Source organism: Streptomyces sp. 8N616 (assembly GCF_052246385.1).
In the GTDB taxonomy this organism is placed as follows: Bacteria; Actinomycetota; Actinomycetes; order Streptomycetales; family Streptomycetaceae; genus Streptomyces.
Genome location: NZ_JBQQBY010000019.1, coordinates 57,672 through 171,847, shown reverse-complemented (window position 1 = coordinate 171,847; position 114,176 = coordinate 57,672). Strand labels below are relative to the sequence as shown.

General features: G+C 67.9%; 94 protein-coding genes and 16 pseudogenes (1 of these 110 only partly in view). 52 read left to right on the top strand and 58 right to left on the bottom strand.

The window, feature by feature from the left end; all coding sequences use genetic code 11:
- Positions 1-86: 86 nt before the first annotated feature.
- Positions 87-314: pseudogene (locus ACTWQC_RS19380) on the bottom strand (IS5/IS1182 family transposase); the annotation flags it as partial.
- A 1,254-nt stretch (positions 315-1,568) separates the two neighbouring features.
- Here ACTWQC_RS19380 and ACTWQC_RS19375 point away from each other — a divergent pair.
- Positions 1,569-2,465, top strand: a complete 897-nt coding sequence (locus ACTWQC_RS19375; protein ID WP_443316971.1) for a hypothetical protein — start codon at positions 1,569-1,571, stop codon at positions 2,463-2,465.
- Positions 2,466-2,474: 9 nt separating this feature from the next.
- Here ACTWQC_RS19375 and ACTWQC_RS19370 read toward each other — a convergent pair whose 3' ends face one another.
- The gene (locus ACTWQC_RS19370; protein ID WP_443316970.1) at positions 2,475-2,951 is read right to left on the bottom strand and encodes a hypothetical protein; all 477 of its coding nucleotides are present in this window, start codon (positions 2,949-2,951) and stop codon (positions 2,475-2,477) included.
- Positions 2,952-3,013: 62 nt separating this feature from the next.
- Here ACTWQC_RS19370 and ACTWQC_RS19365 point away from each other — a divergent pair.
- Positions 3,014-3,403, top strand: a pseudogene (locus tag ACTWQC_RS19365) (GmrSD restriction endonuclease domain-containing protein); the annotation flags it as partial.
- A gap of 177 nt (positions 3,404-3,580) precedes the next feature.
- Here ACTWQC_RS19365 and ACTWQC_RS19360 read toward each other — a convergent pair.
- Positions 3,581-3,730, bottom strand: a pseudogene (locus ACTWQC_RS19360) (hypothetical protein); the annotation flags it as partial.
- A 322-nt stretch (positions 3,731-4,052) separates the two neighbouring features.
- Positions 4,053-5,225: an epoxide hydrolase gene (locus tag ACTWQC_RS19355; RefSeq protein WP_443316969.1), complete on the bottom strand. Its 1,173-nt coding sequence runs from the start codon at positions 5,223-5,225 to the stop codon at positions 4,053-4,055.
- Between the two features lie 102 nt (positions 5,226-5,327).
- Between ACTWQC_RS19355 and ACTWQC_RS19350 the strand changes: the two genes are divergently transcribed.
- A complete protein-coding gene (locus ACTWQC_RS19350; RefSeq protein ID WP_443316968.1) occupies positions 5,328-5,903 on the top strand; it encodes a CGNR zinc finger domain-containing protein in 576 nt (191 codons plus the stop codon).
- A 123-nt stretch (positions 5,904-6,026) separates the two neighbouring features.
- Positions 6,027-6,823 (top strand): IS5 family transposase gene (locus ACTWQC_RS19345; protein WP_443316983.1). Its coding sequence is split into 2 segments (ribosomal slippage): positions 6,027-6,372 and positions 6,372-6,823, totalling 798 coding nucleotides; the frame shifts between segments, so codons are not numbered across the junction.
- 880 nt (positions 6,824-7,703) lie between these two features.
- On the opposite strand, the gene ACTWQC_RS19340 is transcribed toward ACTWQC_RS19345, so the two are convergent.
- Complete coding sequence (locus ACTWQC_RS19340) at positions 7,704-10,460, bottom strand: tetratricopeptide repeat protein (RefSeq protein ID WP_443316967.1); 2,757 nt, start codon at positions 10,458-10,460, stop codon at positions 7,704-7,706.
- Between the two features lie 273 nt (positions 10,461-10,733).
- Between ACTWQC_RS19340 and ACTWQC_RS19335 the strand changes: the two are divergent.
- Positions 10,734-11,365, top strand: a pseudogene (locus tag ACTWQC_RS19335) (class I SAM-dependent methyltransferase); the annotation flags it as partial.
- 1,190 nt (positions 11,366-12,555) lie between these two features.
- Here the strand turns inward: ACTWQC_RS19335 and ACTWQC_RS19330 are convergent.
- From ACTWQC_RS19330 to ACTWQC_RS19275, 12 genes and pseudogenes are all read right to left on the bottom strand, one after another.
- Positions 12,556-13,146, bottom strand: a complete 591-nt coding sequence (locus ACTWQC_RS19330) for a hypothetical protein (RefSeq protein ID WP_443316966.1) — start codon at positions 13,144-13,146, stop codon at positions 12,556-12,558.
- Between the two features lie 440 nt (positions 13,147-13,586).
- A pseudogene (locus ACTWQC_RS19325) lies at positions 13,587-13,694 on the bottom strand (IS5/IS1182 family transposase); the annotation flags it as partial.
- A gap of 195 nt (positions 13,695-13,889) precedes the next feature.
- Complete coding sequence (locus ACTWQC_RS19320; RefSeq protein WP_443316965.1) at positions 13,890-15,026, bottom strand: hypothetical protein; 1,137 nt, start codon at positions 15,024-15,026, stop codon at positions 13,890-13,892.
- A complete protein-coding gene (locus tag ACTWQC_RS19315) occupies positions 15,023-15,331 on the bottom strand; it encodes a helix-turn-helix domain-containing protein (protein WP_443316964.1) in 309 nt (102 codons plus the stop codon). Before ACTWQC_RS19315 ends, ACTWQC_RS19320 begins: the two co-directional genes overlap by 4 nt.
- A complete protein-coding gene (locus ACTWQC_RS19310; RefSeq protein WP_443316963.1) occupies positions 15,328-16,071 on the bottom strand; it encodes a hypothetical protein in 744 nt (247 codons plus the stop codon). Before ACTWQC_RS19310 ends, ACTWQC_RS19315 begins: the two co-directional genes overlap by 4 nt.
- Positions 16,068-16,352: a hypothetical protein gene (locus tag ACTWQC_RS19305; RefSeq protein ID WP_443316962.1), complete on the bottom strand. Its 285-nt coding sequence runs from the start codon at positions 16,350-16,352 to the stop codon at positions 16,068-16,070. Before ACTWQC_RS19305 ends, ACTWQC_RS19310 begins: the two co-directional genes overlap by 4 nt.
- On the bottom strand, positions 16,349-17,140 hold the full coding sequence (locus tag ACTWQC_RS19300) for a hypothetical protein (RefSeq protein ID WP_443316961.1): 792 nt from the start codon (positions 17,138-17,140) through the stop codon (positions 16,349-16,351). Before ACTWQC_RS19300 ends, ACTWQC_RS19305 begins: the two co-directional genes overlap by 4 nt.
- Before the next feature lie 109 nt (positions 17,141-17,249).
- Positions 17,250-17,972 carry a Crp/Fnr family transcriptional regulator gene (locus ACTWQC_RS19295; protein WP_443316960.1) on the bottom strand — a complete coding sequence of 241 codons (723 nt, stop codon included), beginning with the start codon at positions 17,970-17,972 and terminating at the stop codon, positions 17,250-17,252.
- Between the two features lie 133 nt (positions 17,973-18,105).
- Positions 18,106-20,223 carry a hypothetical protein gene (locus ACTWQC_RS19290; RefSeq protein WP_443316959.1) on the bottom strand — a complete coding sequence of 706 codons (2,118 nt, stop codon included), beginning with the start codon at positions 20,221-20,223 and terminating at the stop codon, positions 18,106-18,108.
- Positions 20,208-20,630 (bottom strand): hypothetical protein, encoded by a 423-nt coding sequence (locus ACTWQC_RS19285; RefSeq protein ID WP_443316958.1) that lies wholly within the window; start codon positions 20,628-20,630, stop codon positions 20,208-20,210. The genes ACTWQC_RS19290 and ACTWQC_RS19285 overlap by 16 nt, the downstream gene beginning before the upstream one ends.
- Positions 20,631-20,643: 13 nt before the next feature.
- Entirely contained in the window at positions 20,644-22,569 is a 1,926-nt protein-coding gene (locus ACTWQC_RS19280; protein WP_443316957.1) for a hypothetical protein, read from the bottom strand.
- Positions 22,570-22,859: 290 nt separating this feature from the next.
- Positions 22,860-24,059, bottom strand: coding sequence for an acyltransferase family protein (locus ACTWQC_RS19275; protein WP_443316956.1), 1,200 nt, complete (start codon positions 24,057-24,059; stop codon positions 22,860-22,862).
- A gap of 274 nt (positions 24,060-24,333) precedes the next feature.
- On the opposite strand from ACTWQC_RS19275, the gene ACTWQC_RS19270 reads away from it, so the two are divergent.
- On the top strand, positions 24,334-25,119 hold the full coding sequence (locus ACTWQC_RS19270; protein WP_443316955.1) for an SDR family NAD(P)-dependent oxidoreductase: 786 nt from the start codon (positions 24,334-24,336) through the stop codon (positions 25,117-25,119).
- A 55-nt stretch (positions 25,120-25,174) separates the two neighbouring features.
- Positions 25,175-25,636, top strand: coding sequence for a nitroreductase family deazaflavin-dependent oxidoreductase (locus ACTWQC_RS19265; RefSeq protein WP_443316954.1), 462 nt, complete (start codon positions 25,175-25,177; stop codon positions 25,634-25,636).
- Positions 25,637-25,743: 107 nt separating this feature from the next.
- Here the strand turns inward: ACTWQC_RS19265 and ACTWQC_RS19260 are convergent, their stop codons facing one another.
- From ACTWQC_RS19260 to ACTWQC_RS19195, 14 genes and pseudogenes are all read right to left on the bottom strand, one after another.
- On the bottom strand, positions 25,744-27,447 hold the full coding sequence (locus ACTWQC_RS19260; protein WP_443316953.1) for a tryptophan 7-halogenase: 1,704 nt from the start codon (positions 27,445-27,447) through the stop codon (positions 25,744-25,746).
- A gap of 137 nt (positions 27,448-27,584) precedes the next feature.
- Positions 27,585-28,130: a cupin domain-containing protein gene (locus tag ACTWQC_RS19255; protein WP_443316952.1), complete on the bottom strand. Its 546-nt coding sequence runs from the start codon at positions 28,128-28,130 to the stop codon at positions 27,585-27,587.
- A gap of 157 nt (positions 28,131-28,287) precedes the next feature.
- Positions 28,288-29,124: an SDR family NAD(P)-dependent oxidoreductase gene (locus tag ACTWQC_RS19250; protein ID WP_443316951.1), complete on the bottom strand. Its 837-nt coding sequence runs from the start codon at positions 29,122-29,124 to the stop codon at positions 28,288-28,290.
- Positions 29,125-29,185: 61 nt separating this feature from the next.
- Positions 29,186-29,650 (bottom strand): anthrone oxygenase family protein, encoded by a 465-nt coding sequence (locus ACTWQC_RS19245; RefSeq protein ID WP_443316950.1) that lies wholly within the window; start codon positions 29,648-29,650, stop codon positions 29,186-29,188.
- Positions 29,651-29,659: 9 nt separating this feature from the next.
- Positions 29,660-30,898 carry an FAD-dependent monooxygenase gene (locus ACTWQC_RS19240; RefSeq protein ID WP_443316949.1) on the bottom strand — a complete coding sequence of 413 codons (1,239 nt, stop codon included), beginning with the start codon at positions 30,896-30,898 and terminating at the stop codon, positions 29,660-29,662.
- A gap of 13 nt (positions 30,899-30,911) precedes the next feature.
- Positions 30,912-31,232, bottom strand: a complete 321-nt coding sequence (locus ACTWQC_RS19235; protein ID WP_356192505.1) for an antibiotic biosynthesis monooxygenase family protein — start codon at positions 31,230-31,232, stop codon at positions 30,912-30,914.
- Positions 31,233-31,238: 6 nt separating this feature from the next.
- Entirely contained in the window at positions 31,239-31,553 is a 315-nt protein-coding gene (locus ACTWQC_RS19230; RefSeq protein WP_443316948.1) for an antibiotic biosynthesis monooxygenase family protein, read from the bottom strand.
- Positions 31,554-31,620: 67 nt separating this feature from the next.
- A complete protein-coding gene (locus ACTWQC_RS19225; RefSeq protein WP_443316982.1) occupies positions 31,621-32,358 on the bottom strand; it encodes an SDR family oxidoreductase in 738 nt (245 codons plus the stop codon).
- A 5-nt stretch (positions 32,359-32,363) separates the two neighbouring features.
- On the bottom strand, positions 32,364-32,849 hold the full coding sequence (locus ACTWQC_RS19220; protein WP_443316981.1) for an SRPBCC family protein: 486 nt from the start codon (positions 32,847-32,849) through the stop codon (positions 32,364-32,366).
- A gap of 60 nt (positions 32,850-32,909) precedes the next feature.
- A pseudogene (locus ACTWQC_RS19215) lies at positions 32,910-33,080 on the bottom strand (acyl carrier protein); the annotation flags it as partial.
- 45 nt (positions 33,081-33,125) lie between these two features.
- Positions 33,126-34,376, bottom strand: coding sequence for a ketosynthase chain-length factor (locus ACTWQC_RS19210; RefSeq protein ID WP_443316947.1), 1,251 nt, complete (start codon positions 34,374-34,376; stop codon positions 33,126-33,128).
- Positions 34,369-35,646, bottom strand: a complete 1,278-nt coding sequence (locus tag ACTWQC_RS19205) for a beta-ketoacyl-[acyl-carrier-protein] synthase family protein (RefSeq protein WP_443316946.1) — start codon at positions 35,644-35,646, stop codon at positions 34,369-34,371. Before ACTWQC_RS19205 ends, ACTWQC_RS19210 begins: the two co-directional genes overlap by 8 nt.
- Complete coding sequence (locus ACTWQC_RS19200) at positions 35,643-36,047, bottom strand: cupin domain-containing protein (RefSeq protein WP_443316945.1); 405 nt, start codon at positions 36,045-36,047, stop codon at positions 35,643-35,645. The genes ACTWQC_RS19205 and ACTWQC_RS19200 overlap by 4 nt, the downstream gene beginning before the upstream one ends.
- A 91-nt stretch (positions 36,048-36,138) precedes the next feature.
- On the bottom strand, positions 36,139-36,465 hold the full coding sequence (locus ACTWQC_RS19195) for a TcmI family type II polyketide cyclase (protein WP_443316944.1): 327 nt from the start codon (positions 36,463-36,465) through the stop codon (positions 36,139-36,141).
- A gap of 441 nt (positions 36,466-36,906) precedes the next feature.
- Between ACTWQC_RS19195 and ACTWQC_RS19190 the strand changes: the two genes are divergently transcribed.
- The 7 genes from ACTWQC_RS19190 (at position 36,907) to ACTWQC_RS19160 (ending at position 45,314) form a co-directional block, all read left to right on the top strand.
- Positions 36,907-37,434 (top strand): flavin reductase family protein, encoded by a 528-nt coding sequence (locus ACTWQC_RS19190; protein WP_443316943.1) that lies wholly within the window; start codon positions 36,907-36,909, stop codon positions 37,432-37,434.
- Positions 37,431-38,291 (top strand): AfsR/SARP family transcriptional regulator, encoded by an 861-nt coding sequence (locus ACTWQC_RS19185; protein WP_443316942.1) that lies wholly within the window; start codon positions 37,431-37,433, stop codon positions 38,289-38,291. Before ACTWQC_RS19190 ends, ACTWQC_RS19185 begins: the two co-directional genes overlap by 4 nt.
- A gap of 195 nt (positions 38,292-38,486) precedes the next feature.
- Positions 38,487-38,858, top strand: coding sequence for a hypothetical protein (locus ACTWQC_RS19180; protein WP_443316941.1), 372 nt, complete (start codon positions 38,487-38,489; stop codon positions 38,856-38,858).
- The gene (locus tag ACTWQC_RS19175) at positions 38,855-40,450 is read left to right on the top strand and encodes a multicopper oxidase family protein (RefSeq protein WP_443316940.1); all 1,596 of its coding nucleotides are present in this window, start codon (positions 38,855-38,857) and stop codon (positions 40,448-40,450) included. The genes ACTWQC_RS19180 and ACTWQC_RS19175 overlap by 4 nt, the downstream gene beginning before the upstream one ends.
- A 174-nt stretch (positions 40,451-40,624) precedes the next feature.
- Positions 40,625-40,831 carry a DUF6059 family protein gene (locus ACTWQC_RS19170; protein WP_443316939.1) on the top strand — a complete coding sequence of 69 codons (207 nt, stop codon included), beginning with the start codon at positions 40,625-40,627 and terminating at the stop codon, positions 40,829-40,831.
- 120 nt (positions 40,832-40,951) lie between these two features.
- The gene (locus ACTWQC_RS19165) at positions 40,952-42,391 is read left to right on the top strand and encodes an MFS transporter (RefSeq protein WP_443316938.1); all 1,440 of its coding nucleotides are present in this window, start codon (positions 40,952-40,954) and stop codon (positions 42,389-42,391) included.
- A gap of 313 nt (positions 42,392-42,704) precedes the next feature.
- Positions 42,705-45,314, top strand: a complete 2,610-nt coding sequence (locus ACTWQC_RS19160) for a LuxR C-terminal-related transcriptional regulator (RefSeq protein ID WP_443316937.1) — start codon at positions 42,705-42,707, stop codon at positions 45,312-45,314.
- On the opposite strand, the gene ACTWQC_RS19155 is transcribed toward ACTWQC_RS19160, so the two are convergent.
- A complete protein-coding gene (locus ACTWQC_RS19155) occupies positions 45,306-45,971 on the bottom strand; it encodes a TetR/AcrR family transcriptional regulator (RefSeq protein WP_443316936.1) in 666 nt (221 codons plus the stop codon). The two genes, ACTWQC_RS19160 and ACTWQC_RS19155, sit on opposite strands and share 9 nt — an antisense overlap.
- Before the next feature lie 81 nt (positions 45,972-46,052).
- On the opposite strand from ACTWQC_RS19155, the gene ACTWQC_RS19150 reads away from it, so the two are divergent.
- Positions 46,053-47,375: an FAD-dependent oxidoreductase gene (locus tag ACTWQC_RS19150; RefSeq protein ID WP_443316935.1), complete on the top strand. Its 1,323-nt coding sequence runs from the start codon at positions 46,053-46,055 to the stop codon at positions 47,373-47,375.
- 146 nt (positions 47,376-47,521) lie between these two features.
- On the opposite strand, the gene ACTWQC_RS19145 is transcribed toward ACTWQC_RS19150, so the two are convergent.
- Positions 47,522-48,346 (bottom strand): helix-turn-helix domain-containing protein, encoded by an 825-nt coding sequence (locus tag ACTWQC_RS19145; protein WP_443316934.1) that lies wholly within the window; start codon positions 48,344-48,346, stop codon positions 47,522-47,524.
- A 756-nt stretch (positions 48,347-49,102) separates the two neighbouring features.
- Between ACTWQC_RS19145 and ACTWQC_RS19140 the strand changes: the two are divergent.
- From ACTWQC_RS19140 to ACTWQC_RS19115, 6 genes and pseudogenes are all read left to right on the top strand, one after another.
- A pseudogene (locus ACTWQC_RS19140) lies at positions 49,103-49,773 on the top strand (4'-phosphopantetheinyl transferase family protein).
- A gap of 295 nt (positions 49,774-50,068) precedes the next feature.
- Complete coding sequence (locus ACTWQC_RS19135; RefSeq protein WP_443316933.1) at positions 50,069-51,346, top strand: cation:proton antiporter; 1,278 nt, start codon at positions 50,069-50,071, stop codon at positions 51,344-51,346.
- A gap of 62 nt (positions 51,347-51,408) precedes the next feature.
- Positions 51,409-51,732, top strand: a complete 324-nt coding sequence (locus tag ACTWQC_RS19130) for a PadR family transcriptional regulator (RefSeq protein ID WP_443316932.1) — start codon at positions 51,409-51,411, stop codon at positions 51,730-51,732.
- The gene (locus ACTWQC_RS19125) at positions 51,729-52,406 is read left to right on the top strand and encodes a hypothetical protein (protein WP_443316931.1); all 678 of its coding nucleotides are present in this window, start codon (positions 51,729-51,731) and stop codon (positions 52,404-52,406) included. The genes ACTWQC_RS19130 and ACTWQC_RS19125 overlap by 4 nt, the downstream gene beginning before the upstream one ends.
- Before the next feature lie 458 nt (positions 52,407-52,864).
- Positions 52,865-54,529, top strand: coding sequence for an NAD(P)/FAD-dependent oxidoreductase (locus ACTWQC_RS19120; RefSeq protein ID WP_443316930.1), 1,665 nt, complete (start codon positions 52,865-52,867; stop codon positions 54,527-54,529).
- Between the two features lie 5 nt (positions 54,530-54,534).
- Positions 54,535-54,972, top strand: a complete 438-nt coding sequence (locus ACTWQC_RS19115; RefSeq protein ID WP_443316980.1) for an ester cyclase — start codon at positions 54,535-54,537, stop codon at positions 54,970-54,972.
- Between the two features lie 19 nt (positions 54,973-54,991).
- Here the strand turns inward: ACTWQC_RS19115 and ACTWQC_RS19110 are convergent, their stop codons facing one another.
- Together ACTWQC_RS19110 and ACTWQC_RS19105 are read right to left on the bottom strand one after the other, a co-directional pair.
- Positions 54,992-55,633 (bottom strand): LuxR C-terminal-related transcriptional regulator, encoded by a 642-nt coding sequence (locus ACTWQC_RS19110; RefSeq protein ID WP_443316929.1) that lies wholly within the window; start codon positions 55,631-55,633, stop codon positions 54,992-54,994.
- A 337-nt stretch (positions 55,634-55,970) separates the two neighbouring features.
- Positions 55,971-56,156, bottom strand: a pseudogene (locus ACTWQC_RS19105) (IS5/IS1182 family transposase); the annotation flags it as partial.
- Between ACTWQC_RS19105 and ACTWQC_RS19100 the strand changes: the two are divergent.
- From ACTWQC_RS19100 to dapE, 7 genes are all read left to right on the top strand, one after another.
- Positions 56,155-56,811: a hypothetical protein gene (locus ACTWQC_RS19100; protein WP_443316928.1), complete on the top strand. Its 657-nt coding sequence runs from the start codon at positions 56,155-56,157 to the stop codon at positions 56,809-56,811. The pseudogene ACTWQC_RS19105 and the gene ACTWQC_RS19100 sit on opposite strands and share 2 nt — an antisense overlap.
- Positions 56,812-56,882: 71 nt before the next feature.
- A complete protein-coding gene (locus tag ACTWQC_RS19095; RefSeq protein ID WP_443316927.1) occupies positions 56,883-57,362 on the top strand; it encodes a tyrosine-type recombinase/integrase in 480 nt (159 codons plus the stop codon).
- 232 nt (positions 57,363-57,594) lie between these two features.
- On the top strand, positions 57,595-57,918 hold the full coding sequence (locus ACTWQC_RS19090; RefSeq protein ID WP_443316926.1) for a PadR family transcriptional regulator: 324 nt from the start codon (positions 57,595-57,597) through the stop codon (positions 57,916-57,918).
- On the top strand, positions 57,915-58,592 hold the full coding sequence (locus ACTWQC_RS19085) for a hypothetical protein (RefSeq protein ID WP_443316925.1): 678 nt from the start codon (positions 57,915-57,917) through the stop codon (positions 58,590-58,592). Before ACTWQC_RS19090 ends, ACTWQC_RS19085 begins: the two co-directional genes overlap by 4 nt.
- A gap of 242 nt (positions 58,593-58,834) precedes the next feature.
- Complete coding sequence (locus ACTWQC_RS19080; RefSeq protein ID WP_443316924.1) at positions 58,835-61,072, top strand: MMPL family transporter; 2,238 nt, start codon at positions 58,835-58,837, stop codon at positions 61,070-61,072.
- A gap of 727 nt (positions 61,073-61,799) precedes the next feature.
- Positions 61,800-63,266, top strand: a complete 1,467-nt coding sequence (locus ACTWQC_RS19075; protein ID WP_443316923.1) for an amino acid permease — start codon at positions 61,800-61,802, stop codon at positions 63,264-63,266.
- Positions 63,263-64,324, top strand: coding sequence for a succinyl-diaminopimelate desuccinylase (gene dapE, locus ACTWQC_RS19070; RefSeq protein ID WP_443316922.1), 1,062 nt, complete (start codon positions 63,263-63,265; stop codon positions 64,322-64,324). The genes ACTWQC_RS19075 and dapE overlap by 4 nt, the downstream gene beginning before the upstream one ends.
- 98 nt (positions 64,325-64,422) lie before the next feature.
- Here dapE and ACTWQC_RS19065 read toward each other — a convergent pair whose 3' ends face one another.
- Positions 64,423-66,006: a PucR family transcriptional regulator gene (locus tag ACTWQC_RS19065; RefSeq protein ID WP_443316921.1), complete on the bottom strand. Its 1,584-nt coding sequence runs from the start codon at positions 66,004-66,006 to the stop codon at positions 64,423-64,425.
- A 159-nt stretch (positions 66,007-66,165) separates the two neighbouring features.
- Here ACTWQC_RS19065 and ACTWQC_RS19060 point away from each other — a divergent pair, with 159 nt between their 5' ends.
- Both ACTWQC_RS19060 and menC read left to right on the top strand, forming a co-directional pair.
- A complete protein-coding gene (locus ACTWQC_RS19060; protein WP_443316920.1) occupies positions 66,166-67,230 on the top strand; it encodes a chorismate synthase in 1,065 nt (354 codons plus the stop codon).
- Positions 67,227-68,342, top strand: coding sequence for an o-succinylbenzoate synthase (menC, locus tag ACTWQC_RS19055; RefSeq protein ID WP_443316919.1), 1,116 nt, complete (start codon positions 67,227-67,229; stop codon positions 68,340-68,342). The genes ACTWQC_RS19060 and menC overlap by 4 nt, the downstream gene beginning before the upstream one ends.
- A gap of 170 nt (positions 68,343-68,512) precedes the next feature.
- Here the strand turns inward: menC and ACTWQC_RS19050 are convergent, their stop codons facing one another.
- Complete coding sequence (locus ACTWQC_RS19050) at positions 68,513-69,943, bottom strand: carboxylesterase/lipase family protein (protein ID WP_443316979.1); 1,431 nt, start codon at positions 69,941-69,943, stop codon at positions 68,513-68,515.
- 17 nt (positions 69,944-69,960) lie between these two features.
- Here ACTWQC_RS19050 and ACTWQC_RS19045 point away from each other — a divergent pair, with 17 nt between their 5' ends.
- A complete protein-coding gene (locus tag ACTWQC_RS19045; protein ID WP_443316918.1) occupies positions 69,961-70,731 on the top strand; it encodes a transposase family protein in 771 nt (256 codons plus the stop codon).
- A 114-nt stretch (positions 70,732-70,845) separates the two neighbouring features.
- On the opposite strand, the gene ACTWQC_RS19040 is transcribed toward ACTWQC_RS19045, so the two are convergent.
- Complete coding sequence (locus tag ACTWQC_RS19040; protein ID WP_443316917.1) at positions 70,846-71,307, bottom strand: pyridoxamine 5'-phosphate oxidase family protein; 462 nt, start codon at positions 71,305-71,307, stop codon at positions 70,846-70,848.
- A gap of 134 nt (positions 71,308-71,441) precedes the next feature.
- Positions 71,442-72,668 carry an IS701 family transposase gene (locus tag ACTWQC_RS19035; protein ID WP_443316978.1) on the bottom strand — a complete coding sequence of 409 codons (1,227 nt, stop codon included), beginning with the start codon at positions 72,666-72,668 and terminating at the stop codon, positions 71,442-71,444.
- A 165-nt stretch (positions 72,669-72,833) separates the two neighbouring features.
- Here ACTWQC_RS19035 and ACTWQC_RS19030 point away from each other — a divergent pair, with 165 nt between their 5' ends.
- Positions 72,834-73,238, top strand: coding sequence for a type II toxin-antitoxin system PemK/MazF family toxin (locus tag ACTWQC_RS19030; protein WP_443316916.1), 405 nt, complete (start codon positions 72,834-72,836; stop codon positions 73,236-73,238).
- An 855-nt stretch (positions 73,239-74,093) separates the two neighbouring features.
- Here the strand turns inward: ACTWQC_RS19030 and ACTWQC_RS19025 are convergent.
- Positions 74,094-74,336, bottom strand: coding sequence for an integrase core domain-containing protein (locus tag ACTWQC_RS19025; RefSeq protein ID WP_443316915.1), 243 nt, complete (start codon positions 74,334-74,336; stop codon positions 74,094-74,096).
- Positions 74,337-74,439: 103 nt separating this feature from the next.
- Here ACTWQC_RS19025 and ACTWQC_RS19020 point away from each other — a divergent pair.
- Positions 74,440-74,807: pseudogene (locus tag ACTWQC_RS19020) on the top strand (transposase); the annotation flags it as partial.
- Positions 74,808-74,959: 152 nt separating this feature from the next.
- On the opposite strand, the gene ACTWQC_RS19015 reads toward ACTWQC_RS19020, so the two are convergent.
- From ACTWQC_RS19015 to ACTWQC_RS19000, 4 genes are all read right to left on the bottom strand, one after another.
- The gene (locus tag ACTWQC_RS19015) at positions 74,960-75,283 is read right to left on the bottom strand and encodes an MTH1187 family thiamine-binding protein (RefSeq protein ID WP_443316914.1); all 324 of its coding nucleotides are present in this window, start codon (positions 75,281-75,283) and stop codon (positions 74,960-74,962) included.
- Positions 75,284-75,299: 16 nt separating this feature from the next.
- Entirely contained in the window at positions 75,300-76,439 is a 1,140-nt protein-coding gene (locus ACTWQC_RS19010) for an MAB_1171c family putative transporter (RefSeq protein ID WP_443316913.1), read from the bottom strand.
- A complete protein-coding gene (locus ACTWQC_RS19005) occupies positions 76,424-76,921 on the bottom strand; it encodes a hypothetical protein (RefSeq protein ID WP_443316911.1) in 498 nt (165 codons plus the stop codon). The genes ACTWQC_RS19010 and ACTWQC_RS19005 overlap by 16 nt, the downstream gene beginning before the upstream one ends.
- A 116-nt stretch (positions 76,922-77,037) precedes the next feature.
- Positions 77,038-77,517 carry a hypothetical protein gene (locus ACTWQC_RS19000; RefSeq protein ID WP_443316910.1) on the bottom strand — a complete coding sequence of 160 codons (480 nt, stop codon included), beginning with the start codon at positions 77,515-77,517 and terminating at the stop codon, positions 77,038-77,040.
- A gap of 308 nt (positions 77,518-77,825) precedes the next feature.
- On the opposite strand from ACTWQC_RS19000, the pseudogene ACTWQC_RS18995 reads away from it, so the two are divergent.
- A pseudogene (locus ACTWQC_RS18995) lies at positions 77,826-78,618 on the top strand (transposase).
- Between the two features lie 997 nt (positions 78,619-79,615).
- On the opposite strand, the gene ACTWQC_RS18990 reads toward ACTWQC_RS18995, so the two are convergent.
- On the bottom strand, positions 79,616-79,900 hold the full coding sequence (locus ACTWQC_RS18990; RefSeq protein WP_443316909.1) for a hypothetical protein: 285 nt from the start codon (positions 79,898-79,900) through the stop codon (positions 79,616-79,618).
- A gap of 71 nt (positions 79,901-79,971) precedes the next feature.
- Positions 79,972-80,283, bottom strand: a complete 312-nt coding sequence (locus tag ACTWQC_RS18985) for a beta-ketoacyl synthase N-terminal-like domain-containing protein (protein ID WP_443316977.1) — start codon at positions 80,281-80,283, stop codon at positions 79,972-79,974.
- Between the two features lie 430 nt (positions 80,284-80,713).
- On the opposite strand from ACTWQC_RS18985, the gene ACTWQC_RS18980 reads away from it, so the two are divergent.
- Positions 80,714-81,769 carry a LuxR C-terminal-related transcriptional regulator gene (locus ACTWQC_RS18980; RefSeq protein WP_443316908.1) on the top strand — a complete coding sequence of 352 codons (1,056 nt, stop codon included), beginning with the start codon at positions 80,714-80,716 and terminating at the stop codon, positions 81,767-81,769.
- Positions 81,770-81,797: 28 nt separating this feature from the next.
- Here ACTWQC_RS18980 and ACTWQC_RS18975 read toward each other — a convergent pair whose 3' ends face one another.
- Positions 81,798-83,054 carry an MFS transporter gene (locus ACTWQC_RS18975; RefSeq protein ID WP_443316907.1) on the bottom strand — a complete coding sequence of 419 codons (1,257 nt, stop codon included), beginning with the start codon at positions 83,052-83,054 and terminating at the stop codon, positions 81,798-81,800.
- Positions 83,055-83,220: 166 nt separating this feature from the next.
- On the opposite strand from ACTWQC_RS18975, the gene ACTWQC_RS18970 reads away from it, so the two are divergent.
- Positions 83,221-83,523: an ArsR/SmtB family transcription factor gene (locus tag ACTWQC_RS18970; protein WP_443316976.1), complete on the top strand. Its 303-nt coding sequence runs from the start codon at positions 83,221-83,223 to the stop codon at positions 83,521-83,523.
- A gap of 40 nt (positions 83,524-83,563) precedes the next feature.
- On the opposite strand, the gene ACTWQC_RS18965 is transcribed toward ACTWQC_RS18970, so the two are convergent.
- From ACTWQC_RS18965 to ACTWQC_RS18935, 7 genes are all read right to left on the bottom strand, one after another.
- Positions 83,564-84,406, bottom strand: coding sequence for a hypothetical protein (locus tag ACTWQC_RS18965; RefSeq protein WP_443316905.1), 843 nt, complete (start codon positions 84,404-84,406; stop codon positions 83,564-83,566).
- A gap of 18 nt (positions 84,407-84,424) precedes the next feature.
- Entirely contained in the window at positions 84,425-85,393 is a 969-nt protein-coding gene (locus ACTWQC_RS18960) for a 3-oxoacyl-ACP synthase III family protein (RefSeq protein WP_443316904.1), read from the bottom strand.
- A 78-nt stretch (positions 85,394-85,471) separates the two neighbouring features.
- Entirely contained in the window at positions 85,472-86,299 is an 828-nt protein-coding gene (locus ACTWQC_RS18955; protein WP_443316903.1) for a class I SAM-dependent methyltransferase, read from the bottom strand.
- A gap of 85 nt (positions 86,300-86,384) precedes the next feature.
- The gene (locus ACTWQC_RS18950; RefSeq protein WP_443316902.1) at positions 86,385-86,618 is read right to left on the bottom strand and encodes an acyl carrier protein; all 234 of its coding nucleotides are present in this window, start codon (positions 86,616-86,618) and stop codon (positions 86,385-86,387) included.
- 11 nt (positions 86,619-86,629) lie between these two features.
- A complete protein-coding gene (locus tag ACTWQC_RS18945) occupies positions 86,630-87,034 on the bottom strand; it encodes a holo-ACP synthase (RefSeq protein ID WP_443316901.1) in 405 nt (134 codons plus the stop codon).
- 25 nt (positions 87,035-87,059) lie between these two features.
- Complete coding sequence (locus ACTWQC_RS18940) at positions 87,060-87,920, bottom strand: hypothetical protein (protein ID WP_443316900.1); 861 nt, start codon at positions 87,918-87,920, stop codon at positions 87,060-87,062.
- Positions 87,917-88,807, bottom strand: a complete 891-nt coding sequence (locus ACTWQC_RS18935) for a diiron oxygenase (protein WP_443316899.1) — start codon at positions 88,805-88,807, stop codon at positions 87,917-87,919. The genes ACTWQC_RS18940 and ACTWQC_RS18935 overlap by 4 nt, the downstream gene beginning before the upstream one ends.
- Before the next feature lie 186 nt (positions 88,808-88,993).
- Between ACTWQC_RS18935 and gabT the strand changes: the two genes are divergently transcribed.
- The 10 genes from gabT to ACTWQC_RS18885 all read left to right on the top strand — a co-directional run bounded on the left by gabT (position 88,994) and on the right by ACTWQC_RS18885 (position 98,178).
- Positions 88,994-90,340 carry a 4-aminobutyrate--2-oxoglutarate transaminase gene (gene gabT, locus ACTWQC_RS18930; RefSeq protein WP_443316898.1) on the top strand — a complete coding sequence of 449 codons (1,347 nt, stop codon included), beginning with the start codon at positions 88,994-88,996 and terminating at the stop codon, positions 90,338-90,340.
- Positions 90,341-90,402: 62 nt separating this feature from the next.
- Positions 90,403-91,419 carry a type I glyceraldehyde-3-phosphate dehydrogenase gene (gene gap / locus ACTWQC_RS18925; RefSeq protein ID WP_443316897.1) on the top strand — a complete coding sequence of 339 codons (1,017 nt, stop codon included), beginning with the start codon at positions 90,403-90,405 and terminating at the stop codon, positions 91,417-91,419.
- Positions 91,416-92,036, top strand: coding sequence for a pyridoxamine 5'-phosphate oxidase family protein (locus ACTWQC_RS18920; RefSeq protein WP_443316896.1), 621 nt, complete (start codon positions 91,416-91,418; stop codon positions 92,034-92,036). Before gap ends, ACTWQC_RS18920 begins: the two co-directional genes overlap by 4 nt.
- A gap of 122 nt (positions 92,037-92,158) precedes the next feature.
- Entirely contained in the window at positions 92,159-93,187 is a 1,029-nt protein-coding gene (locus ACTWQC_RS18915) for a hypothetical protein (RefSeq protein ID WP_443316895.1), read from the top strand.
- 34 nt (positions 93,188-93,221) lie between these two features.
- Positions 93,222-94,061 (top strand): fumarylacetoacetate hydrolase family protein, encoded by an 840-nt coding sequence (locus ACTWQC_RS18910; RefSeq protein WP_443316894.1) that lies wholly within the window; start codon positions 93,222-93,224, stop codon positions 94,059-94,061.
- 97 nt (positions 94,062-94,158) lie between these two features.
- The gene (locus ACTWQC_RS18905; protein WP_443316893.1) at positions 94,159-94,932 is read left to right on the top strand and encodes an SDR family oxidoreductase; all 774 of its coding nucleotides are present in this window, start codon (positions 94,159-94,161) and stop codon (positions 94,930-94,932) included.
- A gap of 255 nt (positions 94,933-95,187) precedes the next feature.
- Positions 95,188-95,727, top strand: coding sequence for a phosphonopyruvate decarboxylase (locus ACTWQC_RS18900; protein WP_443316892.1), 540 nt, complete (start codon positions 95,188-95,190; stop codon positions 95,725-95,727).
- Complete coding sequence (locus tag ACTWQC_RS18895) at positions 95,727-96,314, top strand: thiamine pyrophosphate-dependent enzyme (RefSeq protein WP_443316891.1); 588 nt, start codon at positions 95,727-95,729, stop codon at positions 96,312-96,314. Before ACTWQC_RS18900 ends, ACTWQC_RS18895 begins: the two co-directional genes overlap by 1 nt.
- A 53-nt stretch (positions 96,315-96,367) precedes the next feature.
- Complete coding sequence (locus ACTWQC_RS18890; RefSeq protein WP_443316890.1) at positions 96,368-97,264, top strand: tyrosine-type recombinase/integrase; 897 nt, start codon at positions 96,368-96,370, stop codon at positions 97,262-97,264.
- Between the two features lie 578 nt (positions 97,265-97,842).
- Positions 97,843-98,178 carry a hypothetical protein gene (locus tag ACTWQC_RS18885; protein WP_443316889.1) on the top strand — a complete coding sequence of 112 codons (336 nt, stop codon included), beginning with the start codon at positions 97,843-97,845 and terminating at the stop codon, positions 98,176-98,178.
- A 77-nt stretch (positions 98,179-98,255) separates the two neighbouring features.
- Here ACTWQC_RS18885 and ACTWQC_RS18880 read toward each other — a convergent pair.
- Positions 98,256-98,540 (bottom strand): annotated as a pseudogene (locus tag ACTWQC_RS18880) (acyltransferase family protein); the annotation flags it as partial.
- A gap of 1 nt (position 98,541) precedes the next feature.
- Between ACTWQC_RS18880 and ACTWQC_RS18875 the strand changes: the two are divergent.
- The 6 genes and pseudogenes from ACTWQC_RS18875 to ACTWQC_RS18850 form a co-directional block, all read left to right on the top strand.
- Positions 98,542-99,177, top strand: a pseudogene (locus ACTWQC_RS18875) (integrase core domain-containing protein); the annotation flags it as partial.
- 9 nt (positions 99,178-99,186) lie between these two features.
- Positions 99,187-100,195, top strand: a pseudogene (locus tag ACTWQC_RS18870) (transposase).
- Positions 100,185-100,775: a dihydrofolate reductase family protein gene (locus ACTWQC_RS18865; protein WP_443316888.1), complete on the top strand. Its 591-nt coding sequence runs from the start codon at positions 100,185-100,187 to the stop codon at positions 100,773-100,775. Before ACTWQC_RS18870 ends, ACTWQC_RS18865 begins: the two are co-directional and overlap by 11 nt.
- A gap of 23 nt (positions 100,776-100,798) precedes the next feature.
- Positions 100,799-101,044 (top strand): annotated as a pseudogene (locus tag ACTWQC_RS18860) (IS110 family transposase); the annotation flags it as partial.
- Positions 101,032-101,970: pseudogene (locus ACTWQC_RS18855) on the top strand (IS110 family transposase); the annotation flags it as partial. The pseudogenes ACTWQC_RS18860 and ACTWQC_RS18855, both read left to right, overlap by 13 nt.
- A 509-nt stretch (positions 101,971-102,479) precedes the next feature.
- A pseudogene (locus tag ACTWQC_RS18850) lies at positions 102,480-102,533 on the top strand (hypothetical protein); the annotation flags it as partial.
- Between the two features lie 206 nt (positions 102,534-102,739).
- Here ACTWQC_RS18850 and ACTWQC_RS18845 read toward each other — a convergent pair.
- From ACTWQC_RS18845 to ACTWQC_RS18835, 3 genes are all read right to left on the bottom strand, one after another.
- A complete protein-coding gene (locus tag ACTWQC_RS18845) occupies positions 102,740-104,299 on the bottom strand; it encodes a BTAD domain-containing putative transcriptional regulator (RefSeq protein ID WP_443316887.1) in 1,560 nt (519 codons plus the stop codon).
- Positions 104,300-105,217: 918 nt separating this feature from the next.
- The gene (locus ACTWQC_RS18840; RefSeq protein WP_443316886.1) at positions 105,218-111,856 is read right to left on the bottom strand and encodes a type I polyketide synthase; all 6,639 of its coding nucleotides are present in this window, start codon (positions 111,854-111,856) and stop codon (positions 105,218-105,220) included.
- A gap of 135 nt (positions 111,857-111,991) precedes the next feature.
- Positions 111,992-114,176 carry the end of an SDR family NAD(P)-dependent oxidoreductase gene (locus ACTWQC_RS18835; protein ID WP_443316885.1) on the bottom strand. It continues 3,278 nt past the right edge of the window, so the window shows 2,185 of its 5,463 coding nt (coding positions 3,279-5,463); its start codon lies beyond the right edge, outside the window; the stop codon is at positions 111,992-111,994.

The window sequence follows — 114,176 nt, the reverse complement described above, 5'->3', positions numbered from 1 at the left end:
TGTCATCTCCGTAATCAGCGACCGAAGCGCACATCTCAATCAGCAGCCAGGGCGCCCCGGAGAGCTGGGCGGCCACTCCCACCGAGCCACGTCCGACAAGGCGTTGTCAGCCACACCCGGCCCTCCCGGGCCGCCCAACAACTTACGGAGATGTTGTGCTCCTCTTTCCAAGCTGGCAGTTCGGTCTGGCCGCGTTCACGGCGGTGCGGGATGAGCAGGCCGGTGCCCCGGTAGCCGCCGTCCGCGATGACCGTGGCCCGGCCGACGGCGGCCTTCGCACCGGAAAGTTCCCACGCCTTGCAATCGTAACGGGACAGTCCTTAGTGAACACCGTCGGGACGACAGGATTTGAACCTGCGCCCCCTTGCCCCCCAGCGTTTTCCTCCCGCCTTGGTACCTCCTGCTTCTGAATCCCCCGTCAACTCCCTTGGGCGCCGTGCACCACCGACGTCAAGTGCTACGCGAGTCGCGCACCTAGCACGGCCGGCGCTGTCAGCTCCGGAGCCAAACCTGCAGGGAGTCGTAGTCATAACCCTTGCCGACGTGGAGTCTCGCGATCCCTTCTTGCCTCAATCGGTCGGATTCGGTGCTCAGAGGCCCCTCTGAGGGCGCGGGACGCTGACCGAGCCGATTACGCATCACGACCAGTCGAGGTCGCCGTCCGCACCGAGCTGGTCGACAACCAAGCGGTGCGCTTGTTGCACGACGTCACCTATAATATTTCTCTTCTCTCTCCGCGCTCCACGGCAGCTTCGCCCAGCGGAGTCGAGGCAACCAATGACGAGTCGCCCCATTCCGGTGCCTTGCTCAATTCGACGTTCGGGCTCGTGCTCGGGTAGATGGGGTGGATGAATTCGCCGGGGTTGCGGCGAATCACGCGAAGAAACCAGGGGGGACGGCGGGTGCTTCGAGCTCGCTATGACCAGCGTGTGTTGGCACTCATCGAAGTATGCGGCGGGGAGCGTGACTGGCAGGCCGCGGAGAGGGTGTTCGAGGCTCATGGCTGGCCCGTTATCGGCCACGTCCCGCGTGGGGAGGGTCCTTCGGCAAGCGCGCTTGCTGCCGATCCCTCCATCCGCCTCTATCAGGTCGAGGTGCGGCTATTCGGCGCTGCCAGACGAACGTGCAGAGGCGCAACCTGGCGGGTACGGCAGGCCGCGAAGGCAGCGCGCCTCGAAATGTACGTCCGCCGAGCGGATCGAGTGGACCGGGACCGCGAGTTGTTGCCGGAGTGGCGCGTCCACACCACTGCCTACCGACGTCGGCTTATACGCCCGCACCCCACGCCCCCGGCCGGGCCATGGGCCCGTTTCCGGACACGGATCGAGCGGTACGCTGCGAGGTGGGGACGCTATGACACGGGTTCCACGGTGTCAGGCACACGTAGGGAAGCGCTCCTGCTGGCCCGCCTCGCGGTTCCGGACCGATCGGCTTCCCGTACGGACGTAGCGGTACGTCCCCTGGACGGACGGTGGCGCCGGCCGGGTTCGATGTGGCCCGAAGAGGAACTTCAGCGTCGGCTGACAAGCCTCGTAGTCTGGGTGACCGTCATGACTTCCTGCGTGGTCATGGCCAAGAAGAGCACGGAGGTCGGACGGCTCTTCTGGACTGCGTTGGCAGCCACGTCCTTTGCCTCGGTACTGCGGGCCGGGATCAAACTGAACCGCGGCGGCCGTCGGACCGAGGGTGTCGGCGTCGCCGTGCTGCTCACGCTCCTCTTTCTCGCCATGGGCCTCGGCCTCCTCAGCAGAGAGGGAGAGGGGTGGACTCGCTCACAAGCTCTGCTGGGCCCTATGGGGGTAGCCGTCATCTACGGCCTGTGGTTGCTGGCACGACAGTGGACGTGGGGCGAGTGGGTAGCTTGGGCGGTACCGCTGATCGTGTCAGCAGTGCTGTCATTTCTTGTGCCAGTGGGTTCGGTACTGCACGCCCTGTACGCGGACGGTCTGTCCCTGTCCCCTGCGGACCTTGACGTCCCTGTGGTGTGGCAGGTCGTGTCGGCCATGAAGTTGCTGACCTTTCTCAGCTTGGTGCTCATTGTCCCCGCACTTTGGGGGGTGGCCAAGCATCACCACTACGTGCGGCCCGGAGAACAGTTCAATGGCCTGCTGTATGCCCTCGCTCTCGTACTTGTCCTGGGCGGGGTGGGCTCTTTGGCAATGGGTTCGGCGTCCCGGGCCGTCCAGCGGACCATTGTGGCAGCGAAGGAGGGACGACAGCCCCCGTCGTATTTCGGCGTGGAACCCGAGTGGACGTGCGTGGAACCGACCGTACCCCAGGCCAAACTGTCCGGGGAGGGTGGATACCTCGTGCCCCGGCGACCCTATCTGCTGTTCGGAGTCGCTCGGGGCAAGGCAGTGCTTTGGAATACGGACACCGAAGGGCCCCTCAAGTTACCGGCCGCCGACATACGACTGGTGCCGACGAAGACAGCACATGATCGGTGCGGTGGGAAGGGGCGTTGACGTCCAGGCTCAGTCCCCCATGAAGACGATCCTGCGCTGCCGGCCTGCGGTCCCCGCCACGGATGAGGCGCTCGAGCGCCCCGCGGGGACGGCGCGGTCGCGTCCCCAGGCGCGAATCTCCTCGATCTGCTCCGGGTTGGTACGGCTCAGCGGAGAGGTGTTCGCGAAAGCGTCCTCGACGAAGGACGGCCGGAGGTTCTCCGAGCCACCGCCCAGGTGCACCTCGGCGCCGACCTCATGGAGGGCGGCCTCGATGTCGGCGCCCGCGAAACCCTCCGAAGGGTCGACGAGCCGGGCAACCTGATCGGGATCAGGCTCGGCCTTCACATATCGGCGGTAGTAGAGCTCGACGATCTCCTTGCGGTCCTGCTCGTCGGGGAGGTCGACGAAGAAGAGCTCGTCGAAGCGCCCCTTGCGCAACAGCTCGGGCGGTAAACTCCGCACCTCGCTCGCGGTGGCCACGACGAAGTGATTCCGCGGCGCCAAGATGGCCAGCGCAGACAATGCCGTGATCTTCACCTACGCGATGTGGCTGCTCGGCCGCGTCGATGCCCAGCAGCTCGCCCCGGCAACGCCACTGGAACGCCCTACCGGATGCCTGGGAGCACATGGCGTACGAGGTCTTCCTCGCCGTTCCCCGGAGCCTGATCGCCGCCGTGGTACGTGACGCCTTCGTCCGACCCAGCGACAGCGCCTACCCAGCCCCCATGCCCGCCGCGCCGCCCACACCTCCGCGAACTTCTACCAAGTGGATTCGCGTCTCCGACCTCATCGACGCCAACCTCCTGGAACCGGGAACACGTCTGACCGCGAAGCCCGAGGGAATCGGGGCCGAGGCAGCCGTGGACGAGCAAGGCAGCATCGTCGTTAACGGCCAGACGTACGACTCGCCGTCCGCTGCGGCGAGGGCCGTCGGCGTACAAGCCAATGGCTGGACGTTCTGGCTTGCGCACCTTCCCGCCGGCGCGGTGCTCCTCCGCCCACGACGTCGCCCTGGCGGTGAGCTTGGCGCGGGGCGTGGCGTAGGGCTTGGCCTCGGTCCAGGTCCGACGAGCACACGCCGGTTCGGGACACCGCCAGATCCGCTTGCGCCATCGCACCCGCACCGGCCGTCCGAAGCACGGAGCGTCGTGCAGCAGCTGGACTCGGCGGCCGTGGCCGATCGCGACCACCCCGCAGTCAGGACAGCCAGTGAGGACGTCGTCGGACTCGACCTCGAGCAGCACGCTGCCGTCCTCGCCGGTGGCCACATCGAGGACGTGCATGCCCTCGACGCCGAACAGTTCATCAGCCGCGGACCCCACCGGCCAGGAGACGGCGACGGCCCGCAGGCACACGTAGAGTGCGCCAACGTCAGGGTCTTTCAGGAGGAGCAGCTTGGCCGCCGCCGATCGTGAAGGCCCTGACGCCTTCTCAGCTCGCTGACACCCCGAGCAGCAGACCCAGTCGCGGGCCCTTTCTGGGTGGCCCTGAACTGCAGCACCACTGTCGAGATGCGGGGGAGATTGCCACCTCTCCCGCGGATTACTTTGACGAAACGGTCTTGATCTCGGTCGCCGGTCATCGAGTGCCGGCACCCGGCCGCGTTCACCGATTAGCGGCCAGCACTGCCGCGAGGCCTTCTTGCAGATCTTTGACGAAATACTCGGGAACCTCCAGCGACGGGAAATGTCCCCCGATTTCGGGGGACCTCCATCGGACGATCTGTCGGTACCGCTCCTGGGCCCAGGGGCGCGGACACTTCTCGATGTCGCGGGGATACATAGTGAGTGCTGACGGGACGTCGACCCGAAGTTCGGGATCGAGCGAGTTGTGGCTTTCGTAGTAGATGCGGGCCGCCGATGCGCCGGTCCGCGTCAGCCAATAGAGGGTGACGTCGTCAAGAATGCTGTCTCTGGAAATCGTCTCGAACGGGCTGTCTTCGGTGTCTGACCACTCGGCGAACTTGTCAAGGATCCAGGCAAGAAGGCCGACCGGTGAGTCGACGAGCGAGTAGCCGATGGTCTGCGGTCGGGTTGCCTGCTGCTTCGCGTACGCCGCGTGGTGGCGCCAGAAATCGCGGGTTTCCTCGGTCCACTTGCGCTCGACCGCCGTCAGCCCGTCGGTTGTCAACCTGGGCGGTCCCTCCGCGAAGGTTGTGTGGATGCCGAGAACGTGCGCCGGGAACCTGCCGCCGAGGACCGTGGTGATATTACCTCCCCAGTCGCCGCCGTGGGCTGCGAACTTGCTGTAGCCGAGCCTTCCCATCAGTTCCACCCATGCGGCCGCGATCTTTTCGGTTCCCCACCCGGTGGTGGCCGGCTTGTCGCTGTAACCAAAGCCTGGTAGCGACGGGACCACGACGTGGAACGCTGGCGCGTCTGCATCTTTCGGTTCTGCCAGCTCGTCTACTACATCGATGAACCGAGCAATGCTGTCTGGCCAGCCGTGCGTCAAGATCAGAGGAGTGGCATCTGCGCGCGCGGATCGGCGGTGCAGGAAGTGGATTCCCAGATCATCAATGGTCGTGCGGAACTGGCCGATCCGGTTAAGGCGCGCTTCGAACGACCGCCAGTTGTACCCGGTGCGCCAGTAGTTGACGACATCGACGAGGTCGGCGAGAGGAACGCCCTGTTCCCATCGGCGAGGGCCGGGCGCGGCGCGAGAGACCGTCTCGGCCTCCGGTAGCCGCGCCGCGGCCAATCGCGCGCGCAGATCGTCGAGGTCAGCGTCAGTTGCGCGGGCTTCAAATGCTTGCACGTCGCGGGTTGGACGGGGCATGAGACCTCCTGGCCGTCGCGAACCGGCTGCGAACTATCACGAACCGGCTAAGACGGTTCTAGCATGTCATCATGTCAGCGTGCAACCAGCTAAGGTGGTTCCATGCGTGCTGGGTTCCCTGACTTTCGCCTCGGTAACGTGCTAGCGACCAGCTTCACGGCGACTCTGACGGAGCGTCATGGCGACGCTGTGGAGCGCATTCCCACGCCGCACCGACTCGTCGACTGGCTGGCAGTGAACGGCCTCGCCGTGGACTCCTGCACCACTGCCCAGCTCGACCTCGCTCGGGAACTGAGGGAGTCGATTCACGTCGCCGCGACAGCGGCCGCGGTCCAGGACGCTCTCCCTGCGTCTGCTGTCCAAGTCATCAATGACTGCAGCGCTCAGGGTCGGGCCGCGGCTATCCTGACGCCCGAGGGTAAGCGGCGATGGCGGCTCAGCTCGGCTTCCTGCGTGGAAGATGCCCTCAGCGTGATCGCCGCCGACGCGATCAGCATCATCGCAGGCGAGCGAGACGGAAAATTGGCCTTGTGCGCATCGCCAACCTGCCAGGCCGCCTTCTTCGACACCAGCCAAAGTCGCACCCGCAAATGGTGTGACATGAACACGTGCGGAAATCGTCAGAAGAAGGCGCGCTTCAATGCCAAACAGCGCAAAAACCACAGATCAGCGGAGTGATCGTTACCTCGGTACATCCAAGTGGGCCTACACCTGCGACACATCTGTCGCGTTGGGTGCACCCCAACGGCACTACTAGCAGCTCATCTCATTTGGTGTTTTCGGTAGTCTCCACGGGTGGGGATCGTGGAGCGCTTGGTGCCGGATGAGTTGTGGGAGCTGTTCCAGCGGGTGGTTCCGCCGGCTCCGGTACGGCCGCAGGGCGGCGGCCGCCGTCGGCATGGCGATCGGGAAGTGCTGGCGGCGATCGTGTTCGTGGCCACGTCAGGCTGTACATGGCAGCAACTGCCGCCGTCCTTTGGCCCGTCCGGAGCCACCGCGCACCGTCGGTTCAGCGAGTGGAGCAAGGCACGCGTGTGGGCCAAGCTGCACCGCCTGGTGCTCGACGAGCTCGGCGCCCGGGGCGAGCTTGACTGGACGAGGTGCGCGATCGACTCGGTGAACATGCGGGCCGTGAAAAGGGGGACCTGACGGGTCCGAATCCTGTCGATCGAGGTAAGTACGGCTCGAAGATCCACCTGGTCACCAACCGGAACGGTCTGCCTCTGTCCGTGTGCATCTCCGGGGCCAATACGCACGACAGCCAGGCGCTGGTGCCGTTGGTGACCGGCATTCCGCCCATCCGTTCGCGCCGCGGACATCGACGCCGCAGACCCGCCAAGCTCCACGGTGACAAGGGCTACGACTACGACCACCTGCGGCGATGGTTACGGGCCCGCGGCATCATGCCGAGGATCGCCCGCAAAGGTGTCGACTCCAGCGAACGACTGGGCCGCCACCGCTGGACCATCGAACGGACCATGGCCTGGCTCACCGGATGCCGACGTCTGCACCGCCGCTACGAACGCACAGCCAGCCACTTCCTGGCATTCACCAGCCTCGCTTGCACCCTGATCTGCTACCGACGACTCACCAAATGAGATGAGTTGTAAGGGCCATCCGCCGCCTTCGATCGTGAAGGCCCTGACGCCTTCTCAGCTCGCTGACACGCCGAGCAGCCCTCTACCCCACAACCACGCTCATCTGGGAAGGGCCCCTTGACCCCGTGCGACGCGCCTTGACGCCCTGTTATCCATAGTCCCGCTGCGTTCAGATAGCGCAGGTCAGGTCCTGTTTCACTACCACCAGAGTGACACCTTCTGCCGCCTCGTGACACCCAATCCGTGAGAGATCTGTGAGGGGCAGGTGAGAAGCTGCGAGGCACGGCGCGGCCGTCCAGGCAATGCCGCTCCCGCACTTGCTCCGCCTTCATCGTGATCATTCAGCACCTACCGGTGACGCACCGTTCCTCGCTGAAGGACGGAAACGACACCTTGATCCCCATGGCACGACCGCCGCGATGCGCATACTCGGACTCCGCGTCGATGCCACCCATGGCCGGTTCGTACAGTTCGTGCCAGCCCACTCTGGCACGATGCCTTTATGGACTGGGGATGGGATGAGGAGCCACATCCGCTCGCCAAACGCCAGCCGGACAATACCGATCTTGAGGTTGGCGAACTTCCGGAAGTTATCGCTCTCCACGAGCAAGGCGTACTCCAGGCTGGGTGGCGGGTGGGAATTTCTGCCGTGCTTGTGGCCTCCGCAGCGCCGCACCTGGGTGCCGAACCGCTCCGCGCATTACGAGTGGCACCTCCGCAAGTCACAGGTTTCGCACGCTCCGTCGGTATGAGACCTCTGCATTTCTGGCCTGCAGGTGCCCTTCGTGGGGAGGCACTGCAAGCCGAGGTTCCCCCCGCCTCTACCAACACGACGACCGATTGATCGGCAACACCACGAAGAGGGGATGACGCCAGCTGGTCAGTTAGATTTGCGTTCCAGCAGCTTCGCCAGTTGCTCCGTGGCGAAGTACACACCAGCATCCTGCGCCTGGCGTAGCGCGAGCTCCGCCCCTGCGATGTCGCCGCGTTGATGCCGGTGATCGGCGAAACTCAAGAGCAGGTTCGGGTGACCTTCGCTGATGGCCACGGCCAGGAGGTGTTCGGCTGCCTCTCGCTCGCCTCGGGCGGCACGAGCTCGTGCGAGTACCTCAAGAAGGTCCACAGAACGGGCAGCCAACTCCTCGGCCTGTCGTGTCCGTCCACTGGTCTCCAGAATGCGCACGAGATCCCTCGCCGCGCTCTGGTCCCCCTCCTCAAGAACACGCCAAAAGAGCCTCTCCGCGCTCTTGAGATTGCCTTCTTCCTCCCTCAGTCTGGCCAACTCGGCCAACGCATGACGCAGACCAAGGTTGTATGCCCTCCAGAACAGGCCGGCAGCCGAGTGGTAGTCACCCCTGCTACGGCGGATCATTCCCAGGCCTCGCAGGACGTTCGTCTCGCCGAGGGAGACGGCGATTTCACAGTAGTGATCAGCCCGGGCAGTGTCCCCCTCTTCTTCGTAGACCCAGGCGAGTTCGCGGGGGGCATTCGTGTCGCCTGCGTTGGTGGCGTGCAGGAATACCTCGATCGCCCGAGGCGTGTCCTTGTACCTATAGGTCCAGGCAAGCCCGGTGAAGGCTTCGGTGTTGCCTGCTTTGAACGATTGCGTCGTGAGAAGAAGGGCGCGCTCGTGCTGGCCGTCATCGGCCAGCAGACGGGCCTGGTACTCGACAGCCCGTGCGCCGAAGAACCCGGACTTGACGGCAGCCTCGTTGAGTTCAGCCGCCGCCAGGTCCTCTCCGCGTCGCGACAGCACGGACGCGAGCCCCACTACGGCATCAACCCTGCCTTTGGCCCCCGCAGCCTTTCGGTACCACAGTTCCGCCTCGTCGAGTCGTTCCTCACACTCGTACCGCCAGGCAACGGCAACTTGAGCCTCGGCATTGCCAAGCTCGGCGGCTAGCTCGTAGTAAGACAGTGGATCCTCGTCGTCCCTGCCATGCTCGCCGATCCATCGGGCGAGCGTGTAGAGGGCCGCGCCCTCGCCCTCCTCTGCTGCTGCCAGGGCCAGGGACTCAGCATCCATCACCCTGCCGCGGTCAAGAGCCGCACGGCTCAGAGCAACTCTGTCCCTCGCGCCAGCGGAATACTGTGCGGCCGCAGACCAGAATTCCTCTCCCGGACACACCAGCTGCCGATGTCTCCTTGCATACAGCTCGACGAAGTCCGAGAGCCGGTAATGGCTTGGTTCCTGCATATCCGTCAGGGAAAAACCGGGGACCGGTGCCAACGGTCCCCGAACACCCCGACATGGGGCCGACAGGTACTCGGCTGCTTGCCGGAACCAGTGGGGTTGTGCCAGATCACGCTGCAACGAAGTGAGGTAGGCCGCCGCCGCAGCCTTGAGGAAAGCGTGGGGCAGATCGAGACCGTGGCCCAGTCGACGAGCGTCCATCGCGGCCTGCAGCACCGCGCGGGCGGCGGGAGACCCAGTCTCGTAGCGCTCCAGCTGAGCCGGTCCGCCAGCCAGAAACTGGATGACGTGTCCGCTCTCGGCAAGGCGTGCGGCCTGCAGCATCCTTCTGTCCGTTTGCTCAGACGCCATGAGAGCTGAGACCTCGTGCTCACTGAATGTTTCCGGCACTCGAATCCAGCATCTGGCCAGCAAGGCTTTCGTCTGCGGGCGTTCGCTCCCTGCTTCTGTGGTCATCGTGGACCAGTGCTCATACCAAGCTGTGCCAAGAGCAAGCACGGGTGCGTTCCTGGGGCTACGGAGCAGCTCGGCAAGCCGGGCTGCGACTTGTTCGTCTCGATCGGTGTCACCTGAGAGGAGATACCGATTGATCTCGTTGAGCCACAGGACCGTTCGAGGGGTCAGTGAGTCAATCGAACCGAGCAGATCGTCATGACCGGTGGGATGAAACAGCCGCCACTCCTCGGGCAGTCGCTGGATCGCTTCCCACGCTGCTCGGGACTTCCCTGTGGAGGAGTCGCCAAGAAGCACCTTCATGACGCTTCGCCCTGCAAGGGCCTGGTCCACCGCAGTGTCGAGTTCGTCGTCAAAAGGGCGACGGTAATACACGGGAAGAGGGCTGTCCTGCGTGTCGTGGTCGACGGTGATCGCCTCGTGGACCTCCAGGCTGAACGGGTCCGCGGCGGCGAGGGAGATCCCCACATTGCGCGAACCTCCCGAGGACACGAGCTCTCTCAGTGCGTCGTTGTCACAGAATCGGCAAGCCGCGTCGTCCCCGAAGTATCGGGCTACGATGAGCGGCTGGGCTCGCAGCAGGCGTGCTAGGTGCTCCGCGTCCCAGATCTCGCCCAGGGTCAGGTCCGGATGACTGGCCTGATAGCGATGGGCCAGGTCGCGCACCTGGGTCCGTGTCCCCTTGCAAGCGGTGACGATAATCAGGCGCGTTGCGCCGTGGGGACGCGGCCCATGAACGAAGGTGTCCAGGGCCTTTCCCGCGCTCGCCTCCGTGAACTTGGCCACCTGCTTGACCTGGAAGGCGTACCACCTGCCGTCTGCTGCGCGCCCGGCGATGTCGATGCCGCCCTGCGCCTGGCCCGGCGTTCCGTAGCGGTGGCATGGCGACAAACGCTCCGTCGCCTGCACGAGTTCCCACACCAACCGCTCGAAATCGTCCCAGGGCAAGCCATGGAAGGGGAGGGAGTCGATCTTCTTGTCGATCACCACAGGCTGCCGTGAAAACTGAGCCACGCTACCCCCGCTCGATACATGCGTCACTGTCCAGTGCACAGGCTAGACAGAGCGGCTGACACGTCATTCGACCCCGTCAGTCCGGCTAACTCACCACGGCGATGCGGCCCCCCTCCCCCCTCGCCACGCCGCCGTAAGGAATCGTGTCCTCATCGACGGGCTCACCCGAGCGCATCGTGCGCAGGAGGTCAGGAATCATCCATTAATCGACGATGTGATCGCTTTGCAGTACCAGTATCTACAAGTCCTCTAGGGACCAAGACACACGCGTTTGCCGACTGGGGCGGCACGCACCATAGGATTGGACCTCTCCAGAGAAGCACTGACGCATGCTCGGCGCATCGCGGGCAAAGTTGGCGCGGACATCGAGTTCGTCCAGGCCGACGTCTATGAGGCCGTTGAGGCACTGGAGGGCTGGCAGTTCGACGTGATCTACACTGGCCAAGGCTCCCTGTGCTACTTGCCGGACCTGCCCGGCTGGGCGGACGTCGTCCATGCGCTCCTGCGGCCCGGCGGAATGCTGTACCTGGTGGAGTTCCACCCGCTCCTTAACCCGCTGGGGCCGGTTCCGCGTCCGGAGAGGCAGACGCTGCAGCTCCGGCATGATTACTTGGCCGGACGGGGCGCCCTCAAGGAGGACACGACTCGCACGTACACCGACGGGCCGCCCGTGCACGGCGCGACAATCAGTTACGAGTGGCGACACGGAATAGGCGACGTCGTCAGCACGCTGGTCGGTTCGGGCCTACAGGTGGACTCGCTGCGCGAAACCGACCTTGCCCTGGAATCGCTTCGACACGATGGTCCAGTCCGACAACGGGCGGTGGCGCCTGCCGGAGGTCGAGCCGAAGATACCGCTGCTCTACGGGACCTTCGCGTGATCAAACCGCTGGCCACCGATACCCCGGCCTTTCATAACGGGGCTGAGGGGCAGGCAGTCACTGATGTGGGATGCGTGATGACTCCGACGGTGGCGTCATCATGCTCTAACGGCTCGACAAATAGCGTTATGTGAGAGCGCATGGAGGTGCGCTGTGCCCACACCCGGCTGGCCCCCCGATGCGGCGAACGGTAGCTGAGGTCATCCGGATTTGATCAGGGTGCAGATCGTGATGGTCACTAGTAGGGCTAGGTCAGGTTGGTATTGGCTCTGGCATGTCACGGTGACGGGTAGGGCAAGCACCGGTCCGGAGCGCGAGGAGTAATAGTTCGCGGATGACCTGGTAGAGGCTCAGGTTGGCAGCGTTTTTGTGAGGATCGGGTCAGTCGCTGGAGGGTTCAGAAGATGTGGACAGCGAAGACAAGGGTGGCGTGGTGGTGCAGTCATTCCAGGGGCGACCTTTGAATTGGGCCGGGCCGAAGGCCTGCTTCATCTCTCGGTGGTCGTGCTCGATGCGCCAGCGCGGCTTCGCACTGCGCGCCAGGGTGACCAGCGGGGTGGTGTCGGCAGGTTGGAGCCCGGACTACGGGGTGGGCCTCCTTCGCCGACCATTCGGTCAGCAGCCAGCATGCGGGTAGTTCCGGGCCGTCGACGATCTTGCGGATCAGCGCCCGGCGGGCCGGACCCGCAGGGCATACGGCAGTAAGTGCGTTTGAAGTCGCTGCGGTCGGTCGGGTGCCGTGAGCCCTCCCGCCATTGCACGGGCCCTGCCCTGTGCTTCCCAGCCGCGATGACCAGCTCCTTCACGCCCTTCGGAGCCTCGGGGTATGCCGGTGCCGACAGGCGGCCGCGGCCGTTGTAGGGAGTGTGCGGCCGTGCGTCTTCCTGGTGGGCGGTCGCGGTGGTGGAAATGCCGCCCTGCCACAGCCGCTCCCCACCGAGGAAACGGCCTCCGACCTGAAGAAACGCTGGTCGGGACGACAGGACTTGAACCTGCGGCTTGGGCAGCGACGCGTGCGCGCTGATTCCGTTGCTGCCCGGCGCTTCTCCGGCCGGGCGTGCAGGATCCGCTCGACAGCGCCCACAACTCGTCGTCCACGATCCACGGCCTGTTGCTTGCGCCTCTACGAACGGCCGGATCGTATCGGCCACGCCCTGCCAGTGACTCTCACCAAGATCGTGTTACGAGCTCTATACGCCGTGGAGGACGCTCATCCCCGGTGCGCATCGCTCACGGAGTGCGGACAACTCGTCTGGTGGCAACCGGAGGGAGGCGCCGCGCTTGCCACCATCGAGCATCGTGCGTCCGGCCTCCAGCCAGTCCGGGACTGCAGCGACGCCGATGAAGTCGGCCAACCGAGAGAGTTCTCCATCCGGCTCTGCGACGAGGTCTTCGTAGGCGAGCGTTGTTCGCATCTGCGCAGGCACCTGTTCCAGGTACGTCATCCCCTCGATGATCAACCCGGACCACAGGTGGCCAAACCTGGTCAGGGGCATCGGCCGGTCGAGCACCAAGCGGGAATCGAACCGGTCACCCAGCAGTGCTGCCAGGTCTGGTGGCAGCTCCCGGACGTGCTGCGGGGTGAGGTCGGTCAGGGACTCGACCCCGGACCGCTCGCGGATTTCGCGTAGTAGGGAGATGGTGCGGTAGCCGACGTGGCGGCTCATCGATACCGCGCAGTCCGGCCCGTCCCGGAACAGGTGGACGAACCTGGCATAGGGGAATGCCGTCCGTAGTCGCGGTATCCAATGCAGGGAGTAGCCGGAGCGCTCCACCACCACGTTACGGTCGTACTTGGTGCAGAGCAGGTCGAAGAAAGCCGCCCGACGGCCGATGTCATCGCGGAACTGATAGCTGAGATTGGTCCGTTATGGCAGGAGTGGCACCAAGCGAAACTCGCCTCCCGGACTCGGCGGCGCGCTGTGGGAGCCGGGGCCAAGCACAAGCCCGTCTTCGTCGACCGGCTGCCGGCCACCCCGGTGCACCTACGCCACGGCACCACCCACCACGTGTTGGCCTGCTAGGTCGGTGTGGATCGCTCTACCATCACCCGTGCCCTCGGTGAGGTACGGCACGCTGCTGGCCGAGCACGGCTGCACCAAAGCCTCAGGGCGTCGTCGTGACCTCCTGCGTCAGCGAGCAGTCTGAAGCGTGAAGTCGGTTGCCTGAAGGCATCGGCAATCCCGCGGGGTCGCTACCCTCTGTGGTCAACGTGCAGCTCATGCCACTTTGTCTGATACCGGCGGCGGCCGGGCCGGGAACGGATGGGCGGGATGCCGCAGACGAGCAGCATGATGGCCTTGCTGTCGTGAAGGTTTGCAGCAGAGACACTGCCGAGAACAAGGGCGTCGACAGTCGTCGACGACACCCCCTACCGCGGTAGGAGACTGCGTCCCTCCACCGCCGTAGGGCGAATGACCCGCAGGTCAATCAGCCGGCAAGCCGCCCATGAGCGTGCAAGCAGCAGGCGTGACGACACAGGGCCCGGGCCTCTGAGGAGGCCCGGGCCGTTGCAAGGGCAGTGTCATGCGGTAGCACTGTGCGCCAGCGCACGGGCCTTGGCCGCCCACTCCCCCATCCTCGCGATGGCGGAGGTCAGTTGCTTTACCGCGGCGGCGATCTCCTTCACCGGCTTGCGGAGGTGCCGGCTCACCCGGACCATGGCGCCCGCCGAGGTGCCGAAGGAGCCGATCTGCGCCAGACCGTCATGCGCGGCCTCGTCCAGGGACATCAGCTGCTCCAGGAACTCCGCCGCTCCCTCGCCGCGCTCGTCGGGCGGCGTCATCTCGATAAGCCCCAGCGCAGCCCGCACCCCGCTGTCCAGGGTCGCCATTCGCTCCGCGAACGCGGCGGCGACGGTGTTCAGTTCGCCCGCCGGTGCGCTGATCGTCTCCGCGTACCGGGCGACGGCGGCGAGCCGTGCGCTCATGGGCGCGTTCGCCTGGGTCAGATCGAGCATCTCGGTGCCGGACTGCTCGGTCAGCGCTCCAATCGTCTCGATCGTCTTCGTGATCGCCTCCATGTCGGCGGCCGTCTCGTCCAGCCCGTCCTCGATCACGGCGAAGTCGTCGAGCAGACCGGGCGAGTCCTCGTCCTCCCCCTTCCCGCCGTCGCCGACCTCCGAGGCGGAGGCCGTTCCGTTACCGGTCTGAAGTCCGCGCAGCACCCGTGCCGGCGTGAGGAGTTCGAAGCCGTCCCGGAGCCCGGCCTCCAGGGCGCTCTCGATCTCCTTGCGCGCTCCGGCCAGATGGCTGCGCGTCCGCTGGTAGCGGATCGTCCTGATCGACGCGATGTCGAAGGGCAGCTGCCCGGCCTCCCCGATGTGGATCGTCGGCTTGCCGGTGATGTGCCGCAGCCCCAGCTCGTACATCACGTTGGGGTTGCCGCCGCTGACGTCCGCGACGACCAGGTCGGACTCGACGACGTGTTGGCAGATCTGCTCGTTGATGTCACCGGCGTGCGCGATACCGTCCGCGCGCACGGCGCTGATGCCGTACTTCTCGCAGGCAGGGGCGATCACCTGCTCGAAGATGCCGAGGTGGTGCTCGTACGCCTCGCGCTCGGGGCTGTCGTGCGCGGCGTGCGGGTCGCCGATGGGGCCGACGACGAAGCACCTCCGGGGCTGGTCGGACTCCTGTCGGAGCGTCTGTGACGTGATCATGCGGGAACCTCCGATGCGTCAGCGTGAATGTCGTGGGGGCAGGCTGTAGGCGCCGCGGCGTCCTCCAGAGGGACGGCGTACACCGGCCGCTCCTCGATGCCGAGGGTGCGCAGCAGGTAGGCGGTGGGGATGCGGTAGCGTCCACCGACCCGCAGCACGGGGCATGGGAAGGAGCCGAGGCGGATCAGCTTGTACGCCGTCGCGGGGCAGATGCCGAAGGCGCGGGCGGCTGTGCGCAGGTCGACGCTCAGGGGCAGGTCGAGGGCCTCCGCGAAGCCGAGCGGCGGGCCGGACCGCCCGCTCACCGCCGGGCTCCCGCGGGACGCAGGACCAGCGTGCCGATGAGGTCGGCCTCCTCGTGACGGCGGGCCCGGAACACCAGGTCGGGCAGGTGGGCGCCGGTCCGCCGGCCATCTTGCCGGGGGCGCGGCTCGGCGAAGCGGAGCGTGGCGTACAGGCCCTCGCGGCGGGGCGGGGGCGTGATGTGCACTTCCCATCCCTCGGGCGGGCGGGGCCGTTCCTCCGGCGGGGCTGTGGCGTTGCGGGCCTCGGCGAAGGCACCGATGTCGACGACGGGGATCTCCCGCGTGACGCGCTTCGCGTAGGCCCACATCCGGTTCACAGCCTCCTTGATCAGGAGGCCGCCCGTGTCCGGACCGTCCGGGTCCGCCACGTCGAGGGCAGCGAGCACTGCCAGGACGGCCTCCGCCTCCAGATCGGCCCGGCCGAGCCACCGCCAGCGGCACAGGATCCGGTGCAGGTTCCGGTACAGCCCGGGGAGGGCCAGCCAGACGACGAGCAGCCGTCCGACGCCGTCGCCGTTCCGCGGCTCCCTCAGGGCCTCGGTGACAGCCTGTCGCCAGACCGCGGCGCCCAGCGCCGTGTCCCGTCGTGGGCCGTAGAGCGCGCTCCTGCTCTCCTCCGGGGAGAGCAGGACCGCACGGGAGCCGACGTGCACCGTGAGGGACGGCCGCGTCGCGCCGGGCGGTCCGAGGACGCCCCGGTCGATCCGGGCGAAGACGCTCCCGGGTCCGGTTGATGTCATACCTCCTCCATTCCGACCTCATCGGGCCGGAGGTACGCCAGGGCGGCGGCGGCTCGGCCGCAGGCACGTGCGAAGTCGGTCAGGGCCGACCGCACAGCCGCGTGCCACGTCACACGGGCCGGGTGCGCCGTCCCGTTCCGGCGCCGGGACCGTGCGGCGGGCGAGGCGGGCGGGTGGAAGTGAATGCCGCCGTACACGGCGTGGCCGACGTTCACCCCGTAGTCCGCCCACTGGCTGTCGCCCCGCTCGCGCCAGGGCGGGGTCTTGTAGGGGGCCGTCACCGGGCGGGCCCGGAGCTGGCTTGTGGAGGGGGCACGGGCAGGCCGACGGTGAGACCGCCGACGACGTCCCGACCGACGGCGGCGCCCTGGTGGACGTACTGGGACAGGGTCGTCCGGCTCGGGGCGCCGGCGTCCGGGGAGGGCTTCGGCTCCGGCGCCTCAGCCAAGGCCGACCGCACGTCGTCCGGCGCGTGGCCCGGCACACGGATCCAGCCGTAACCGCCGAACTCCTTCACCTGCACATGGGCCCGCACGTACTGGGCGGGGTCGAGGTCCAGCCGTCCGGACCGCACGACGTCCTGGTACAGCCGGTCCGACACGATGACGGCGAGATCCGCTGCTGTGAGGGTGGCGAGTACCGTCTTGAGCTGGGGCGCGTTGACGTAGCGCGCCACGGCGACCGGGGCCGGGCCGGCGTGGCCGAGGGCGGCGTCCGCGACCACGCCCGTGTCCACGGCCATCCGCAGCCTGACCCGCTGGGCGGCCGGGCGGGCGTTGCGGTCCCCGAGGCGGACCGCGAGATGGTGGACGAAGGGGCCCAGCACGGCATGCTCCGGCGTGGCCTCGGGGAGGACGGCGAACTCCAGGTCGCCCTGCGGCTGACGCGTCCAGGCTGCCCGGTCCAGCCCGGTCAGCGCCGCCGCCTCGTCCAGCGTCCGGACCAGCTCGGACTGGACGGCCGACTGTGTCCGGGTGTCGAGGCGGCTGTACTGCTCCACGTCCGCGGCCAGGCACAGCCGGCGGTGCGGCAGGTCGTCCGGCGGCCGGGGAGGAGAGATCTCTTTCATGACAACTCGCCACCTTCCAAAGGGGTTGGGTGCAGTGCACGCCAACTGTGGGAGGAAGTAGCGGGAGCAGTCGAGAAAGCCGCATTAATGCGGCTTTCTCGGCGTGGACCTAGGCGGCCGGCACACTCAGCAGGGCTGCCTCGCGCAGACGGGCCATGTCCCGAATGGAGGTCTGCCGGAGGCCCGTGGTGATGATCTCGTCCTTCCGTAGCTGGGCGAGAGCCTTGTGGACGGTGTGCGTAGTGGAAGCGGTGAGGGCGGCGAACTCCGACTGGGACAAATTCACGTCAATGTGCATCCTGTTCCAGTCGGGCCCTCTGAGCGTCCACTTGGCCCGCCCGTAGGACTCCGCGAGTTCGACGAGGACGCGCGCCAGCCGGACCGGGACCGGGTATTCGCCCAGCTCCAGCCGAAGGCGGTCGGCTCGGCGCAACCTGCCGCAGAGCATGCGGCTGAGGGCCAGTGACGCATCGGGGTGAGCGAGGAAGAACGGCTCCAGTTCGTTGCGCGGGACGACGGTGGCGGACACATCGCCGCAGGAGGTGACCGTGGCCGATCGGGGTCCGACACCCATCGCCGCCACCTCTCCCACGACGTCCCCGGCGATCCTGATGTCCCTGAGCAACACCCGGTCACGGTCCAGCCGGACGGTCACCTTCACCAAGCCCTTGTGGAGGACCACCAGCTCCTCTGCGTGGTCGCCCTCGTGGATCAGTACGTCTCCCACGGCGTAGCGGCGTCGAGTACCGAGCCGGGCGAAGGCCGCGCGGGCTTCGGGCGACAACGTGTCGAGGAAGGCCGCGCGACCGTTGGGGTTCGAGCCTTGCATCATCTGCATAGCACAGCACTCGGTCACCTCGGCGACGAACGTTTCCGCCCAGTTCGCCGGTGCGCCGGACGCACGCCGGGGCGCACGGCGGCGCACGGCCGCATCTTGTGAGCGGAACCGGGCGGGCCGGTCCCGTTCAGCTCCGGTCGGAGTCGTTGATCGCCTCGGCCACGCCGTAGGACCCGAGGAGCAGCAGCTGGTCCAGCAGATCGAGGATCTCGGACCGGAGCCCGGGTGAAGATGCCTGGACATACGCGCGGACCAGCAGGCGGCCGATGTGGCGGGCGTCGGCCGCCGCACCGCGGGCGAAGTCGGCCGAAGCGGCTCCGAACACCGCGACAAAGCGCCGCACGCATGTCAGGACCAGGTCGTCGACCCGGTCGGGGGCGTCTTCGAGCGTGATCAGCAGCTGAGGCAGGGCAGCCCCGAAGGCGCGGGAATCGATCAGTGCGGTCAGTGTCCGTCGGTGGGGCCCCAGACGTCGGCCGCGCAGCGCGGAGGCCACCGTGGCGGCGGCTTCCCGCACGTCCTCCTCGGGGTCGTGGAAGAACCGGACGAGTGCGTAATGGGCGAGCGCCGCGTCACCGGTGTTCAGGAGGCGCTGGGCGCACACGTCGGCGGCTCCCTGCCGTTGTGCCGTGTCGTTCCCGGCGAGCACCTTGGCCAGCAGGTCAGGCGTCTCCCACTCCATCGCGGCCAGCGCGGCGACCTGGCCGCCGACCCGGCGCACCGGCGCCACCGGGGAGTGCAGCATGCGTTCCGTCAGCGGTCCGGCCGACGCCGGGTCTCCGTGCATCAGGGCAACGGCAAGGCGGGGAACGTACGGTGACGCCAGCAGGTGGTCGGGGGCCTGGACGAGCACCTCGAAGGCATCGGCCGCGGCCGGGCGGTCGTGACGGATCGCGGCATGCAGCACGTGGGCCACGCACGCCCGGACGTCGAGGGAGGGGTCGGCCGCGAGTCGGCCCAGGTGGGGGACGATCAGGGCGGCGCGGGACCCGTCCGCGTCGTGGACGAGCAGATCGCCCAGGCTCTCGGCCGCGCTGCCCCTTACGGTGTTGATCCCGGCGGTGAGCAGGTCACGTGTCACGTTGCCCCCGTCCGCGCCGGGCACATGCGCGCTGGACAGATCGTCGGCGTCGCTCGGCTCGCCCGAGTCGAGAGCGTGGCTGAGGAGTGCCTCCACCAGGTCGAGCGGCACGTGGTCGAGGTACTTCCGCAGAGCGTGCCCCAGCCACCGGTCCTGCTCCGGCCTGCCCCTGCCCGCGAAGTGGCGCACCGCCGCGAAGACGATCTCCGGATCGTCGTACGGCTCGGCCTCCCCCATGCCGAGGAGCAGCGAGGCACCGTAGGCCGGATGCGTCCCGGCGTCGATCCGCAGGGCGAGCCGCGCGAACCGACCAGGGTCCGCCACCGTCATGCTCCGCAGCACGTGGGACAGTTCGCGCGCCCCGCCGGTGTGGGTCGCCCAGTCGGTTCGGTCCCGGCTGTGCTTCCTCATGGCCCTCAGCCACTGGTCGTCACTCATGTGCTGGGCCGCTTCCGCCGGGATGGGCGGTCCGACAAACCCACCCGTCACCCCCTCCGGTTCGTCCGGCTCCCGTAGGTCGCCGTGGGCCCGGCGGAGTTCTCCGAGCCGGCGCGTCGCCCGCTTGGACAGCCGCCCTTCGGGAAGCGCCGTCAACAGGGTGAACTCGTGCCAGGGCGAGAGTTTCTCCTCCGGGGGAAGGCGCAGGTGGAGCAGGGACTGCTCCAGCCGCCCGAAAGTGTTGTCGGGCAGGGCGCCGCCGATGGTGCGGAGGACCTCACGGGCGCCCCACACGGCATTGGCGGCGTAGCCGGACAGCAGACGGTGTCTGCCCTGGAGAAGGATTTCAGCGGACCACGGGGCGAGGTCGGGTCCCCCCGCGGCCAGCGCCTGGTAGAGCAGCCACTGCGCCGCTTCGTACGGCTCGCTCACCAGGTGTTCCACGAGCTGACGCGCTCGCGCGGCGTCCCGGCCTGCCGTACTCCGCAGAGCTTCGACCGCGCCTTGCAGCAGGGCGTCGCCCAGGTCGCCGGGGTCGTCGCCGGGATGGCGGTGCGAGAAGTGGCGGTCATGGACGGGTCGCCCCGTCCGTACTGGATAGGCGGTCAGGCTCATGACGGCCAGTAGGACCGGCAGCACCCGGACGCAGAACTCCTCCGGTGCGCCGACAGCGGCGGCGGTCACCGTCTTGAGCGCCGCGTAGTCCCGGTTCAGCAGTACCGCCACGCTGCCTTGGTCGTCGAGCCGGAGGGCGTCCGGGCGTTCCGCCAGCAGTGCGCCCAGCAACTCGAGAGCCCAAGGGGTTCTTCGGCCGCCAGGTCGCCCGCCGGGGCCCAGAGGGCGTGTTCGACGCCGGTGAAGAGGCCCGCTCGCACGCCGTCGAGCAGGAGGTCGAGGAGCGGTCGGCTGCCGGCAAGGCGGGCGTGGGGGACGATCCGGATCAGCCACGCACCGTACCCGGGGTCAGCGGCGTGCGGTTCCAGAAGGCGGGCCACTCGGTCGGGCAGGGCATCGGCGACCGCCACTAACAGCCGTACCGCCCAGTCCTGTTCCCTCGTGTCGGCGCTGTCGAGCCAGTCCTCGAAGACCCCCTCGTCGTCCCCGCGACGGAACCAGGCGGGCATGCCGAGCATGTCGACGAGGCGGTCACGGAAGGGCGGGCACGTGTCCAGCACACGGGCGACGGCGCCCCACTCGGTGGCGGTTGGGAGCGTCCAAGCCTCGCAGCACGGCCAGGGTCAGGTGCTTGATGTGGTAGCGGATGTCCGGACTGGTCAGGAGTGCCTCGACCTCCTCGGCGAACCGTTCCGGGTCGAGATCCCGCAGGTGATCGAGCACCTGCCGAAGCTGTCCGCGGCGGAACAACTCCTGCTCCCCGCCGGTGAGGAAGGCAACCAGGCTCTCTTCGCGCCGGAGCCAGTCGCGGGCGAAGGCGTAGTCGAAGAAGCTCTCGTGGAAGAAGGCCAGTTGACGGCCGTCGCGCACGCAGACGTGTTCCGACTCCAGTACCTTCTGGCTGGCGGCGAGGTCGTCCGTGTCGAGCACGCTGTACGGCACGGACAGCCGCTGGCGCGCACTCATGGCGGCGACGAGCGCCGAGACCGCGTCATGGAAACGCACGGACGGACGCCTGGCGCACTCCTCCTGTTTGGTGACCCAGAAGGCGTCGAAAAGCTGCCGGGTGGTGTGGAAGCGGAGGGCCTCCTCCTGGTCCGCGACCTGGGCGAGGAGGACGAGATGCAGCGGTGAGCGCAGCAACGCCCGTTGCTGCGGGGCCAGTCGGGAGACGTCCAGGCCCATGCCAGTGACGGCGGTGTCGACCTGGGCGTCGGAGAGCGACCCGACCCTGACCTGTGTGCAGTGGTCCGGGGCGGTGAGCCTGCGGATGCGGGGGTCGGCCTCGGCGTCGAACGCGCGGCAGGCCAGGACCACCCGCATGCCGGGATGTGCCGCAGCCTCGTCCACCAGGTCGGCCACTGCGTCGAAGGTTTCCGGGATGCGTCCCGACGCCATGCTGACGGCGTCGAGCTGGTCCACGACGAGGACGCAGGGCCGCCCGTCCGCCACGGCACCGAGAGCGCCGACCGGGGACATGGGCAGGCCGACACGCTGCCCCAGTTCATGGGTCGAGCCGAAGGGTTCCAGACGGTCGAGACGAAAGGCCAGAACCGGAGTGGCCGCCTCGTCGAGGGCGGTGAAGGTCTGGTGCAGCACGGCGCTCTTTCCACCGCCCGCGGTTCCGGTCAGCAAGACGAACCGCCGGGTGCCCTCCCTGACCTCCGCCACGAGGCAGACGGCCTCTTCCCGGGGGATTGTGGGCCGGAGCAGCGCACGTTCGACGCTCGCCGCCCACCGGCGCGTCGCCGTTCTCACAGCGTCGGACACCGCGACAGCGTCGGCCCGCACGACGCCCCGCAGTCCGTACGGCGCCAGCCGGGTGGTGAGGGCCGCGGCGTCGAGTGTGGTTCCCAGGTTGTCGAGCAGGACTTGGCCGAGGGCGAGCGCCGCCAGGCGGCCCGGTGCTCCGGCCAGGACCTGTTCGGCCAGGACGGCGTTGGTGTGCACGAGGTCCCGTTCGTCGTGCCACTCCACCCACAGCCCTCTCAACATGCTCCAGGCCGTCGCGGTCGAGCCGTAGATGCCACCCGAGGCGAGGGCGTCGAAGGGTCCCCGGAGTTCGTCCGTCAGCCACTCGGCCTCGAAGGACGCGAGATCGTCGGAGCGGCGGGCGCGGTCGGCGAGTTCGTCGAGCGCGCGGGCAGGAACTACGGAGACAAAGTGGAACGCACGGCCTGCCTCGACATGCGAACGCAGGCTCTCCCACACTCCCTTGTCGCGGAGGGAGGCCACATTCCAGCTCTTCGCATTGTGGTTCTGGCGCTTGACTTGGTGCACCTCCGTCCCGTGGTCGTGCCGGTAGACGAACTCGACCCCGTCGCCCAGCGGCCCACCCGGTTCGACGCAGAGCGTCGTGCCCGAGCCCAGCAGTACGTACAGGGCATGTCTGATCGTCCAGGCTCCCTCGTAGCGGTTGCCGAACTTGTCCGTCTCGCCACCCTGCCGCGGTGCCACCGTGCCCCCTGTCTACCGACTCGGCGGAACCCTCCACGAGTACCGACATGCCGCCTGACCAGCCCGACCGGATGACTTTTCGGCACCCGCAGAGTCGTCGGGGGTGTGCAGAGCAGAGTCCATGAGGGGACATTGACAGGGTCCCTTCACGGTCGCCACCGAGAAACGCGATCGGACGGGCGTTGTCCCCTGCTGTCCCCTGCTCCGCGTCAAATGCCACCTTCCACCGGGCTGTTGCGACGGTCGCCGGTCCGTCGCAACAGCCCGATCGGACAATGCTCAGGAAATACTCAGGTGGTCTGGCGCTTTCGACGGACTCCAATTCGAGCACGTAGCCATTTCTCCGCAGGCCGTTCGTAGAATTGGTAGAAGAATGCGCAGATCGCCGTGGTGATGACTAGGGCGAGCAAGGCCCAGCCCGCATTCACCCAGCTGGCCTCTGCGGGCGTCATGTAGAACTCCATGATGGTTTTGCGGTTGAAGACCTCGGAAGCGATCTCGAACAGCACCGTGAAATGGAGCAGATAGAAGGCGTACGACCATTCACCGAGCGCCACCATGGGCTTGGTGCCGAGCCAGGATCGGCGCCCGGCCAGATCCTGTGCGGCGACCGCCACGACGACGAGCGCGTACAGCGGCGCGGTGACCTGGCTGAGGACGTCGTAGATGATGAGCGTCCGCCAGGTCTCCCCGCGCAGCAGCCACAGCACGAACAGCCCTGCGACCAGCAGCCCCGTGGCCGACCGGACGCCCAGCTTCGAGCGCCAGCCCTGACGCACCGCGGCGGCCGCGACCACGCCGAGGAGGAACTCCCACAGGCGGGCGATCGGCGAGTACGTGCCGAAGACGACCCCGCCCATGTCGCTCCACGAGGGCTGCGCCTGCGGCGGGTAGGCCTGCCACAGCCAGACCTTGATGCCCCAGCCGATCAGCACAAGGGTGGCCGCCGCCCAGCCGAGCCAGCGAACGGAGCGGCGGATCGTGAGCTTCGCGATAAACGGGAAGAGCGCGTAGAAGAACGCCTCGCACGCCAGTGACCATGTGACCGGGCTCGTGCCGCCCAGAATCCAAGTCGGCACCCATGCCTGGAGGAGCAGAACCACCGAGATCGCTATCATCACATACCAGGTGGCCTGTTGGCCCTGGGCGTCGGGCAGTTGCAAAGCCAGCGGCAGCAGCGCGCCGATGACCAGCATGGGCCAGATGCGGGCGAACCTGCGCCCGTAGAAGGCGCCGACCCGGTCGCCGGCCGTGTAAGTCCAGTTCAGCACAAAGCCGGAGAGCACAAAGAAGAACGTGACTCCGGACGAGCCCAGGACGAAGACGGCGTCCGTCTGCGGGAGCGGCAGCAGCGTGCTGACGTGCGACAGGAAGACCCCGAAGGCAGCGATCCAGCGCAGACCGGTGAGGGATTCAAGGCGGGCCGCCGGCTGCGCGGAAGCCGAGGGGGAGACGGGCGGGGATTCTCGTCTTTCGGTAGAGAAAGTCATGGCAGTGACACCAGCCATTCAGCGACGGGGAAGAGAGGACAGTTCGGGGACGGGTCCCGGATATTTAGACTTGACGGCGCGTTATGAGAATGTTGCAGTAGTGGCTGCCCACGATGGGGTATTCCAACATACAGCGGTGAAAGAACTGTTAAGCGGAAATAAATTGGCGTGCGCTGTCGTCAAACCCCTCTTCTTTACTGGTCCGGGCTTGGCGTCAGCCGTTAACCTGCTGTCGCGCATGCCTAAATAGACCGCACAGAATCGAGGGAATGTCATGCGACGATTTCCGTACGGCGCGGCGATGGTGACCGGGGCGTCGAGCGGTATCGGCGAGGGATTCGCCCGCCGCCTCGCCCAGGAGGGCGTAAACCTCGTCCTCGTCGCGCGGCGGGGCGACCTCCTCAAGCAACTGGCCGACGAACTCGAGTCCCAACACCACATACAGGTCAAGGTGATGCCGCTCGACCTCACCGACGAGAGTCAGATCAGCGCCGCCGAGGAGCGCCTTTCCGATCCGGAGCGGCCCATCGAACTGCTTGTGAACAACGCCGGATCGAGCGGTTCCGGAAGATTCGCCGAACTGCCGCTGGAACGCGAAGTGCACACGGCGACGCTCAACGCCCTCGTGCCGCTGAGGCTGTCCCACGCCTGTCTGCCCGGCATGATCTCCCGGGGTGCCGGCGGCATCATCAACGTCTCTTCTCTGGCTGCCCTGTTGCCCAAGCCGGGCTCCGCGACCTATGCGGCGTCCAAGGCCTTCCTGTCCTCGCTGAGCGAGAGCCTCGCCATGGAGGCCGGGCGTCATGGGGTGCACATCACGACGGTGCACACCGGCCTGACCCGCTCCGAATTCCACGCCGCGGCCGGGGTGTCCACGGACACCCTGCCCAAGATCAGCTGGCTCACCCCGGATCAGGTTGCCCGCGCCGGCCTCGAGGCGGTGGCCGCCGGGCAGCCTGCCACGGTGCCCGGCATGTCGTACCGCATCCGGATGCCGCTGATGCGAGCGATGCCCCGTTCCATCGTCAGGGCCATCATGCGACGCGTCTACAAAGTCTGAGACATAGGCTTCAGACGCGTCTGCACAGCTGATCCAGACGAAGGGGCCCACTCACATGACCGCACAGCGCAGCACCATCTCCCCTCGGCACAAGGCACGCAACCGTGTCGTGATCTTCTTCCACCGCATAGGCCTGCCGTTCGGGCCGATGCATCTGCTGACCGTGCCCGGCCGTAAGAGCGGGGTTCCCCGGACCACTCCGGTGGCCCCGGTCGTCGTCGCCGGCGAGCGCTACATCGTGCAGGCGTACCCGAATTCAGACTGGGTCAAGAACGCGCGGAACGCCGGGGGCGGTGTGCTCACCCGGGGGCGACGCGCGAAGGCGGTGGACCTGGTGGAGGTGCCGAAAGAGCAACGCGAACCCGTTCTACGGGAGTTTCCCGGCCAGAACCCCAGGAGCGTCGCTGCATTCGTGCGCAACGGCCTGGTGGGCTCCGGCTCTCCGGACGGCTTCGCAGCGGCCGCGCCGCACGTGGTGGTGTTCCGCGCCACGCCGCGTACGGGCGGGGCGAGTTAGCGACAGGAAATAGCAGACAGGAGACAGGCCCCCTCGGATATCCGAGGGGGCCTGCTGTGTTGCGGTGTGCGCCAGGTGCGCCACGTGCGTAAGGTGGGGCCAAGTGCTCAGTGTGGTACGGCGAGTTCCTCGTCCAGCGCCGAGGGCAGCGGCCGGCCGTGCACACCGACGCCGGTGGTGAGGTAGCTCAGCTCCCTCGGACCCTCGTGCCGCAACCAGTGCGCCATCCGGCGCAGGTCCTCCGGCTTGGGGTAGACGAACCGGCGGTTCGGGTCCCGAATCCCGAGATGTTCCAGCACCACGGGCGAGTTCTGCACCGTGGTCATGAGATCCTTGCCCGCGTCGGCAGCGGCGCGCTCGCCGCGGTCCACCGCCTCGCACAGCCGCACCATCTCGTCGAAGAGCGCCTTGTAGCCATGCGAGCCGGGCACCGGAAGCCCCGGGTAGGCCGTCTTCTCCATCTCTCGCAGCACCCTGTCGTCGCCGGACTCCAAGAAGCGCTCCGTGAACCGGTCGAAGCGCAGATTGATCGGCACTTCGGCGGCGCACCAGATGCGGTAGACGGCATTCCACAGGGCGTGGTCGGTGAACGAGATAAACGAGCAGTTGACGAGCTCGTCGTTGTAGCGGATCAGGCCCTGCTGCAGCTCCTCGACGTAGCGGAAGCGTTCCTCGTCGAAGTCGTCCTCGGCAAGCGCGTCAAGGATGCGCCATACAAGGGAGTTGATCAATTCTGCGGTGTTGGCGAGGCCGCGCGAATACAGCGGATCGATGAACCCCCCGGCGTGCGACATCAGACACCAGCGGTGGCCCACCGTCTGGCTGGACGCGTACTGGATGCGCCCTGCCGAGACCCAGGGCCGCACCGTGCGGGCCTCCTTGAACAGCCGCTCCACCGCAGGGAAGCGCGCCGCGAACTCCCGGAACTCCGCTTCGGGGTTGTTGTCGTCCGGCTTGGGGTAGAGCCGCTCGTCCAGGGTGAGACCCACGCTGATGAGGGGGTTCCTCGAATCCGGCGTGTTGTTGAACGGGATCGACCAGAACCAGCCCCGCTCGAAGAGGTGGTGCATGGTGCCCTCCACCCACGGGATGGGCGGCGCGTCCTCGGGCCCCACGCGCAGGCATTCATCGGTGGGGCGGACCCCGACCATGTGCGTGAACATCGAGCGGGAGTGGTGCTTGAGGTCCTTCGGCGGCTTGCGCAGCGCCAAGTGGTCGGCGACCGGCGAGCGAAACCCGCTGGCATCCACCAGGTAGCGGCCCTCGTAGCGGTCACCGTTCTTGTCGATGACGGCGACGTAGTCCTCCTCCAACTCGACGTTCTCCACGGGGATCCCCTGGCGCACATCGCAGCCGTGGCGGATGGCCGTGTGCAGCAGATACGCGTCCGAGTCCTGGCGGAAAAGATGGCTGGTCTGCAGCCCCTTCGACGGCGGGCTGAACTGGAGGAACTCGGCGGGGTCGGGCTCCTGGCCCTCCTCGTGCCGGATGAAGCCGAAGTGCCGCTTGGTGCCGCTGGTCGGGGCGATCTGGTCGCGGTAGCCCACGTAGGAGGTGAGCGGCTCCAGTTCGGGCACACCGTAGCGGCGGGCGAGCAGCCGGAACAGCTTCAGGGTGTAGTGCGTCGTCGATTCCCCCACGGCGAACCGGGGGTGCACTCCACCATCGAGCAGCAGAACGGAGACACCCTGCTTGGCCAGGATGGCGCCCAGAGTCGACCCGGCGATGCCGGAGCCCAGGATGATCACGTCATGGCGGCGGGGGGTCGTGGGGCGCGGCCCGGGGTGATAGGCGGACGGCTGTCCGGGCATGGTCTTCCTCCCTGTAGGTCATATCTGCAAGACGTCCGGGGGACCGCGGAGAGCCGCGGTCCCCCGGACGTGTTCCTTGGGTGCCGGTACCGGCGACGGAAGGGGGGGAGGGTCGTCGGAGCCCGGCGTGGGAGGCGTCAGCCCCTGGCACCTCGCGCGCCGGCCGGCGGACCGCCCATGCCGCCACGGACACCCGGCGGCGGACCGGGAATATCACCGTGGGCTCCGGCCTCCGGCATAAAGCCGCGCATCTGGTTGCGGTTGGCGAGCTCCTGCATCTTCGCCCAGTCGGGGCGGCCGTTGGCGGTCAGCTCGGCCAGGCCGATGAAGAAGTCCTCGACGCCGCCAGGGGTCGCGATGACTAGCAACTGGCCTGGCTCATCACCGACGTTCAGGAAGCGGTGGGGAACACCACGCGGGCCATAGACGACCGTACCGGCCTCGACGACCTCGGAGACCCCGCCGACCTCGAACTCGTAGCGACCCTTGTTGATGAAGAAGGCCTCGTCCGCGGTCTCGTGAATGTGCAGCGGCGGACCGCTGCCGGGCTGGGTGGTGATCTGGTAGAAGCTGTAAAGGCCGCCGGTGTCCTCCTTGCGGAGCAGGAATCGACCTTCCTCACCGAACCAGCAGACTGGCTCGACGTCGTCTCGGCTGACTATCTTTCGCTCGGTCTTCGACATTTCCTTGCCTTTCGCTCGGAACATCGGGACGAAACTTCTTGCGATAGGACTACGGCTGGTCAATCGGCCAGTGGAACTGGTTCAGCGGCCCGTGGAAACAGAATCAGCGGCCGATAAAGAGGCGGATAAGGCCGGACAAAGCAACTGTCGACGGCGGTTACACCATGGTCGTTCCGCCGTCTGTGACGAGGCAGCCGCCGGTGACATACGAGGCCCGCTGAGAGGCGGCGAACGCGATCACCTCGGCCACGTCCTCCGGGGTGCCGTTGCGGCGCAGCGCCGCACGCTCCGCCGCGGCCTGGCGCTGCGCCTCGGGGATGTACTGGGACAGTTCCGTGAGGATGAGGTTGGGTTCGACGGCGTTGGCCCGAACCCCGTGCGGGCTCACCTCCATTGCAAGCGTCCGCACGGCGGCCTCAACTCCCGCCTTGGCGATGGCGAGTGACAGAAAGCCCGGCGAGGGCCTACGGGCGAGTGCCGCACCGACTGCCACGACCGAACCGCCGCCGCGGGCGACCATGTCGGGCAGGACCGCCCGCGTGGTCAGGAACAGCGCCTTGAGCTGCTGGGTGACCACCAGCTCCAGGTCGTCCCAGGTCAGCTCCGTCGCCGGGGCGATACGGAAATCGTGGGCACCCAGGCCCGCGGCATTGAGCACCAGAACGTCTATGGGCCCCAGTTCGGCCGTGGCGCCGGCGACCAGAGCGCTCACCTGCTCGGGATCGGTGACATCGCCCTGGAGCGCGACCGCCTGGCCGCCTCGCCGCCGGATGGAGTCCACGACCTCCTGGGCCGCTTCCGCTCCCTTGCGGTAGTTGACCACCACCTGGGCGCCCCTGGCGGCCAGCAGCCGCGCCGTGGCAGCGCCGATGCCCCTGCTGGCACCGGTCACCAGGGCGACCTTGCCATCGAACTCCGGCGGCTCGGGCCCGGCGTCGTCGGCGACGTCGGTGGCGGGCTCGTTCGTTTGGCTCTCCGCGTGTGCTGCGTTCACCAGGGATAGCTCCTCAACTCACCAGTGGAAATCGGTCATTGATCGGTACGGTGGTGCGCGGTCACACCCACGCCAGCCAGCAGCCGCACAGCGCGACGCAGAAGGCGAGCAGCGCGGACGCCGTACGCCGGCGATTGGCGCGAGCCCAGCGGTCGCGCAGCGTCCGCCAGTCGTCCGGGATCTCTCCGGCCGCGGCCCACTCGTCGATACGCCGGTTCATCCGTACGTTGCGCAGTTCGGACACCAGGGCGACGCCCACCACCCCGGCCAGGGCGACCGCGAAGGCCGTCTTGGCGGCGGCGCCCGGAGCCAGGAAGGAAAGCCCGAGGCCGGCGGCCAGAGCCACCTTGTTGACCGTGGGCATCAGCGGGTCGAAGCCCGGGTCGAGGGCCCGGTGCACCTGGGACCAGGTCTGCCGGGGCAGCTGCAGCAGCATGGGCACGATGGCCCGTTCGACGGCGATCAGCGCGCCGGCAAGCACTCCCGTGCACAGGACGAAGACAACGGCCAGAGCAGCGGTCAGCATGACGCGCCCTCACTCCCCGCCGGACTCGGCGGCCAGGGCGGCCGGCGGGATGGGGCCGCGCTCCAGGCGCTCGTCCAGCATCAGCGAATAGCTCTGGCCGCGGGCGACGTTGTCGAAGAACGCGTACATCATGAGATCGCGCAGTCGACTCAGCGCCGTACTGTGCACGAGCCCCAGCGTGCCGATGCGCCATGAGGTGGTGGTCATGTCCGCGGCACGGGCCCGGCGTGCGGACTCGAACGCACGGAGCGTCGCGGGCACGGCGTCCGGCTCCGCCCGCCCCAGCATCCCCGCGAGCACGACCCCGCTCTCGATGGCCTGGCCGGCGCCCTGACTCAGATTGAGCGTCATCGGGTGCGCGGCGTCGCCGATGAGCACGACGCGGCCCTGGGTCCAGCCGGCGCCCGGGGGCCGGTCGTGGATGCTCACCGGCAGGATCGCCTCTTCCTCGGTGGCGGTGATGATCCGGCCGATGGGCTCGGGCCAGTCGCGGTAGGCGGCGGCAAGCGCCGAGCGGCGCGTGTCCGCGATGGTGTTGATTCCGGCCGCCGCCCGGTCGCTGGTGATGGCGTCCCAGTAGACCTCGTTCTCGTTCAGGCGGCAGTACAGGAAGCGCAGGCCGCCCTTGCCCCACAAGTTGAAGAACGTGCCGGTGGGCGCCACGGATTCGCCCGGCAGCCGGGCGATGGCCTGCCACGCCGTATATCCGGCGTACCGCGGTGGCGGCTCGAAGCCCCGCCGCATCACGCCGCGGACCGTGGAGCGCATCCCATCGGCGCCAATCAGCACATCTCCGCGGGCGGTTGAGCCGTCCTGGAAGCGGGCGGTGACACCCTCGCCGTCCTGGGTATAGCCGATCAGCCGCGAGCCGAGGCGGATCCGGTGATCACCCACGGCCTCGGTGAGCACCTTGTGCAGAGAGGAGCGGCGCAGGGCGCAGGCCGGTGCGCCGCACTTCTCCGTCGCTCCGTCCAAGTGCCAGCGCGCCAGCCGCCTGCCGGTGTCGGAGCGGAACTCGTGGAAGCGCATACGAACGGAGTCCGCCGCGACAGCCTCGTCGAGCCCGAGCCGGCGCAGCGAGAGGAAGGCGTTGTGCCAGAGCATGAACCCGCCTCCCGTCAGCAGCCGTCCGGGGGAGGGGCGCGCCTCGAACACCTCTGTCTCGATGCCCTGCCGCAGCAGTCCTGCCGCCGTGGTGAGCCCGCCGATACCGGCGCCGATCACCAGGGCCTTGCGGATGGTCGCCATGGTCGCCGTCCGCTCAGCCGGCGTTCGGCACGCTGTCGAGCCGCTGGCGCAGGTCGTAGACCCGCCGCTCGATGCCGCCGTTGCTCCAGTACGGGAACATGGGCGCCGCGATCTCCATGTGCGTCGGAGAGTCCTCCCAGGCGCGGAACACCTTCTCGCTCTCCCACTCGGCGAGCAGGATGTAGCGGCCGGGCTCCTCAACATCGCACAGCAGCTCGTCCCGGATGTGACCCGGCGTGCCGCGGACGGCGGAGCTGACCTCGCGATAGGCCTTCTCGAAGGCCTCCTTGTCCTTCTCCTCGATACGGGCAGACACCATGACGCGTACGGGCATGACTGATCACCTCTGGTTGGTGGGGTGGGCGAGTACGTGCTCGACCTCTTCGAGCACGCGTTTTGCTGCGGATTCGCGGAACTGCTCCAGACGGGAGCTGAGTTGCTCGCGTTCGGGGCTCTTCTGGAAGGCTTCCAGAGCGGCCCAGTCGGCCCAGTCGGCCATGATCAGGTGGGTGCGCGGCTGGTGTGGATCCCGCAGCAGCGTCTGGCCGACGCTGCCCGGTAGCCGCGCTGCGGCCTGTGCCGTCTCCAGCCAGGTCGCACGGAACTCGTCCTCACAGCCCTCACGGACCGTCATCTCGAGCACGGTACGCAGCACGTGTTCGGGCTCCTATCCGGTCGGATACGGCTTCGGTCGCATACGGCCTCGTCAAGAACCGCTGTGGTCAGATGCCGCCGTCGACGTTGAGCGTGGCGCCGGTGATGTAGCGGGCGGCGCCCGAGACGAGGAACAGCACCACGTCCGCGAGCTCTTCCGGGCGGCCAAGGCGCCGCAGCGAGATCATCTGCTCGTAGCGGGCTCGCCCCTCTTCGGTGACGGCCTTCATCTGGTCGGTCTCGACCAGACCGGACGCGACGCAGTTGACGCGGACACCCCGCGGGCCGAGCTCCTTGGCAAGGGCGCGGGTCAGGCCCATCACCCCGGCCTTGGAGGCCACGTAGTGGGCGGCGCCCGGCATCCCGTGGTGGGCGACGGCCGAGCTGATGTTCACGATCGACGCGACATCGGCGACGTACGGCAGGGCCCCGCGGATCACCTGGTACATGCCGGTCAGATTGGTGTCGAGGATGCGACTCCATTCCTCGGGAACCAGGTCCTCCAGGGAGTGGTGGCTGATGACCCCGACGTTGTTCACCACGGCGTCGATGGCGCCGTAGGTCTCATGCGCCGTGGCGCACAGCTGCGCGGCCTGTTCGTGGTCCGCTATGTCGCAGCGCACCAGATTGCCCTGCGCGCCCTGCTCGTTCAGCTCACGCCGCAGGGACTCGACCGCCTCGCTTTCGGTCACGTAGCAGGCGGTCACCGAGGCGCCCTGCGCGGCGAGTGCAAGGACGGTGGCCCGGCCGATGCCCCGGGACCCGCCGGTGACCAGGACGTGCTTGCCCTTGAGTGCGAAGTCCATCTTGTTCACCGCGCCACCGCCGCACCGGCGCGGTTGCGGGCCGCAGCCTCAACGCGCTCCTTGATCAGCGCCAGCTGAATCTTCGAGTTCTTGTTGATGCGCTCGACCATGGCCGCGTCGTCCACGGGCGCCTCGCGCTTCATGTGGAACTCCTGCACCCAACGCATCTCCACACCGCCCTCGGTCTCCCGGTAGGTCCAGTGGATGTTCATGAACGCGAAGGGGCCGGGCTCGACGCGGTATGCGGTCACGCTCTTGTTCTCCCGGTCCGTGATCCGCTCGGAGACCCAGCTCCAGACCTTGCCGTCGTCCTCCGGGTGGAGGGCGAGACGGAACCGCACGGTGTTCCCGTCGCGGTGCAGGATCTCGGCGGAGGCGTACTCGCTGAACAGGTTCGGCCAGTTCGCCACATCGTTGGTCATGTGCCACACCATGCTGAACGGCGCATCGATGACGATGCTGTTCTCCGTGCGCGCGGCGGCAGGCTTCAACTGGTCATTGATCAGCGTGAAGATCTCGGGGAAGCAGGTGGCGCCCTCGGCGTTGACCTCGATGTTGTAAGTGTTCTCCAGTTCCGTGATGACGTTGATCAAGCCCAGGGAGTCCACCCCCATGTCCTCAATGGTCACGGTGGGGTCGTCCACCTTCAGCACCTCGTCTGGAACTCCGGTGCAGCGCTGGACGATGGAAAGGAACAACTCGTAGGTGAGGGGCGAGGTCATGATGCCGATCCTTTCGGTCTCACATGGATGTGCTAGGTCGGGGCGTCATGGGGTGACGCCGCGTATGACAAGGGCGGAGTTGAAGCCGCCGTAGCCCCTGGCGATCACCAGGGCGGTACGCAGCGGCGTCTCGCGGGGCTGGCTGATGAGGTCGATCTGGAGACCGGCGTCCGCCGTGATGCCCGCGCCGGTGGGCGGGATGACCTGCTCGCGCAGCGCGAGCAGCGCGGTGACGACGTCGAGTGGCGCCCCACCCGCATACAGCCGCCCGTACTGGGCCTTGGGGGCCGTGACCGGCACCCCGCGCGGCCCGAACACCTCGACGAGGCAGGCGGCTTCGGCACGGTCGAGCTCGGGTGTGCCCGCCGCGTCGGCGAAGACCACGTCGACCTCCTCCGGCCGTACGCGGGCGTCGGCGAGGGCCAGCTCGACGGCTCGGCGCAGGGCGGTGGGACCGGTGCCGTGGGCGGCGCCCGGCGCCGGGTCGAACGTCGCGGCATGCCCGGCGATCTCCCCGTACGGCCGCTCGACACCGCGCTCGCGGGCGCTGTCCTCGGCCTCCAGGACGAGGATGGCGCCGCCTTCGCCGGGGACATGGCCGCATGCGGCCGCGTCGAACGGCAGATAGGCGCGCTCCGGGTCGCTGCCGGTGCTCAGCCGCTTCGACGTGGTCTGACAGGCCAGCGCGTACGGGCTCAGCGGGGCCTCGGTGCCACCGGTCAGAACGACCTTCACGTCCCCCTGCAGCAGCGTGCGCCGGGCCTGTGCGATGGCGTCCAAGCCGCCGGCCTGCTCGGTGACGGCGACCCCGCAGGGCCCCTTCATACCGTGCCGGATGGAGAGTTGGCCGGTCGTAGCGGCGTAGAACCAGGCGATCGACTGGTACGGGCCCACATAGCGCGGGCCGCGCGACCACAGGGCCTGGATCTCGCGCTGCCCGAACGCGTTGCCTCCGGAGGAGGAGGCGGTGATGACACCGAGTTCGTACGGCGAGAACGCCTCGGGACGCACCGCGGCGTCGCGTAGCGCCTCCTCGCCGGCCAGGAGCGCGAACTGACTCCAGCGGTCAGTCTGGATGGCCAGCTTGGGGTCGATGTCCGGCAGCGTCTCGTCGCCGGAGACCTCGCCGACCACGCGAACCGGGAAGTCATCCGCGTCGAACCGGGTCACCGGGCCGAGGCTGCGTCGGCCGTCGAGGACCGAGCGCCAGAAGGCGTCGGCACCGGCGCCGCCCGGCGCGATCGCCGAGATCCCGGTGACCACGGCGCGGCGCGTGCTTGTCGTCGTATCAGTCATCGCTCACCGCCGAGCCAGGCGCGGTGAGCACCATGGCCGTCTGGAAGCCGCCGAAGCCGCTGCCCACGCTCAGGACGGCGTTGGTCTCATGCTCACGTGCGGTCAAGGGGACGTAATCCAGGCCGAGTTCGGGATCGGGGTGGTGCAGATTGGCCGTTGGCGGCACCGTGTCCATCTCGATCGCGAGGGCGCACGCCGCCAGCTCCAGGGCGCCGATCGCGCCAAGCGAGTGCCCGACCATCGACTTGATCGAGCTCACCGGCACGCGGTAGGCGTGCTCGCCGAGCGAGGCCTTGAACGCGGCCGTCTCATGACGGTCGTTCTGCCGGGTGCCCGAACCATGGGCGTTGATGTAGTCGATGGCCTCGGGCGCTAGTTGGGCGCGGCTCAGGGCCACCCGCACGGCCTCGGCCAGCTCCACCCCATCCGGGCGCAGCCCAGTCATATGGAAGGCGTTGCTGCGCTGCGCATACCCCGCGACCTCGCAGTAGATACGGGCGTCGCGGCGCCGCGCGGCCTCCGCCTCCTCCAGGATCAGTACGGCCGCGCCCTCGCCGAGCACAAAACCGTCGCGGTCCCGGTCGAAGGGGCGGGAGGCGCGTTTGGGGTCGTCGTTATTGGGTGAGGTGGCCTTGATGGCGTCGAAGCAGGCGACCGTAATCGGGGAGATAGGCGCGTCGGTGGCGCCCGCCACGACCAGGTCGGCCGACCCGTCCTCGATGAACTGGGCGCCCTGCGCGACGGAGTCGAGCCCCGACGTACAGCCGGTCGACACCACCCGGACCGGCCCCTGGGCGCCGGCGGCCCACGCCACCTCCGCACCGAGGGCACTGGGCACAAGGGCCCGATACAGATGTGGATAGGGATCGTCCGTGTTCACCACCCACTGGCTGCCGCCCCCGCTGACCTGGACGTACTGCTGCTCCAGCGTGATGGTGGAACCGACCGCGCTGCCGACCGAGACACCGATGCGGTGAGGCGCAACGTCCCCGGTCTCGATGCCGCTGTCGTCGAGCGCCTCACGCGCGGCGACCACGGCGAACTGCGAGCAGCGGTCCATGCGATGGATCTCGTCGGGCGCAAGGCCGGACGCGGCCGCATCGAAGTCACACTCGGCGGCGATCCGGGAGCGGTACTCCGAGGCGTCGAAGTGCGAGATGGCGCGGGTGGCCGTGCTGCCCTCGGTGAGCAGCTGCCAGAACGCCTTGGTGCCGATGCCACCGGGAGCGATCACGCCGATCCCGGTGACCACAGCACGTCGGGGGCTCATGCGGACTCCTGTTCCAGCAGCGGTTCGGTGTCCACATGGCCGAGCTCGGGCCGGGGCGCGAGCGGACCCAGCTGGAACACAAGGAAGGCCGGGACGTCGCCGTGGTTCTCAAGCCGGTGGCGGACGTTGATCTCCAGGTGGAGGGCCTCTCCCGCGCTCAGCGACACCGGCTCGCCGTCGATCCGCGCCGTGATCTCGCCGTTGACGAGATACAGGAACTCTTCGGAGTACGGATGGTAGTGCTCAGTGACCACCTCGCCGGGCTCCAGAGTGAGCACCCCCATGAAGCCCGCCGTGGCACCGGACGTGGCCGGGCTGAGCAGGGTGCGCAGATCTCCGCCCCGGCGCCGGTTGGGCGCGACGTTGTCTGCTGAGATCTTGGTCATTCGTTCGCTGGCCATGCCAGGTTCTCCTTAGGTGTCCGTGCGGGCGTGAGTTCGCGTCCGGCCCGGCGACCCCGTTGTCGCCGTGGGTGAGAGGTGCCGTAAGCGGTCAGCTGTCCGCGTGCCAGGTGTAGAACTCCTGGGCCATGGCGTCCTTGGGGCCGCGCCAGGTCCGCGGGGCGTAGGCGGTGATGTATGCGCTCAGCTGCTCGCTGATGTCCTGGAACAGCTCATGGCCGCGCACCTCATCGATCGCCGGGCAGACATCGTCGTCGGCCGTTATGTAATGCATATAGAGATCGTGGAAGCGAAAAAGTCGGCGTTCCCGGACTCCGATCAGATGAGGTAGTTCTCCGACGTCGGACTGCGCGAAGATGCGCTTCACATCGTTCTCAGCGTTTGGCTTCATGCGAGCCACGATGAGGGTACTGCGCATTCTTTTCCCTTCCGTTACAGATGCCCCGCAAGGCGAGGCGCCTCGATAAGACTTACTCGGGTCGATAAAGCGCGGATGAGGGCAGGGAAAAACCGGCTACGGAAAGGCTTCCGAGCAGCGAAGAAACGGCCCCGTGCGGGCCTCTACACGACCGGGAAGACGCCCGAGGCAACGGTCATGGGCATCTCCTGATTTGCCCAGTCTACGCGTGCCGCGAGCTTGGCTCCGACCACAAATACGGCCTTGACCTGCGCTTTTGCTAGAGACGCTAGGCGTCGGTACCGCTGCTTCGGACGAAAGTATGAGGGGTCTCATCCTTTGGCCGATAGGCGATCCCGAGTCCCCGTCGTTACGATCGCTACGCCCGAACCCGATGCTATTTCTGGTGCTCCACAGTAGCCCGTGAAGATGACCTAATACTTTCACTCCAATGGGGTTAAAATGGAAATCCTGGCCGTTTCTGAATCCAAGAAACTGCGCCCCGCGCCCGTGGATGGAGGGGTGTTCCGTGAAGTATGTGGCCAGTTTGTCACCGGCGTTGCGGTGATTACCTGTCAAGGCAGTGACAAGGAGCTGGTCGGTGTCACGGTGAATTCGTTCACCTCGGTGTCACTCGATCCGCCGCTCGTGCTCTTCTGCATCCATAGAGAGTCCAGAGCAATGCCGGCCATTCGCGAGTCCGGCGGTTTCGCGGTCAATATCCTTGCTTCCGACCAGGCGGGGGTGTGCCGTGCGTTCGCCGCCCGTGACACCGCCGGCTTCGGCGAGTTGGCCCACCGTTCCGGGGTGACCGGATCGCCGGTGATCGACGATTCGCTTGCCTTCCTCGACTGCCGTCTGCACGACCTGCACTCGGCCGGTGACCACGAGATCGTCCTCGGCGAGGTCGTCGACCTTGGGCTGCTCCGCGAGGAGCAGCCCCTGGCGTTCTTCCGAAGTTCCCACCCGCGGCTGGAGGGTGACGCATGACCGTGATCATGGAAGCGGGGACGGCTGTTCAAGCGCAGGCGGTCGCCCAGGCGGAGGCGGCCACCGGGCACACGGTGGCCCTGCGGCTCCTCGGGCCACTGGAGGTCTACCTGGACCCGGCCGAGGTCGCCCTGCCCCAGCGCAAGTTGCGCCAGCTCCTTGCCACCCTGCTCATCCGCCCAAACGCCACTGTCTCCAATGAGGCGCTCATCTGCGAACTGTGGGATGACCAGCCGCCAGCCACCGCCCTGGCCGCGCTGCGCGTGTATGTCTCACAGCTGCGCAAGTTCCTGATCCGGCACGGGCTCGACGGCCGGTGGTGCACCCTGCGGACCCGGGCCCCCGGCTACCAACTTCAGGTCAGCGATGGCATCTTGGACACCGTGTGCTTCGACCGGATGGCTGCCCTTGCCTGGGAGTCCGCGGAGGCCGGCCACCACGAACTGGCCTCGCGCCAGTACCGCGAGGCACTGGCGCTGCGCCGCGGCCCCGCGCTCGAAGGCCTCCGCGACAGCCCCGCGCTCGCGGGTGCCGCCCTGCAGTACGACGAGGCGTGGCTGACCGCGCTGAAGCGGCGCATCGATCTGGACCTATTGCTCGGTCGTCATCTCGAACTGGTGGGTGAGCTGCGCCGGTTGCTTGCGGAGGATCCGCTCAACGAAGGCTTCTGCGCGCGGCTCATGATGGCCCTGCACCGCAGTGGGCGCAGCGGCGAGGCGCTCGCCGCCTACCGCCGCACCCGCGGCCAGCTGATCGAGGAGCTCGGCATCGAACCGGGCCTGGAACTGCGCAGGGCCCACCAGGCTGTCCTCACCGACGACGTGGCTCTTCCGCTCGAGTCACGGGCCTCGACCTGACCGCATGCAGCAATTTAGGAAATGACAGCGGCAGTTGAGGAAGCGAAGGATGATCCGGGGTGCGTCTTTCCGGGGGCACGGCCGGGCGCGCCGGAACGGAAAACATCAGAAAGCGGAGTAATGACCAACTCGTCTCCCCAACCTCCGACAGGCGGGCGCAGAGCCCGTGCGTTCTACCGTGCGACGACCACGCTGATGGCATTCACGGCCCTGGTGCAGGTTGGCCTGGCCGGTGGCTATCTCGGCGGCGACTACGACGCGCTGGCCATGCATCAGATCAACGCCTTTGTGCTCGCGGGTCTCGCGCTCATCACGATGATCATCGCGATCTGGTTCCGGCGCACCGGAGGCCCGAAGTGGCAGGTGCCCGTCTCCATCGTGCTGTTCATCGCCGTACCCGTGCAGGCGACCATCGGCACGAACCGCATAGTGCCCGCGCACATCGCCCTTGGTGTGCTGATCGTGAGCACCATCGCCGTTCTGGTGACCTTGGCCTGGATCGCCCCCGGCGCACCCGCGCAGATTGAGTCCGCCGAGTCCGAGCGGAACGCGGAGCTCGTGTCATGAGGAGACGACAATTCCTCGGCGGCAGCGCGCTCGGTGTCGCAGGACTCATCGGAGTCGGTGTGCCGCTGGTGGGCAGCGCTCGCCGCGGCGGGCAGGGCGTCAGCCCCGGCAGCCTGCTGACGTCAAGGGCGAAGCTGCCCAAGCCGTACGAAGTGAAGCTGCCGATCCCCAAGGTCCTGGAGCCCGTGAGTTCGAGCGGGGCCACCGACACGTACGAAATCACCCAGCAGGTCGCCGACTTGGAGATCCTGCCGGGACTGCGCACACAGGCGTGGACGTACGGCGGTACCTTCCCCGGTCCCACCCTGGTCTCGCGCTCGGGCCGACGTACCCAGGTCAAGCATCGCAATGAGCTGCCGCAACCGACCGTGGTGCATCTGCACGGCGGCCACGCGCCGGCCGACAGCGACGGGTACCCCACGGACCTGATCCTGCCGGCGGACGGCAGCATCTCTGCCGACCAGGCCACGGCCGCGATGGTGGAGGGCATGCACGGCCACTCGGCCCATGGCCGGCCCCCCGGCACGCTCGGGATGGCCAAGGGCGAGCGCACGTACACGTATCCCATGAACCAGCCGGCGGCCACGCTCTGGTACCACGACCACCGGATGAGCTGGACGGGTCTGAGCGTGTGGCGCGGTCTTGCCGGATTCCACCTCGTCCAGGACGACGAGGAGGAGCAGCTCCCGCTGCCCAAGGGCGACCGGGACATCCCCCTGCTGATCGTGGACCGGGCGTTCGAGGAGGACGGCTCGTTCCGCTATCCGCTGACGGACACCAAGCTGCTTCGGCCCGGCATCACCGATGAGTTCATGGACGGCGTCCTGGGCGATGCCATCCTGGTCAACGGTGCGCCCTGGCCGGTGCACGAGGTCGACCGCGTCCACTACCGGCTGCGGCTCCTCAACGGGTCCAACGCCCGCCCGTACACGCTCCAGTTCGACCAGCAGCCATCGGGCGGGCAGGCGTTCGCCCAGGTCGGCAGCGACGGTGGACTCCTTGAGCGTCCCGTGCGGCATGACGCGATCCATCTCGGCACCGGCGAACGGGCCGACGTGGTCGTGGACTTCTCACGTTGGCGGGCCGGCACCAGGGTGCGCCTGGTGAACACGCTCGCCGATGGCACGGCGCACGAGGTGATGGCGTTCGACATCAAGTCCGGCGCCGTCTCGGACGACGCGAAGGTGCCGGATAAATTGGTGCGCTTCCCGCGTCTTGACCCGGCGAAGGCCGTGGTGACCCGCGACTTCCACTTCCGGCAGGACAGGTACGGCTGGGTCATCAACGACCAGCCCTACAAGCCGGGCCGCGCCCTGGCGCGCCCGAAGCTGAGACAGTTGGAGATCTGGCGGTTCACCACCAACCAGCGCCACCCCGTGCACGTCCACCTGAATCATTTCCAGGTGCTCTCCCGGAACGACGTCCCTCCGGGTCCGTACGACGTGGGGTGGAAGGACACCGTCGATCTGCCGTCGACTCAAACGGTCGAGGTTGCAGTGAAGTTCACCGACTACGCGGGCACCTTTATGCTCCACTGCCACAACCTGGAGCACGAGGACATGGCGATGATGGGCGACTTCGTCACCGAGTGACCATCGCGTGAGTCCCTACGCAGGTCCGGCACCCTCGCAACGCGAGGGTGCCGGACTTTGTGCTGAGGGGGCCGCCGGTGCGCCGCGCTCGTGCCCCTGAGGTCGTCGCAGCGGCGATTGCAGGCAACATGCGTTCTTTGCGGCGGCTTTAGCGCGCTGTACGAGCATGTACATATGCGCTCTCACGTCGCCCGTCTGCTGCGCTTCTTCCTGGATGGACTGATCGCCCTCGGTCAGGGGTGGGTCTACATTCCGACTCCTCCGCTGGACGAGCCCGCCGCGGGGCACCCCGAACGGCTCTGCCCGGACCAGCCGTTGACCGAGACGGAGCGCGCCCTCGCGCGCCAACTGGCCGATAGGGGCGAGATGAAGCGGTTATGAAAGGTCCCGGCCGTACGTCCCCTTGGAGGTCTTATGTCACTTGGAGAACGGGTCGACTCGGTCCCGCGTGATGCTCCGCCCGTGCCAGGTACCCGCCATCCAGGGATAGCGCTGGCCGTCTTGGCCGCGGCCTACCTGATGGTCGTGCTCGATGCCACGATCATGAACGTCGCCCTGCCGAGCATCCAAGCCTCGTTGAAGGTGTCCGCCGAGAACCTGGCCTGGATCGTCAACGCCTACGCCCTCGCCTTCGGCGGGCTGCTGTTGCTCGGCGGCCGCGCCGGAGATCTGTTCGGCCGCCGCCGTGTCTTCCGGGCGGGTATCGCCGCCTTCGCCCTGGCCTCACTGCTCGGCGGCCTCGCCCCGAACTCGGGGCTGCTGATCGCCGCACGTGTGGTGCAGGGCATCGCCGCCGCGGTCGCCGCGCCCACCACGCTCTCGTTGATCGCCATGACCTTCGCCGAGGGCAAGGAGCGCAACCGGGCCATGGGCCTCTACGCCGCCATGGCCGGAGTCGGCTCGACACTAGGTCTGCTGCTCGGCGGCCTGCTCACCGAGTACCTCGACTGGCGCTGGGTACTCCTTGTCAACATTCCCATCGCAACGGGCGTGCTCCTTGGCACCGTTGTGCTCGGCGAGGGCGACAGAGCGAAGGGGAAGCTGGATATCCCGGGCGCTACCGCGGGGACCGCCGGCCTGCTCGCTCTTGTCTACGCGATCACTCTCGGCGGTGAGAGCGGCTGGGGCGACGGCCTCACCCTCGCTTGCTTCGCCGCCGCCGCAGTGCAGCTCGCCGTCTTTCCCGTCATCCAGGCGCGCAGCCGATACCCCTTGCTGCCCCCGCGCCTGCTGCAGGACCGCAATCGCGTCGGTGCCTACGCGACCATGTTTCTCATCGGTGTCGGTATGTTCGCTGCTTTTTACTTCCTGACGTTGTATATGCAGCAGGTGCTCGGCTACAGCGCCGTCCGGACCGGCCTTGCCTATCTGCCATTCAGTCTCGGGGTCAGCCTGATGGCCGGGATCGGGGCCAAACTGGCGGTCAAAGTGCCGCCACGACTCCTGGTCGCACCCGGCATGGCGGTCGCGGTGGCCGGGATGCTCTGGCTCAGTCGGCTTACGCCGCACTCCTCCTATACGACCGAGCTGATGCCGGCCATGTTCGTCGCCGCGGTCGGACTTGGCATCACCTTTGTGCCGCTGACGCTCAGCGTGTTGCGCGGAGTTGACGAGACGGACTCGGGCAGTGCATCGGCGTTGCTCAACACCACGCAGCAGGTCGGCGGAGCAGTGGGTCTGGCCACGCTGGCCACGCTGTCCAACGCGGTCGCGAACCAGCGGCTGCCGGACGCCGACGAGGTCTACTTCACCGGCTTGCGCACACGGGACTTCACGTTGGTGGAGCGCGCCGTGGACGCCATGACCCATGGATACGCCTGGGGGTTCATCGGCTCGGCGCTGGTGTTCGCTGTGGGCGTGCTGATCGGAGCAGTCGTCATCGACGCGGGCAAACGGAATCGGACTAGGGGTCCTCGACAAGTCGCACCGGGCACCGAGTGAACCCATCAGCCCAAGTTGCGTTCAATCATCATTTTCCGCCCGGAGACGGGGACTTGGGGGCGTCTTTGCAGGTCAGGCAGAGTGGGCAGCAAGAGGGTGATCATGTAGCGTGCTGCTCGCGCAAGGCCAATCGCTGATGCTTAGTCATGTCGACTGGCCTGGCCTGCGTGTTCTGCGGAATGTGTCACAGATTGAAGCGGGGGGTCAGTGGAATTCCGCAGCTTAGGGCTGGTTGAAGTCGCGCAAGTCAGCGATTTCTTTCTCACGGCGAAGCCTTGCTCAAGTCGGTTCTCGCGGGGAAGTAGCAGAGGAAATGCGGTCAGACATCAGACGTGCCGATCGGCCCTTCGTCGGCAGGGAGACGCAGCTCAAGGCCATTGAGGTCGCTACTTGCAGGACAAACGGAGCGCTCCTCATCGGCGATTCAGGAGTCGGGAAGAGCAGCCTGCTGCGCGCCGCGCTTGACCGGGCGGCTCGAAGCGGTGCGACCGTGACGCAGCTGAATGGCGCGGGCGGGCCCACATACGGCGCACTCACCGAGCAACTCGACCGGCATCCCGGCCCTGGGGAACGCCGCGTGGTCGGCGTCGACGACGCTCATCTGGTCGACCCACACACCGCTGCTCGACTATACGGCTTGGTGTGCGACGGCCGGGCGTCCATCCTGGCAGCCATCCCCGCCCGCGCCCAAGCACCGGACGCGATCAACCGCCTCTGGGTGGAAAAGCTGATCGAGCGCCTGGAGATCGGCGCATTCGATCGTTCGGATGTCGCCAAGGTCCTCACCGCCAGGCTCGGCGGACATGTGGCGGCCGATACCTTGGAGCGGTTCTGGGAACTCACCCTCGGAAACGCCTTTATGCTCCAGGAACTGACGGACCACGCGCTCGCCGAAGGCAGGCTGCGCCGTGTAGGGGACAGCTGGCAGTGGCCCGGCCTGACGGGAAAGCTGGACGGTCGTCTGGCCGATCTCGCCCAGCTGTTGCTCGGCGAGTTGGCCCCGGACGAATGCGAACTCGTCGACATGGTGGCGCTCGCCGGGTCCCTGGAGGCCGACCTGCCGGTCGTCGCCGAACTATCAGATGCGGCCGAGGCGTTGAACCGACGCGGCATCCTGGTCGTCGAACGCGAAAATCTACGCCTGCGGTTGCGACTGGCCCACCCGATCTGCGGGCCCGCCACCGTGTCGTCGCTGCCCGTGCTCACGGCACGTCGGCTCCGGCTCCGGATCGCAGATGCAATCGAACGCACGGGAGCCCGCCGACGCGACGACATGGCACGCATCGTTGCGCTCCGGCTCGACGCGGGACGGATTCCGGATGGCGCCCAGCTGCGGACCGCGGCCAGGACCGCGCTACGCCGCCAGGACTTCACGCTTGCCGAACGGCTGTGCCGGCTGACCGGCGCCGCTGACGACGGCACGACGCTCGCGGTCGCCCTGCCACTGGGCCAGGCCCTGGCCGGTCAGCACCGCCACCTCGAGGCCGAGACCCTTTTCGCGCGGCTGCCGAACACAGGGGCGGTCTCGGCCGAGTCCGCGGCAGCGCTACGGGACCGAGTGCTCAACCTGGTCTTCGGGCTACAGAGGATCGCCGACGCCGAGGCCATCGTGGATGAGGCGGTCGCGGCAGTCGGGGCGGACGGACACGGAACGTTTCTTGGCGCTTGGGCACTCGTACGGCTGCTCGCCGACCGCCTTGACGATGTGCTCGTCTTCAGCGAGGCCGTGTCGGCGCAGCCGCCGGACTCCTTCGTGGCGCAGCAGGCCCTGCCTGTCCTCGCGTTCGCCCGCAACGAGCTGGGTGACACCGACGGTGCGCTCACCCTGCTGCGGAACTTCCATCCCGCCCTGGATACTTGGGACGATGAGGCCCGTCTCTTGCACCGAGTGGTGCTTGCACGTGCCGTCCTCCAGGCCGGTGGCCCGGCCGCGGCCGCCGACCTGCTGGACGGGCCATGGGATTACGAAGCCGAGGACGATCCCCGCTACCGCTTGCACATCGCCCTGCTCAAGGCGCAGTCGTACCGAAGTTCCGGCCGGCCCGCCGAGGCGGTCGATCTTCTCCGGCAGGCCGCTGCCCATCAGGGCCCGGGCGACTGGCTCACCACCAAGGCCTGGACACTCGCACAGCTCGCGGGCGCGCTCGCCGAGGCCGGTGAGAACACGGAGGCGATGCGCACGTTGGTCGAGGCCCGTTCGGCACATGAGAGCACGGTGCCCTACTCCCTCGTCTCGGACGCCATGGCGATGGAGCGGGCGCTGGTCCTCGCGCATGTCGGCGACCATGCCGGCGCCGTGCGTCAGGCGTTGAAGGTCGCGGACAGCGCCGGCGCCGCAGGGCGCCGTACCCAGGCACTCTCCGCGCTGCACCTGGCGGCCCGCCTTGGCACGGCCGCGGAGGCCGTCGATCGGCTGTCCGGGATGTCCGGCCCGGCCGGCTCCGGATTCGCCGTGCTGCAGGAGAGCCATATACGGGCGCTCGCCGCGAACGACGGGGATGCCCTGGCGGCCGTTTCCGTGCGCTTCGCCGCCCTGGAGCTGCTGCCGCTGGCGGCAGAGGCCTCGGCCCAGGCGTGCCGCGCTCAGCAGGCAGCCGGGCGGCACCGCAAGAGCCGTGCCGCACGGGCCGCGAGCCGGAACCTGCTGGCCCGGTACGACAGTGCATTGCCAGGGTGGGCGGTCCTCGGGCCCTCGCAGGACTGCGGGTTCCGCGCCGAACTCACCAACCGTGAGCTGGAGGTTGCGGCATTGGCCGCCGCGCGGCTGTCCAACCGGGAGATCGCCGACCGCCTCGTCGTATCCGTCCGCACGGTGGAGAACCATCTGCACCGGGCCTACGGAAAGCTCGGCGTCGCCACCCGCGCCGAACTCGCACACCACCTGGGCTTTCACTCTACGTCGTCCGATCGGGAATCACTGTGAGGGACCGTCGTCGCCTTGGTGGGCCGGTGCCGGTGCCGGTACCGGTGCGGGGGCGAGATGGCCGACGATGCGGGTGAGTTCGGCGGAGTAGCGCTCAGCGAACTCCTTGGAGGTGGGGTCCAGGCCGGTGACGGCGCGTACGACGTTCGGGAGAGCCGAGCCGGCTGCGGTCGCCGCGAACAAAGTGAGCAGCAGATACGCCGGGTCGATATCGGGCGCGATTTCGCCGGCGGCCTGACGGCGGCGCAGGTCCTCCACGTGCTGCTGCAGCCGGGGCTGCAGGTGCGGGTCATCGGAGGCGTCATCGGTCAGGCCCGCCCAGATGAGTAGCCGGCCCCGTTCCGGCTCGTCGACAGTGACCTTGAAGTATCCGGTGACGACCTCGGACAAGGGCCGGCCGGGGTCGGGAGGGATGTTGTCCCGCTCGTGCCAGCGCCGGATGAGTTCCCGATAAAGGCCTTCTTTACCGCCGAAGTAATAGGAGATGAGTTGGGTGTTCACGCCCGCCCGGCCGGCGATGTCGCTGGTGCGGGTGGCGGCATAGCCGTGCGCGGCGAATTCGCTGAGCGCCGCGCGCAGAATCTTCTGCCGCGTCCGCTCCGGATCCCGTCGGCGTTCCTCCCCGGTCACTGCCCTGCGCTGCTGTTGTCGCGTCACGCTGAAACGATATCAGTCACCCAAGTGACCATTTCAATAAGGTAGTTGACATTTTCACTTGACTGAGTGAAAGTGCTGGATATGACGAACCAACGCGTTCATGGGTCCACCGCTCCGGCAGCGCCGACCATCGCGATCATCGGCGGAGGCATCGGAGGCCTTGCCCTTGCTCAAGGCCTCCACCGACAGGGCATCACAGTGGAGGTCTACGAGCGCGATCGCACACCGGCCGACCGCGCACAGGGTTACCGGGTCCACGTCAACCCCTATGGCGCCGCGGCACTGCACGAGCTGCTGCCTCCGCACCTGTGGAAGACATTTCTCGAGACCACCGGCACCGGAGCCCAAGGCTTCGAGATGCTCACGGAGCGGATGAAAACGCTTGTCACCGTGGACGTCGCGCCCGAGAACGACCCCACCCAGGCGCACCATTCGGTCAGCCGGATCACCCTGCGCCAGGTCCTGCTCAACGGCCTTGACGACAACGTCCACTTGGGTAAGACCTTCACCCGCTACGAGAAGCGGTCCGATGGGCGGTTCGTCTGCCACTTCTCTGACGGCACCACCGCGCTCGCGGACGTCATCGTCGGCGCCGATGGCACAAACTCCCGTGTCCGCGCCCAATACCTTCCGCATGCCCAGCGCTTGGACACGGGTATCCGCGCCATCGCCGGCAAATACCTGCTCACGCCCGAGAGTCGTAGACGTGTCGACGCCCGGCTCCATCGGACCAGCGCGGTGGTGCTGCCGCCCGCCGGCTGCGGCATGTTCGTCGCCCCGCATATCTACGACGACGATTCTGAGCTCCGGGTGGACGGCATCGGCAGCACCGACCGCGACGTCAGCACGTACGACAACACCTCCAGCTATCTGCTCTGGGCCTTCGCCGCCGTAGGTGACCGCTTCCCCGCGGACACGGATCTCGCCGGCCTGGACGGCCCCGCGCTCCAAGACCTGCTGGTCGGCATGATCGAGCGCTGGCACCCCGACCTGCGGACCCTGGTCACCGAGGCGGATCCCGACACCGTCACCGTGCTGCCCATCCGGATGAGCGAGCCCATACCCCGCTGGACCCCGAGCAAGGTCACCCTGCTCGGCGACGCCATCCACGCCATGACCCCCATGCGCGGCATCGGCGCCAACACGGCACTGCGTGACGCCCGCGTGCTGTGTCGACAACTCGCCTCCGCACACCGCGGTGACGCCGAAATCATCACGGCCATCGACAATTACGAGGCCGAGATGACCGAATACGGCTTCGATGCCGTCCGTTCCTCACAGCGTTCCGCGACCAAGTTCGTCGGCGAAAACCGCTTTGCCCGGGCCGCGTTCAAGACATTCCTGCGGACCGTGCAATCCTGTCCGCCGCTCAAGCGCAAGGTCTTCGCCAAACTCGGCCTATGACATGGAAACGCTGCCTACGGCCAACCCCGCGACCGGAAGTCGCGGGGTTGGCTATCGGCGGTTGGTGAGACGGTCAGCGGGTCAGAGGTCGCCAGGGCGCGCATCAGGGTGGTCCGGAAGACCGTACGGCCTCGGACGCGGATGGTCTACCGGGCGGCGGCCAGGGACGGCGCCGGCGCGGGCAGCGGATCGAAGCCGGGCAGCGCGAGCAGCACCGGCGGGCGGGTCCAGTCCTCGGGCTTGACGGCCATATCGAGGCGAATGTGGTCGTTGGCGCTGACCTGCACCGGGCCCACCGTGCCGACCAGCAGCGAGCTACGGCTGTCCGACTCGCGCGACGGCTGCGCATCGTGCGCCAGCGCGTGCAGGTACCAGGTGCCCGGCGGCACGTTGTTCAAGGAGAACGACCCCGCCCGGGTGCGCATGGACAAAGCCGCGGGCTGCCCCTGCATGATGGGGCTGTCGAAGGCCCCGATGCAGAGGGGCGACCGAGGCACTCCCAGGACGTGCATCGTCCCGGAAATCGACCCGAGCGGCCCCGAGGACACCGGCAGCTGGGATGTCTTCGGATGCTCGATGTCGTCGCCTTGAGCGATTCTTCGATAGCGGGTTGGAGCGATTCCGACCGAGGCCGTGAAACGGCGTGAGAACGTGCCGGCACTGCTGTAGCACACCTGCGTCGAGATGTTGGCGACATTGAGGGATGTATCAAGCAGCAGACGTTTGGCTTCGTGTAGCCGTACCGCGCTGAGGAATCTACCGGGCGTCACACCGGTGATGCGTCGGAAAACGCGTAGGAAGTAGAACTTGCTCACCATGGCAGAGCGGGCGAGATCATCGAGGCCGATGGGCTCGTGGAACCGTTCGCGGATGGTGATGACCGCGCGCTCTACGAGGTGCTTCATCCTCTGGACTCCCTGCTCTTCATCCTCGGGCAGCATGGTGAATTCGCTGATCCGATGTTGCTTCATCCGTAGTCCTCCAGCGGTGCATGCAGTCGTTTTTCGTGCATGCTGATCTGCACGTGACGTGAAGCCCAGAAAATATTTGAAGCGTGCGGAGTGCACAGGAACCGATGCGCGATGAATTAAGGGGAAACGCGCAGGACAGGCTGCGGGAGATGACTGCAGCCAAGGGGTCCGGGCCGTGAGCTGCGACTCGGTGTTCGCTCTGCGGATGCGAGGCGTGTCCGAGCACGTCAGGTGGGGGGAGGAGGCCGGTGAGTGCGACGGTGCCGAGGTCGTCGAAAAGCGACTCGAAACCGTTCGTCGGGAGTGCGGGCCGGGCTGATCATGCCCGCGTCGGGAGCAGACGATTTAGTCGCTCAGCCAGGTCGTCGGGCGGTCCTGATGGGGTCCGAGGTCGGCAGGGTCGAGCCGGGTTTCGAAATAGGGCTGTCCCTTGTGGGAACTCATCGGTGTCGTCCTCTCTGCTTGACCGCGAAGCTCTCGCTGCGCAATCCTTTACCAGATGATCACAACCCTGTGGGCGGGCGCATGAGTAGCGGGTACTCAGTTTTCGGACGGGTCGAAATGGGGCAATCAGTACCTACAGGGGATCGCCTGGAGTGTTGGACAAATTGCCGGAAGTCCCGATGTTGATAAGTTTCCAGTGGATGGGTGCCTTCTTACTGCGTTGTTCTCGGGTTGCGGAGCTGGCACTTGGTAAATTCTGAAAGTGTGGAAGAGGTGTTTCGGGTATTCACTGGGGTCCGAATTGAGGACCTGATGCCGCCGAGTCTGGCCGCCGTGGCCACGGCCGAGGATGTGGCGGTCGGCGGCCTCTACCCGGAGGAGGAGGCGTTGGTGGCCCGCGCGGTACCCAAGCGGCGCCGGGAATTCACCACCGCCAGGCACTGTGCACGGCGTGCGCTCGGGAAGCTCGGCATCCCCCCGGTGTGCCGATCATGACGACGGACCGGGGCGCTCCACGATGGCCGAGCGGAATCGTCGGCAGCATGACGCACTGCCACGGCTATCGGGCCGCGGCCGTGGCCCGGCAGCGCGATGTCCTGACCCTCGGCATCGACGCCGAACCGAATGACCGGCTGCCCAGCGGAGTCCTTGGCGCTATCACCGTGGGCAGCGAACGTCGCCATCTTGCACGGCTGTTGGACTCCAGGCCGGAGCTGTCCCGGGACCGGCTGCTGTTCAGTGCGAAGGAGTCCGCCTACAAGGCGTGGTACCCACTGACCGGCCGCTGGCTGGAGTTCACCGATGCGGAGCTTGACGTCGATCCGGTGCTCGGCGTCTTCACAGCGCGACTCCTCGTGCCGGCGCCCGTGGTGCCGGGGTACGGGCCCCTCGCGGAGTTCACCGGTCGCTGGGCTGTCGGCGATGGAGTCGTCGTCACCGCCATCGCGGTCCCTGCTGAACCGAGTGAGCAATCTGGGCGATGACAGCGACGCGGAGGCCACCGCAGTCTTGAGATGCCGAGGAGGCTCCCAGGAGGGAGCCCATGGGGAACGAAGAGACGGACCGGTCTCTCCACCTCTCCAGACGCCATTTGCCTCGGAGTTCCAGAAGTCGACCGAGCTGACGAAGACGCCGGTGCCTAAAGAAAGCTCTGCTCGCTTCCGCACGGCGCGACTGGTCGTATCACCACAACCCCAGTAACCGCAGCAGCTGCAGCAACCGCTCACTCCTGGAGCAGCCGAGCCTGCCGACGCGACCTGATTGGTGCCTCCACTACTCATGACCAGCCATCAAGTGCAACTGCTGTTCCTGGACCTTGCGCTCATCCTGCTGCTGGCCCGGGGCCTGGGGGTCCTGGTGGTGCGGGTCGGGCAGCCACCCGTCATCGGCGAGATCCTCGCCGGCATCCTCCTCGGCCCCACACTGTTCGACGGTATGGTCGCCGACACCTTGTTCCCCATGGACGTCCGCCCGTTGCTGACCGGCCTGGCTGATGTCGGGGTCGCCCTGTTCATGTTCATCGTGGGCCTGGAGCTGGAACACCGCGCCCTGCACGGTAGAAGGAGAGCCACCGCCACGGCGGCCCTGGGGTCGACCTTGGTGCCGTTCGTCTTCGGTGTCGGCCTCGCCTTCTACCTGCTGCGCAACCACGAGACCGACCAGCCGGCCAGTTTCGTGGTGTTCATGGGCCTGGCGTTGTCGGTGACGGCGTTCCCGGTGCTCGCCCGCATCATCTCCGAACGCGGCCTGGGCCGCTCGGAGACCGGCGGCCTCGCACTGGCCACGGCGGCGCTCGTCGATGTCGTAGCCTGGTCGGCCCTTGCGGGCGTGCAGGCTGTGGTCGGCGGCGCCGGCGGCTACTGGCGGGTGTCCCTGCTGATCCCCTTCACCGCTGTACTGCTGGCCATCCGGCCGCTGATACGGCGGGTGTTCATGCCGGGAGGAAAGGCGCAACCCCTCACGCCGTTGAGGCTCACGTTCATCCTGATCGGCGCGCTGCTGTCCTCGGCGGCCACCGAAGCCATGGGGATGCACTACATCTTCGGGCCCTTCCTGTTCGGCGTGCTGCTGCCACGGGAGGCCATCGCCTCGCTGCGGGATGAAATCTGCGACCGCACGGGCCAGATCACCTCCGTGCTGCTCCCGGTGTACTTCGTGGTCGCCGGACTCAAGGTGGATCTGCGCACCGTGGGCATGGAAGGGCTTGTCGAGCTCGGCGCCATCGTGCTGGTGGCGGTGGGAGGCAAGTTCTGCGGCACATACGCCGGGGCCCGATCTCAACGGCTTCCGGCCAGGGAGTCCGCGACGCTGGCAGCACTGATGAACACGCGAGGCCTGACCGAACTGGTCATCCTCGGCGTCGGTCTCCAACTGGGGCTGCTCGATGGACCGTTGTACTCGCTCATGGTCGTCATGGCCCTGGTGACCACGGCCATGACGGGACCGCTGCTCTCGCTGTTGGACAGGCGGCAGGGCGGCCCGCTGTCCACGCGGGACGGTTCCGAACAGCCGGAAGGGCAGGCCGCCACGGCGCGGGGCGCACAGAGCACGGCGTGAGGGTATGCGAAGCACGGCGTGAGGCTACCTGTCAATGGCGCCGATGTGTAGCGTGGTTACACATGAAGGCAGAAACCCTCAGAGGGAACCTGGAAGGGATGCTCCTTTCGGTACTCGAGGCCGGCCAACTACACGGCTATGCGGTCATCGAGGAGCTCAAGCGACGCAGCGGAGATGCGATCAATCTCCCGTCGGGCACTGTCTACCCGGCCCTGCATCGCCTTGAGGCCGCGGGACTTGTCGGCAGTGAGTGGTCCCGACACAACGGCCGTCGCCGGCGCAACTACTTCCTGACCGCGGCGGGGCTCAGCGCCTTGGCGGACAAGCGCACCGCCTGGCAGGAAGTCTCCTCGGTCATCTCGGTGGTACTGGGAGGCAGCGCGTGACGGAGGCGGCAGTACTGCAGCGCTATACCGACCGCCTGGCGCAGCACCTCGTAGGGCCGCACGCACGGCGCTCCGCGATCCTCGACGAGGTGATGGACGGGTTGCTGTGCGCGGCTGAGGCCAACCTCGAAGGCTGCTCCGACGCCGAGAAGGCCGCGCGCCGCGCCGTCCAGGAGTGGGGCTCGGCCAAGGACGTCGCCCGGGCGTACAACGATGCGACGCTACGACTGAGCGCGAACCGCCTGTCGCTGCGGGCCATGTGCGTACTGCCACTGCTCGCGGCCACCTGGGCGTACGCACTGCTCGGCGGCCCGCCCGGGCCGTGGGGGCAGCATCCGCCGCTGCTGCTGATGGGCCTGTCGGCGGTGGCGTTCGGCTGTGTCCTCTCGCTCGCCGGGGCGATCTCGGGGCTGCGGAGCGGCAGTGGGATCCGAGCGGCGAGGGCGGCACGGGATATGACCGTCACGACGGGCACGCTCGGGGCGCTCATCGGCATGCTCTGCGTGCTGGGCGCGCTGGTCTTCCTGTTGCTCAACCGAGGCCTGAACCATCCGGAATCCCTGGACTGGTCCATGGTCTCCATACCGGCGACGCTGACCGTGATGGCGGGCGGCTACTTCGGCCTGTCCCTGAAACGCTTCTTGGCCATCGTACGGGCAACCGGCTCCTCGTAGAACCTGCGAACTTCGGCGCCCGAAACCGTCGTCGTGCCCACCGCCGCGGCCCCCTCCGCACGGCTGCGGTCGGCGGAGCTCCCATCGTGGGCGACAACTTTCGTCGTTGCCACCCGAGATGGGAGCTCTTCGTTTACGCGCCGTCGAACTGGCCGTTGTTGCATCGGGCCTGATGGGACGCTACATTGGCGCTATAGATAGCGCGGCTACACAATAGTGTCGCTACAGGGAGGTCAGTGCCGTGGAGAGCATGGTGCTGCCGCTTGTCGTGACCGCCGCGCTGGTCTTCCTGAGCTCCTTGGGCCGGTTGCTTGCAGCCCCCGGACAAGCATCCGGCCCAAGGAAACGACCCGCTCGACGGCGCCTTTTTCGCGCCTTCATCGGCTACCGACAAGGTGAGGGAACGGACGTGGAGCACTGAGACGTCCGGGACTCGACGACTTCGGAGGGAACCGACAGTGGCCAACCAGACGCCAAGTTACGACGTGGTGATCCTCGGATCAGGCATCGCCGGATCCACCCTCGGCGCCGTATTGGCTCGCAGCGGCCCCAAGGTGCTGCTCGCCGATGCGGGCACGCACCCGCGGTTCGCGGTGGGGGAGTCGATGATTCCCCATCTCGTCGCATGGCTCCAGGTGCTCGCCGAGCGCTTCGACATCCCCGAGTTCCACGCACTCGCCGATGCGAACACCATCAACGAGAAGGTGAGCAACACCTTCGGTGCCAAGCGGCACTTCGGCTTTATGCTGCACCGGCCCGGCGAGGAGCCCGACCCGACAGAGGCGCACCAGTTCGTCATCCCCGACGCACTGACCTCCGCGAGCCATCTCTTCCGGCAGGACAGCGACGCCTATCTCTTCCAGGTCGCGGTCCAACACGGCTGCGACACCCGCCAGCAGTGGCGGGTTGCCCGGGTCGACTTCGACGACGACGGTGTGACGCTGACCGGGACCGACGAACGGCAGGTCAGGGCACGCTACTTGGTGGATGCCAGCGGCTTCCGGTCGCCGCTTGCGGACCTCTTCGGGCTGCGTGAGCAGCCCGCCCGGTTCCAGCACCACTCCCGCTCCCTGTTCACGCACATGATCGGGGTGCGCCCCTTCGACGACGTGGTGCGCGCCCCCGCGGAGAGCCGGCCACCCGTGCGGTGGCACGAGGGCACCATGCACCACCTCTTCGAGCGCGGCTGGTTCTGGATCATCCCGTTCGATAACCATGAGCTCTCCCGCAACCCGCTGTGCAGCGTCGGCGTCACGCTCGACCCGCGGCTGTACCCCAAGCCCGAAGGCCTCAGCCCGGAGGGGGAGTTCGCCCAGCTGGTGAGTCAGTTCCCGGCTGTGGAGCGGCAGTTCGAGGGCGCCAGGAAGGTGCGCGAGTGGGTGTCCACGGGGCGGCTGCAGTACTCCTCCCGGAAGACCGTGGGGCAGCGCTGGTGCCTCATGTCGCACGCCGCTGGATTCCTTGACCCGCTGTACTCGCGCGGTATGTCCAACACATTCGAGATCATCCACGCACTGGTCCCGCGCATTCTCGACGCCCTGGCTGACGACGACTTCAACGAGGAGCGTTTCCGTTACGTCGAGGAGCTGGAGCAGGGCCTGCTCGACTACAACGACATCCTCGTCAACTGCTCGTTCATCTCGTTCTCGCACTTCAGGCTCTGGGATGCAGTGTTCCGCGTGTGGGGCAGCGGAAACACCCCCGGCTCGCTGCGTATCAACAACGCGCTGCGCACCTTCCGGGCCGACCGCGACGCGAGCGTCTTCGACAACCTGGAGAAGGTTCCGCACACCGGCCTGTGGTGGCCCGACAGTGACGCCTTCAAGCTGGTGCTCGACGGAATGGCGGAAGCCTGCGCGCAGTACGAATCGAATGCCATCGACGGCGACACGGCCGCGGACCGGATTCTTCGACTCGTCCAGGAATCTGAGGCGGTGTCTCCGGAGTTTGGCTGGAAAGACGTGAACCGCCGGTTTATCTATCCGGACCAGCGCCAGATGAAGGACTTCCTGGAGTGGGCGGCCGCATCGCCGCTCCCGGAGCTGAGTACCATCGGCCGGGAAACCCTGGCGGCACTGCGCAAGGCCGGCGCCGCACCCGCCCCCGAGGCCGGGAACCGGTGAGCGCCATGCCCGTACGTGATGGCCTCAGCACCCAGGAAGCCAACAAGGCTCTCGCCCGCTACTGGTTCGACGAGGGCTGGACCCGCTGCAACGTGGAAGTAGCCGACCGCGTTTTCCACCCGGACTTCCTGCTGAACGGGAAGCGGGTCGGCCCGGAGGGACCCAAGCAGAGCGTGCTGCGCCGACACGCGGCGTTCTCCGAACTCACCGTGGACGTCGGGATCCAGGTGGCTGAAGGACCATGGGTGGCGACGTGGTACACCACTCGGGCGACGCATGTGGGGGAATACGTCGGAGTGGCTCCCACAGGGCGCTCGATTTTTTCCGAAGGGGTGCAGGTTTGGCGTGTGAAAGACGGCCTTGCGGTGGAGGACAGGAATGTCTTCGACCTATGGAAGCTCGTATCCCAACTCCGTGAGAAGGACGGGCAAGTTGCGCCCTGAGGGCCCGCTCCGCAATTCCCTACGAGGCGGCCCGAATAATGTTCTTCTCGTAGGCGAAAATGACCGCGTGCACTCGGTTGCGGATCCCCAACTTCTCCATTACTTTCTGGATGTGAGACTTCACGGTGCTCTGACTGAGAGTCAGCTCGGCGGAGATCTCGGCATTGCTGTAGCCGCGCGTCATAAGACGGAACACCTCGATTTCCCGCTCCGTGAGCTGCTCCAGCGGCGAATCGCCGGGCTGCTGCTGCCGGATCGTGGGGATCAGTAGGGACTTCCCGGTGGCCATGATGCGGACTGCGGCGGCGAGTTCCTGGGGTGTGCTGCTGTTGGACAGCAGACCTTTCACCCCGGTCTGTAGCAGCTGGCTCGCCGCCGCGTCCACGTCGTTGATCAGGACCAGCGTGTTGGGGGCGGGATGAGGGGGGTGCGACCGAACCAGCGCGCTGACGCTGTCCACCGCTTCCGCCGCGTCCGTATGGGAGTTGATGATGACGACGTCCGGCCTCAGGTCCCGGTACTGCGTGGCTGCGGTGTCGCTGTCCTGGGCGACTCCGACCACAACAAGATCGGGGTAACCCTCCAGAATGGTGTGCAGTCCCGTCCGAGAGATGGGCTGTGAATCAACGAGCAGGACTGCGGTGCGTGCCGAACTCGGCATGTGCTCCCCCGATGACTCGACGGTTGAACCTTGCAGACAGAATATGCCGGGAGGCATCGGTCCCAGCTAGGGCGGCGCTTATCCCAGATTGGCGAATTTCCCGGAAGAGCCGCGCACCCAGCCCGCCGTATCCACGATGCGTCAATTCACCGGGGCACCGCCCAGATCCCCGCACCCAGACTGTGATTGCTGTAACACCGGCACTGCAGGTGTCGCCGGGTCGGCAAGTCCGGGAGCGGAAGCTTGAGTTCAGCGATGCGTGGTGGAAAACACGTTTATCGGCGCACGCACCCGTATGGCCTGGGGAAATGCTCAGCGAAGTCACGGCGACCCGCTTCGTGCGCCAGTAGGCGGCGACCAGCAGCACCCGGTCCTCCAGGGGCAGCCCCCAGGGCCGTCCCCGCCGCACTTCGTCGGCACCCTCACGGCGCAGCGCGGTCACCAATTTGTCGAAGACGCGTGGGTTCAGCCCGGTGAATGGGGCTATCCAGGAGGGTTCCGATGCCGTGATCACACCAGCCATGGCCAAGATCATCCCATGGCAAGTTCACCTGCCTGATCTGGAGGCGCTGGTCACGGCTCTGCCGCCGCGAGATCACCCAAGCTGTCGCCCGGGGTACGGTCTGCACGTGATCTACCTGATAGGCGGCCCGCCACGGGTGGGCAAGAGCACCCTCGCATGGATGCTGCTGGACCGGGATGGCATCCCGGGATGTCCGACCGACGCTCTGGTTTCGATGCTGCAGCGCGCTGCGCCCCAGCACGGCGTGCGGCACGGTACGCATCCGGACAAGGCTGTACGGGCGCAGCCCTTCCTCGTCGAGTTCATCCGTGCCACTGCGGAGGGCCTCGACGACTCCGATCCCCTGGACGGCTATGTGGTCGAGGGCGACATCGTCACGCCGGCGGCGGCCGCAGCCGCCACCGGTCTCGGGATGCCACTGAGCTGCGTCTTCCTCGGAAACACGGAGCTGACCACCGAACACTTGAGGGCCGCCCCGGACTGGCTCGACGGAGCCGATGACACCACCTACCGGGAGATCGCCGCGTGGGTCAGGCAACAGAGCTCTGCCCTACGTGAAGCCTGTGCGGCCAGCGGGCACGTCTATGTCGAGTTGGGGGCCGGCTATACGCAGGGCCTTGAGAGGGCCTACTCGACACTGGTGGAGAGGGCCTGACCGTCCACCGCCAGCGCCCGCGAAGACCTACTCAAGCAATTGCGGGACGCCTCTTAGCGAGGGGATCCGGAGTGCCCCGTATCGGCCTTCACGACCTGCGGCACCTCGCCGCCACCCTCACCTTCACCGCCGGCGTCCCCCTGACCGTGGTGTCCAAGACCCTGCGCCACTCCACGCTGTCCACCACCGCGAACCTCTACAGCCACCTCACCCAGCAAGCCGCCCGCGACGCCGTCGACACCATCGACCAAGCCCTGACCAACGCCGACCAAGACGGCACCCGCCGCCACTGGCCGAACTGGCTGCGACCATACCGCGACCACACAGAGAGGCATCGCAAGCGGCTCAAGCCGCTCTACTCCCCCGCCCCAGCAGCCAGTTCACCCCCCAATTTCAGGGAAGGTATGCGACCACCAGGCGACCACCAGGCCTGCGAACACGGAAAAGGCCGCTCTCTCATCTCTGAGAAAATGGCCTATGACCTGCGAAAACGCTGGTCGGGACGACAGGATTTGAACCTGCGACCCCTGACCCCCAGCGCGTCCGGATAGCGCAGGTCAGGTCCTGTTTCACTACCAGCAGCCTGACACCTCCTGCCGCCTCGCGACACCCAGTCCGTGAGAGATCCGTGAGAGGCAGGTGAAAACCGCAAGGGGCGAGGCAAGCGTGCAGGTAGCCAAACCTCCAGGCGAATGGATTCGTGGGGAGACGCATGATGGCGCCGCAGCGGCGAGGGCGTCGGCACCAGTCCTCCGCGGTTCCCGATGTGTAGTGTGGTTATACATGAAGGCGGAAACCCTGAGAGGAAACCTGGAAGGGATGCTGTTGTCTGTGCTGGAGCCTGGACAACTGCACGGATATGCGGTGATCGAGGAGCTCAAGCGGCGCAGTGGGGATGCGATCAATCTGCCGACCGGCACCGTCTATCCGGCCCTGCACCGTCTGGAGGCCGCAGGGCTGGTCGGTAGTGAGTGGTCCCGGCACAACGGTCGTCGCCGCCGCAACTACTTCCTGACCACGGCGGGCCGCCGCGCCTTGGCGGAGAAGCGGACGGCGTGGCAGGAGGTTTCCTCGATCATTTCGGTCGTGCTGGGGGGCGAGGCGTGACGGAGGCGGCAGCACTGCAGCGCTACACCGACCACTTGGCGCAGCACCTCGTGGGACCGCACTCGAGACGCTCCGCGATCATCGACGAGGTCATGGACGGGTTGCAGTGTGCCGCCGAGGGCAACCTCGAGGGCTGCGCCGACGCCGAGGTGGCCGCACACCGCGCCGTCCAGGAGTGGGGGTCGGTCAGCGAGCTCGCCCGGGCCTACAACGACGCGACGCTGCGGATCAGCGCAATCCGTCTGTCACTGCGGGCTCTGTGCGTTCTGCCGCTGCTCGCGGTCACCTGGGCGTATGCGCTGCTCAGCGGGCCGGCCGGGCCGTGGGGGTATCACCCGCCCATGCTGCTGACGGGCTTGTCGGCAGTGGCGTTCGGCTGTGTGCTCTGTCTCTCCGGGGCGATCTCCGGGCTGCGCAAAGGCAGCGGGATCCAGGCGGCGGGCGCACCGCGGGACGTGACGGTCACGACGGGAGCCCTCGCGGCACTCATCGGCATGCTGTGCGTGCTGGCCGCTCTGGTCTTCCTGCTGCTCAACCGAGGCCTGAACCATCCGGAATCCCTGGACTGGCCCATGGTCTCCCTCCCGGCGACGCTGACCGTGGTGTCCGGTGCCTACTTCGCCCTGTCCCTGAAACGCTTCCTCTCCGTCGTACGAGGAGCGGGCCCCTCCTAGGCCCTACCGCGCGGTTCCGTCCGCCGTACCCCCCTCCGCGGCCGGTACGGAGCGGCCACGTCATCAGAGCTCCCAACTCCTGAGGCAACTCCCCTGGCTGCCGTCGGAGTTGGGGGCTCTCTGCTTGCGCGCCACCGAACTGATCTCTGTTGCGAACGGGTGCGGCGGGCCGCTACGTTGTCCCCAATAGGTAGCACGGCTACACAATAGCGTCCCTACAGGAGGTCGGTACCGTGGAGCGCATGACACGGTGGGTGCTCGCTCACCGGTGGTCCGTGGTCCTCGCATGGGTGGTTCTCACCCTCGCCGGAGGAGCCACGGCGAGCAGCACCATCGACAAACTCAGCTACGAGTCACGGCTCCCGGACAAGCCGGCCCAAGAGGCGAACGACACCCTCGCCCAGCGATTCGCCGACACCGGCGGCAAGAACGCCCCGCTGCTCCTTGTGGTGACCGTGCCCGAGGGGACGACCGCCGACAACGCGGCCGTGCGTCAAGAGTGGGGCGCCCTGGTCACCGAGGTGACGCCGCGGGGCGGCCGCAGCGTTTCGTACGCCAGCACCGGCGACGACTCGCTGCTGTCCAAGGACAAGCGCACCACCGTCGCACTGGTCTACCCGCCGGCCAACCCCACCAACGCGCCCTACGCGCAGTCGCTCCCGAGGATCAAGAAGACGGTCGAGCAGACCAGGATCGCGGGTGCGCCGGTCGAGCTGACCGGTCAGCCCGTCCTCTCGGGCCGCGACAGCGGAGCCCAGCGCAGCCCCATCCACGAGACCCTCATCGGCGCCGTCGGCGCCCTGCTGGTGCTCGTCCTGGTCTTCGCCAGTGGCCTCGCGATCGTGCCGGTACTGATGGCCGCGGTGGCGATCCCCACCACCTTCCTGCTCGTCCGCGGCGTCACCGGGATCACCGATGTCTCCTTCATCGTCCAGTTCCTGGTGGCACTCATCGGCCTGGGCATCGCCATCGACTACGCACTCCTCGTCGTCACCCGCTGGCGCGAGGAACGCAACAAACCGGGTGCCGACGGCCCCGAACCCGAGGCGCGCAAGGAAGCGATCGTGCGGTCCGTGGCCAGCGCCGGCCGGGCCGTCGCGCTGAGCGGCGCCACGGTGGCGATCTCACTCGCCGCGCTCGTCGTCCTGCCGGTGCCCTTCCTGCGCAGTGTCGGATACGCGGGTCTGCTCATCCCCCTCGTCAGCGTCGCCGTCGCCCTCACGCTGCTGCCGGTGCTGCTGTATGCGTGGGGCGACACGCTCGACCGGCCGCGTCGGCAGCACCGCCCGGACAGCCGGATGTGGAGCAAGGTCGCCGCGCTCACCACCCGCCGTCCCGCGCTGTGCGCGATCCTCAGCGGCGCGCTGCTGCTCATGCTGGCCGCGCCCGTGCTCGCCCTGCGGCTCGGGCAGCCGGAGACCGCGACGCTCGCCCAGGGCGGCCGGCCCGCCAAGGCCTTCGAGCAGATCGTCGACGCGGGCTTCGGCGAGGGCATAGCCCGCCCTGTCGAGGTACTCGTCGACGCGAACGGCACCGACGCGATGAACGACAAGCTCGCCGGCATCGACGGCGTCGCGGGCAGCGTCGCCCCCGCGGACTGGGCGCGCGACGGCGGCCAGATCGTCGATGTGTGGACCACCGAGGACCCGTCGGGCAGCGGCGGCCGTGACACGGTGTCCACCGTGGTGGACACTGCACGGGAGACCCAGGGCGCACTCGCCGGCGGCGGTCCCGCGCAGGATGCCGACTTCATCGACGCGGTCTACGGATCGCTCGGCCTCATCGTGCTCTTCGTCGCCCTGATCACCTTCATCGTCCTGGCGCGCACGCTGCGTTCGGTGGTGCTCCCGCTGAAGGCGCTGGTGCTCAACGCGCTGTCCACCTGCGCGGCGTACGGCGTGGTCGTCCTCGTCTGGCAGAAGGGCTACGGCAGCGAGGCGCTGTTCGACACCCCGGCCATCGGAGCGGTAACCATCTGGATTCCCATGGCGGTCTTCGCGTTCCTCTTCGGACTCTCCATGGATTACGAGGTGTTCATCCTGCACCGCATCCGGGAGACCCACCTCGACCTGATCGCCAAGGGTGAGCGAAACACCGTGGTGCCGTCCGTCGTGACCGGCATCAGCCGCACCGGACGGCTCGTCACCTCCGCAGCTCTTATCCTCTTCCTGGCCTTCACCGCGCTGGCCAGCATCCCGATCACCGATGTGAAGGTGTTCGCCACCGCACTGGCGGCGGGCATCATCATCGACGCCACCGTGGTCCGGGGCCTGCTCACCCCGGCGCTGGTCACCCTCCTGGGGCGGTCCAACTGGTGGTTCCCCCGCTCCGTGAGCCGGCTGCTCGCCATCCCCGGACAGGCATCCGGCTCAGGTCCCTCTCCCGCCTCCGACGAAGCGGCCTCCGGCCCGGAGCACTCTCCCGAGGCGCCGTCCCCCGCGACCCGGCTCCCCGGAGTGCGGCGGGAAAGCCGCGTCTGACCGCAGGTCACCGCGCCCCGGCGCGGTGACTTATGCGTCCTTTCTCCGGCCTTCATCGGACAGGGTGGTAGGAGCGGTCGAGGCAGCTTCGGCTGGCTCCAGGGTGTCCCCGGCGCCGGGGATAAGGGGTACCGGCTGGCCACCGACCTGCTTGACCCGCAGACGTATCCCGCTGCCGAGTTGGCCGTGTTTCGGCAAGCGCAGGGGAGCGGTCGTTTAGTGGCACTGCCTGGCCCAGGGCCCGATATGGCCCGAGGGTGTTGAAGTGCATCTCGTAGACGGAACCTGCCGTAGATGTCGCGCGTCGCGATCAGTGTCGGGACGAGAGCCCCACGCCAGACGCCAATCCATGGGGTCACGTGAGCGGGAAAACGGCCTCTGACCTGCTAAAACACCGTCGGGACGACAGGATTTGAACCTGCGCCTCCTTGACCCCCAGCGGTCGATTCGTCACCGAAGGGCCTGAACCGGTCCTTGATCCCCATGGGGGTGATGCCGAGATGCGCGTACTCGCCCTCGACCGCATCGATAGAGCCGAGCCCCTCGCTCAACAAGCGAATGACACCCTCCCGCTGCCGCAGACTGCGCGATGCCAAACACATCCACCTCCGGCATTGGCCAGAAAGCCAAAGCGCCCCTCACCATCTTGGCCAACACGCACACCCCTCTCCACCTTCCATTCCGCATCATCAAGGGCCGGAGTGGGAGCTGTGAGAGGAGTGGACTGGTGGACACTGTGCGGACGAGCCCGCGGAGACCGGCGGGTGAGGTCGGGGCTGCGAGCAGGTTGACGCGGCGGCGGGACGTCGCCGATCTGGTTGCCGAGGCCCATGGTGGTGAGCTGCGTCGAACGATGGGGCTCACACAGCTCACGCTGCTCAGCGTGGGCGCCACCCTCGGCACCGGGATCTTCGTCGTCCTCGGCCAGGCGGTGCCCGAGGCGGGCCCCGCCGTCGTGGTCTCCTTCGTGCTCGCCGGGATCACCGCACTGTTCTCCGCCCTGTCCTACGCCGAGCTGGCGGGCATGATCCCGGGCGCCGGATCCTCGTACAGCTATGCCTACGCCACGCTCGGCGAGCTGGTCGCGTGGGTCTGCGGCTGGTGTCTGGTGCTGGAATACGGCGTCTCGGTCGCCGCCGTCGCGGTCGGCTGGGGCCAGTACGTGAACGAGCTGCTGGAGCTCACCGTCGGCTGGACGCTGCCCGAGTCGCTGGCCGCCCCGCCCGGTGGGGGCGGCGTGCTGAACGTTCCGGCCGCCGCGATCGTCGTCCTCGCCATGGTGGTGCTGCTGCGCGGGGCACGCGAGAGCGCCGTCGTCAACACGATCATGGTGGCGGTGAAGGTGGCCGCCCTGGTGATGTTCTGCGCCGTCGCCTTCACCGCGTTCCGCGCCGGGAACTTCCAGCCGCTGTTCCCGCTCGGCATGGCGGGTGTGAGCGCGGGCGCTGCCTCGCTGTTCTTCTCGTACATCGGCTTCGACGCCGCGTCGACGGCCGGTGAGGAGGCGAAGAATCCGCAGCGTGACCTGCCGCGCGCCATCCTCCTCTCCCTCGGGCTGATCACCACGCTGTACTGCGCGGTGGCGATCGCGGCGGTCGGCGCGATGCCGTGGCAGAAGTTCGCAGGTACCGAAGCCACCCTCAGCGAGGTGCTGGTCCGCTCGGTCGGCGGCGGCGACCTGTGGCCGATCCTGCTGTCCGTCGGCGCGGTCGTCGCCACCACGAGCGTCGTCCTCGCCGTGCAGTACGGTCAGACCCGCATCCTGTTCTCGATGGCGCGCGACGGGCTCGTGCCGCCCCTGTTCGCCAAGATCCACCCGAAGACCGGGGTGCCCCGCGCCAACACGGTCATCGTGTCCGCGTTCATCATGGTGCTCGCCGCGCTGGTGCCGCTGGGCGCGCTCGCCGACGCCACCAGCATCGGCACACTGTTCGCGTTCGCGCTGGTCAACTGTGCCGTCCTGATCCTGCGTCGGCGCAGCCCCGAGGCACCGCGCAGCTTCCGGGTACCGCTCGCGCCGGTGACCTGCGTGCTGGGCACGCTGTGCTGCGGCTATGTGATGTGGGGGCTCGGCACCGACACCTGGATCGCCTTCGGCCTGTGGATGGCGGTCGGGTTCGCGATCTACGCGCTCTACGGCATCAAGCACTCCCGGCTGGGCCGGCCCGCCCCGCAGGAGGACACCGCCGCATGACCTCGCTGAACCCGAGCGCCGACCCGGTGGACCTCGCCCGGGCCCTGGTAGACACTCCGTCCGAGAGCGGCGACGAGGCCGACCTCGCCGACGCCGTGGAGTCCGCCCTGCGCGCGTGCGCGCATCTGACGGTCGAACGCATCGGCAACTCCGTCGTGGCCCGCACCGACTCGGGCCGCGCCGAGCGGGTGGTCATCGGCGGCCACCTGGACACCGTCCCGGCCGCCGGTAACCTGCCGTCCCGGCTGGATGGAGAGCTGCTCCACGGGCTCGGGGCGTGCGACATGAAGGGCGGCGTCGCCGTCGCCCTGCGCCTGGCGGCCACCCTCACCGCACCGGTACGCGACGTCAGTTACGTCTTCTACGAGTGCGAGGAGGTCTCCGGCGACCGCAACGGCCTGAACCGTATCGCCGCCGAACGCCCCGACCTGCTCAAGGCGGACCTCGCGATCCTCATGGAGCCGTCCGACGCGGGCGTCGAGGCGGGCTGCCAGGGTGTCCTGAACGCGGACATCAGGGTGCGCGGCGAGCGCGCGCACACCGCCCGCTCCTGGATGGGCGTCAACGCCGCGCACCGAGCGGCCGCCGTGCTCCAGCGCCTCGACGACCACACCGCCGAGCGGATCGTCATCGACGGCCTGGAGTACCGCGAAGGGCTGAACGCGGTCGCTGTCCGCGCGGGCATCGCCGAGAACGTCGTCCCCGACGCCTGCGTGATCACGGTCAACCTGCGCTTCGCCCCGAGCCGATCGGCCGGGCAGGCCGAGGCGTATGTGCGCGGGCTCTTCCCCGAGTACGAGGTCGAGGTCACCGAGGTCGTGCCGGGCGCCCTGCCTGGGCTCGGACAGGGCCCGGTCGCTTCGCTCGTCGAGGTCCTGGGGGCGACTCCCCGCCCCAAACTGGGCTGGACCGACGTCGCCCGCTTCGCCGCGCTCGGCACGCCCGCGCTCAACTACGGCCCGGGTGACCCGACCCTCGCGCACACCGCCGGGGAGTACGTGCCCGTCGCGCAGCTGCGGGAGTGCGAGGCTCGGCTCGCGGCCTGGCTGAGTGGCTGAACGCCAACGGGGGCGCGGCCTCAGGCCGGTGGACCGCACGGCGCAGACCGTCGGAGCCGCGACGCCGACCGGTGAACCCCACCGCGACCTGCCGCGGGTCAGGCCCGGTCGGAGCCCCGGAGCCCTGCGAGCGTCCGCAGCTGCAGCCACAGCACCAACCGCTCGTCCGGGTCGTCCAGATCGATGCCGAGGTGCTCCCGCGCCTGCCTGAGGCGGTACCGGCAGGTGTTGGGGTGCACGGCGAGCAGCTTCGCCGCCCGCGCCATGTCGCATCCGGCGTCCAGCCAGCACACCAGGGTTCTGGCGTAGTCGGTGCCGTGCTCGGTGTCGTACGCCAGGACCTCCCGCCAGGCACCCGCTGTCAACGCCCGTTTCTCGGCGATGAGTTCACGCAGCCGGAGCAGGGTGACACGGGCGCGTACCTCGGTCACAGCAGCGATGTCTTCGTACGGGCCGAGCACCCGCAGGACGAGGTCGGCGTCGTCCCGTGAGCCGCGCACGGCCGCCAGGTCCGGGACCACGTCGCCCAGCCCGGCCCGCACCGGCACCCGCAGCGCCTGACCCGCGCGCCGCACGATGTCCTCGGCGAGCCGCTTGTGCCGCTCCCCACCGCGCTCACCGGCCACCGGCAGCAGCGCGTACACACTCCCGTCCACCAGCGCGCACGCGTGCCGCCCGTACCGTGCCTCGCACTGGAGCCGTACGAGGTCGAGCAGTCGCAGCGCGGTCTGTTCCCCGTCGGGTGCGGACACCGCGCCGTCGAGGGCGAAGGCCACGACACGGACCGGGGTGCCGGCGGCGAGGCCGAGGCGGTGGGCGGCGCCGGCGGGCTCGGCGGTGCCGTCGAGGAGGCGGCGCAGCAGGTCGCTCGTCAGATGCCGGGACAGTTCCTCGCTCGCCCGTGCCCGCAGCAGGAGCAGGGCGGCCGTGGACGCCCCTTGGGTAAGCGCGTCCTCGGCATCGGGGCCGACGTGCCCGTCGTCGACGACCCACATCGACCCCAGCGTCTCGCCGCCGGCGCGGATCGCGACGGCGAGGCGCGGCAGCTCGTCGCCGTCGAGTGCGGCGAGGCGTACGGGTCCGGGGGCGGCGAACAGGACGCGGTACTGCTCGGTGTTCTCCGGGCTGCTCGGCACCTGGCGGCCCAGGATGCCCTGCCGCCGGGCCTCGTCGACGACCTGCCCTGGGACGGTGGAGTAGGCCAGGATCCGCTGGCGGGCGTCCTCGATGACGGTCGCGCCGCCCACGGCCGCGGCCACCGCGTTGGCGAGGGCGAACAGGTCGCCGAAGGCGGCCCCGCTGCCCGCCGGGCCGGGCCGGGAGCCGATCGCGGAGGCCAGCAGCAGATGGACGTGATGCCAGGCGGCGTCCTCGTCGACGGCGAGCAGGGCGAGGCCGTGGGCCTTCGCCGCCGCCACCGTGTCGGGCTGCCCGTCCTTGTCCCGTACGACGAGTCCGGCCATCCCGGCCGCCGCAGCATCGCGTGCCAGCGGCCCGACCTCACCCGCTCGTGCCCCGACCGTCAGCAGCAGGGCGCCGGGCGCGCTGCGCGGAAACGGGGCCCCGGCGTCGTACAGCAGGACCTCGGAGACGGGTGTGGTGAGGCCAGCTGGGGCGGTGAGCACGCGGAGCATGGGCTCGCCGAGGGTGTCGAGAAGTTCCTCGAGGGTGCAGGCGTCCATGGGCGGTCGGGCTCTCCGGTGGGGACGGTCACATAGGGACGATTGGCGTTTTTATCGGACGGTGCCCGCTCAGGGCATTGGCTGATCGCAAGAGGGACATGGGACCTCATTGTGCCTGACGACAATGGCCGACGGCCTGTGGCCCTGGAAACTCAAGGCATGACACCTGTGACGATCTCCGCCGCCGGGTCCGGGGCGGCGGCCGGTGCGCCGAACGTGGGCGTCCTCGCCGGGGACGTGGCCCGTAGCGCCGCGGATGCAGCCCGCGCGGTCGGGGGAGCAGCCCACATGGCCGGGGAAGCTGCCCGCATCGCCTGGGAGGGCGTCGCCGACGCCGCGGCCCGTGCTGCCGGGGTCACGGTCCGTACCGTGCACGACGTGGCCGGTATCCGTGCCGTGGCCGACTTCTTCGCCGATGTGTGGCAGACGCCGCGCGCCACCCCGCCCTACCCCTCGGAGGTGCTGCACAGCCTGGTGCACGCCGGTGGCGCGGTGCACGCGGCGTACTGCGCCGGGCCGTCGGGCGAACGGCTCGCCGGGGCGGCGGTGGCGGTGTTCGGGCCGCCCGCCGAGCGGGACGTGTACTCGTTCGTGGCGGCGGCGACCGCGTCCGGCCGGGGCGTCGGCTTCGCGGTCAAGCAGGCGCAGCGGCTGTGGGCGCTGGAGCGGGGCGCCACCACCATGCGCTGGACCTTCGACCCGCTGGTCAGCCGCAACGCCCGCTTCAACCTGGTCAAGCTGGGCGCCGTCGGCAGCGAGTACCTGGTCGACTTCTACGGGCCGATGAGCGACGGCGTGAACAACGGCGACGAGAGCGACCGGCTGACCGTCGTGTGGGACCTGGCGACGGGGACCACACGGACGGACGACCCCGCCGAGGGCCGCTCCGCCGCCGACGTCGTTCACCGGGCACCGGACGGCGGCCCGCTCGCCCTGCGCGACGCGGACAGGCTGTGGTGCCGCGTGCCCGAGGACATCGTCGCGCTGCGCGCCGCCGACCCGGCGCTCGCGCTCGACTGGCGGCACGCCGTGCGCGAGGTCTTCACCGAGGCGTACGCCGAGGGCCTGCGCGCGACGGCCATGTCTCGGGACGGCTGGTACCTGCTGACCCGCCGGTCCCCCGCCCTCCCGACGATGGAGACCAGCGCCGAGGCCACCGTCGAGACCCCTTCCGAGGCCACTTCCAAGATCCCGCGCGAATCCGCTTCCGAGGAGCAGGAATGAAGCTCGAACGCGTCGAACTGCTCCACGTCGCCATCCCGCTCGTCACCCCGTTCCGTACCTCCTTCGGGACGATGACCAGCAAGGACGCCTTCCTGCTGCACGTGGTGACCGACGAGGCCGAGGGCTGGTCGGAGTTCGCTGCCGACCCGGAGCCGCTGTACTGCTCGGAGTTCGTCGCCGGCGCCGAGATCGTCATCCGGGACTTCCTGCTGCCGCGCGTCGTCGCCCTGCCCGAGCCGACGACCGCGGCCGTCGCCCCCGCCATGGCCTCCGTCAAGGGCCATGAACTCGCCAAGGCCGCCCTTGAAACCGCCCTCCTGGACGCCGAACTGCGCGCCTACGGGATGTCACTGGCGACCTTTCTCGGCTCGGTCCACGAACGGGTGCCCGCCGGGGTCTCGGTCGGCATCAAGAACTCCGTGCCCGAACTGCTCGACGACGTCGAGCGGTACCTCGCCGAGGGCTACATCCGCATCAAGCTGAAGATCGAGCCGGGCTGGGACGTCGAGCCGGTGCGCGCCGTACGCGAGCGCTTCGGCGACGGACTCCCGCTCCAGGTCGACGCCAACACCGCCTACACGCTCGCCGACGCCGAGCACCTGCGGAAGCTCGACGACTTCGGGCTGCTGCTGATCGAGGAGCCGCTGGAGGAGGACAACCTCCACGCCCACGCCCAGCTCCAGAAGCGTCTGGCCACCCCGGTCTGCCTGGACGAATCGATCCACTCCGCGCGCGACGCGGCGTCCGCGATCGCGATGGGCGCCTGCCGGGTCGTCAACGTCAAACCGGCACGCGTCGGCGGCTATCCGGAAGCCCGTCGCATCCACGACGTGGCCGCCGCCCACGGCGTGCCGGTGTGGTGCGGCGGAATGCTGGAGACGGGCATCGGCCGCGCCCCCAACCTGGCGCTCGCCGCCCTCCCGGGCTTCACCCTCCCCGGCGACACCTCCGCCTCCAGCCGGTACTTCGCCGAGGACATCACCGAACCGTTCGTCCTCCAGGACGGCCACCTGCCCGTACCCACCGCCCCGGGCATCGGCATCGCCCCGCTGCCGGACGCGCTTGCCCGGTTCACGACGGCGACTCGGGAGTTGTACGCGGGACGGCGGTGATCACGGGACGGTGGTGACGGGGGCGGGGCCGGTGCCGCTTGGGTGTGCCCTCCCGGGTACTTGGGGCGCGTCAACGCCGTCGAGGGCCGCACCGCACCCGCGGGCCCGACGGCGCACACGCCGACCGGGCGGCCGGCATGATGGAGGACCAGGCCGCCCGGCGGCTGCGGTCAGCGCAGGGATTTCCAGAAGTCGTAACGGTGGTCCTTGGCGAAGTCCACGGGGTGGATGCCGCCTGGCCCTGAGGCGAGGGACTGCGCGTTCAGTGCCACCGGGGTGGTGGGCGTCCAGTCCGCCTTGCCCGTGCGGGCGAAGTCCGTCCAGATGCGGATCATCTCGTTGGACAGGCCCTGCTGCGACGGGGTGAGGGACTCGTAGGCGTCGAGCTCGAAGAGGTACGGAAGCTCAAAGGTGTGCGCGGCTCCCACCTCGAAATCGGGCTTCTGGTAGTTCGGATCCGAGTACCAAGGGACATCGCTGTCCGCGAATTCGTAGGTGTACGTGGGCACGTGGCCGGACAGCGCCCGACCATTGTCGACGGAGTGCCGGGCCCAGTTGCCGTCCGTCAGGGCCGCCGCTAGGGCCAGGGCCGGTGAGTTGTCGTAGGCGCTGATGGGATAGTGGGCGGCGATGACGGAGGCTTGCTCCTTGCCGAACTCTTCTTCCAGGCGCATGCGGTAGTCGGCCTGATCGATCTGCGCGTCCGGGTCGCCGGTGGCGGCCTTCTTGGCCAGCTCAAGGCCGTAGACCCTGGCCCGCTCCTCGTCGCGGTTGATGCCCTGAAGCACCGGGACCTTGTTGAACTGCCCGGTGGCGAACGCCTCCCGGGGGGTTCGGGGCAGCAGCCCGCCTCCGTAGACAGGCGTGTATTCGGGGCCCATACCGAAGGGATTCACCAGTTGCTGGGGGGAGGCGGTACGCCAGTCGTCCAGACTGTGCTCCTTCTCGATCTCGGCGGCGGTCGCCACGCCCTCCGCCAGGGCGTCCTCTCGGTCTCGTTGGCCCATGGTGGCCGTGCACGGGGCGCTCTGTTGGATGACCCGGTCGAAGAGGCCGGCCGATGACGGGGCGACCAGATGGGCGCAGGTGCTGTAGCCGCCGGCGGACTGGCCGAAGAGCGTGACGTTGTCCGGGTCGCCGCCGAAGGCGGTTGCGTTGCGCTGCACCCAGCGCAAGGCCGCCTGCTGGTCGAGGAAGCCGTAGTTGCCGGACTCACCGCGCTTGTCCAGGTCCGGATGGGCGAGGTAGCCCAGGGCGGCGAGCCGGTAGTTGACCGTCACCACGATCACATCGCCCTGGGCGGCGAGCCGCTGGGCACCGTGCATGGCGCCCGCGCCGTCCGTGTGGTCGCCGCCGTGCAGATAGACCATCACGGGCCGTGGCTTGGTGGAGGCGGAGCGCGGAGTGGTGACGTTGACGAAGAGGCAGTCCTCGTCGTCGGACTTGGGCCCGACCGGCGGAGTGAGGCCTGTCTGAGGGCAGGCGGCGCCGGGCTCGGTGGAGTCCCGGACGCCGTGCCACCTCTTGGCGGGTGCGGGGGGCGCCCAGCGGCGCTCGCTGGTGGGCGGGGCGGCGTAAAGCGTGTTGCAGAACGCCGTGATCAGGGCATTTCTCTTGTATGGGTGGGGTGTTGAGGGCCGAGCGGGTGTGGGTGGAGACGTTCACGGGCCTGCGGTCCGAGCAGTTCGGTCGGCTGCTGAAGGCGGTCCGGGAACGCGGTGGCGATGGCTGCGGGTGGGGCCGTCCGTGGCGGCTGCCGCTGGCCGAACGCGTGCTCCTGGTCGCGGTCTACTACCGCACGAACCTCACCATGCGACAGCTCGCCCCGCTATTCGGCGTCTCGCCGGCGACCGTCTGCCGGGTAATCCAGCGGCTCGGGCCACTCCTCGCACTCGAGCCGGTCCGCGCGCGGTCAGACGCCACTGATCGGTTGTGGATCGTGGACGGCACCCTCGTCCCGGTCCGCGACCGCAGCGTGGGTTCCTCCTCGCGCAACTACCGCTTCTCGGCGAATGTGCAGGTCATTGTGGACGCGGACACCAGGCTCGTGATCGCCACCGCCCGACCGGTACCCGGCACGACCGCGGACGTGAAAGCCTGGCGCGACTCCGGCCTGGCCGAGCATTGCGCGGGCGTGACCGTGCTCGGCGACGGCGCCTACATCAACACCGGCCTCGTCGTCCCGCACCGCAAACGCCCCGGACGCCCCCTGCTGAAGGGCGAGGAAGAGGACAATGCCGCCCACCGCAAAGTCCGCGCCCGCGTGGAACACGTCATCGGCCGCATGAAGAACTACAAGATTCTCCGCGACTGCAGGCAGCGCGGCGACGGCCTCCACCACGCCGTACAGGCCGTCGCCCGCATGCACAACCTCGCCCTCGCCTCATGACCAGGTACGCCAACAGCCCAGCTCAAGCTGCCTGATCACGGCGTTCTGCAACACGCTTTAGTACTCCAGTTGTAGATCGTGATCCGAGAGAGGCGCGTCGGCGAGGGACGGCCGTTATTCCAGCCACATTCCGTCGCGCATGATGACTCTCCCGCGTAGTTCCGGCTCGCCGCGCCAAGCGCGCACAGTCCTCGGGGCCACGCGTACATATAGAAAGGAACCCTCTTCCACGCGCGGATCCCACCCGAACTTGTCGGCGAAGGCCTCCGCTGCGTCTCCGGGCACCTCCTGGTCCGGGAAGCACTCCGCCTCCCCCTGGAGGAGCACCACGTCGAAGGTGTCCGGTAGCGCCAGGCGCACGCGCGGCTCTTTGCGGACGTTCCGCGCAGTCACGGAAGTGGCGCTGGTGCACACCCACACTGCTCGTCCATCCCACAAGAACCACAGCGGCACCTGGTGCGGCCCGTGATCAGGGTGAGCCGTCGACACCCATACATCCCGCTCGGTAACGAGCCGCTCCAGAGCGTCGCGCATACGCTCCGCCGTCTGGCGGCGAACGATTCCCGTGGTCTCCATGAGGACCGACCCTAGCCAGCAGGCGCGAAGCGCGCCTGAGGCGCAGGACCTACTCCCAGCGACCGATGAACCCCTCAGCTTTTGGCTCGGGGCGACCAACTTCGGTGCTCAGGGTGGCCAGCGGAAGTGCTCAGTCACGCTTGTCTCCGGTAGTGGCTGGCTCGTGATCGCGCCTGGTGGCTGCGTCGCCAGGCGGACCAGCTGAGCCGGTGGGCCGGGCCGTGAGCGGGCCGGACAACAACACTGATGAACAGGCGCTGGATCTCGTTACAGGTCAGCGGGATCAGGTTGGCCGGCGTGGGGCGGTGTGCGTGTTCGTCGGCGCGGACGACGGCGAGGAAGGCATGGGCCAGCATCGCGAAGGTGACCCAGCGGGCCCAGGACGTGTAGCGGCGGACCTGGTGCTCATCCAGTCCGGCCAGCCCCTTCTCACTTTGGAAGGTCTCCTCCACCCGCCATCTGGAACCTGCGACCTTGACCAGGGTGGCGAGGGATGCCGACGTGGTGGAGTGACAGCGGTAATAGGCGAGTTCACCGGTGGTGCGGTTGCGGCGGATCAGCAACTGGTGGTGGCCCGGTGCCGCCTCGGCGAGGTCGATGACGGCCCAGTCGTAGAACCGCTGTCCCTTCGCGCCACGTCCGGCCGAGAGCTTCTGCCAGGCCCGCTTCGGCACCTTCTTCACCAGCGCATCAGCGCGGAAGGTGCCTGCGCCGGTGGTCATTTCTGCTGAGCAGGCCACCGCGAGGACGTAGCCGATGCCGCGTTTTCCCAGCGCGGATCGCAGTTTCGGGTTGCCGCCGTAGACTTCGTCACCCGTGACCCAGCCGACGCGGTGTCCAGTGTCCAGGAACCGTTCGATCATCACCCGGGCCAGTTCTGGCTTGGTCGCGAAGACGGTGTCCTCGCTGAGCCCCGCGGCCCGGCAGCGGTCCGGATCGCAGGTCCAGGAGCGCGGGATGTACAGCTCTCGGTCCACCGTCGCGTGCCCGCGCTCGCCGGCGTAGACGAGGTAGACGGCGACCTGGGAGTTCTCGATCCGCCCGGCGGTGCCGGTGTATTGGCGCTGGACCCCGACGGTGCGTGTGCCCTTCTTCACGTCGCCGGTCTCGTCGACGACCAGCACAGCGGCCTCGTCGTGGAGGTGCTCGACGACGTACTCGCGCACGTCGTCGCGGACGGCCTCGGCATCCCAGGCGGCCCTGCACAGCAGATGCTGCATGCCGTGCGGGGTGGCCTCCCCGGCCCACTCTGCGATCGTCCAGCAGTTCTTGCGCGGCAGATCCGACAGCAGGCCCAGCACCAAGCGCTTGGCCCGGAGGCGGGGTTCGACCCGCGCGAACCGCCCGGCTATCCGGCTCATCAGGCCATCGAACGCCTCCTGCCAGCGGGCAGGGTCTACACTGTGACCTGCGGCCACCGCGTGATCGTTTGTCTTCACACACCGATGATCAACGTGGCCGCACCCGTCTCCACAGCGCGTCAGGGTCGCGCAGCGTCCGCATGCGGTCCTGTGTCAGGAGGACATGTGCAACGTGGCGAAGTCTGGTGGGTCGAGTTCGACGAGCGGCGGCCGGTCGTACTGCTGTCGGAAGGCGACGCGTCCAGGATCCGGGTGATGCAGGTCGTGGCTCCGGCGGGCGTCGACATCAGCGGTCTGGGCGTCGAAGTGGCAGTAGGCGCCAAGGAAGGACTGCCCTTTGAAGGCGTGCTGCGGTTCGCGTTCCCGTGTCCGGGCTTTACCCCTTGCACGTGGCTGACCACCGTGTCCCGAGACGACCTGATCGAGCGGGCGGGCGCCCTGCCCTACGCGAAACTCAACGAGATTGAGGATGCCCTCCGACTCGCTGGACAGGCGAAGGAGCGGACCCCGGCGACGACCGCGAAGCTCAGCGAATTAAGGGACGCCCTCCGTCTCGGTGGACTTGAGTAGTCGGGTAGGCGGAGAAGGAACGGACACCCTCGGTGGCGTGGTCGATCTCGTCCAGATGATCGACACTGACCACCTGTCTCCTCGGCGCCCCTCACCATCGAGAACACGATCTACGGCTGGAGTATTAGGCTGATCGCATGTGGGAAACCCGTGCAGTCGGTGCCTTAGTCGGAGCAACCCTTGCCTTTGCTTTGGCCGGGTGTGGCGGCTCCTCGTCGGAGGATTCGGCTACCGACAAGGCGTCATCCTCACCGAGGGCGTCGCACTCCCGGAGCAGTGGCCCCGACCAAAGCAGCAATTCGTCGTTGTCACCTGCGAAGACCGCCCGCGAAGCCGCACGACAGTTCAGCCAAGCTGTGGCGGATGGAAACGCGGATCTCGCCTGTGGATTGGCCGACCCCCGTCTGCGGGCGGGAAGGTTTGGTGCGCCGTGCAGTGAGGCCCTTGCCGAACTCACCCACGATGATCGGTACGTCTTCCCTCAGGCTGCCTGCGTTGTTGACCTCGCCAATTATGAGACTGGCAGCGACCCACAGGACACCCCCGACTCTGTGCGTGTCGATATCAACTGCCCAGACGGGTACACGTGGGTGCGTGTCAACCGCATCGGGGAGACCTGGCGTGTGGCGGATGTCAACGTGAACTAAGGGCTCGCAGATAATCAACGTGTTGCTTCCCGCGCTGGGGCTCGTTGATGTGTGTGCGCGTTCCTGATGAGATCCCAGTGCGTCGGCTGCTGATTGGGGGAGGCCCGGATTCTGCGGCATGGCGGGATTCGCGCGGTTGCGCGGGCGTGTCCTGTTCGAAAAATCCGGTTTCGCAGTTGGTCAAGAACTCCGGTGCCAGCAGGTGACCTCATGCGGCACGGTGGTACTCGTTGATTAGACCGCCGAGAAGCCGGACACGCCTAATCTGGCCCTCCAGCGGGAACACCGAGGCCGACTTCCTGGTCTCTAGGGCCCCAGGCGCCCGCTGCTGCAGGGATTGGTGCGGCCGATGCCCGATGTAGTGGTTGGTATAGGTGTCCAAGACGGCACGCAGATGCCGCTCCCCCATAATGAGCATCCGGTCGGTGCACTCGCGGCGGACGCTGCCCACCCAGCTCGGACGCTCGGGGGCGCGATCGGAGTGCGAGGCGGCCCCCGCCGGATGTGTGCGCGCTGCTCAGTGCGCTGACCTGCCCTCTGGCCTCCTTGGCCGGGTGTGCCCGGACAACCGCGAATCGGCCGGCAAGCAGCCCACCAGCCGCACCCGGCACGGCGATCCGTGGCTCAAGGCTGCGCTCGGGCAGGCCGCCTGCACCGCCGCCCGCACCAAGAACACCTACCTCGCCGCCCGCTGCCGGCGCCTGGTCGCCCGCCAAGCGGCAAACGCCGGGCCCTGGTCGCGCTGGAACACTCAATCGGGCTCGCGATCTGGCACATGCTCACCTCCGTCGTCCCGCACGACGACTTCGGCGGCGGCTACTTCCTCGAGCGCACCGGCAAGACCCGCGCCACCCGACGGCTGGTCAGCCAGCTCAACCAACTCGGCTACCTGGTCGCCCTCCAGCCCGTCGAAGCGGCCTGACCAGCCACGGCGATATGTGCCACTGAAGAATTTTCGTGTCACGACAGGCTAAGTTCAGGCCCGTGTTCAACCCGCACATCCGCCTCCTCCAGGAATTAACGGACGAGCAGGCCCGTCTCTCCACAGAACCCGGGCCGGTTGATTGCCCAACACTACGGAGTCGCTGCGGGCGAGTGTGTGGTGGTGCCCGCGACACGCTTTTCGAGGAGCGCGATCTTTCCGTCCAAGGGGTGGGGCATGTGGGGCCAGATGTCTACCTTGACGCTGAGCTGGACGCGAGGCGCTTTGGCGGCGACAGCTTCGGTAGCTCGTTTGATCACGTCCATGACCTCGTCCCATTCACCTTCGATCATTGTGTACATGGAGTCCGACCGGTTCGGGAGGCTGGATTCACGGACTATCTTCACAGCGTCAGCAATGTAGTCGGCGACGGTTGCTTCCACGCCCATGGGGGTCAAAGCGAAGGCGACGAGCACGGTGTTCTTCCTCTCGTTAGCTCGCCCTGGCGAGCGACTTCTTATACGAACGAACGGCGGGTGATGCATAAGCCTCTGCGACCCGCAACAGATAGCTGATCTCGTCGGCGAGATCGCTCGCGCCGGCGCCAGCGAGGTTGGCTATCTGGGGCTGGGGGGCCATGCCGTCATGCTTGGCCTGCAGAGCGGCGGTGAGCCAGCAGGCGGTCACGTGAACATCGCTCAAGTGCTCAGGGACGGCTTGGTCGGTGGCGTGCTGCCGTGCCAGATCGAGGGCGGTCGGCGTGACATAGTTCCGCAACACGATCATTGTGTCTCTGATCTCGATCACTCGACGGTATAGGCGGAGCTGGAGTGGGACCGCCATGCCACGAAAGCGATGACCGGGTCCGAGGATGACATCCGGGCTGGCAGTGATGAGGTCCAGCCACAAGTGGGCGAGCGCCCGGTACGACCTCCCATCCCGCCAGCGGTCGTGCACCTGGGCCAGGACAGGTATCGCAACCCCCACGGCCATGAACAAGGCTTCGACGCCGGTGACTGGCGAGAACAGCGAGCCGATGGCTGGCGAACGGGTCTGCAGGTAGGCAAGTTTGAGAACCCACAGCAAGTCCGCCAGGAGCATGCCGGTGCCAAACAGACGCAGTCCATAGCGTAATAGCCGCGGGGTGTCGTGCCGGCCGTAGCCCCAGCACACGAGCCCGCAGGTGGTGTCCGCAGCCAGATGGAAGGAGAAAAAGACCCACCAGTATGCATCCGGAACGCTCGGCGTTGCGGTTGAGGGGGCGATTGCGTTGCGGACGTGCGGAGGAGCATGGGCGTCGAGGAGGAGCAGAGTGATCATCACAGTGGCGGCGGCACCGAATACCAGAGTGGTATGCCGCTGCCGTCCTGCAGCTCCGAAGATGAACCACAGCACCGCGGCGGCGTCAATGGCACCGAACAGGTGCGTCGCCATGTCGATCGAGTGCGCATTCGGGGCCACATGCGCTAGAGCAGCCGTGACGGGTTCGAGATGTGTCGACATTGCAAGGGCGATCATGACGATCGCGAACCACAAGGGCCGCTGCTCCCGATCGGCTATGCCCTGCCGAGCGCGCACAGCCGCCACCACCCACAGGGCGGTGATGCCGACGCTCTCTATGTACGTGGGCACGATGCTCCCGAGTGGCGAGCCGTCCGCAGTCCCATGGCGGACTCCAGCCCGCCAAGCATTCCGGAGAGCAGTGTCGCGGCGGGCACACGGCCAGCAGCCTCTAAGATGAGGCTAGCGATCATCTCCGCTTCCTGTTCCTGCTGGTCAGAGTATCGGATTCGGGGCAGCGCCTGACGGATGGACTCCGGGTCTGCGATATCGATGTGCCGATACAATCGCTGGTCGTCGCCAGCCGACCGGTGGTTGCACACCACGTGCCCGATCTCGTGCACGATGATGTGCTCCTGATGCAGGGGGCTGGTTTGCGAGTCGTAGAAGATGTAGTCCCCGTACTCGGCGACGAGCCACATGCCTGATGGAGTATTGGGAACCGATGGCGTCGGAAACGGGAGCAGATGCAGCGGACGGGCCCGCTCCCGCGCGAGTTGGTCACAGAGCTCCTGTGCGGAGAAAGGCTCAGGTAAGAGGATCTCACTGATCACCTTCTGACACCGGCGGCGCAGGCGTCTCCAGCGCATTTCTGTCGAATCTCCAGGGTTCGTCGGAGCGGGAGGGCACATGATTCGGTAGCCGCGCCACGTCGTGTGACTGGGTCGGCTCATGAGTGCGGAGGTGACGGGGGCCTTTTCGCGTTCTGTTCCAGTTCGCGAATCTGCCGGATCATGTCTGCAGCCATACGCTTTCCCTCTGGGGAGAGAGCCGCGAGGTCGCCCCGGAGGTATACGGCACTTACTCCGGCCTCGGCCATGGACTGATTCAATTCTCGAGTGGCGAGGAGCTCATCGTCGATCATCCTCTGAGCCACATCGTCGTCCGTGAAGTACGACACCGGCACGTCGAAGTACTTAGCCAAGGCGCAAAGATGCCGCAGAGTCGGGTTGGCGCGCTCCCCGCGGTGCAGTTGCCACAGGTATGCGCCGGAGAACGTCTCCCCGGACTGCGCCGCGATCTGCGCCGCGAGTGTCTTGTACGACGGTGTGCCACCCTCACTCAGCCCAGTGCGCCACTTGAGCAGATGATCGAGCCTCGCCGCCATCGTCAGCCGGCTGTCGCCCGGCTGGTCTTTGCTGGCGTCCATCAGCTATGCACCCCTCGGTAGGGCACCAACAGGTGTACCTGGTGATGCCACTAGCGTGACACTCTGTAGCTTGCCCGAAACGGTGGTAGACGGGAACCGCCTCGGCGCCCCTTTACTATTTATTGTAGTTGGCGCCGAGCGTTTCCAGCCGAACAGGCACTGGAGGTCAGCATGCGGCCTGAAACAACAACGTTGCCTCAGATCACCGCGCTTCAGGGCACGTTGGACCCCTCTGGTGGCAACCGGAGCGCCAGATCGTCATCTCTTGGTGCGGGCGACGATCTTGAAGTAGGTGATCAGCCTTACCGCTGGTTGGAGCGGCCACAGACGCAGCAGGGCCCCCGGGGTCGCGTCCCAAACTCGTCGCCTCGGCTGACGGTCACGGGGCCGTCATCAACCATGCCGGATCCCGCCTGCTGGCAGATATCGCCGAAGCCACCGGCCTGACCGGCGCGTTCACCGACGCGCTCAGGCGGCTGCAGCCGCGCGGCACCGCACACAACCCCGGCAGGATCGCGTGATGCTCGCCGACGGAGGCGAAGCCATCACCGACTTGGCCCTGCTGCGCGACCAGGCCGGGGTCTTCGGCCCGGTGACCTCCACCCCGACCGCCTGGCGCCTGCTGAACGGCATCGACCACACGGCGCTGGCAGCACTGCGCACGGCCTGTGCTGTCGCGCGTCGACTTCGACGAGGACATCCGCCACTAGGTCCTCCTGACCGACACCCCTACGGCGAAGGCTTCCTGCAGCACCTGGAGGTCCGCCATCGCGCCCACGCCCGCGTCGGGGACCGCATCCGCTGCGGCAAGACCACCGGCTTGGGCCGCTTACCCTCCCGTCACTTCGCCCTCAACCAAGCAGGCTCGAACTCGCGCTGAGCGCCGCCGACCTGCTCGCCGATACGACTCAGACCCTGCTGCTGGAAGGCGAGTTGGCCACCGTGGAACCGAAAAGCTCCGCTACCGGCTACTGCACGCCGCCGGCATCGCTCGCGGCCGGCCGCCGCCTCCGTCTGCGGATCGCCGCGACCTGGCCCTGGAGGCACGAACTCGGCAGCGCGTTCGTCCGCCTCATGGCCCTGTCGCGACCGGCCACCTGACCTGCGGCACTGTCCCTGCCCACCCACGACCCGAGGGACCCTTGAGCACCCGGCCCAAGCGTCGGGCCCCAGCCATGCCCGCCCAGCGACCAACCACCGAATCACCAGTCCACCGCAGCCAGCCAGCTCAGCAATCCGAAGCGAAACGGAGAGGTCAGGCCTGGCAGTTGACCTGCCATGGGTCAGCCTCGGCTGCGGTTTCCCACGGCGGAATCGGATTACGAGACTCAGCTCTGTTCGCGCGCGCGGCCAGCTCTCGACAGCTGTTATGAACAGTTGGCTCGATCGCGTTCACATCAGTTGACGTTCTGACTGCACCGTCTATAGCCTCGACGTCGCTGGTGGCTCGCTGGATAGCGCCGGAGTCCATGCGACAGTGCCCCGACACTGAGCCCCGTCCCATTAATCGTTGGATGGGACCGGCTGATGTTCTGGACGCTCCCGAATGTCGGCCGCCAGTCGATTGGCACCTGCACCTGACCCATATGCATCACGAGACACTGATGCCGAAACCGAGTGGGGGAATTGTGTACCAAGATCTCACATGGACTCCAGTTGCCAGTCAAGCGCCCGCCGCAGAGCGGTGTATGGCGAACTTCAGCTGAACCACCGGCTGGTGGACGGACTCCCGGACCGGGTCGCTGCCGCGCAAATGAATTCCCGATGCGCGTCCATTCGTCCGAAGTGATGCGAAATTCTGTGACTCCATTTATGCCATGCAAGTCGGGGTTGCAACTTTCAACCAAGGAAGCTGAGGCAATGGAATGCGTTTCCCGGTTACTGGGAATCTCGAAGTATTGTCCGGCAGTCGCGATGCCGTGGTGCTGGCTCCAAAACTGCGCACACTCTTGGCTCTCCTGCTGATCTCGCAAGGCAGGCCGTCTCCATGAGGAAGTTCATCGAAGAACTATGGCCGGATCAGCCGCCGGCCACCGTCTCAACTGCCATGCAGACCAATATCTACGAGCTCCGCAAGCTACTCGGATCCGCGAAGAAATCACAGGATTGTATGGTCAATTTTCTGCCCGACGTAGGCTTCACACAGGAACAGATCCCCGCCAACTTGACAGGCCGGAGTCAGCTGTTCCGAAGCTGGTGCGCGGACCGGAAAGTGGTTGCGGGTCACCACACGCACCGGGAAGCCATCCTGCGCAAGCAGGGTGTGCCGCTCTTCGAGGTGCAGCGACGCGGGAATGACACCGTGCCGGAGGATCAGCGCCGCCTTGATCAGCCCAGCGATGCCGGCTGCGGCCTCGGCGTGACCGCTGCCTTGACCGATCAATGTCTCCCTGGGAGTAGGCGATGGAGTCGTGCGGGGACATGATGACGTTGACACCCGCGGCGATGCACAGGTCACTCTCGCCGGTGAGCAGACTCTGCCGTGCGGCGTGCACCGGCGACCAGCGACGAGGAGCACGCGGTGTCCAGCACGACGCTCGGCCCGCGCAGGTCGGGGGCGTAGGAGATGCGGCCGGCCGTGACGGCACGCAGCCGGCTGCCCACCATGCTGCGGACATCGGGCTCGTGGGCCCGAGGATTGGTCTCCGCGTGCACCGACGTCGCCTGCCCGACGAAACACGCCGCCCCGGCTGCCCGCGAGCCGGGAGGGGCGTAACCCGGCCGGCTCCAAGGCTTCCCGCACGACGTGCAGCAGGGAGCCCGCACGGCCAAGATGTCATGGTCTCGCCAACTCACCGCAACGGAGCGTACGTGACTACCCCTAGTAGGACCATTGCTGCGGCTGTGATGGGCCGTGGGGCAGAGCGGCAACGCCTGGATGCCCTTGTCCGGCCCCGACGCGACGCGAGAGCCGCGGTGCGGTCTTCCGCCGTCCTCTCAAGGACTTGCTTCCGGTGGAACACCGCGGCTTGAAATTCCTCTGCAACTGGGCCCTCGGAGAGGCCTGTCCGTGTTCGGCTCGATCTCACCCCCACTTCCGGTCCGGAGGCCGTCCTGAAGCATGGGCGGCCTGAGCCCGGTGCTTCTCGCGCCCGCCGCAATCGCTTGACACCCCCAGCCGACCACCCGCACGGTCGCCGGTCGTCGGCCCACACCTGAGACCGTCATCCAGTGCACCCGAAGCGAGTGTTACTTCATGATCCCTGATGAGGAGTTCTCCGCCGATGTCTACGCCTGGGTCTTGCGGCAGTCCTCGGCCTCCGCAGGTGAAATCCAGGAAACTTTCAACGTCCCCCCCGACTACGTCGAAAACTCCCTGCGGCATCTGGCCGACCTGAAGCTCATCACCTTCCTGGCGGACGACCGGACCAGGTTGATCGGCATCAGTCCGAGCAAGGCGCATGTGGAGCTGGTCGCCCCGATAGAACAGGAGATATCCGACAAACGTCTCACCCTGTCTGAAATCCACAGCAGGCTGCAGCGTTTCGGTGACGTGTACGACGCGGTGCAGCGGTCCGGATTACACAGCGAGACGTCCATCACCACCCGGGACCGTGAGCAGATCCAGTGGCGGCTGGCCGACGCCGCTGCCCACTGCTCCTCCAAGGTCTTCCTCATGCAGTCGGGCGACATCGGTGACGCGTACCCGCTCCGCGTGGCCGAGCCTTTCCTCGTCTCCCTGCTCCGACGCGGGATCGACGTACGCCTCATTGCGCCGCACACCGCGCGCGCCCATACGCAGGTGCGCACGCTGCTCAGTGGCATCGCGGCGGCCGGGGCCCGCGTCCGCACGTCCGACGAACCGCCGGAGAACCTGCTCATCTTCGACGGGAGCACGGCGTTCGCCTTCGCGCCTGAAGACCCGAAGGCACCGCAGGCTCCCGAGGCCGCGGAGCCCCCCTCGGCCCCGGACGTGACCGTCGTCTACGACGCCGCGGCCGTGGAGATCCTGAGCCGACTGCACGCTCACGCCTGGGACTCCGGCATTGACTTCGACAGCAGCTCCGCAGGGTACGGCGAGGCGTTCGGAGCCGTGCAGAACGCCATCCTCGGACTTCTGGCCACGGGCCTGAAGGACGAGGTTATTGCCCGCCGCCTCGGTATGTCCGAGCGGACGTTCCGCAGGCACATCGCGGCGATCATGGACCGGCTCGGCGTGCAGAGCCGCTTCCAGGCGGGTGTCTCCGCCGCCCACGTCGGCCTCGTGCGGGCCTCGTGGCTGTTGGATCCCTTGTCCCACGCGTCGGCGTGAGGCGCCCGGCACGCCGCCCGAGGGGACGTCAGCGTGCGGCCTTGCTCTCGGCCGCCGTGCCGCGGGTCGCCCCGGAGCCCACCGCCTCGTCCTCGGCCGCCACCTGTCGCGTGCGTCCACCGGTCACCCAGGTCAGCGCGCTCGCCAGGACGAGCACGCCGGCGGCGAGGAGCGGGAGCCGGGCGGCGCCGAACGCGTCCAGCCCGATCGCGCCGACCACCGCGGAAAGGGAGATCCCGACGTACGCGCCGGAGGCGTTCAGCGCAACGCTGAGCGCCGGCTCGCGCGGGGCGAGGTCGACGATGCGCCGCTGCTGCGGTGCCAGTACCGACCACGACAGCCAGCCGGAAACCACGATCACCGGCAGTGCGGTGATCAGTTCGTTGCGCGCCGCCACGGTCACGACGAAGACGGCCGCCAAGGCGAGCGTCACGAGGGAGACGACCCTGCGGGGGCCCTGCCGGTCGGCGAGGGAACCGGCCACCAGGTTGCCCGCGGTTCCCGCGACGCCGAACACCAGCAGCAGGATGGTCAGCAGATTGTCGTGGCCCGCGGTCACCGGCGCGTACACCTCGCTGATGTAGGTGTACGGGATGAAGATCCCGATGAAGGCCACCACCGTCACCAGCAGGACGCCCAGCACCTTGCGGTCGGTGAGCGGGGACATGCGCTGACCGAAGCCGGACCCGGACGCCAGCCGGATCTCCGGCAGTCGCAGCGCCAGCAGCGGGACGACCGCGATACCGAGGGCCGCGACGAACCACATGGTCGCCTGCCAGCCCAGCGCTTGCCCGAGCAGCGTGCCCAGGGGCGCGCCCAGGACCAGGGAGGAGGACAGGCCCACGGTCACGATGGAGAAGGCCTGGCCGCGGCGTTCCGGGCCGGACAGGTGGGCCGCGGTCGCCCCGGCGTTCGGGGTGAACATCGCGGCGCCCGCCGCGGCGACGACGCGCCCGCACATGGCGGAGGCGTAACCGGGCGCCACGGCGGTCACAGCGTTGCCCACGGCGAACGTGACGAGCGCGGTGACGAGCAACCCGCGCCGGGGCCAGTGGGAGGTCAGCCCCGCCAGGACCGGGGCGAGAACCGCGTAGGCGATGGCGAAGACGGTGACCAGCTGGCCAGCCGCGGCGACGCTGACGTTCAGCGCGTCGGCGATGTCGGGCAGGACGCCGGCGATGACATAGGCGTCGGTCCCCACCACGAACGTGCCGAAGGCCAGGGTCACCGCGTGGGAGCGCCAGCGGCCCTGGGGTGTGGGGGACGGGGTTGTCGGTGCAGACATGGGGGTGTCCGTTCTCCGTTTCGGGATCGTCGACTCCGGCGACCGTAGCAGAGATACGATGTTCATCGGAAGAGTCGATGACTATCGGAACTGAAGGGAGGTGTGACGGGTATGCTCACGTTCGATCACCATCGGAGGTGCCGTGACCGACGAAGAATTCACCTGGATGCCGAAGCCGGACCTCGCCGGGGTCGAGATCGGTGTGGTGCTGCAGGCATTGGCCGACCCGGTCCGGCTGCAGATCGTCCGTCTGCTGGATGTCGGCGGCGAGGGTTCGTGCACCACGCTCGACCTGCCGGTCAAGCGCTCCACCGTCTCCCACCACCTGCGGATCCTGAGGGAGAGCGGAGTCGTCGAAACGCGGGTGGACGGAAACGCCCGCTACAGCCGACTGCGCCGCGACGACCTGGAACGGCGCTTCCCGGGCCTGCTCAAGGCGGTTCTGGAGGCCGCGCCCGCCGACGCGTGACGTTGCCGTGCAGGGGCGGGCGCGGCCGGTCGCGGGGTGCTCAGCGCAGTACGGCCAGGTGGCTCACGCCAGTGCGGGGCTCGGTGTCGCACAGGACGACCGTCTTGTACTTCTGCCGCCATGTCTGCCAGTGGCGGGCCAGCGTCAGCCAGACGCTGGTGCAGTAGGTGCCCCGGTTCGCCCGGTACGTGCGCAGCTTGTCGGGCAGGGCGTCGTCCTTGAACCAGGGCCCGAGCACGATCAGGGTCCCCTCGACGTCCGCCTCCGCCAGTTCGGTCAGCCGCACCGCGGGAGAGACGTCGGTGCCCAGCGCCTCGACCTCCCCGATCCGGGGGCCTGCCGCCGCATCCGCTCCCGCCTTTGATACGTGGCCCGGTTCCGGGTCGCGGCCGAGGACGAGCAGAACGCCCGAGTCGACCAGCGGCGTCTCGTGGGCGAGCGCGAAACGCGTCGGCAGGGTGGTCTGCTCCAGCACGGCCACCACGGCGTCGCCGCACCGTCCGGCCTTCTGATAACCGGCGACGACACGCACAGCCGTGAAGGGCGCCGCGAGGCCCTGCTGGGAGATCCCCACGCTCGTGGCCCCGCCGCCGAGGAGATGGTTGAGCCGGGGACCCGGCACCGAGAAGGGGTGCAGGTCGGGGAGCGAGTGGGCCAGGACGATCAGGTCCGGCCTGAGCCGCTCCGACGGCCCGGCGTTCGCCACGAGCCGGTCGAGCAGGTCGTGGTGGCTGATCTGCGGGCCGGCCCGGAGCACCTCCTCGTCCACGGGCTCGCCGAACGGCTCGACCAGGTCGCGGTAGAAGGCGAGACGCTCGGGGTCAGAGGTGTAGGGCTTGCGGGAAGGCGATACGACGGAGGCCGCCGCTGTGAGAATGGGCATGAGCGGATACCTCTTCCTTCACTTGGCCCGTCGATGGGTGACCACCATGGCGCCGAAGGTGGCGCCGATGCCGACGGAGACGAACAGGTAGTGCTTGCCGTCGATGAGTCGCCCGCTGTCCCGCACGGTCGCGTAGTTGACGAACACATCGGACGTGTAGCAGTGGCTGTACCGCGGCACGTTCTCCAGGAAGATCTTGTCCGCGGCGATCCCCATCTCGTCGATCACGCGCTTCCAGGACAGGGCGTTGACGTTGTGCGGCAGGACCAGCTCGATGTCGTCGAACGCGAGACCCGCCTCCGCCACCGCCGCGCGCATGATCTCGATGCGGGTGTCGGTGGCCACCAGCCCGAAGTCGCGGTTCTCCTCGTCGCTCATCAACAGCCCGGGCGAGAACTCCCCGAGCGTGCGCGAGACGTATGAGCGCACCACGTCGCCCTCACCGCCGAGCGTCACCAGGCACGCGGCTCCCGCGTCGGCCATGACGGCGCTGTTGCGCATCAGCTGCACGGCGGGCGAGAACGCCCGCTCGCCCGTCACCACCAAGGCGTAACCATCGGCGTCGGACTCGGCGCGCAGGAGCTGCGCGACCATGTCGATGGCGCCCAGGTTACTCACGCACGCCTGCTGACTGACGGCGAACGCCTCGGCCCCGGTGAGTCCGAGCTCGTCCCGGATGATCTGGGCGGGCTCCATGTCCGGCGGAGTGAGGGTGGGAATCGTGTGGGCGTAGACCACGTAGTCCACCCGCTTGCCGACGGGCAGCGCCTCCAGGGCCCGCCGGGCGGGAGGCAGCGCTAGGTCGAACAGGGTCAGCTCCGGGTCGTAGCGCATCTCCTCCAGACCGTAGAGCTTGCGGAAGGCACCCACTTCGGCTCTGCCCAGCCCGAGATGCTCAGCGAGGTCGCCCACCTTGACCGTCCGCTCGGGGTGGAATGCCTCGATCCGCTCCAATGTCGTCGCCGTGTCCGTCGTCGTCGCGTTCACCGCACTTCACTCCCCTCGTAGGGACGACGCGTGGGCCGGTGCGTGGGCCCACCCCTGAGCTGATCCGGCTCCAGGAGGTCAGCCGGTGACATGCTCGGCCCGGATGAGCCAGCTGCGGGGGACTCCGCGCCGGTCCCTGGGCTGGACCGCGTACGGCCAGCGGTTCTCACCGGCACCCGGCTCGCCGGGCTCCTTGACCTCCAGCGCCTTCCAGCCGCACGCGGCAAGGAACTCCTCGGGTTCGTCGGTGCCGAACACCCACGGGGTGCCGTCCTCGCGCAGGGCCGTGAGGAAGGTCTGGTTGAACGGGCTGCGCAGCATCTGCATGTTCACCATGTCGGTGGCCAGCCGGCTGCCGGGCGCGGAGACCTGTCCCAGGGTGTGCAGGACGTGCTTCGCCTGCTCCTCGGTGAGGAAGAAGAACAGTCCCTCCACGACCCACAGGGTGGGCGCCTCGCGGTCGTGCCCCGCCCCTTCCAGCGCGGGCAGCCAGTCACCGGCGAGGTCGGCGGAGACGGGCCTGCGCTCCACGCGCGGCCGCGCACCCAGCGTGCGCAGGCGCTCGGCCTTCTCCTCGATCAGCCCGGCGTGGTCCACCTCGTAGACGATCGTGCCCTCGGGCCAGGTCAGCCGGTGGGCACGGGTGTCCATGCCGGCCGCGACGAACACGACCTGGCTGATGCCGCCCTCGGTGAGGAGGGTTTCGATGCTGTCGTCGAGGTACTTGGTCCGGATGGCGATGTACTGCAGCAGGCCGCCGCCGCCGTACTTGTCCAGCAGTTCGAAGCCGCGCGGCGCGGCGAGCGCGCGGGCGAGGTCGTCCGTGAACAGCGCTCCCTCCCTCTGCTCGGACTCGACCGCTCGCGCCGCTGCGGTCCATTGCGCCGTGTACGACACAGCTTCCACTCGTCAACTCCTTGCTGGGTATGCGGTCCTGGGGTGCGCCGGGACGCGGGCCTGGCGGGGGTGGCCCCGAAAACCGGACAAACGTCTACGCGAAGAAGGCCTTCTCCATCGCCGAGATGGTCTGGAAGTCCCGGATGTCGATGGTGTCGAAATCGATCTCGACGTCGGCGGCCGCTTCGATGGCGTAGACCAGTTCCACGAACGATATTGAGTCCACGAGCCGGCTTCCGATCAGATCCTCGTCCGGCCCCAGCGAATCCCGGTGCTTGTTGCGCGCCAGAACCCAGTCGCGTATCTCCTCGATGCCCCGCGATGCCATGAGTTTTCTCCCTATTCCTTCGTCCTGTCGGCCTTGGAGGGCGACGAATTAACGGCACACGCGACCGCAATGGCGAACGGTTCGTCGTGCGTGATGCTGATTTCTATGGGACCGAGATGCGCCTTTGCCGCCAGTTCGGCGGCACGCCCCGTCAGCTCGACGGTCGGCCAGTCGCCGACGCCGTGGCGGATTTCGATCCCCTGCCACGGAAGGACTTCTCCGGCAGCTTGGAAGAGTTTGAACACGGCTTCTTTGGCGGCCAGCCTCCCGGCGGCCCCAGGCACATCCACGGCGTTTCCCCGGCGGCACTCGGCGTATTCACGCGGAGTCAGGATGCGGGTGATCGGCGAGTGATCCGCGTTCGTCGACATCGCGGCGACCCGGCCGAGCGGCACGAGGTCGACGCCGATGCGCACGGGCGGGAAACCGCCAGGGCCGCCGTCAGTCAATCTGCCGTGCCGCGTCGCGTACGGCGTCGAGAGCCTTGCCCAGATCGCCGCCGTGGTGCTCCTCGAGCACCGCGATCCAGCGTTCGAGGCCGAAGGCCGCGCAACTGGTGAAGGCGGCGTCCTCGCCCCCGGGCAGGGTGATCCGGCAGCGCTCGCCGAAGAAGTTGCGGTGCGTGTTGACCGACGCGATGGCGAGGTCGCCGTACTGGAATTCGTACTTGACCGGGGAGAGCTTTGCCAGAAGTGCGCGCGCCCCGGTGTTCTCGAAGAACGGGTCGGTGGCCGGGACCTTTTCTAGGCCCAGCCCGAGGGCGTCCGAGAAGGCGGTGATCCGCCCTGAGAAGCGTTCCAACAGGTGCTGGGTGTGGTCGAAGGCCCCGATGGCGACGGCTTCGCGCATCTGGAAGGTCATGAGCCGACGCAGCCCGCTGTAGTGCGTCTCGTTGCGGAAGCACCGGTTTACGAGCGTCACCAGCACATCCGCATCGAGCTGTCGGCCCTCGTGGAAGAGATACGCGCCGTAGCAGGTGGCATGCGGCAGACCGTACTGCGTCCCCTGGAGCTGGGACGGCTCGAACCGGCCCGCGACCGGCCCGTCGCCCCGGTGCGCCGGATCGATCGGGCTCGCGGTGAGCGCCAGGTGCGGGAAGTTCTTGTAGACGTCGAACTTCTCCAGGTCGGACACCGGGTACAGCGGCGGCGCGATCACTTCCCGCGCGCCGTCCGACACCGCCCAGCCGGCGAAGATGCCGTCCAGCTCCTTGAGCAGGGCGGTCTGCTCCGGGCCCAGGGTGGTCACCGCGCCCGAGGTTGCGGGGGCCTTGTCCGACGCGGTGGTGGTGGGTGAGGTCATCGCCAGGCCTCCTGCGAATGGGAGATGATCCCGGTCTTCTCCAGGAACTTGCGCGTCTTGCGGAACACCCGCTGCTCCAAGTCGGCGCGCGCCACACTGGACAGCAGCTCGCTGCGTGCCCGCTGCGGGTTGTCGATCCCGGCGTCCCGGTAGACCTGCGGGTTGTAGAGCGTCTCGAAGCTGTACGTCATGTAACGCCGTATGTAGGCGTCCAGGTCTCGCAGCTCGTCGGGGGTGGCCGTGCGCTTGAGGTCCTCGTACAGGACACCCACCAGCTCGCGCCCGAAGGCGATGTGCCGCGACTCGTCCTGGTGGTGGAGCCGGTTGATGGAGCGGATCGTCTCGTGCAGGCGCTCGTCGGCACCCATCAGGGAGTTGAAGTGGTCGACCAGCTCCTCGAAGATCAGGATTCTCAGGAAGACGACGAGGCTCTCTGCCTGGCTGTTGGCGAGGGAGACAGTCCCGCCGGGCATCTGCTTGTAGATCTTCTTGCCGTACCGGTTGCAGAACTCGGCGAAGAACCACATGTGTTCGTTCTCCTCACCCACGAAGTGGTGGAAGAACTCGGACGGCGTCTGGAACCCGGCCGTGTGAATCCGCTTCACCACCTCGATGAGGAGTTCACGAATTCCGTGGACGTTCAGACTGTAGAAGTTGACGCTCTCGTACTTGGAAAGCGCGTGCAACTGCTGCTCGCTCAGTCGCTCGGCGATTTCCGTTCCGTACGTGGTGGTGAGTTCCGGGCTCATCCACCACATATCCTCGGGCAGACTGTCCGGCCACTCGAACATCTGGTACGGATTGTAATAGTCGTCGATCGACTTCGCCGAGAGCCGTTCGAGGATTCCCAGGAATCGCTCGTCGCTGTCGATGAGTTGGCTCACCATGTGAAATCGCCCTCCCCAACTTGGTGGCAACTCCACGCTATGGAGGAGACCGGACGCGTTCAATGCCCGCCAGCGGCCAGGCCGGTAGCGGCCAGGCAATCGCCATATCCCTCGACGGCCCGAGGACCGTAGCCTGCATGGGCAGAGCAAAGAGCGCCTAGCGCCATTCCTGGACCTGGAGCCTTTATGGACAGCATTCCGCAGGAGCGCCGACTCGTGACCGCACTCCCGGGCCCGAAGTCGCTGGAGCTGCGGGCTCGACGGGACAGGGCGGTCGCCGCCGGCGTCGCCTCGGTTCTGCCGGTCTTCGCCCAGCGCGCGGGTGGCGGGATCATCGAGGACGTCGACGGGAACCGGCTCATCGACTTCGGTTCCGGCATCGCCGTGACCTCCGTGGGGGCGTCCGCCGAGGCCGTCGTACGCCGGGCTTCCGCCCAGCTCGCCGACTTCACCCACACCTGCTTCATGGCCACGCCGTATGAGGGGTACGTCGAGGTCTGCGAGCGGCTCGCCGAGCTGACACCCGGTGACCACGCCAAGAAGTCGGCGCTGTTCAACTCCGGCGCCGAGGCCGTCGAGAACGCGGTGAAGATCGCCCGCGCGTACACCGGGCGCCAGGCGGTCGTGGTCTTCGACCACGGCTTCCACGGCCGTACGAACCTGACCATGGCGCTGACCGCCAAGAACATGCCGTACAAGCACGGCTTCGGCCCGTTCGCACCCGAGGTCTACCGTGTGCCGGTGGCGTACGGCTACCGCTGGCCGACCGGTCCGGAGAACGCCGTTCCGGAGGCCGCCGCGCAGGCCATCGATCAGATCACCAAGCGGGTTGGCCCGGAGAACGTGGCCGCGATCGTGATCGAGCCGGTGCTGGGTGAGGGCGGCTTCATCGAGCCGGCCAAGGGCTTCCTGCCGGCGATCCGCGAGTTCGCCGCCGACCACGGCATCGTCTTCGTCGCGGACGAGATTCAGTCCGGCTTCTGCCGTACGGGCCAGTGGTTCGCCTGTGAGGACGAGGGCATCGTGCCCGATCTGATCACCACCGCCAAGGGCATCGCGGGCGGTCTGCCGCTCGCCGCGGTCACCGGCCGCGCCGAGATCATGGACGCGGCGCACGCGGGCGGCCTGGGCGGCACCTACGGCGGCAACCCGGTGGCCTGCGCGGGCGCGCTCGGCGCCATCGAAACGATGAAGGAGCTCGACCTCAACGCCAGGGCGAAGGAGATCGAGCAGACGATGAAGGCCCGCTTGACGGTGTTGCAGGAGAAGTTCTCCGTCATCGGGGACGTCCGCGGCCGCGGCGCGATGATCGCCATCGAGTTGGTGAAGTCCGGTTCGAAGGACCCGGATCCGGAGCTGGCGGCGGCGCTGGCCAAGGCCTGCCACGCCGCGGGCCTGCTGGTCCTGACCTGCGGCACCTACGGCAACGTACTGCGCTTCCTGCCCCCGCTCGTCATCGGCGAGGGCCTCCTCGACGAGGGCCTGGACATCCTGGAGCACACCTTTCCCCGGGTCCTGGATTTGTTGCGATGACCATCGAAACAGTTTATAGACTTCGAAGCATCCGATTGACGTCGCAATAGGTAGGAGTGGTGATGACTGTGCTTCGCCTCGCCATCAACGGTTTCGGGCGCATCGGACGCAGCGTGGCCCGCGCGTCCCTGGAGCGTGACGACATCGAACTGGTGGCGGTGAACGACCTGACCGAACCCGCGATGCTGGCTCATCTGCTGGCGTACGACACGGTGCACGGGCGGCTCACCGAGGGGGCCTCCGTGGACGGTGACGTCCTGGTCGTCGGAGGGCGCCGCGTCCGGGTCCTGAAGGAGACCGACCCCTCTGCGCTGCCCTGGCGGGAGCTGGACGTCGACGTCGTGATCGAGTCGACCGGCGTCTTCACCCGCGCCGCCGACGCCCGGCGGCACATCGAGGCCGGCGCGCGCAAGGTCGTCATCTCCGCGCCCTCCGCCGACGCGGACCGGACCGTGGTGATGGGGGTCAACGAGGACACCCTGGACGAGGACGCGCGGATCGTCTCGAACGCGTCCTGCACCACCAACTGTGTCGCGCCCATGTCCAAGGTCCTGCACGAGGCGTTCGGGATCGAACGCGGGCTGATGACCACCGTGCACGCCTACACCAACGACCAGCGCATCCTCGACCTGCCGCACAAGGACTACCGGCGTGCGCGCGCCGCCGCCCAGAACATCATTCCCACCAGCACCGGCGCCGCCCGGGCCATCGGGCAGGTCATCCCCGAACTGGCCGGACGTATCGACGGCATGGCCATGCGCGTCCCCGTCGCCGACGGCTCCGTGACCGACCTGACCGTGGAGCTGGCCCGTGAGGTGACGGTCGACGAGGTTAACGCCGCCTTCCGTAAGGCGGCCGAGAACGAGCTGCGGGGTCTGCTCGCGTACACAGAGGCGCCCCTTGTCTCGACCGACATCGTCGGCACGACGGCCTCGTGCACCTTCGACTCCCAGCTCACCATGGTCACCAACCGGGAGGGCGGTGGGTCGATCGTCAAAACGGTCGGCTGGTACGACAACGAGACGGCCTTCTCGTACCGGCTGCTGGAGCTGACCGCGCGACTGGGGAGCCGGGGATGAGCCGATACGCGCACATCGCGTTCACCGATTCGGTACGCCGCGCCCAGCAGGACCAGGGAAGCACGCGAGCCGTCTCGCGGTTGCTAGCCGATGCACCCGAACGCGACCGACTGGGGCCCGCGGAAGCGGAGTTCATCTCGGTCAGCGACGGCTTCTACCTGGCGAGCGTGAGTGAGACCGGCTGGCCGTATGTGCAGTACCGGGGCGGGCCGCCCGGTTTCGCGCGGGTCCTGGGCGACGACACACTGGCCTTCGCCGATGTACGCGGCAACAGGCAGTACATCAGCGTCGGCAACCTCGCGCACAACGACCGGGTGTCGCTGTTCTTCATGGACTACGCACACCGCCGCCGCATGAAACTGTTCGGCCGGGCATCCGTCGGCGACCCGGCCGAGGCCGGCGGTGACCATGTCGCCACGGGCCCGCGCACGGACGGACTCGTGGAGCGCGTGATCACCGTCCATGTCCACGGTTACAGCTGGAACTGCCAGCAGCACATCACACCCCGCTTCACCGAGGCCGAGATCCGCCAGTACCTCCATGCCACCCACGCCCGCCTGGACGAACTGGAGGAAGACAACAGGCGACTGCGCAGGGAACTCGCTCGCGTGAACTGAGCCGCGCCGGACGAAAACACAGTCACAGGCATCAGCAAAGGACCACAGGCCGCCACGCCCCGCGCAATTCCGCAATGGCTGACCAGAGCCATCTCCACACTGCCGAGCTCAGGAGGATACGTATGCCTGCACCACAGTCCCCGCTCTTCCAGCCGCAGAGGTTAGAGATTCTTGACGCGACACTGCGTGATGGTTCCTACGCAGTCGACTTCCAACTCGACGAAGAGTTCGTCAGCGAACTCCTCCGACGACTCGACGAGACACCCATTAAGAAGGTCGAGATCGGGCACGGTCTCGGCTTCGAGGCGGAACGACTCGGTACGAGGGCATGCAACATCGATCTCAAACGCTGGTGCGAGATCGCGCGGTCGGAGCTGACGGCCACCTCGTGGGGCATGTTCGCGCAGCCCGAGTTCAGCCGACTCTCCACACTCGCGGAACTCTGCAACCAGGGTATGTCGTTCGTCCGTATCGGCATGGAGCCCGAGCGGGTCCCGGAGCACCTCGACTACATCGAGCGCGCCACCGAGATCTGCGGCGAGGTCTACCTCAACCTGATGAAGACGAGCGGCACGCCCGCCGAGGAACTGCCCGGTCTGCTACGCGACGTCACTCCGGCCATCGCCGGTCTGTATGTGGTGGACTCGTACGGCTCCATGCTTCCGGCGAACGTCCACCTCTATGTGACCATCGCGAAGGAGTCCTTCCCCGTCGTCGGATTTCACGGCCACGACAACCTGGGCATGGCGAACGCGAACAGCATCGCCGCATTCGAGGCGGGTGCCACGATCGTCGACGGCACGCTCGACGGCATCGGCCGCGGCGCCGGTAACGCGGAGACGGAGTCGCTGGCGGGCATCATCAGCACTCTCGGCGAGGACAGGTTCGACTACAAGGCGCTGGCCAGGCTCGCACACTTCTGCCGGACCAGCCTGGAACTCCTTCCCGAGGACCGGAACATGCAGGTACTCGGCGGCGTGATCGGACTGCATTCCGGATTCTTCCCGATCATCGAGCGGCTGTGCGCCGAACTGACCGTCGACCCGGCTTCCTTGATGGAGACCGCCGCCGAGCTGGCCCCGCGGAGCGTGGGCAAGAGCGATATCCATGCCGCGGCACAGCGCATTTTCCAGCGCACGGCAGCGGCCTGACCCCTTCGAACAGCACGATACGGGAGGAGAAAAGGTGCGGCTGGCACGGTTCAATACCGAGGACGGTCACCAGATATTCACACGTCACCGCAACGGCTGGGTTTCGCTTTCCGGCATCGAAGGCTACGAGGCCTCGAGCCGTCTGGCCGACCTGCTGGACGCGACCCGCAGGAGGGAGCTCGCGGCGCTGCTCGACCCTCTGCCGGACGCCGAGCCGGCCGATGTCCACCTGGACGACGCCCTGACCATCGTCGACGGGGGCGACATCTGGGGAGCCGGCCTCAACTACAAGGGTCACTCCGAGGATCTGAACACCCAACAACCCTCGTCCGGGCCCGGATCGTATCTGCGGCCGGGCAACTGCCTCATCGGTAACGGTCAGCAGATCGAACTGCCGTCCCAGAGCAAGAGGGTGACCGCGGAAGCTGAACTGGGCCTCGTCATCGGCACGGAGTGCAAGAACGTGCGACGTGACGAGTGGCGGTCCGTCATCGCGGGCGTCACGGCCGTCCTCGACCTGACCGCGGAGGACGTCATCCGTGAAAACCCCCGCTACATCCCCTGGGCCAAGGGCTTCGACACGTTCTGCAGCGTGGGCCCGCAGCTGGTGACCATCGACGAGTTCGAGGACGCGGATCTCCAGTCGATCCAGGTCTCGACCGTTCGCAACGGTGAGGTCGTCGCCTCCGCGCCCGTGTCCGACATGAAGTACGACCTCGGCTTCCTGGTCGAGTACTTCGCGGCCGGCCGCACCTTCGCGCCGGGAACCGTCATCTGCACGGGAACCCCGGGAGCCGCGGTGATCGAACCCGGCGATTCGATCACCGCAGTCGTCGAGGGCATCGGCACCCTCGCTCACACGGTGAAGTCCTAGGCCGACAGGGCCTAGCAGAGGGGGGCTGGAAACGGAGCCCTCACGGCCACCGCGCCAGCCCCCGATCCTGCTGGGGCCTTACAGGAGGTTCCTTTTGATGGATCTTGGTCTTTCAGGGCGTACCGCCCTCGTCTGCTCGTCGACAGGAGGCCTCGGCGAGGCAATTGCCCGGACGCTGGCTGCGGAAGGAGCCAACACTGTGGTCTGTGGCCGGCGGGGACACCGGGCGAAGGAGATCGCCGCGGACCTGCCCAGCGCCGTCGGTGTCGAGGTGGATCTTGTCGCTGAGGACGGTCCGGCCGAGCTGTTCGAGGCGACGGTCGTGGCATTCGGTCCACCCGATGTGCTCGTACTCAATGGCCCTGGGCCCAAGCCCGGCCCGGCGACCGACGTCGATGCGAATGACGTCGATGCCGCGCTGGACGCGATGCTGCGCCAGCACGTCCGGCTGGTTTCGCAGGCACTGCCCGCTATGCGAGAACGCGGCTGGGGCCGAATCCTGGCGGTGGGCTCCAGCGGGATTGCCGCCCCCCTGCCGAACCTCGCGCTGTCAAACCTCGGCCGCGCTGCACTGGCCGGGTACTTGAAGACGCTGGCGGCAGAGGTCGCCGCAGACGGTGTGACCGTCAACCTCTTGCTGCCCGGCCGTATCGAGACCGACCGCACCGCGGCGGTCGACGCTGCGAATGCCGAACGCTCCGGTCGTACCGTCGCCGAGGTGGAGCAGGCGTCGATCGCCACGATCCCAGCCCGTCGCTACGGTCGCCCTTCGGAATTCGCCGCAGCAGCCGCATTCCTCTGCAGCGCGCCGGCGTCGTACGTCACCGGGACAGCTTTGCGCTGCGACGGCGGCCTCGTACGCAGCCTGTAGTCCGAAGTGGGTCGTACATGGTGAGGGCGCGGTCGCGCTCCGGAAGCTGGTGGTCCAGGAGCGCGTCGCTGGTCTGTCGCCCGATCGGCCCCTCGGCGCGGGGTCCAGAGAAGTTTCTGCGATCACGTCCTCGACGTCACGGAACGAGGGCGGGAACCGAAAGTACAGCCAAACGCAGTGCGAGATGCCCTCCCTTGTCCATCAGCACTCATGGTGCGTTGCACCTGAACCGACCAATCAGCGGAGTAGTAACGGATGAGCCAGACACGCGCCCCGGCGGCCCCCTCCTGGCAGGAGGGCGTTTTCGCCGCACTGAAGAAGTACGGCATCCAGCAGGTCGCCTACGTCCCCGACGCCGGCCACTCCCACGTCATCCGTGAAGCGCGTGTCGATCCAGCCATCCACGACGTGGTGTTGACCACCGAGGAGGAGGGCGTCGCCGTGGTCAGCGGGGCCTGGCTGGGCGGGCAGCGGTCCGTGCTGCTGATGCAGAGCAGCGGGGTGGGCAACTGCGTCAACATGTTCTCCCTGCTGCAGATGTGCCGGTTCCCCTTCCTGACGCTGGTGACGATGCGGGGCGAGTACGCCGAGTTCAACCCGTGGCAGGGCCCCATGGGCCGCACCACGCAACAGGCCCTGGAACTCATGGGCATCACCGTCCTGCGCGCCGACACCCCTGAAGAGGTCGAGGAGACCGTCGAGGCCGCCCTGGACTCGGTATTCGGGGCGGGCGAGCGCGTCGCTGTGCTCCTCGGACAGAAGCTGATCGGCCGCAAGAAATGGGAGCGCGACTGATGACCCCCGCCCGCTTAAACCGGCGTGTGTTCGTCGCCGACCTGCTTGCTGGTGTCCCCGAGGACACCCTGGTCGTCACCGGCCTCGGCGCCCCCAGCTACGACGTGTTCGCGGCCGGCGACCGTCCCGGCACCTTTTACCTGTGGGGCGCGATGGGTGCCGCCGCTCCACTCGCCCTCGGTCTCGCCCTCGCTCAGCCGGACCGCCCGGTCGTCGCGATTACTGGCGACGGCGAACACCTCATGGGTATTGGCACGCTGGCCACCGTCGGTGCCCAACTCCCTCCGAACCTCACCCTTGTGGTCCTGGACAACGCGCACTTCGGCGAGACCGGCATGCAGCCCAGCCACACCGGCCTGGGCACCGACCTCGTCGCCGTCGCCCACGGCTTCGGCATCCGCGACGCCGTACGGATCACCGACCTCGCCCAGGCCGAGGACCTCGCCACACGCATCAAGGCGCGCGCGGCGACAACGTACGCCCAGGTGCTGATCACCACCGACGAGCCACCACGCGCGTTGCCGCCCCGCGACGGCGTGGCCAACAAGAACGCCTTCCGCGCCGCGCTCGGCCTGGCCACCTTCTGAACCGGCGGCGGCAACTGGTTCCCCGCGACGCCCCCTATCTGGGGCCCGCGTGGATGAAGGGCTCGGTGTCCATGATGTCCACCATTAAGGGCAAGATCGCGGACTCAGGTCTTTGTGCGTCCTGTCAAGCCCTGGCCCAGGTTGCTGGAGGGGCGGCGGAGGGACTGGTCCTGGGCGGGTGTGAGAACCATGCCTCCTTACGCCCCTCTTCCTCTCCCGCCCGCCGACACCCACCCGCTGCCCACCGTGCTGAGCATGTTCGGGCCCAGCACGGCCGCACCAGCGGCCGACCCTTCTATCGGGTCCTCCGCGGCCGGCGGGTACTCTCTCGAAACCGCCTCACCGCAGGGGGAGAGCCACGGACGGACGCCGCCCTTCACGGCTCCGGGCCCGCACAAGTGGAGGTCGCAAGCAGGGACAGTGATCGCTCTGTACGCCCTGCCTCGCTTCCGCCTCTTCCGTTTCCGAACCGGCCAACCTGCAACAACCCCTGGGAGCGTTATGTACCGTCGTCTGTTCACCTCGGACGACGGGCAGAAGAAGCCGGAGTGCCCCGCATCGGCCTCCACGACCTGCGGCACCTCGCCGCAACCCTCACCATCACCGTCGGCGTCCCCCTCACCGTGGTGTCCAAGACCCTCCGCCACTCCACCCTGTCCACCACCGCGAACCTCTACAGCCACCTCACCCAGCAAGCCGCCCGCGACGCCGTCGACACCATCGACCGAGCCCTGACCAACGCCGACCAAGGCGGCACCCGCCGTCACTGGCCGAACTGGCTGCGACCACACCGCGACCACTCCCAAGGCCGCAACAAGCGACTCAAGCCGTCCTACTCCCCCATCCCACCAACCAGTTCACCCCAGGCATCCCAATTCCAGGGCGCGTATGCGACCACCAGGCGACCACCAGGCCTGCGAACACGGAAAAGGCCGCTCTCCCATCTCTGAGAAAACGGCCTTCGACCTGCGAAAACGCTGGTCGGGACGACAGGATTTGAACCTGCGACCCCTTGACCCCCAGCCGCGCGGCAATTCTCCTCTTATGTTCCACTTTCAGACTTTTGCAGTTCTGATGGGCTGTCAAGGCCCATGCGATGCGGTACGCCGCCGCAGTCAAGGGGTCTCTATCGAACAACCTTAAAGGCGGCGTCCGGTGGGCCGACCGCGGGCTACGTCGTGTTGCGAAGCATTCGCGAGCTGCTGATGCTTGCGTGGCTCTCGAAGAACGCCGGTACTGATCCCGCCTGCTCAGGAATTCCCTGATGGCCACGGCACCCCGACCGCTGTCATCCTGCCCCGCTACCCCGCCGCGTACCCGACTCGCTGTTCGCCGACCGGGTCTCCTGGGCCGACGCGGAGCAAAGCTCGACCCCGCAGCTCTCGACGGCCCAACCGGTCAGCAGTGCTGAACCACCCAACAGCCCCTGCGCGACCGAACAGACCTCGGTCCGGTGTGCCGCAGACCCGAACGCGGAAGCTCTTGTGCAACCTTGCCCAGAAGCCGGTCGTACGAGGAGGGACCCCGCATGAGCGGGAAAGGCATGGCGTGGCTGCTCGCAGCCGGAGTGGTGGTGGCCGTCACCGTGCTGGTCGCTGTGAAGTTGCTGCTACGGCTCCTCCGCACCCGGAGGCTCCTGCGCGAGGCGGGTATCCCTGCGTCGGGCAAGGTGGCCTTCTGGGCAGCAGTCGGCTACTTGGTACTCCCGGTCGATCTGCTGCCGGAACCGATCCTCCTCGACGACATCGGCTTCCTCCTATTGGCGCTGCGATCACTGGACAACGCCGCTACCCGTGCCGGTATCGACCGCTTGCGCCTCCGCGGGGAGTCGCGCACAACGGCTCCCAGGCGGCCGTGGGCCTGACGGCTGTGCGCCTCTTGCCTTGACCCACCCATCCAGTGGCACTGATGCGCAGCAGAGGCGGGGCAGATCACGCGCACTCAGCCGTGGCGATGTGGTCCCGCCGTCACTCGGGTACGGGCCAGCTCGGCTGCGTCCCGCTTGAAGGCCCATTCCATCTTCGGCTCCATGGCGAAGCGGAACAGCTGTACCGGTAGGGTGCACAGCAGCGTCACGACGGCTGCGGCGAGGAGGGTTGCCGCGATTGCGCCCAGCGGCGTGTACGGCCAGTCGGCTTCGTATCAGTTCCAGAAGCGGGAGCCCTTGGCGAGGAAGCCGTGCAGGAGATAGCCGTACAGGGTGCTGGCACCGAGCGCCGTGAACCACCGGGATCACGACATCCCGACCGCGCCCGAACGCCAGAGCACCACCTGGGCCGCCTTCCTGCGCGGCCAAGCCGGAGCACTGTTCGCCTGTGATCTGTTCGAGACGCGCACCCTGACCGGGACACGACTGTACGTCTTCGCGGTCATCGAGCACACCACCAGACGCATCCGAATCCTGGGCACCACCGCACACCCCACAGCGGAATGGATCGTGCAGCTCGGGCAACCTCATCATGGACGTGGAGGACGCAGGCAGCAAAGCCAGATTCTTGATCCGCGACCGGGACTCGAAATACACGCCAGCCTTCGAAGCCGTGCTGGCCGACGCGGAGCTGAAGGTCGTCACCACCGGCATCCAGATGCCCAGGATGAACTCCATCATGGAGCGATGGATACAGACCTGCCGACGCGAGCTGCTGGACCGCACCTTGATCTGGAACCAGACCCACCTCCTCCACGCCCTGCGCGAGTTCGAGTCCTACTACAACCGACACCGCCCGCACCGGTCCCTTCACCATGCGGCTCCACTACATCCCCTGCCCGCGCCGATCACCGACCGAGAACAGATCAGGACCTGAAGGTCCGCCGACGAGAACGACTCGGCGGAACCCTTCACGAGTACCAACATGCCGCCTGACCAGGCTGGATGATTAATCGGCACCCGCAGTGTGCTGCCCTGGGCGTCAGCCGCGCCAGCTACTACCGCCACCACCGCCACAGCCCGGCGCCGGCCAGGCCGAAGCGCGAGCGCGGACGGCATCCACGCGCCCTGTCCGAGGCCGAGGAGGCGAACGTCCTGGCGGTGCTGCGGTCGGAGGAGTTCGTCGACATGGCGCCGGCGGAGGTCTACGCGGTGATGCTGGACCGCGGGGTCCACCTGTGCTCGGAGGCGACCATGTATCGGCTGCTGCGTCGGCACGGCGAGGTCCGCGAGCGCCGCCGTCAGGCAAGCCACCCCTCGCGCAAGAAGCCCGAATTGGTCGCCAACGCCCCGAACCGGGTCCGGACGTGGGACATAACCAAGCTGAAGGGGCCGGTCAAGGGCAGCTACTTCTGCCTCTACACGATCATCGACATCTACAGCCTTACACCGTCGGCTGGATGCTCGCCGCCTCGGAGAACAAGGAACTGGCTGAGCAGTTCCTCTCCTCGACCATCGCCAAGTTCGGCATCGAATCGACCGTGGCCAGTTGACGCTCCATTACGACCGGGGCTCGCCGATGGTCGCCGAAAACGTGGCGCAGATGCTCGCCAACCTCGGCGTCACCAAGTCCCACTCGCGGCCGAAGACCTCCAACGACAATCCGTACTCGGAAGCCCAGTACAAGACGCTGAAGTACCGGCACAACGTTCCCGACCGGTTCGCCTGTATCGAGGACGCCCGCGCCTGGTGCACCGGCTTCTTCGACTGGTACAACCTGTCCCACCGGCATTCCGGAATAGCCCTGCATACTCCGTTCGACGTCCACTTCGGCCTCGCCGACCATCTCCGCGAGATGCGCGCCGACGTGCTCGCGGACGTCTACCGCCAGCACCCCGAACGCTTCGTCCGCGGCACCCCCGAGCCGCCGAAGCTGCCCGACGCCGTCTGGATCGACAAGCCCACCGGCCACCCCACGGAAGATCCAACGATCCCTCTGTCGAATGATTGTTAGGCGGCCCTATGCCTATAGGTACTCTCGCGTCATGCGACCCCTTCGGTATTCCATCAACGTCACATTGGACGGGTGCTGCGATCATCGTGTAATGGTCGCGGACGAAGACTTGCATCGTCACGCCGTCGAGAACCTCGCCCAGGCCGATGCCCTCCTCTTTGGCCGGGTGACTTACGAAATGATGGAGGCAGCGTGGCGGCCGCCGGCGCGGACGGGAGCGAGGCCTGACTGGATGGAACCCTTCGCCCGGACGATCGACGCGGCAAAGAAGTACGTCGTGTCGAGCACCTTGGATCGGGTCGATTGGAACGCGGAGCTCGTGCGAGGGGATCTGGGGAAGGCCGTTCAGCAGCTCAAGCGGGAGTCCGGCAAGGGACTGTTCGTGGCAGGCGTGAAGCTCCCGCTGGCGTTGGCGGAGCTGGGATTGATCGATGAGTACGAGTTCGTGGTGCATCCCAGGCTAGCGGGCCATGGGCCGACGTTGTTCGCGGGGCTATCGAAGCGTATCGACTTGAAGCTCGTGAGCCGGCTGGAGTTCGGCTCGGGAGCGGTGGCGATGCGGTATGAGCCGAGGAGGTAGCAGAAAGTCCTCGTGGCACCAACGCCGGCCGCAAGCGCGGCATCGAGGCCGAGGCCGACCGGCTCCGCGCCGCCCTTCGCGCCCCGCAGATGCGACAACTCCCACTGGTCGAACAGGCCATGGGCCGCCAGACCACAGCCCTGCTGCGGCAGCTGGAAGCGGCCTGCACTAACGCAGACGACCTCGCCGAAGCGACGGTGGAATCTTTTAACACACACCCGGACGCCGAGATCATCACCAGCTTCCCAGGGCTCGGCTCACTCACCGGCGAATCGCCGATCTCTACCCCGGCGAGGCCAAGACCGACGCGAGGGATGCGTTCATCATCGCGGACGCCGCCCGCGCCATGCCGCACACCCTCCGCGCCCTCCAGCTCGCCGACGAAACCGTCGCCGAGCTGGAGATGATCGTCGGCTTCGACGACGACCTGGCCGGCGAAGCCACCCGCATCAGCAACCGGCTCCGTGGCCTGCTCACACAGATCCACCCCTCGCTGGAGCGGGTCCTGGGACCACGCATCCAGCACCCGGCCGTGTTGCTGATGCTCGAACGGTTCGGCTCTCGGGCCCAGTTGAGGAAGGCCGGAAGGCGTCAGCTGGTCAATCTGATACGGGCCAAGGCCCCGCGGATGGCCGAGCGCCTGGTGGATGACGTCTTCACGGCGCTGGACGAGCAGACGGTCGTTGTCCCGGGCACAGACGCCGCCGCGCTGATCGGCCCCAGCCTCGCCGGACAGCTCAAAGCTGTGCTCGACCAGCGCAAACTGCTGGTCAGCCGGATCGAGGAACTGCCGGAGGCCCATCCTCTTTCCAAGGTCCTGACCTCCATGCCCGGCATCGGGGTCAGGACCGGAGCACGCATTCTGATCGACGTCGGCGACGGCAGCACCTTTCCCACCGCCGCACACCTCGCGGCCTACGCAGGGCTCGCCCCAGCGACCCGCAGTTCAGGCTCCTCGATCCGAGGTGAACAACCCTCCCGACGAGGAAACAAACTGCTCAAACGGGCCTTCTTCCTGTCTGCCTTCGCCTCCCTGACCGACCCCACATCCCGGGCCTACTACGACAAGAAGACCGCCCAGGGAAAGCACCACACCCAAGCCCTCCTCTGCCTCGCCCGACGCCGAGCCGACGTGCTCTTCGCGATGCTCCGCAACGGCACCCTCTACGAACAACGAACCTCCGTCATCGCTTGACGAAACCCATAGGGGCACCCCCCGGGAGAGCCACCCGGCCAGTTGGCTCAGCAAGCTCTCAGCACGCGTGTCACCGGCCCACTTTCTCTGCTGCGGAGACAGGAGCGTCGGGCCCGGCGACGAGCGGGGGGCCGCGCGCGGTCAGTGGAGCGAGCCGCCCTGAATGCCCGAGTACAGGAGGACAGGCTGCACGCCGCCGAAAGACAGTCGGGCCCGGGAGACGACGAGGAGACAGACACCGCCTGATCGGGCACGCGGCGGGTACGATGCCCCTCCCTTCCCTCCGGGCCGTGCGTCTTACCGTCCCCCGCTGTATACCTGCGTGGAGTGGGCGGCGGGGTAGCGGTGAGCGTCGGCCAGCACGGTAGCGGCCGCAGCGGCGCGTGGAAAGTGTTCATCCTGGGGGCACTCAGCCAGCAGTACCGGCGCTTCGGTGAGTTGAAGCCACTGATCTCTGCGTCAGCGAGAAGGTCCTGGTCCAGCACCTGCGGGAGTTGCAGGCGGACGGAATGTCCACCCCGGGGACCTACGACGTGACGCCGATCCGGGTGGAGTACTCACTGATCTCCCGCGGTGTCGCCCTCAACGGGCCCCTGAAGCCGCGGGGGGCCTGGGCCGGGAGCATCGCCCGGCGTGTGACCGCTCCTTCCCGGAAACACGCATCGGTGAGCGCGGCGGCCGCCGCGAAGTCGGGCGGCCGCTCGACCGCGGCGTCCGGGGAGGCGAGGACAGAGGAAGCGGGTCATGCCGACGCCGGCGCCGTTCAGCACTACGAGACGCAGGGTAGCCCGGTGCCTCGTCCGGTCCAGGAGGCCGCATCCACTCCGCGTACCGCCTCCCACTCCGCGGTGGGCATGGCCTCGAGGTCCACGGAGTCAGCGCGGATGCCCCGTGCCTCCCACGCTCCCGTGCCGTCGGCACGGTAGTCGATCATCGACTCGGTGACGTCGCGCGTGCTGCCACAGACCAGGATCTGGCCGGCGGCGGCACGCGACAGTAAGGAGGTGCACCCCTCGAGCAGCGCGCCGGTGATGGCGGCTGGGGCGCCGTCCGAGTCGGTCGTTCGATAGTGCACCGATGCCTCGCCGGCGGCGACCGCAGCGCGGAAGGACAGTACCGGGCCGACGGCGGAGGACTGCCCCAACGGCCCATGCGGAGCGTCGAGTCCGTCACGTATCGCCAGCGCGGCGAGCACCGCGCGCTCGGCGCCGTCCATGCGCTCCCCGCCCGAGTCGAACACCGCCATGGCGATCGACCCTATGCCCGCCGTGACAGTGCCGCCGAAGTGCTGAATGGTCTCCTCGATCCAGCACGAGGCGCGCTCGAGCGTCTCGTCGATGTCTTCTGCATGGATGGCGCCCCCGGCGTGGATGTCACCGGCCTCCGCCGCGAGCTGTGCGCGGACCAGGAGCACGTTGACCCTTCTACGCCGGACCGGTCTGGCCTGCCGCGCGGGAACGGTGGCCGGCTTCTCCTCACCCGCCCGGACGGGCCGTCCGCTCTCGTTCGGGACGGGCCGTCCGCTCTCGTTCGCGGTCTCCGGCCGGGGCGGAGCCACCACAGCGCCGGAGACCGTCGGGCCGCCCTCCGCGATCCGTCGCGCGGACTCGGCAGCACGGCCGGTGAGGGTCACGACCCGGCGGGGCCCACCGCGGACGGCCAGCCCCTGAGGCAGATTCAGCGACGGGTCCTGGGTCAGGATCGCCTGCTGGAGCATCTGCAGATCGCGGCTGGGTTCCAGGCCCAGATCGCCCACCAGCATGCGCCGTACCCGGCTGTACACGTTCAGAGCGTCGGCCTGCCTGCCGCTGCGGTACAGAGCGGTCATCAGCTGCCCGCACGAGCGCTCCCGCAGCGCCGTTTTCTCGACCATGGCCTCCAGTTCACCGAGCACCGCACTGTGCCGGCCGCATGCCAGTTCCGCCTCGAAGTAGTCCTCCATCACGTCCAGCCGGGCGTTCTGCACAGCGGACAGCTCGGGCCAGGCGATGCCTGCCTCGGCCAGGTCCGCGAGTACCGGCCCGCGCCAGAGCGCCAGGGCGTCCCGCAGAAGCAGCGCCGCCTCTTGCGGTGCTCCTTCCGCGAGTTTCGCCCGCCCCGTCTCGACCATGCGCTGGAAGCGGTACAGATCGACGTCGTCGGGGTCGACGGTCAGTCTGTAGCCGGGGGGCTGTGTCACCAGGGTGGCCCCCGTGCCGCCCTGCTTCGATGGCAGGGCTCGCCGCAGGCCCCATATGGCGTTCTGCAAGATCTTGCGCGCCGATATGGGGGCGTCGTCCATGGGCCACAGGGCGTTGAGGAGCTGGCTGGTCGCGACAACGCGGTTCATCCGCAGAAGCAGATATCCGAGTGTCGCCCGCTGCTTGGTCCCGCCGAGTGCCACGGGCCGGCCGTTGTCCAAAGATTCCAGTGGTCCGAGTATCCAGAATTGCACAGTTGCCTCCAACTACTTGTAACTCTTCGGAGGTCTGGTTCCCCCGCACGCCTCCCGGCCCGGGCGCACCTGCAGCATTCGCCGAGGATGGGCACCGATGGGCACGGCGAGGCGGACGAATATTGATGGGTTTGCTCGTCGCTAAGGCGACTCAGGTGTTCCAGAGGGAGAACGTGCCTTGACCGTAAGCGGTTCAACTTCGCTGAAGGAAGTACTTACTTTTTGGTGAGTGCTTACCGTCAGGTAAGAGCTCGCCCGCCCTGGCCCACGCCCAGCGACCTGCAAAAACGAGTCTCCCAGGCGCATCCGGAACATACGTCACTCACTTTGTTACCCGCAGGCGGCCAAAGGTTCGTAGCGGAAGCCTGGACGAAAGCCACGGAGGTGGCCGTGCCCGAATCTCCCTCTGCCGGTTCCGGGAATTCTTAGACGACACGCCGATGTGACTGAAATTAATTCACGGCAATGGCCGAATGCAACCTGCCGAGGACGCTCAATTCCACAGCACGCCGCATCGAACACAGAGCCGGAATCCATGATTCGGGCACCCACGGAACGTGATTCGGGCATCCATGGGACGTGATTCGGGCATCACATGGAAGCCCGCGCCTCACCTGCGACTTCAATCACACACGGTGCCGACCGAGTCTCGGCGACAGTTCGCCGGCCGCCGTTTGGAGAACGACGTCGTCGCCGTACATGCCTGGGGCCGGGGCCCACGCCCCGGCCCCAGCCGCCGCACCGGTCAACGCCCGCTTCGGGCAGCTGAAGTTGACCGATCGATGGGATGTCCACGCCTCCGCGCGCAGCCCGTCACTCTCCGGAGAGGACCGATGAGTGCCCGAGACCCTCTGCGCGGCCTCGCCCGGCCCCGGGGGCGGGCGGGAAGTGTCCTGTCTGGACGAAGAACTCGACGTACTTCACGAAGAGTTCCCTGGTCAGCGGTGGGCATTCGATCCCGCTGCCGGCGAGTGCCGCCTCGGTTCCGCTCGTGTCCATGGCGGGGTAGAAGGCGTCCGTGTCGGACGTCATCATCTCGAACGCGTGGAGCAACGGCGCCATCGCGTTGTCGCGGTCCGATTTCACCGCATCGTTCCATGTGTCACGGTCCAGCGGCGTCAGCGGATAGCCGAGCGAGCGCAGGTATTCCACGCACCGCTCCAGGCTCAGGGAGTCGCGGTTGAACAGGTGGAAGGTGCCGCCGGCGGCCTCGGGACTGCGGGACAGGCCGAGGATCGCGGCGCTCACGTAGTCCACCGGCAGCAGGTGGAAGCGCCCGCCGACTCCGGCGGGTACGGCCCCGGCCTGCAGCATGCCCTTGAGGCTGAGCCAGACGAAGTCCCGCGTCTGGCAGGCCCCGTTGCGCTGGTCACCGGAGATCACGTCGACCCGGTGGACGGACACCGGAAGACCCCGTTCCCGCGCCAGGCCGACGAGTTGCTCCGCGACCCACTTGCTCTGCAGGTAACCGCTCGGAAGTGCCTCGGCGGGGCCCGTGGGGTCGGTGGCCCGCAGCGGCACACCCGGGGTCACCGGCCCGCTGAACACGCCCACAGTCGAGACGTAGTGAACGGGAACGGTGCGGTGGCGCGCCGCGAGCCGGAGGATCTCCTCGGTGCCGGACACGTTGGCCGCCTTCAGGGCCGTGTACGGACGCAGCCAGTGGACGGTGGCCCCCGCGTGGTAGACGACGTCGGCCTTCCTGGCCAGCGCGTCGAAGTCCTCGGGGGTCAGGCCCAGACGCGGCCGGGAGAGGTCGCCGACAATGACCGAGAGCCGGCCCGGGTCCACCTGGTCCTGGATGCGGTACCACTCCAGGTTCGCCCGGAGTCGTGCGGTCGCCTCCGCCCTGTCGGCCCCACGGACCAGGCAGTGCACGGTCGCCCGGGTGGTGCGCATCAGGTCGCGCAGGAGGAACGCGCCGAGGAACCCGCTCGCGCCGGTGAGCAGGATCTCCTCGGGGTCGTCGGCCGTACGGAAGATCTCCGCCGCCGGCCGGATGTCATCCGCGAGGCGGACCTCCGCCCGGAAGTCGACGGCGTGCTCGGTCGGGGCGGAGGAAGGGGAGCCCGCCGCTGCCTCAACTCCCGTCAGTTCGGCATGCACGTACGCGGCGAGGGCGGCCGGGGTGGGGTGGTCGAAGACGGCGGTGGCGGGCAGCCGGACGCCGGTCGCGGCATCCAGCCGGTTGCGGAGCTCCACCGCCGTCAGGGAGTCGAAGCCCAGCTGGGGGAAGGGACGGTCGGCGCTGATGCCGCGCGGGTCGGCGTGGCCGAGTACCCCGGCGGCCTCGGCCAGGAGCAGCTCGACCACTGCCTCCCGCTGCTTCTCCTCGGGCAGTACGGCCAGCCGCTGGGCCAGTGGTTCGGTGTCCTGGCCGGAGTTCCTGGCCGCGCGACGCGACGGAGTGCGTACGAGGCCGCTCAGGAGCGGCGGAATCCTCGGCTGTTCCCGGAGCGCGGCGAGGTCCATGGGGGTGGCGGTCATCGCCGCCTGGTCCGTCCCCAGGGCAAGGTCCATCAGGGGTGGGCCCTGCTCCGGCTCGATGGGCAGGAAACCGCTGCGCGCGATGCGCTTGCGGTCGGTGGCGTCCAGGTGCGCGTTCATTCCGCCGTCCTGTGCCCACAGGCCCCAGGCGATCGAGGTCGCGGGCAGGCCGTGGGCGGCGCGGTGCTGGGCGAGCGCGTCCAGGAACGCGTTGGCCGCGGCGTAGTTGGACTGGCCCGGACCGCCGACGACGCCCGCGATGGAGGAGAACAGCACGAACGCCGACAGGTCCAGCCCACGGGTCAGTTCGTGCAGATGCCAGGCCGCATCGGCCTTGGGGCCCAGCACCGCGTCCAGGCGCTCAGGGGTCTGAGCCGAGATGACGCCATCGTCCAGGACGCCCGCGGCGTGCACGACGCCGGTCAGCGGGTGCTCGGCCGGGATGCCCGCCAGAAGGGCGGCGAGCGCGTCGCGGTCGGCCACGTCGCACGCGGCGATCGTGACGTCCGCGCCGTACTTCTCGAGTTCCTCCCGCAGCCCGGCGGCACCCGCCGCCTGTTCGCCCCTCCTGCTGGTGAGCAGCAGACGGCGCACGCCGTGCCGCGTGACGAGGTGACGGGCGAACAGCGCGCCCAGGGCCCCGGTGCCTCCGGTGATAAGCACTGTGCCCCGGGTGTCCAGCCCCGGCTCGGGTGCCGCGCCGGGGCCGCCTGAGTCGGCGGAGTCGGCGGGCAGGGTCCGCAGCCGGGGCACCAGCATCTTCCCGTCTCTCACCGCCACCTGGGGTTCTCCGGAGGCAAGGACCCGGGACAGCAGCGCACCGGAGACCCTCTCCCCGGCCACCGCGTCGCCGAGCACGATTCTGCCCGGCGCCTCGGACTGCGCCGAGCGCAGCAGGCCCCACACCGCGGCCGCCGCCAGATCCGTCACATCCTCCCCCGCCGGCGCCACCGCGCCACGGGTGACCAGCAGCAACGGGGTCCCGGCCAGCCGGTCGTCCGCCAGCCACTCCTGCACCAGGGCCAGGGCGCGGCGGCTGCCGGCGCGCAGCGAGCCCGGGAGGCCGCCGTGAGTCTCGCCCGGCCAGGGGACGACCACGGCGTCGGGGCCCTCGCCGGATCCCACGGCTTCGGCCACCGCGGCGACGTCGTCGAAACCGTCCGCATCGTCGAAACCGTCCGCATCGATGATGTCGCCGTCGAAGATGCCACGGGTCTCGCTGCCGAGGGCGCGCAGCATGGCCCAGCGCACCGGCTCCGCAGGCCCCGGCTCGGGGAGCGCCGTCCAGCCGACCTGGAATAGCGAACCGGAGTGCCGGGCACGGGCGTTGGCGAGCTGACGGGCGGTGACCGGGCGGGTCGCCACTGAGTCGATCACGAGCACGGGCTCTCCGGCGGCGTCCGCCAGGAGCACCTCGGGCGCACCATCGCCGCCAGGGGTCAGCCGGACTCGTACGGCCAGAGCCCCCGTCGCGTGCAGGCGGACTCCTGTCCAGACATGGGCGAGAGGGGCCTCGACGCCGTTCTCTGGGGCTTCTTCGCCGGGAGACATGGTGTGAAGCGCCGCGTCGAGCAGCGCGGGGTGCAGACCGTAGCCCGCCGCGTCGGCATGGACAGCCTCGGGCAGGCCGACCTCGGCGAACACCGTCTGGCCGCGCCGCCACGCCGCGGTCACTCCTCGGAACGCGGGACCGTACGTCAGGCCGGCCCCGGCGAGTCGGTGGTAGACCTCCTCGACGTCCACCGATTCGGCGTCGGCGGGCGGCCATTGGCCGAGGCCAGGGATCCCACGAGCGTCCTGGCCCTGGATGTTCAGGTGGCCGTGTGCGTGCGGCGTCCACGGCCCCTGGGTGGTGTCGGGACGTGCGTGGACGGTGAAGGAACGCCGCCCGGAGTGGTCAGGCGCCTCCACTCGCACCTGGATGTGGACCGCGCCGTGCTTGGGCAGGACGAGAGGAGTGGTGAGAACGAGCTCTTCCAGTACGGTGCAGCCGAGTTCGTCTCCGGCCCGGATCGCCAGCTCCACCAGCGCGGAGGCCGGGACCACCGGCAGGTCCAGGACTGTGTGGTCGGCCAGCCACGGATGCGTACTCAGCGCCAGCCGACCGGTGAAGAGCACCTGTTCGGTGCCGGCGGCGCTGACCGCGGCGCCGAGCAGCGGATGGTCCGCAGGGCTCAGCCCGAGGTCGCCGGCGTCGGCGCTGCCCGTCGCGCCTGCCGCGGCCTCCAGCCAGTGGCGTTGGTGTTGGAAGGCGTAGGTGGGCAGGTCGGTACGGTGTGCTCCGCTGCCCGCGAAGAAGCCGGCCCAGTCCACCGGCACTCCCCGCACATGCAACCGCCCCAGCGCCGTGACCGCACTCTCGACCTCATCCCGGCCACGCGAGAGCACCGGAACCGCCGCAACACCCCCCGGATCCCGCACCGCACCCGCGACCAGAGCCGACAACACCCCCTCCGGACCCAACTCCAGGACCGTATCCACCCCCTGGTCCTCCAACGTGCGCACCGCATCGAAGAACCGCACCGGCCGCCGCACCTGACCAACCCAGTACTCCGCCGACCCCAACTCCTCCCCCGAAGCCAACCGGCCACTGACCGTCGACACCACCGGAATCCGCGCCGCCCGGAACGAAACCCCCTCCGCCACCGCACGGAACTCCTCCAGCATCGGATCCATATGCGCCGAGTGAAAAGCATGCGAGACCGCCAGCCGCTTGGCCACCACACCCCCAGCCGCCAACCGCGACACCACCTCCCCCACCACACCCTCATCCCCCGAAAGCACCACCGCCGACGGACCATTGACCGCCGCCACCGACACCCCATCACCCAACCCCGCCAACAGCGGAACAACCTCCCCCTCCGGCGCCCCCACCGCCACCATCACCCCACCACCGGGCAACGCCGCCATCAAACCCGCCCGCGCAGCCACCAAACGCACCGCATCCGACAGCGACATCACCCCCGCCACATACGCCGCCACCAACTCCCCCAACGAATGCCCCGCCACAAAATCCGGCCGCACCCCCCAGGACTCCACCAACCGAAACAGCGCCACCTCCACCGCGAACAACCCCGGCTGCGCAAACCCCGTACCCTCCAACACCCCCGCATCCACCGAACCTGCAGCCGCAAACACCACCGACTTCAACGACCTGCCCAACAACGGCTCGAACTCCGCACACACCTCATCAAACGCACCCGCAAACACCGGGAACGACGCATACAACTCCCGCCCCATCCCCACACGCTGCGCACCCTGACCGGTAAACACCACACCCAACAAACCCCGGCCCCGCACCCCCCGCACCACACCCGGACCCACCCCACCCGAGGCCACCGAACGCAACCCCGCCACCAACTCCCCCCGATCACGCCCCACCACCACCGCACGCTCCTCCAACGCAGCACGCCCCGTCGCCAGCGAAAACCCCACATCCGCCACCGACGGCCCATCCACCCCCTCCACAGCCGAGACCAACCGCCCCGCCTGACCCGCCAAACCCTCCACCGACCGAGCCGACACCACCCACGGCACCACCGAAAGACCCGCCCCCACCACCTCCACAGACGACTCCCCCACCACCGGAGCCCCCTCCACAATCACGTGAGCATTCGTACCGCCGAAGCCGAAGGAGGACACGGCGGCACGGCGGGGCCGGTGGTCCGTCTCGGGCCATGCCCTGGGCTCACGCAGCAGTTCCACTGCGCCCGAGGACCAGTCGACCATCGGGGTCGGCTCGTTCACATGCAACGTCTGCGGCAACACCCCGTGCCGCATCGCCTCGATCATCTTGATCACGCCACCGACGCCCGCCGCGGCCTGGGCATGCCCGATGTTGGACTTCAGCGAGCCCAGCCACAATGGCCGGTCCACCGGCCGGTCCTGGCCATACGTCGCCAGCAACGCCTGCGCCTCGATCGGATCGCCCAACGACGTACCCGTCCCATGCGCCTCCACCACATCAACCTCAGCCGCCGACAACCCCGCATCCACCAACGCCTGCCGGATCACCCGCTCCTGCGACGGACCATTCGGCGCCGTCAACCCATTCGACGCACCATCCTGATTCACCGCAGAACCCCGCAACACCGCCAACACCCGATGCCCACGACGCCGCGCATCCGACAACCGCTCCACCAACAACAACCCCACACCCTCCGACCACGACGTCCCATCCGCCCCAGCCGCAAACGACTTACACCGACCATCCACCGCCAACCCACGCTGCCGGGAGAAGTCGATGAATCCGCCAGGCGTCGCCGTCACCGTGACTCCGCCCGCAAGCGCCATTGACGCCTCGCCCTGCCGCACCGACCGGGCAGCCAGATGAAGGGCGACCAGCGACGAGGAGCAAGCGGTGTCGACAGACAGCGCCGGACCCTCGAATCCGAAGGTGTAGGCAATCCGTCCCGAGGCGATGCTGCTGAACTTGCTGGTCATGAGATAGCCCTCGAACTCCTCGGGGCCGTGCAGGCCGTGATAGCTCTGCTCCACGAGACCGACGAAGACGCCTGTGTCGCTGCCCCTGAGGGAGACCGGATCGATACCGGCATGTTCGAAGGTTTCCCAGGCGGTCTCCAGCAGCAGCCGCTGCTGCGGATCCATCGACAGCGCCTCACGCGGGGAGATCCCGAAGAATTCCGCGTCGAACAGGGCCGCGCCGTCGAGGAAGCCACCGTGACGGGTGTAGGAGGTGCCGGGCCGGTCCGGATCGGGGTCGTACAGCTTCTCCAGATCCCAGCCGCGGTCGGTGGGGAACTCCGAAATTCCGTCACGCTCGTCCATGACCAGCCGCCACAGCTCGTCAGGCGAGGTCACCCCTCCGGGGAAACGGCAGGCCATACCGACGATCGCGACGGGCTCCCGGTCGGCCGCCTCCAGCTCTGCAAGCTGCCCGCGGGTCCTGTGCAGATCTGTGGTGACCCGCTTGAGGTATTCGACCAGCTTCTCTTCGTTGGACATGGGAAATCAGTCTCTCCATACGAGGGCGCAATAGGCGCAGGGTGAAAATCGCAGACGAAAGGCGGAACGCCGCACGCGAAAGGCGGAAGACCGACGGGCGAAAATCTCGGTCGGCAGGTAGGAGGGCGAAAAAGGTCAGGCCGGGCCGAGCTCGTTGTCGATGAAGCTGAAGATCTCATCCGCCGTCGCCGACTCCAGCGTGCTCGCCACGTCGTGCGCATCGGCGGTGTCCGCCGCGGCGTCCACGGTGGGGCTCAGCCTCGACACGATGGCCCGTAGGCGGACCGCGACTCTGCCGCGCGCCTCCTCGTCCGCAGGGGCGGGGGCAAGGAGCGCTTCGAGCCTGTCGATCTCCTCGAGTACGGGCCGGAGCTCGTCCGGGCCGGGAGAGGCCATCCGGTCGTCCAGGTACGTGGCGAGGGCGGCCGGGGTGGGGTGATCGAAGATCACGGTCGTGGGCAGCTGCACTCCGGTCGCGGCAGTGAGCCGGTTGCGCAGGTCGACGGCTGTCAGCGAGTTGAAGCCCAGTTCCTGGAAGGCACGATCGGCCTCGATGGTCCGCGGTTCGGCGTGGCCGAGAACGGCTGCCACGTCATCGCGGACAACGGTGAGCAGGGCCTGTTCACGCTCGGCGGGAGTGAGCCGGGCGAGGCGTCCCGCGAGCGACGAGTCGTCCGGTCCCGCCTCGGACCGGGCGGTACGGCGCCGGACCGCAGGGCTGCCCAGGCTCCGCAGCAGCGCCGGAACCCGGTCGTTTTGGCGTACGGCGGCTTCGCGTACGGCGGTCTGGTCCAGGGGAGTGGCCACCAGTGCCGCTCGCTGCTGGGCGAGTGCCGCGTCGAGCAGCGCCAGCCCCTCCTCGGCGGTGACCGGCAGAAAGCCGCCCTGGGCGAAGCGGTTGCGGTCGGTGGCGTCCAGGTCCGCGTTGATCCCGCCGTCCTGTGCCCACAGGCCCCAGGCGATCGAGGTCGCGGGCAGGCCGTGGGCGGCGCGGTGCTGGGCGAGCGCGTCCAGGAAGGCGTTGGCCGCGGCGTAGTTGGCCTGCCCCGGGCCGCCGAAGACGCCAACCACGGAAGAGAACAGCACGAACGCCGACAGGTCCAGCTCACGGGTCAGCTCGTGCAGATGCCAGGCCGCATCGGCCTTCGGACGCAGCACCGCGTCCAGCCGCTCGGAGGTCAGCGAAGTGATCAGGCCGTTGTCCAGGACGCCCGCCGCGTGCACGACGCCGGTCAGCGGGTGCTCGGCCGGGATGCCCGCCAGAAGGGCGGCGAGCGCGTCGCGGTCGGCCACGTCGCACGCGGCTGTGGTGACCCGCGCACCAAGTGCGGTGAGTTCGGCCTCCAGCTCGGCGACGCCGTCGGCCTCGGGGCCGCGCCGGCTCACGAGCAGCAGCTCGCGCACGCCGTGCCCGGTCACCAGGTGCCGCGCGACCAGGCCACCCAGACTGCCCGTGCCACCGGTGACGAGCACCGTGCCCTGCGGATCGAAGGACGCGCCGGGAGGGCCCTGTGCCACGGTACGCGGCGCACGGTCCAGCCGGGGGACGAAGATCTCTCCACCCCGGACCGCCGCCTGGGGCTCACCCCCGGCCGCGATCGAGGGCAGCACCGCGGCTGAGGCCGGGGTGCCGTCGGTGTCGATCAGCGTGATCCGGCCGGGGGCCTCCGACTGCGCCGAGCGCAGCAGGCCCCACACAGCGGCCGCTCCCAGATCGGCCACCTCCTCGCCCGCGGCCGCGGCCACGCCGCCGCGGGTCACGACGGCCAGCCGGGTTCGGGCGAGCGCATCGTCGGCGAGCCATTGCCTCACCAGCGTCAGAACCTGCCACGCCGCGCCGCGTACGGCGCCCGGCACGTCGCCGTACGCGGCCGAGGTCCACGGAACCAGTACGACGTCCGCCGGAGTTGGGGACTCGGCGACCTTGGCCACCGCGGTCAGGTCGTCGAGCCGTTCCACCGCGGGCAGGGCGCCCTCCTTGAAGCCGGACCGCTCGCTGTCCAGCACCACCGTACGTAGGGCTCCAGTGGGTTGCGGCGTGCCCAGGGGAGCCCATGCGACGTGGAAGAGCGAGTCGTGCGGGGCTCCTTGTGCGGGGGTGGACCAATTGTCGGGGAGAGCCCGGAACACGAGCCTGTCGACGGTGGCGACCGCCTTGCCTTCCGCGTCGGACAGGCGGATCGCGACGGTGTTGTCGCCCGTCTCGCGTACCCGGACGCGGACCGCGGTGGCACCCACCGCGTGGAGGCGTACTCCGTGCCAGTCGGCCGGGACCGCGGTGGTCCCCTCGCCGACGGTCGTGGAGCAGTGCAGGAGGGCC

What these genes read in the sequence shown, in the direction of transcription:
- ACTWQC_RS19185 (WP_443316942.1), top strand. Translation starts at nt 37,431, where the DNA reads ATGACCGTGATCATGGAAGCGGGGACGGCTGTTCAAGCGCAGGCGGTC.
- ACTWQC_RS19295 (WP_443316960.1), bottom strand. Translation starts at nt 17,972, where the DNA reads ATGATGCAAGGCTCGAACCCCAACGGTCGCGCGGCCTTCCTCGACACG.
- ACTWQC_RS19175 (WP_443316940.1), top strand. Translation starts at nt 38,855, where the DNA reads ATGAGGAGACGACAATTCCTCGGCGGCAGCGCGCTCGGTGTCGCAGGA.
- ACTWQC_RS19210 (WP_443316947.1), bottom strand. Translation starts at nt 34,376, where the DNA reads ATGACTGATACGACGACAAGCACGCGCCGCGCCGTGGTCACCGGGATC.
- ACTWQC_RS19110 (WP_443316929.1), bottom strand. Translation starts at nt 55,633, where the DNA reads ATGCCGAGTTCGGCACGCACCGCAGTCCTGCTCGTTGATTCACAGCCC.
- menC (WP_443316919.1), top strand. Translation starts at nt 67,227, where the DNA reads ATGAAGCTCGAACGCGTCGAACTGCTCCACGTCGCCATCCCGCTCGTC.
- ACTWQC_RS19090 (WP_443316926.1), top strand. Translation starts at nt 57,595, where the DNA reads ATGAAGGCGGAAACCCTGAGAGGAAACCTGGAAGGGATGCTGTTGTCT.
- ACTWQC_RS19035 (WP_443316978.1), bottom strand. Translation starts at nt 72,668, where the DNA reads ATGAGCCGGATAGCCGGGCGGTTCGCGCGGGTCGAACCCCGCCTCCGG.
- gap (WP_443316897.1), top strand. Translation starts at nt 90,403, where the DNA reads ATGACTGTGCTTCGCCTCGCCATCAACGGTTTCGGGCGCATCGGACGC.
- ACTWQC_RS18865 (WP_443316888.1), top strand. Translation starts at nt 100,185, where the DNA reads ATGATTGTTAGGCGGCCCTATGCCTATAGGTACTCTCGCGTCATGCGA.
- ACTWQC_RS19235 (WP_356192505.1), bottom strand. Translation starts at nt 31,232, where the DNA reads ATGCCCGTACGCGTCATGGTGTCTGCCCGTATCGAGGAGAAGGACAAG.
- ACTWQC_RS19225 (WP_443316982.1), bottom strand. Translation starts at nt 32,358, where the DNA reads ATGGACTTCGCACTCAAGGGCAAGCACGTCCTGGTCACCGGCGGGTCC.
- ACTWQC_RS19045 (WP_443316918.1), top strand. Translation starts at nt 69,961, where the DNA reads ATGGGTGGGGTGTTGAGGGCCGAGCGGGTGTGGGTGGAGACGTTCACG.
- ACTWQC_RS19000 (WP_443316910.1), bottom strand. Translation starts at nt 77,517, where the DNA reads ATGGACGCCAGCAAAGACCAGCCGGGCGACAGCCGGCTGACGATGGCG.
- ACTWQC_RS19300 (WP_443316961.1), bottom strand. Translation starts at nt 17,140, where the DNA reads ATGAAAGAGATCTCTCCTCCCCGGCCGCCGGACGACCTGCCGCACCGC.
- ACTWQC_RS19265 (WP_443316954.1), top strand. Translation starts at nt 25,175, where the DNA reads ATGACCGCACAGCGCAGCACCATCTCCCCTCGGCACAAGGCACGCAAC.
- ACTWQC_RS19355 (WP_443316969.1), bottom strand. Translation starts at nt 5,225, where the DNA reads ATGCCCCGTCCAACCCGCGACGTGCAAGCATTTGAAGCCCGCGCAACT.
- ACTWQC_RS19130 (WP_443316932.1), top strand. Translation starts at nt 51,409, where the DNA reads ATGAAGGCAGAAACCCTCAGAGGGAACCTGGAAGGGATGCTCCTTTCG.
- ACTWQC_RS19320 (WP_443316965.1), bottom strand. Translation starts at nt 15,026, where the DNA reads ATGATCACGTCACAGACGCTCCGACAGGAGTCCGACCAGCCCCGGAGG.
- dapE (WP_443316922.1), top strand. Translation starts at nt 63,263, where the DNA reads ATGACCTCGCTGAACCCGAGCGCCGACCCGGTGGACCTCGCCCGGGCC.
- ACTWQC_RS18885 (WP_443316889.1), top strand. Translation starts at nt 97,843, where the DNA reads ATGAGCGGGAAAGGCATGGCGTGGCTGCTCGCAGCCGGAGTGGTGGTG.
- ACTWQC_RS19150 (WP_443316935.1), top strand. Translation starts at nt 46,053, where the DNA reads ATGACGAACCAACGCGTTCATGGGTCCACCGCTCCGGCAGCGCCGACC.
- ACTWQC_RS19310 (WP_443316963.1), bottom strand. Translation starts at nt 16,071, where the DNA reads ATGACATCAACCGGACCCGGGAGCGTCTTCGCCCGGATCGACCGGGGC.
- ACTWQC_RS19135 (WP_443316933.1), top strand. Translation starts at nt 50,069, where the DNA reads ATGACCAGCCATCAAGTGCAACTGCTGTTCCTGGACCTTGCGCTCATC.
- ACTWQC_RS18940 (WP_443316900.1), bottom strand. Translation starts at nt 87,920, where the DNA reads ATGACCTCACCCACCACCACCGCGTCGGACAAGGCCCCCGCAACCTCG.
- ACTWQC_RS19195 (WP_443316944.1), bottom strand. Translation starts at nt 36,465, where the DNA reads ATGCGCAGTACCCTCATCGTGGCTCGCATGAAGCCAAACGCTGAGAAC.
- ACTWQC_RS19040 (WP_443316917.1), bottom strand. Translation starts at nt 71,307, where the DNA reads ATGGAGACCACGGGAATCGTTCGCCGCCAGACGGCGGAGCGTATGCGC.
- ACTWQC_RS18935 (WP_443316899.1), bottom strand. Translation starts at nt 88,807, where the DNA reads ATGGTGAGCCAACTCATCGACAGCGACGAGCGATTCCTGGGAATCCTC.
- ACTWQC_RS19240 (WP_443316949.1), bottom strand. Translation starts at nt 30,898, where the DNA reads ATGGCGACCATCCGCAAGGCCCTGGTGATCGGCGCCGGTATCGGCGGG.
- ACTWQC_RS18905 (WP_443316893.1), top strand. Translation starts at nt 94,159, where the DNA reads ATGGATCTTGGTCTTTCAGGGCGTACCGCCCTCGTCTGCTCGTCGACA.
- ACTWQC_RS18920 (WP_443316896.1), top strand. Translation starts at nt 91,416, where the DNA reads ATGAGCCGATACGCGCACATCGCGTTCACCGATTCGGTACGCCGCGCC.
- ACTWQC_RS18965 (WP_443316905.1), bottom strand. Translation starts at nt 84,406, where the DNA reads ATGCCCATTCTCACAGCGGCGGCCTCCGTCGTATCGCCTTCCCGCAAG.
- ACTWQC_RS19270 (WP_443316955.1), top strand. Translation starts at nt 24,334, where the DNA reads ATGCGACGATTTCCGTACGGCGCGGCGATGGTGACCGGGGCGTCGAGC.
- ACTWQC_RS18980 (WP_443316908.1), top strand. Translation starts at nt 80,714, where the DNA reads ATGATCCCTGATGAGGAGTTCTCCGCCGATGTCTACGCCTGGGTCTTG.
- ACTWQC_RS19180 (WP_443316941.1), top strand. Translation starts at nt 38,487, where the DNA reads ATGGCATTCACGGCCCTGGTGCAGGTTGGCCTGGCCGGTGGCTATCTC.
- ACTWQC_RS19060 (WP_443316920.1), top strand. Translation starts at nt 66,166, where the DNA reads ATGACACCTGTGACGATCTCCGCCGCCGGGTCCGGGGCGGCGGCCGGT.
- ACTWQC_RS19200 (WP_443316945.1), bottom strand. Translation starts at nt 36,047, where the DNA reads ATGGCCAGCGAACGAATGACCAAGATCTCAGCAGACAACGTCGCGCCC.
- ACTWQC_RS18970 (WP_443316976.1), top strand. Translation starts at nt 83,221, where the DNA reads ATGCCGAAGCCGGACCTCGCCGGGGTCGAGATCGGTGTGGTGCTGCAG.
- gabT (WP_443316898.1), top strand. Translation starts at nt 88,994, where the DNA reads ATGGACAGCATTCCGCAGGAGCGCCGACTCGTGACCGCACTCCCGGGC.
- ACTWQC_RS19145 (WP_443316934.1), bottom strand. Translation starts at nt 48,346, where the DNA reads ATGAAGCAACATCGGATCAGCGAATTCACCATGCTGCCCGAGGATGAA.
- ACTWQC_RS19115 (WP_443316980.1), top strand. Translation starts at nt 54,535, where the DNA reads ATGCCCGTACGTGATGGCCTCAGCACCCAGGAAGCCAACAAGGCTCTC.
- ACTWQC_RS18915 (WP_443316895.1), top strand. Translation starts at nt 92,159, where the DNA reads ATGCCTGCACCACAGTCCCCGCTCTTCCAGCCGCAGAGGTTAGAGATT.
- ACTWQC_RS19160 (WP_443316937.1), top strand. Translation starts at nt 42,705, where the DNA reads ATGCGGTCAGACATCAGACGTGCCGATCGGCCCTTCGTCGGCAGGGAG.
- ACTWQC_RS19170 (WP_443316939.1), top strand. Translation starts at nt 40,625, where the DNA reads ATGCGCTCTCACGTCGCCCGTCTGCTGCGCTTCTTCCTGGATGGACTG.
- ACTWQC_RS19255 (WP_443316952.1), bottom strand. Translation starts at nt 28,130, where the DNA reads ATGTCGAAGACCGAGCGAAAGATAGTCAGCCGAGACGACGTCGAGCCA.
- ACTWQC_RS19375 (WP_443316971.1), top strand. Translation starts at nt 1,569, where the DNA reads ATGGCCAAGAAGAGCACGGAGGTCGGACGGCTCTTCTGGACTGCGTTG.
- ACTWQC_RS18845 (WP_443316887.1), bottom strand. Translation starts at nt 104,299, where the DNA reads ATGAACCGCGTTGTCGCGACCAGCCAGCTCCTCAACGCCCTGTGGCCC.
- ACTWQC_RS19245 (WP_443316950.1), bottom strand. Translation starts at nt 29,650, where the DNA reads ATGCTGACCGCTGCTCTGGCCGTTGTCTTCGTCCTGTGCACGGGAGTG.
- ACTWQC_RS19080 (WP_443316924.1), top strand. Translation starts at nt 58,835, where the DNA reads ATGACACGGTGGGTGCTCGCTCACCGGTGGTCCGTGGTCCTCGCATGG.
- ACTWQC_RS18840 (WP_443316886.1), bottom strand. Translation starts at nt 111,856, where the DNA reads ATGTCCAACGAAGAGAAGCTGGTCGAATACCTCAAGCGGGTCACCACA.
- ACTWQC_RS19285 (WP_443316958.1), bottom strand. Translation starts at nt 20,630, where the DNA reads ATGCTCGGCATGCCCGCCTGGTTCCGTCGCGGGGACGACGAGGGGGTC.
- ACTWQC_RS19205 (WP_443316946.1), bottom strand. Translation starts at nt 35,646, where the DNA reads ATGAGCCCCCGACGTGCTGTGGTCACCGGGATCGGCGTGATCGCTCCC.
- ACTWQC_RS19260 (WP_443316953.1), bottom strand. Translation starts at nt 27,447, where the DNA reads ATGCCCGGACAGCCGTCCGCCTATCACCCCGGGCCGCGCCCCACGACC.
- ACTWQC_RS18975 (WP_443316907.1), bottom strand. Translation starts at nt 83,054, where the DNA reads ATGTCTGCACCGACAACCCCGTCCCCCACACCCCAGGGCCGCTGGCGC.
- ACTWQC_RS19100 (WP_443316928.1), top strand. Translation starts at nt 56,155, where the DNA reads ATGGCCAAGATCATCCCATGGCAAGTTCACCTGCCTGATCTGGAGGCG.
- ACTWQC_RS18895 (WP_443316891.1), top strand. Translation starts at nt 95,727, where the DNA reads ATGACCCCCGCCCGCTTAAACCGGCGTGTGTTCGTCGCCGACCTGCTT.
- ACTWQC_RS18950 (WP_443316902.1), bottom strand. Translation starts at nt 86,618, where the DNA reads ATGGCATCGCGGGGCATCGAGGAGATACGCGACTGGGTTCTGGCGCGC.
- ACTWQC_RS19275 (WP_443316956.1), bottom strand. Translation starts at nt 24,059, where the DNA reads ATGACTTTCTCTACCGAAAGACGAGAATCCCCGCCCGTCTCCCCCTCG.
- ACTWQC_RS19190 (WP_443316943.1), top strand. Translation starts at nt 36,907, where the DNA reads ATGGAAATCCTGGCCGTTTCTGAATCCAAGAAACTGCGCCCCGCGCCC.
- ACTWQC_RS19350 (WP_443316968.1), top strand. Translation starts at nt 5,328, where the DNA reads ATGCGTGCTGGGTTCCCTGACTTTCGCCTCGGTAACGTGCTAGCGACC.
- ACTWQC_RS18900 (WP_443316892.1), top strand. Translation starts at nt 95,188, where the DNA reads ATGAGCCAGACACGCGCCCCGGCGGCCCCCTCCTGGCAGGAGGGCGTT.
- ACTWQC_RS19065 (WP_443316921.1), bottom strand. Translation starts at nt 66,006, where the DNA reads ATGGACGCCTGCACCCTCGAGGAACTTCTCGACACCCTCGGCGAGCCC.
- ACTWQC_RS18890 (WP_443316890.1), top strand. Translation starts at nt 96,368, where the DNA reads ATGAAGGGCTCGGTGTCCATGATGTCCACCATTAAGGGCAAGATCGCG.